This window comes from Mycoplana rhizolycopersici, assembly GCF_013378445.1.
Lineage (GTDB): Bacteria > Pseudomonadota > Alphaproteobacteria > Rhizobiales > Rhizobiaceae > Mycoplana > Mycoplana rhizolycopersici.
On record NZ_JABXYK010000005.1, the window covers coordinates 225043 to 340385 of the forward strand.

88 protein-coding genes, 1 tRNA gene and 1 pseudogene (1 of these 90 running past the window's edge) are annotated in these 115343 nt (G+C 64.6%); 54 read left to right on the plus strand and 36 right to left on the minus strand.

Translation table 11 applies throughout. The features are described from left to right. Positions 1-170 precede the first annotated feature (170 nt). Positions 171-689 (plus strand): protease adaptor protein RcdA, encoded by a 519-nt coding sequence (rcdA, locus tag HV823_RS10400; protein ID WP_176949648.1) that lies wholly within the window; start codon positions 171-173, stop codon positions 687-689. Between the two features lie 162 nt (positions 690-851). On the opposite strand, the gene rpmE is transcribed toward rcdA, so the two are convergent. Then, the gene (gene rpmE, locus HV823_RS10405; RefSeq protein WP_176949649.1) at positions 852-1073 is read right to left on the minus strand and encodes a 50S ribosomal protein L31; all 222 of its coding nucleotides are present in this window, start codon (positions 1071-1073) and stop codon (positions 852-854) included. A 204-nt stretch (positions 1074-1277) separates the two neighbouring features. Here rpmE and HV823_RS10410 point away from each other — a divergent pair, with 204 nt between their 5' ends. After that, positions 1278-3092, plus strand: a complete 1815-nt coding sequence (locus HV823_RS10410) for an ABC transporter transmembrane domain-containing protein (protein WP_176949757.1) — start codon at positions 1278-1280, stop codon at positions 3090-3092. A gap of 107 nt (positions 3093-3199) precedes the next feature. Here HV823_RS10410 and HV823_RS10415 read toward each other — a convergent pair whose 3' ends face one another. The 7 genes from HV823_RS10415 to HV823_RS10445 form a co-directional block, all read right to left on the minus strand. Next, positions 3200-4843 (minus strand): FAD-binding dehydrogenase, encoded by a 1644-nt coding sequence (locus HV823_RS10415; RefSeq protein WP_176949650.1) that lies wholly within the window; start codon positions 4841-4843, stop codon positions 3200-3202. A gap of 73 nt (positions 4844-4916) precedes the next feature. Next, positions 4917-5948: a peptidoglycan -binding protein gene (locus HV823_RS10420; RefSeq protein WP_176949651.1), complete on the minus strand. Its 1032-nt coding sequence runs from the start codon at positions 5946-5948 to the stop codon at positions 4917-4919. Positions 5949-5951: 3 nt separating this feature from the next. Continuing rightward, on the minus strand, positions 5952-7022 hold the full coding sequence (locus HV823_RS10425) for a MotA/TolQ/ExbB proton channel family protein (RefSeq protein ID WP_176949652.1): 1071 nt from the start codon (positions 7020-7022) through the stop codon (positions 5952-5954). A gap of 171 nt (positions 7023-7193) precedes the next feature. Then, positions 7194-7994: an inositol monophosphatase family protein gene (locus HV823_RS10430; RefSeq protein WP_176949653.1), complete on the minus strand. Its 801-nt coding sequence runs from the start codon at positions 7992-7994 to the stop codon at positions 7194-7196. Between the two features lie 70 nt (positions 7995-8064). Further along, entirely contained in the window at positions 8065-8628 is a 564-nt protein-coding gene (efp, locus tag HV823_RS10435; RefSeq protein ID WP_176949654.1) for an elongation factor P, read from the minus strand. Between the two features lie 155 nt (positions 8629-8783). Further along, positions 8784-10106: a tetratricopeptide repeat protein gene (locus tag HV823_RS10440; RefSeq protein WP_246301089.1), complete on the minus strand. Its 1323-nt coding sequence runs from the start codon at positions 10104-10106 to the stop codon at positions 8784-8786. 10 nt (positions 10107-10116) lie between these two features. Continuing rightward, on the minus strand, positions 10117-10770 hold the full coding sequence (locus HV823_RS10445; RefSeq protein ID WP_176949655.1) for a thiamine phosphate synthase: 654 nt from the start codon (positions 10768-10770) through the stop codon (positions 10117-10119). 103 nt (positions 10771-10873) lie between these two features. On the opposite strand from HV823_RS10445, the gene HV823_RS10450 reads away from it, so the two are divergent. Both HV823_RS10450 and HV823_RS10455 read left to right on the plus strand, forming a co-directional pair. Next, complete coding sequence (locus HV823_RS10450) at positions 10874-11644, plus strand: sulfite exporter TauE/SafE family protein (protein WP_176949656.1); 771 nt, start codon at positions 10874-10876, stop codon at positions 11642-11644. 129 nt (positions 11645-11773) lie between these two features. After that, entirely contained in the window at positions 11774-12034 is a 261-nt protein-coding gene (locus HV823_RS10455; protein ID WP_176949657.1) for an ArsR/SmtB family transcription factor, read from the plus strand. Positions 12035-12199: 165 nt separating this feature from the next. On the opposite strand, the gene HV823_RS10460 is transcribed toward HV823_RS10455, so the two are convergent. After that, a complete protein-coding gene (locus tag HV823_RS10460; protein WP_176949658.1) occupies positions 12200-12373 on the minus strand; it encodes a YdcH family protein in 174 nt (57 codons plus the stop codon). A 219-nt stretch (positions 12374-12592) separates the two neighbouring features. On the opposite strand from HV823_RS10460, the gene HV823_RS10465 reads away from it, so the two are divergent. From HV823_RS10465 to HV823_RS10485, 5 genes are all read left to right on the plus strand, one after another. Further along, a complete protein-coding gene (locus HV823_RS10465; RefSeq protein ID WP_097137258.1) occupies positions 12593-12796 on the plus strand; it encodes a YdcH family protein in 204 nt (67 codons plus the stop codon). Positions 12797-12846: 50 nt separating this feature from the next. Beyond that, positions 12847-13314 carry a 5-(carboxyamino)imidazole ribonucleotide mutase gene (gene purE / locus HV823_RS10470; RefSeq protein ID WP_176949759.1) on the plus strand — a complete coding sequence of 156 codons (468 nt, stop codon included), beginning with the start codon at positions 12847-12849 and terminating at the stop codon, positions 13312-13314. Next, positions 13311-14366, plus strand: coding sequence for a 5-(carboxyamino)imidazole ribonucleotide synthase (locus HV823_RS10475; RefSeq protein WP_176949659.1), 1056 nt, complete (start codon positions 13311-13313; stop codon positions 14364-14366). Before purE ends, HV823_RS10475 begins: the two co-directional genes overlap by 4 nt. A gap of 184 nt (positions 14367-14550) precedes the next feature. Next, entirely contained in the window at positions 14551-14676 is a 126-nt protein-coding gene (gene ykgO, locus HV823_RS10480; protein WP_065998194.1) for a type B 50S ribosomal protein L36, read from the plus strand. 67 nt (positions 14677-14743) lie between these two features. After that, on the plus strand, positions 14744-15355 hold the full coding sequence (locus HV823_RS10485; RefSeq protein ID WP_210270756.1) for a tetratricopeptide repeat protein: 612 nt from the start codon (positions 14744-14746) through the stop codon (positions 15353-15355). A gap of 144 nt (positions 15356-15499) precedes the next feature. On the opposite strand, the gene pyk is transcribed toward HV823_RS10485, so the two are convergent. Next, positions 15500-16939 carry a pyruvate kinase gene (pyk, locus tag HV823_RS10490; RefSeq protein ID WP_176949660.1) on the minus strand — a complete coding sequence of 480 codons (1440 nt, stop codon included), beginning with the start codon at positions 16937-16939 and terminating at the stop codon, positions 15500-15502. Then, positions 16939-17355 (minus strand): DUF1036 domain-containing protein, encoded by a 417-nt coding sequence (locus HV823_RS10495; protein WP_176949761.1) that lies wholly within the window; start codon positions 17353-17355, stop codon positions 16939-16941. The genes pyk and HV823_RS10495 overlap by 1 nt, the downstream gene beginning before the upstream one ends. A gap of 252 nt (positions 17356-17607) precedes the next feature. Here HV823_RS10495 and HV823_RS10500 point away from each other — a divergent pair, with 252 nt between their 5' ends. The 3 genes from HV823_RS10500 to HV823_RS10510 all read left to right on the plus strand — a co-directional run bounded on the left by HV823_RS10500 (position 17608) and on the right by HV823_RS10510 (position 19248). Beyond that, positions 17608-18408 carry an N-formylglutamate amidohydrolase gene (locus tag HV823_RS10500; RefSeq protein ID WP_176949661.1) on the plus strand — a complete coding sequence of 267 codons (801 nt, stop codon included), beginning with the start codon at positions 17608-17610 and terminating at the stop codon, positions 18406-18408. A gap of 71 nt (positions 18409-18479) precedes the next feature. After that, the gene (locus HV823_RS10505; RefSeq protein ID WP_176949662.1) at positions 18480-18785 is read left to right on the plus strand and encodes a DUF1244 domain-containing protein; all 306 of its coding nucleotides are present in this window, start codon (positions 18480-18482) and stop codon (positions 18783-18785) included. Positions 18786-18981: 196 nt separating this feature from the next. Further along, positions 18982-19248: a DUF2312 domain-containing protein gene (locus tag HV823_RS10510; protein WP_097137244.1), complete on the plus strand. Its 267-nt coding sequence runs from the start codon at positions 18982-18984 to the stop codon at positions 19246-19248. A 207-nt stretch (positions 19249-19455) separates the two neighbouring features. Here the strand turns inward: HV823_RS10510 and HV823_RS10515 are convergent, their stop codons facing one another. The 3 genes from HV823_RS10515 to HV823_RS10525 all read right to left on the minus strand — a co-directional run bounded on the left by HV823_RS10515 (position 19456) and on the right by HV823_RS10525 (position 23702). Further along, entirely contained in the window at positions 19456-19869 is a 414-nt protein-coding gene (locus tag HV823_RS10515) for an NUDIX hydrolase (RefSeq protein WP_176949663.1), read from the minus strand. A 225-nt stretch (positions 19870-20094) separates the two neighbouring features. After that, positions 20095-21960, minus strand: coding sequence for a peptidoglycan L,D-endopeptidase MepK (mepK, locus tag HV823_RS10520; protein WP_176949762.1), 1866 nt, complete (start codon positions 21958-21960; stop codon positions 20095-20097). 200 nt (positions 21961-22160) lie between these two features. Next, positions 22161-23702, minus strand: a complete 1542-nt coding sequence (locus HV823_RS10525; protein ID WP_176949664.1) for a sigma-54-dependent transcriptional regulator — start codon at positions 23700-23702, stop codon at positions 22161-22163. Positions 23703-23866: 164 nt separating this feature from the next. On the opposite strand from HV823_RS10525, the gene HV823_RS10530 reads away from it, so the two are divergent. The 11 genes from HV823_RS10530 (at position 23867) to HV823_RS10580 (ending at position 36354) form a co-directional block, all read left to right on the plus strand. Beyond that, positions 23867-25720 (plus strand): M3 family oligoendopeptidase, encoded by a 1854-nt coding sequence (locus HV823_RS10530; protein ID WP_176949665.1) that lies wholly within the window; start codon positions 23867-23869, stop codon positions 25718-25720. Between the two features lie 24 nt (positions 25721-25744). Then, a complete protein-coding gene (locus HV823_RS10535) occupies positions 25745-26902 on the plus strand; it encodes an aminodeoxychorismate synthase component I (protein ID WP_176949666.1) in 1158 nt (385 codons plus the stop codon). Further along, a complete protein-coding gene (locus HV823_RS10540) occupies positions 26887-27510 on the plus strand; it encodes an aminotransferase class IV family protein (protein ID WP_246301091.1) in 624 nt (207 codons plus the stop codon). The genes HV823_RS10535 and HV823_RS10540 overlap by 16 nt, the downstream gene beginning before the upstream one ends. Then, positions 27507-28403, plus strand: coding sequence for a heme-dependent oxidative N-demethylase family protein (locus HV823_RS10545; RefSeq protein WP_176949668.1), 897 nt, complete (start codon positions 27507-27509; stop codon positions 28401-28403). Before HV823_RS10540 ends, HV823_RS10545 begins: the two co-directional genes overlap by 4 nt. Before the next feature lie 133 nt (positions 28404-28536). Beyond that, positions 28537-29988, plus strand: coding sequence for a homospermidine synthase (locus tag HV823_RS10550; RefSeq protein ID WP_176949669.1), 1452 nt, complete (start codon positions 28537-28539; stop codon positions 29986-29988). A 323-nt stretch (positions 29989-30311) separates the two neighbouring features. Beyond that, on the plus strand, positions 30312-30683 hold the full coding sequence (gene omp10, locus HV823_RS10555; protein ID WP_176949670.1) for an outer membrane lipoprotein Omp10: 372 nt from the start codon (positions 30312-30314) through the stop codon (positions 30681-30683). 58 nt (positions 30684-30741) lie between these two features. Next, on the plus strand, positions 30742-31572 hold the full coding sequence (locus tag HV823_RS10560; protein WP_176949671.1) for a PhzF family phenazine biosynthesis protein: 831 nt from the start codon (positions 30742-30744) through the stop codon (positions 31570-31572). 173 nt (positions 31573-31745) lie between these two features. Further along, positions 31746-33605, plus strand: coding sequence for a bifunctional metallophosphatase/5'-nucleotidase (locus HV823_RS10565; protein WP_176949672.1), 1860 nt, complete (start codon positions 31746-31748; stop codon positions 33603-33605). 124 nt (positions 33606-33729) lie between these two features. Then, positions 33730-34761, plus strand: a complete 1032-nt coding sequence (gene hemH / locus HV823_RS10570; RefSeq protein WP_176949763.1) for a ferrochelatase — start codon at positions 33730-33732, stop codon at positions 34759-34761. A 123-nt stretch (positions 34762-34884) separates the two neighbouring features. Continuing rightward, positions 34885-35892 (plus strand): SPFH domain-containing protein, encoded by a 1008-nt coding sequence (locus HV823_RS10575; protein ID WP_176949764.1) that lies wholly within the window; start codon positions 34885-34887, stop codon positions 35890-35892. A gap of 3 nt (positions 35893-35895) precedes the next feature. Next, positions 35896-36354 (plus strand): NfeD family protein, encoded by a 459-nt coding sequence (locus HV823_RS10580; RefSeq protein ID WP_176949673.1) that lies wholly within the window; start codon positions 35896-35898, stop codon positions 36352-36354. Positions 36355-36423: 69 nt separating this feature from the next. Here the strand turns inward: HV823_RS10580 and HV823_RS10585 are convergent, their stop codons facing one another. Continuing rightward, positions 36424-37419 carry a KpsF/GutQ family sugar-phosphate isomerase gene (locus HV823_RS10585; protein WP_176949674.1) on the minus strand — a complete coding sequence of 332 codons (996 nt, stop codon included), beginning with the start codon at positions 37417-37419 and terminating at the stop codon, positions 36424-36426. A gap of 139 nt (positions 37420-37558) precedes the next feature. Here HV823_RS10585 and HV823_RS10590 point away from each other — a divergent pair, with 139 nt between their 5' ends. Next, positions 37559-39034 carry an outer membrane beta-barrel protein gene (locus HV823_RS10590; RefSeq protein ID WP_176949675.1) on the plus strand — a complete coding sequence of 492 codons (1476 nt, stop codon included), beginning with the start codon at positions 37559-37561 and terminating at the stop codon, positions 39032-39034. Positions 39035-39120: 86 nt separating this feature from the next. On the opposite strand, the gene galU is transcribed toward HV823_RS10590, so the two are convergent. After that, positions 39121-40008 (minus strand): UTP--glucose-1-phosphate uridylyltransferase GalU, encoded by an 888-nt coding sequence (gene galU, locus HV823_RS10595; protein ID WP_176949676.1) that lies wholly within the window; start codon positions 40006-40008, stop codon positions 39121-39123. Positions 40009-40210: 202 nt separating this feature from the next. On the opposite strand from galU, the gene HV823_RS10600 reads away from it, so the two are divergent. From HV823_RS10600 to HV823_RS10610, 3 genes are all read left to right on the plus strand, one after another. After that, positions 40211-41431, plus strand: coding sequence for a lytic murein transglycosylase (locus HV823_RS10600; RefSeq protein ID WP_176949677.1), 1221 nt, complete (start codon positions 40211-40213; stop codon positions 41429-41431). Between the two features lie 149 nt (positions 41432-41580). Then, positions 41581-42795 carry an SGNH/GDSL hydrolase family protein gene (locus tag HV823_RS10605; protein ID WP_176949678.1) on the plus strand — a complete coding sequence of 405 codons (1215 nt, stop codon included), beginning with the start codon at positions 41581-41583 and terminating at the stop codon, positions 42793-42795. A gap of 3 nt (positions 42796-42798) precedes the next feature. After that, entirely contained in the window at positions 42799-43200 is a 402-nt protein-coding gene (locus HV823_RS10610; RefSeq protein WP_176949679.1) for a VOC family protein, read from the plus strand. 317 nt (positions 43201-43517) lie between these two features. Here HV823_RS10610 and HV823_RS10615 read toward each other — a convergent pair whose 3' ends face one another. After that, a complete protein-coding gene (locus HV823_RS10615) occupies positions 43518-44975 on the minus strand; it encodes a glutamate synthase small subunit (RefSeq protein ID WP_176949680.1) in 1458 nt (485 codons plus the stop codon). Between the two features lie 183 nt (positions 44976-45158). Next, the gene (gene gltB, locus HV823_RS10620; RefSeq protein WP_176949681.1) at positions 45159-49880 is read right to left on the minus strand and encodes a glutamate synthase large subunit; all 4722 of its coding nucleotides are present in this window, start codon (positions 49878-49880) and stop codon (positions 45159-45161) included. 536 nt (positions 49881-50416) lie between these two features. On the opposite strand from gltB, the gene HV823_RS10625 reads away from it, so the two are divergent. Beyond that, positions 50417-51472, plus strand: coding sequence for a threonine aldolase family protein (locus tag HV823_RS10625; RefSeq protein WP_176949682.1), 1056 nt, complete (start codon positions 50417-50419; stop codon positions 51470-51472). Between the two features lie 3 nt (positions 51473-51475). Here HV823_RS10625 and HV823_RS10630 read toward each other — a convergent pair whose 3' ends face one another. Then, on the minus strand, positions 51476-52333 hold the full coding sequence (locus HV823_RS10630) for a LysR family transcriptional regulator (protein ID WP_176949683.1): 858 nt from the start codon (positions 52331-52333) through the stop codon (positions 51476-51478). A gap of 90 nt (positions 52334-52423) precedes the next feature. On the opposite strand from HV823_RS10630, the gene HV823_RS10635 reads away from it, so the two are divergent. After that, positions 52424-53419, plus strand: coding sequence for a bile acid:sodium symporter family protein (locus HV823_RS10635; protein WP_176949684.1), 996 nt, complete (start codon positions 52424-52426; stop codon positions 53417-53419). A gap of 88 nt (positions 53420-53507) precedes the next feature. On the opposite strand, the gene HV823_RS10640 is transcribed toward HV823_RS10635, so the two are convergent. After that, positions 53508-53969 (minus strand): Hsp20 family protein, encoded by a 462-nt coding sequence (locus HV823_RS10640; protein WP_176949685.1) that lies wholly within the window; start codon positions 53967-53969, stop codon positions 53508-53510. 424 nt (positions 53970-54393) lie between these two features. Between HV823_RS10640 and HV823_RS10645 the strand changes: the two genes are divergently transcribed. Next, positions 54394-55356, plus strand: coding sequence for an alpha/beta fold hydrolase (locus HV823_RS10645; RefSeq protein ID WP_176949686.1), 963 nt, complete (start codon positions 54394-54396; stop codon positions 55354-55356). 86 nt (positions 55357-55442) lie between these two features. On the opposite strand, the gene hisN is transcribed toward HV823_RS10645, so the two are convergent. Together hisN and HV823_RS10655 are read right to left on the minus strand one after the other, a co-directional pair. Beyond that, complete coding sequence (gene hisN / locus HV823_RS10650) at positions 55443-56216, minus strand: histidinol-phosphatase (RefSeq protein WP_176949687.1); 774 nt, start codon at positions 56214-56216, stop codon at positions 55443-55445. Positions 56217-56542: 326 nt separating this feature from the next. Beyond that, positions 56543-57424: an N-formylglutamate amidohydrolase gene (locus HV823_RS10655; RefSeq protein ID WP_176949688.1), complete on the minus strand. Its 882-nt coding sequence runs from the start codon at positions 57422-57424 to the stop codon at positions 56543-56545. Between the two features lie 186 nt (positions 57425-57610). Between HV823_RS10655 and cpdR1 the strand changes: the two genes are divergently transcribed. Next, positions 57611-57973, plus strand: a complete 363-nt coding sequence (gene cpdR1 / locus HV823_RS10660; protein ID WP_097137193.1) for a response regulator CpdR1 — start codon at positions 57611-57613, stop codon at positions 57971-57973. A gap of 53 nt (positions 57974-58026) precedes the next feature. Here the strand turns inward: cpdR1 and HV823_RS27205 are convergent, their stop codons facing one another. Beyond that, on the minus strand, positions 58027-58716 hold the full coding sequence (locus HV823_RS27205) for a Pycsar system effector family protein (protein ID WP_343051849.1): 690 nt from the start codon (positions 58714-58716) through the stop codon (positions 58027-58029). Here HV823_RS27205 and HV823_RS10670 point away from each other — a divergent pair. From HV823_RS10670 to pbpC, 4 genes are all read left to right on the plus strand, one after another. After that, complete coding sequence (locus HV823_RS10670) at positions 58654-62307, plus strand: FecR domain-containing protein (RefSeq protein ID WP_176949690.1); 3654 nt, start codon at positions 58654-58656, stop codon at positions 62305-62307. The genes HV823_RS27205 and HV823_RS10670 overlap by 63 nt on opposite strands. Continuing rightward, positions 62307-64286 (plus strand): CHASE2 domain-containing protein, encoded by a 1980-nt coding sequence (locus tag HV823_RS10675; protein ID WP_176949691.1) that lies wholly within the window; start codon positions 62307-62309, stop codon positions 64284-64286. The genes HV823_RS10670 and HV823_RS10675 overlap by 1 nt, the downstream gene beginning before the upstream one ends. A gap of 201 nt (positions 64287-64487) precedes the next feature. Continuing rightward, positions 64488-69944, plus strand: a complete 5457-nt coding sequence (locus HV823_RS10680) for an alpha-2-macroglobulin family protein (protein ID WP_176949692.1) — start codon at positions 64488-64490, stop codon at positions 69942-69944. A gap of 18 nt (positions 69945-69962) precedes the next feature. Continuing rightward, positions 69963-72038, plus strand: coding sequence for a penicillin-binding protein 1C (pbpC, locus tag HV823_RS10685; RefSeq protein ID WP_210270760.1), 2076 nt, complete (start codon positions 69963-69965; stop codon positions 72036-72038). A gap of 613 nt (positions 72039-72651) precedes the next feature. Here pbpC and HV823_RS10690 read toward each other — a convergent pair. The 4 genes from HV823_RS10690 to HV823_RS10705 all read right to left on the minus strand — a co-directional run bounded on the left by HV823_RS10690 (position 72652) and on the right by HV823_RS10705 (position 77897). Then, complete coding sequence (locus tag HV823_RS10690; RefSeq protein ID WP_176949694.1) at positions 72652-74640, minus strand: acetyl/propionyl/methylcrotonyl-CoA carboxylase subunit alpha; 1989 nt, start codon at positions 74638-74640, stop codon at positions 72652-72654. 95 nt (positions 74641-74735) lie between these two features. Continuing rightward, entirely contained in the window at positions 74736-75119 is a 384-nt protein-coding gene (locus HV823_RS10695) for a RidA family protein (protein WP_176949695.1), read from the minus strand. 22 nt (positions 75120-75141) lie between these two features. Further along, the gene (locus tag HV823_RS10700; RefSeq protein ID WP_176949696.1) at positions 75142-76749 is read right to left on the minus strand and encodes a carboxyl transferase domain-containing protein; all 1608 of its coding nucleotides are present in this window, start codon (positions 76747-76749) and stop codon (positions 75142-75144) included. Continuing rightward, a complete protein-coding gene (locus HV823_RS10705; protein ID WP_176949765.1) occupies positions 76749-77897 on the minus strand; it encodes an isovaleryl-CoA dehydrogenase in 1149 nt (382 codons plus the stop codon). The genes HV823_RS10700 and HV823_RS10705 overlap by 1 nt, the downstream gene beginning before the upstream one ends. Before the next feature lie 339 nt (positions 77898-78236). Here HV823_RS10705 and HV823_RS10710 point away from each other — a divergent pair. The 3 genes from HV823_RS10710 (at position 78237) to HV823_RS10720 (ending at position 80203) form a co-directional block, all read left to right on the plus strand. After that, positions 78237-78311 (plus strand) — tRNA-Val (locus HV823_RS10710). 163 nt (positions 78312-78474) lie between these two features. After that, positions 78475-79680, plus strand: a complete 1206-nt coding sequence (gene gltS / locus HV823_RS10715; RefSeq protein ID WP_176949697.1) for a sodium/glutamate symporter — start codon at positions 78475-78477, stop codon at positions 79678-79680. Between the two features lie 142 nt (positions 79681-79822). Continuing rightward, positions 79823-80203 (plus strand): hypothetical protein, encoded by a 381-nt coding sequence (locus HV823_RS10720; protein ID WP_176949698.1) that lies wholly within the window; start codon positions 79823-79825, stop codon positions 80201-80203. A 137-nt stretch (positions 80204-80340) separates the two neighbouring features. On the opposite strand, the gene HV823_RS10725 is transcribed toward HV823_RS10720, so the two are convergent. The 3 genes from HV823_RS10725 to HV823_RS10735 all read right to left on the minus strand — a co-directional run bounded on the left by HV823_RS10725 (position 80341) and on the right by HV823_RS10735 (position 83279). Then, positions 80341-80568, minus strand: coding sequence for a hypothetical protein (locus tag HV823_RS10725; RefSeq protein WP_176949699.1), 228 nt, complete (start codon positions 80566-80568; stop codon positions 80341-80343). A 404-nt stretch (positions 80569-80972) separates the two neighbouring features. Then, positions 80973-82217 carry an alpha/beta hydrolase gene (locus HV823_RS10730; protein ID WP_176949700.1) on the minus strand — a complete coding sequence of 415 codons (1245 nt, stop codon included), beginning with the start codon at positions 82215-82217 and terminating at the stop codon, positions 80973-80975. A 261-nt stretch (positions 82218-82478) separates the two neighbouring features. Beyond that, positions 82479-83279 carry an FCD domain-containing protein gene (locus HV823_RS10735; RefSeq protein WP_176949701.1) on the minus strand — a complete coding sequence of 267 codons (801 nt, stop codon included), beginning with the start codon at positions 83277-83279 and terminating at the stop codon, positions 82479-82481. A gap of 238 nt (positions 83280-83517) precedes the next feature. On the opposite strand from HV823_RS10735, the gene HV823_RS10740 reads away from it, so the two are divergent. Both HV823_RS10740 and HV823_RS10745 read left to right on the plus strand, forming a co-directional pair. Next, positions 83518-85047, plus strand: coding sequence for a UxaA family hydrolase (locus tag HV823_RS10740; RefSeq protein WP_246301093.1), 1530 nt, complete (start codon positions 83518-83520; stop codon positions 85045-85047). Between the two features lie 279 nt (positions 85048-85326). Continuing rightward, complete coding sequence (locus tag HV823_RS10745; RefSeq protein ID WP_176949702.1) at positions 85327-85593, plus strand: hypothetical protein; 267 nt, start codon at positions 85327-85329, stop codon at positions 85591-85593. Between the two features lie 200 nt (positions 85594-85793). Here the strand turns inward: HV823_RS10745 and HV823_RS10750 are convergent, their stop codons facing one another. Next, positions 85794-86444, minus strand: a complete 651-nt coding sequence (locus HV823_RS10750) for a glutathione S-transferase family protein (RefSeq protein WP_176949703.1) — start codon at positions 86442-86444, stop codon at positions 85794-85796. Positions 86445-86589: 145 nt separating this feature from the next. Continuing rightward, positions 86590-87600: a GntR family transcriptional regulator gene (locus HV823_RS10755; RefSeq protein WP_176949704.1), complete on the minus strand. Its 1011-nt coding sequence runs from the start codon at positions 87598-87600 to the stop codon at positions 86590-86592. A gap of 227 nt (positions 87601-87827) precedes the next feature. Between HV823_RS10755 and ilvD the strand changes: the two genes are divergently transcribed. Continuing rightward, a complete protein-coding gene (ilvD, locus tag HV823_RS10760) occupies positions 87828-89663 on the plus strand; it encodes a dihydroxy-acid dehydratase (protein ID WP_176949705.1) in 1836 nt (611 codons plus the stop codon). Here the strand turns inward: ilvD and HV823_RS10765 are convergent. Further along, positions 89606-89923, minus strand: a complete 318-nt coding sequence (locus HV823_RS10765; RefSeq protein ID WP_176949706.1) for a hypothetical protein — start codon at positions 89921-89923, stop codon at positions 89606-89608. The two genes, ilvD and HV823_RS10765, sit on opposite strands and share 58 nt — an antisense overlap. A 59-nt stretch (positions 89924-89982) precedes the next feature. Further along, positions 89983-90336 (minus strand): lysozyme inhibitor LprI family protein, encoded by a 354-nt coding sequence (locus HV823_RS10770; RefSeq protein WP_176949707.1) that lies wholly within the window; start codon positions 90334-90336, stop codon positions 89983-89985. A gap of 189 nt (positions 90337-90525) precedes the next feature. Between HV823_RS10770 and HV823_RS10775 the strand changes: the two genes are divergently transcribed. The 13 genes and pseudogenes from HV823_RS10775 (at position 90526) to HV823_RS10835 (ending at position 112253) form a co-directional block, all read left to right on the plus strand. Continuing rightward, positions 90526-91260, plus strand: a complete 735-nt coding sequence (locus HV823_RS10775; RefSeq protein WP_176949708.1) for a DUF899 domain-containing protein — start codon at positions 90526-90528, stop codon at positions 91258-91260. 72 nt (positions 91261-91332) lie between these two features. Next, the gene (locus HV823_RS10780) at positions 91333-92100 is read left to right on the plus strand and encodes a VOC family protein (RefSeq protein ID WP_176949709.1); all 768 of its coding nucleotides are present in this window, start codon (positions 91333-91335) and stop codon (positions 92098-92100) included. Positions 92101-92196: 96 nt separating this feature from the next. Beyond that, positions 92197-95511 carry a transglutaminase family protein gene (locus HV823_RS10785; RefSeq protein ID WP_176949710.1) on the plus strand — a complete coding sequence of 1105 codons (3315 nt, stop codon included), beginning with the start codon at positions 92197-92199 and terminating at the stop codon, positions 95509-95511. 69 nt (positions 95512-95580) lie between these two features. Next, a pseudogene (locus HV823_RS10790) lies at positions 95581-97926 on the plus strand (circularly permuted type 2 ATP-grasp protein); the annotation flags it as partial. A gap of 12 nt (positions 97927-97938) precedes the next feature. Beyond that, entirely contained in the window at positions 97939-98826 is an 888-nt protein-coding gene (locus HV823_RS10795; protein WP_176949711.1) for a transglutaminase family protein, read from the plus strand. A gap of 214 nt (positions 98827-99040) precedes the next feature. After that, positions 99041-100291: a vWA domain-containing protein gene (locus HV823_RS10800; protein WP_176949712.1), complete on the plus strand. Its 1251-nt coding sequence runs from the start codon at positions 99041-99043 to the stop codon at positions 100289-100291. Positions 100292-100497: 206 nt separating this feature from the next. Continuing rightward, positions 100498-102960: a glycogen/starch/alpha-glucan phosphorylase gene (locus HV823_RS10805; protein WP_176949713.1), complete on the plus strand. Its 2463-nt coding sequence runs from the start codon at positions 100498-100500 to the stop codon at positions 102958-102960. After that, the gene (gene glgB / locus HV823_RS10810) at positions 102960-105164 is read left to right on the plus strand and encodes a 1,4-alpha-glucan branching protein GlgB (protein WP_176949714.1); all 2205 of its coding nucleotides are present in this window, start codon (positions 102960-102962) and stop codon (positions 105162-105164) included. The genes HV823_RS10805 and glgB overlap by 1 nt, the downstream gene beginning before the upstream one ends. Before the next feature lie 22 nt (positions 105165-105186). Further along, on the plus strand, positions 105187-106449 hold the full coding sequence (gene glgC, locus HV823_RS10815; RefSeq protein ID WP_176949715.1) for a glucose-1-phosphate adenylyltransferase: 1263 nt from the start codon (positions 105187-105189) through the stop codon (positions 106447-106449). 25 nt (positions 106450-106474) lie between these two features. Then, positions 106475-107914 carry a glycogen synthase GlgA gene (gene glgA / locus HV823_RS10820; RefSeq protein WP_176949716.1) on the plus strand — a complete coding sequence of 480 codons (1440 nt, stop codon included), beginning with the start codon at positions 106475-106477 and terminating at the stop codon, positions 107912-107914. Positions 107915-107917: 3 nt separating this feature from the next. Then, entirely contained in the window at positions 107918-109546 is a 1629-nt protein-coding gene (locus HV823_RS10825) for an alpha-D-glucose phosphate-specific phosphoglucomutase (RefSeq protein WP_176949717.1), read from the plus strand. 145 nt (positions 109547-109691) lie between these two features. Beyond that, positions 109692-111659: a glycogen debranching protein GlgX gene (glgX, locus tag HV823_RS10830; RefSeq protein WP_176949718.1), complete on the plus strand. Its 1968-nt coding sequence runs from the start codon at positions 109692-109694 to the stop codon at positions 111657-111659. Between the two features lie 105 nt (positions 111660-111764). Beyond that, entirely contained in the window at positions 111765-112253 is a 489-nt protein-coding gene (locus HV823_RS10835; RefSeq protein ID WP_176949719.1) for a MaoC family dehydratase, read from the plus strand. Between the two features lie 99 nt (positions 112254-112352). On the opposite strand, the gene HV823_RS10840 is transcribed toward HV823_RS10835, so the two are convergent. Both HV823_RS10840 and HV823_RS10845 read right to left on the minus strand, forming a co-directional pair. Next, a complete protein-coding gene (locus tag HV823_RS10840) occupies positions 112353-112901 on the minus strand; it encodes a sarcosine oxidase subunit gamma (RefSeq protein ID WP_176949720.1) in 549 nt (182 codons plus the stop codon). Beyond that, positions 112894-115343, minus strand: partial view of a sarcosine oxidase subunit alpha gene (locus tag HV823_RS10845; protein ID WP_176949721.1) — the 3' portion only. 544 nt of this gene lie beyond the right edge of the window; 2450 of the gene's 2994 nt are visible here — the last part of the coding sequence; the start codon falls outside the window, past its right edge; the stop codon is at positions 112894-112896. Before HV823_RS10845 ends, HV823_RS10840 begins: the two co-directional genes overlap by 8 nt.

Genomic DNA, 115343 nt, shown 5'->3' on the forward strand with positions numbered 1-115343 from the left:
CCACATATTGTCCAAATTTGTAAAGAATTGTGGAGATTAACCCTTTGTTAAGATCACGCTTGCGCCAAATCAGCTAAGGCATCATTCTGCTCGCATGAAAACGACCGGCGGAACACGCGTGCCGGTTCGCGAGTTACCTGAATTGTGATGCGTAAAACAGGATTGGGGCCATGTCTGAAAGAGGATTGAATACCGTCAGCTTCGCCGGCCACGCCGCCACCTCGTCGCAGTTCAAGAATCTCTACGCCGAAGGCATGGGCCTCGTCGAGGAGACGGCAACCTATCTCGATGGTCCGGGCCGGCAGGCCGCAAAGGTGCTGCCGCGCATGGCGTCGGTGCTCTACGCAGCGGAATCGATGCGGCTGACCACGCGCCTGATGCAGATGGCGTCGTGGCTGTTGCTGCAGCGGGCGGTCAACAACGGCGAAATGACGCGCGACCAGGTCATCTCCGAGAAGAGCAAGGTTCGCCTCGATGGCTTCAACGTCGACCGGGCCGCTCCGGGCTGGACCGAACTGCCGGAAGCCTTTCGCGACCTGATCGAGCGCTCGCTGCGGCTACAGAACCGCGTTGCCCTGCTCGACCGGGAAGTCTATCGCCCGCAGGAGACGCAGAACTTCGTCAACGACAACCAGAACAGCGTCCAGGCCCAGCTCAGCCTGCTCCACACTGCCTTCGGCAACACCTGACCTGTACGCAGCGATCGCTATCGACATCCGACCCGGCCCCAGGCCGGGTTTTTTGTTGTTCCCCTCCTCCGGCGTCCCTTGTCGATGGCGACACCTGAATAAAACCGGGCAACAAAAAAGCCCGGGTAAACCCGGGCTTCAAAATCGCGTCTAGCAGGAGGCTTAGAGGCCGAGGCCTTCGAAGCGCTTCTTGAACTTGGAAACGCGGCCGCCGCGGTCCAGCATCTGCTGATTGCCGCCCGTCCAGGCCGGGTGGGACTTCGGGTCGATTTCGAGGTTCATCACTGCACCTTCGGTACCCCAGGTCGAACGGGTTTCGTACTCGGTGCCGTCGGTCATGACGACCTTGATGGTGTGGTAGTCGGGATGGATATCAGCCTTCATGACAATCTTCCTGCGTTCCGGGGACCTTTTGTCGCAAGCAGTTGCGGCAGCCGGGTCAAAGACGTAAATGAAGCCGCGACCGACCAGGCCAGCGGCTTCCCAATTCGATGGCGAGCCTATACATGAAGGCCGGCCGGATAACAAGAGCCCAAAAAGCAATCGCGCTGCAGCGGCCCGCTCGAAGAGGTGAACGTGAGCAAGGAAATGCAAGCAGGCGTCGAACGCAAGAGCGAACGCAAGTCTCTCCGCCCGCTCGCCGCATTGCTGCCCTATCTCGGCCGCTATCGCGGCCTCGTCGCCGGCGCCCTCGCAGCCCTGGTGACCGCGGCGGTGACCACGCTCGCTTTGCCCATGGCCGTGCGCCGCATGATCGACCACGGCTTCTCCGAATCCGACGCGGGCTTCATCGACACGTATTTCATGATGCTGTTCGCGCTGGCGATCCTGCTCGCGCTCGCCAGCGCCTTTCGCTACTTCTTCGTCATTACGCTCGGTGAGCGCGTCGTGTCCGACCTGCGCCGCGCGGTGTTCGCACGCGTCACGGAACTGGCGCCCGATTTCTTCGATCGCAACCAGTCCGGCGAGATCGTCTCGCGACTGACGGCCGACACGACCCAGATCAAATCGGCAGTGGGTGCCACCGCTTCGGTTGCCCTGCGCAATCTGATCCTCTGTCTCGGCGCGATCGCGATGATGATCTATACGAGCCCGAAGCTTTCCAGCCTTGTGCTTGCCGCCATTCCCCTCATCGTCTTCCCGCTCGTCGCCTTCGGCAGGTCCGTCCGCCGTCGCTCCCGCCAGGCGCAGGATACGCTTGCGAATGCTTCCGCCTATGCAGGCGAGGTGATTTCGGCGGCCCGTACGGTGCAGGCGTTCAACGCAGAACCGGCGGCGCGCGAACGCTTCGGCGCAGCGGTCGAGGCGGCCTTCGGCGCAGCCCGCTCGGCCATCCTCGCCCGCTCGCTGTTGACCGCGTTTGCGATCGCCATGGTGTTCGGCAGCGTCGTCGGCGTCCTCTGGTTCGGGGCGCAGGACGTGCTCTCGGGCAATCTCTCGGCCGGCACGCTCGGCCAGTTCCTGCTCTACTCGGTCTTCGCCGCCGGCAGCCTGGGCTCGCTGTCCGAGGTCTGGGGCGAGTTGTCGCAGGCCTCTGGTGCAGCCGAGAGGCTGACGGAGCTATTGGACGAAAAGCCCTCGATCACCGCGCCGCCGTCTCCCGTCGCTCTGCCCGTTCCCGCCCGCGGCGCGGTGGAATTTTCCGACGTCCACTTCGCCTATCCCTCCCGCCCCGGCTACCGCAGCCTCAACGGGCTGTCCTTCGCGATCCGGCCGGGCGAGACGATCGCCGTCGTCGGCCCCTCCGGCGCCGGCAAGAGCACCATCCTGTCGCTGCTTTTGCGCTTCTACGATCCGGTCAGCGGCAGCGTGAAGCTGGACGGCATCGACATGCGCACCGCCGATCCGCACGAGGTCCGCGCCCGCATCGCCGTCGTCCCGCAGGACGTGACGATCTTCGCCGCGACGATTGCCGACAACATCGCTTTCGGCATGCCCGGCGTCTCGCGCGAACAGATCGTGGCAGCCGCCCGCGCCGCCCAGGCCGAGGAATTCATCAGCCGCCTCGACAATGGTTTCGACACCACGGTCGGCGAGCGCGGCGTGACCCTTTCCGGCGGCCAGCGCCAGCGGCTTGCCATCGCCCGCGCCATCCTCAAGGACGCGCCACTGCTTCTGCTCGACGAGGCGACCTCGGCGCTGGATGCGCAAAGCGAGAAGCTCGTGCAGAAGGCGCTGGACGGGCTGATGGGGCAACGCACTACGATCGTCATCGCCCACCGGCTGGCCACCGTCCTCAAGGCGGACCGTATCCTCGTCATCGAGCACGGCCGCATCGTCGAGGAAGGCACGCATCAGTCGCTGGTCCGCAGCGGTGGCCTCTACGCCAAGCTGGCCCGCCTGCAGTTCAACGATGGTCAGGTCGAAGCCGGTGCCGAGGAGCAGGCGACCGCGGCGCAATAACCGAAGGTGCCGCGGCTTTCGTAATTACCGGCCGCGGCCTACCCGCCGCAACTGAGGCAACGCAATAAGCCCCATCGACCGCAGGCCGCTCGGCACGACCGCACCCTTCACGCGCAGACGTTCCGGCCGGCAATCCGCCCGGAAAAAAGACAGCCGCCGAGGAACGTTCCTTCCAGCGCATTGTAGCCGTGCACCCCTCCTCCGCCGAAGCCGGCAACCTCGCCGGCGGCGTAGAGCCCAGGCACCGGCTTGCCCGAATATTCGAGCACGCGGCCGTTCAGGTCTGTCTGCAGCCCGCCCAGCGTCTTGCGCGTGAGAAGGTTCAGCCGCACCGCAATCAGCGGCCCCGCCTTGGGATCCAGCATTCTGTGCGGCCGCGCCGTGCGCATCAGGCGGTCGCCGAGATAGCTGCGCGCGCCCCGGATCGCGACCGTCTGCGCATCCTTGGAAAACGCGTTGTCGATCTCCCGGTCGCGCGCCTCGACCTGTGCGCTGACATGCGCCGCATCGAGCCTGGCCTCGCCCGTCAGCGCGTTCATCGCGGCGACGAGGTCCTCCAGCCGGTCGCGGACGACAAAATCCTCGCCCTTGTCCATGAAGGCCTGCACCGGCCCCGGCGGATTCCTGCCGAGCCGCTTCAGGAGCAGGCGGATATCCTTGCCGGTCAGGTCCGGATTCTGCTCCGACCCGGAAAGGGCAAACTCCTTCTTGATGATCGCTTTGGTGAGGATGAACCAGCTGTAGTCATGCCCCGACGCGGTGATCGCCTTCAGCGTTCCGAGCGTATCGAAGCCGGGCATGGCAGGGGCAGCGAAACGGTTTCCGTCGGCATCGAGCCAGAGCGACGACGGCCCCGGCAGGATGCGGATGCCGTGGTTGGGCCAGATCGGATCCCAGTTTCGCAAGCCCTCCGTATAGTGCCACATCCGGTCGCCGTTGATGACGCTGCCGCCGGCTTCCTGGGTGATCGCCAGCATCCGTCCGTCGACGTGGTGCGGCACGCCGCTGACCATGCGGGCCGGCGCCGGCCCGAGCCGATCGACCGGCCAGTTGCGCCGCACCAGCTCATGATTGCCGCCGATGCCGCCCGAGGCGACGACGACCGCATCCGCCGACAGCGAAAACGCCGCGACGACGTCGCGCGAACTCCGCACGCCCCGCGCCACTGGATCCGCGGCCAGGACCGCCCCTTCGGCGCCGACGACGGCGCCGTTGTCGACGAGCAGGCGATCGACGCGATGGCGGAAGCGGAAGGACAGCCGCCCCTTCGCCTCCGCCTCCCGCACGCGGCGAAGGAACGGCGCCAGCACGCCAGGCCCGGTTCCCCAGGTGACGTGAAAGCGCGGCACGGAATTGCCGTGTCCGGTGGCAAGTCCGCCGCCGCGCTCGGCCCAGCCGACGATCGGAAACCAGCGCATGCCCTGCGCGTGCAGCCAGGCGCGCTTCTCGCCTCCGGCGAAATCGAGGTAGGCCTCCGCCCACAGGCGGGGCCAGTGGTCCTCCGGCCGGTCGAACTGCGCCGAACCGAACCAGTCCTGCCGGGCGAGCGCGCGGCTGTCGCGTATGCGCATGCGCCTCTGTTCGGGACTGTCGACGAAAAAGAGGCCGCCCAGCGACCAGAAGGCCTGGCCGCCCAGGTTCTGCTCCCCCTCCTGGTCCAGCACGGTCACCCGCAAGCCACGATCCACCGCCTCGCTCGCCGCCACGAGGCCCGCCAGCCCCGCGCCGATCACCAGCACATCGCAATCCATCCACGCCCTCCCAAGCACATCCCCGCGCGGAAGTTACGCGCACGTCAGGGTAAGGGCAATGCGGAAACGGTGCCTACTTCTCGGTGAGCTTGAGCTCGATGCGCCGGTTCGTCGCCCGCGCCTGGTCGCTTTCGCCGGGAGCCAGCGGCTGGAATTCGCCAAAGCCGGCCGCCACCAGACGGTCTGCCGGAACGCCGTTGGCGATCAGGAACTTCACCACCGACGTCGCACGCGCCGAGGAGAGTTCCCAGTTGTCGGCATAGCGCCCCGTGCCGGACAGCGGTACGTTGTCGGTGTGCCCATCGACGCGCAGCACCCAGTTGATTTCCGGCGGGATTTCCTTGGCGAGATCGAGGAGTGCCGCGGCGAGCTTGCGCATCTCGGCCTGCCCCTCGGGATTCAGTTCGCTGCCGCCGGAAGGAAACAGCACCTCCGACTGGAAGACGAAGCGGTCGCCGACAATGCGGATGTTCTCGCGATCGGAGAGGATCTCACGCAGGCGGCCGAAGAAGTCCGAGCGGTAGCGGTTCAGTTCCTGTACCCGCTGGGCCAGCGCCACGTTGAGACGGCGGCCGAGATCGGCGATCTTCGCCTGCGCGGTCACGTCCTTTGCCTCCGACGCCTGAAGCGCGCCCTCGACGGCGGAGATCTGGCTGCGCAGGGCGGCGATCTGCTGGTTCAGCAGTTCGATCTGGCTCATCGCACGCGCGCTGACCTGCTTTTCGGCATCGAGCGTTTCGTTGAGCGTGGAAATGCGGGCATCGGCGGCGTCCGAGGCGCCGGCGCCCTGGTTCAGCATCTGCTGCAGCCGGGAGCGCTCGCCTTCCGATTCGGCAAGCGAGGCCTGCAGGTTGGCCAGCGAATCCTCCAGATCCTGCTTGCCGCTCTTTTCCAGCGCCAAAAGCTGCGTCAGCTCGTTCACCTGGCTGGTCAACCGGTCGAGCACCTCGTCCTTGCCGGTGATTTCGCGGCTGAGGAAGAACTGCGCGAGCACGAAGACACAGAGCAGGAACATGATCGCCAGCAGCAGCGTCGACAGCGCATCGACGAAGCCGGGCCAGTAATCGACGGTTCTGCTTGAGCGGCGGTTGCGGGCAAGCGCCATGGCTTACTCGTTCCCCGCCGGATCCCGCAGGCGCTCGGCGGCGCGTTCGCCGTTGAGCTCGCTGGCGCGCGCCGCCAGCCGGTCGAGCGTGCGGCGCAGCGCCTTCGCCTCGTCCTGCTGCGCCTCGATCCAGTCGCGCAGCATCTGCTGCTCGTTGCGCATGTTCTTCACCAGCCCCTGAATGCCTTCGGCAAGGCTTGCCATCGCCGCGGTGGAGCGGCTGTGGCCGCCTTCGTGCGACAGTTTCAGGATCTGCTCGGCAAGCGCCTTGATGTCCGCCTGATCGCCGCCCGCAGAAATCGCGGCAGGAGACAGTTCGGAGGAAACGTCGGTCACCGACGACAGCCAGTTCTCAAGCTCCATATAGAAGCGGTTCTGCGCGCGGCCCGCCTGCAGGTCGAGGAAGCCGAGGATCAGCGAGCCGGAAAGACCGAAGAGCGAGGTGGAAAACGCAGTCCCCATGCCCGAGAGCGGCGCGGACAGCCCTTCCTTCAAGGCGCTCAGCACGTCGTTCGCCGTGCCTGCGCCTGCGTCCAGCGACTGGATGACCGTGTTGATGGAGCCGATGGTCCCGAGCAGCCCCCAGAAGGTGCCGAGCAGGCCGAGAAAGACGAGGAGGCCGATCAGGTAGCGCGAGGTGTCGCGCGATTCGTCCAGTCGCGTCGCGATCGAATCGAGGATGGAACGCAGGGCGCTGGCCGACAGCGCGATCGAATGATGCCGTCCGATCAGGGCGCGCATCGGCGCGAGCAGAACGGGATCACGCCCGACCTTCTCCGCACTGCCCGCCGCACGAAAGGAATTGAACCAGCGCACCTCCGGCCGCAGCGACAGCACATGGCTGAACACCAAAAGGATGCCGATGAGCAGGACGCCGAGAATCAGCCCGTTGAGGCCCGGATTACTGACGAAGGCCGCATGCGCCTGGCGAAACAGGATCGCGCCGACGAAGCCGACGATGATCAGGAAGATGACCATCGTCCAGAAAAACGGCATGGGGCTAGACAGCTTGTGGGGATAGTCTTCCCCGGTCTCGGCCGGCCCCTCCCAACCCGACAGCGCCAGCTTTGCCATGGGACTCGCTTCTCCTGCTCTCACTTTGCGTGGAGCCTAGAGGAAGATTGCGCCGAATTGAAGGGCCGAATTTCGGTGCGCGTCCATTGACTTGCGCCAGAAGGACGACGCATCGCGCCGTAGAAATGCGGGTAGATCCCGCAGCGGACGGCTGCGGGAGAGATCCGTCCCCTAGCGGGTCGGCACAGGCCGATGAACGACTTCGGCCAGCGCCTTGTGGATATATTCGTTGCCCGCGACCAGCGTACCGGTCTCCAGCATCGCGTTGCCGCCTTCGAGATCGCTGACGAAGCCGCCGGCCTCGCGGATGAGCAGGATGCCCGCCGCGATGTCCCATTCGGCAAGGCCGCGCTCCCACATGCCGTCGAAGCGACCTGCTGCGACATAGGCGAGATCGAGCGAGGCCGCACCCATCCGGCGGATGCCTGCGACTTCGCCCATCACGTGGCGAAGCTCGATCAGAAACTTGCCGTGGTTGCCGCGGCCGAGATGCGGGACACCGCAGCTGATAACGCTGTCGGACAGTTCCTTGCGGGCGGCGACGCGCAGGCGGCGATCGTTGAGGAAGGCCCCACCGCCCTTCTCAGCCGTGTAGAGTTCGTCCGTCGCCGGATTGAGAACCACGGCCGCGACGATCTCGCCGTTGCGCTCCAGCGCGATGGAGGAGGCGAAGCACGGAATGCCGTGCAGGAAATTGGTCGTGCCGTCCAGCGGATCGACAATCCAGCGATGGGCGCCGTCGGTGCCCTTGATCTCCTCGCCCTCCTCGCCGAGAAAGCCATAGGTCGGCCGCGCCTTCATCAATTCCTCGCGGATCAGCTTCTCCGCCTTGCGGTCGGCCTGCGAGACGTAATCGCCCGGCCCCTTGAGGGAAACCTGCAGGTTTTGCACTTCGCCGAAATCGCGCGAGAGCGATTTGCCGGCCTTGAAGGCGGCCTGGACCATCACGTTGAGTAGAGCTGAGCGAGCCATCGGGGCTTGTCCTTGTCAGTTTGTCGGCGGGCAAACGCGGTCGGTGCCACGGCCGGCGGAATTTTTCGTGTCAGTCGGCGCGGCGAAGATAGGTGATTTCGTTGGTATCGACGAGAATGCGCTCACCCGCCTCGATGAAGGGCGGCACAAGCACGCGCACCCCGTTCTCCAGGATCGCCGGCTTGTAGGAAGAGGCCGCCGTCTGCCCCTTGATCACCGGGTCGGCTTCCGCGACCGAAAGCACCACCTGATCGGGCAGCGAAACGCCGATCGGCTTTTCGTCATAGAGCTGGACCGTCACCATCATGCCATCCTGCAGGAATGCGGCGCGATCGCCAACGAATTCCTTCTGCAGTTCGAGCTGGTCGTAGGAGTCGACATCCATGAACACCAGTCCATCGCCCTGCTCGAACAGGAACTGGAAGTCCTTCTTCTCCAGTTCGACGCGCTCGACCGTCTCCGAAGAGCGGAAACGCTCATTGAGCTTGGTGCCGTCCATCAGGTTCTTCAATTCGACCTGGTTGAACGCCCCGCCCTTGCCTGGCTTGACCGTGTTGCACTTCACCGCCGCCCACAGGCCGCCATTGTGCTCGATAAGATTGCCCGGCTTGATTTCACTGCCGCTGATTTTCATGAGAATTCCGTAGAGGTTTTAGCGGTTCCGCGCGGCCTGACCGGCCGGGAACCAAGTTTGCGGCCTCAAGACCACAATTCCCTTCAAAGTTCAAGTCTCCGCCGCAGGAACGCAGCCATTCACCTGACGCAGGGCTACACCGCAAGGCGCCGCCGTCAGCGCACGCGGAACTTGTTGGCAGCCGAGATCGCGGCCTTCTGCTGCTCGTCGGTCAGGCCGAGATAGAAATCCTCCAGCCCGGCATCGTTGAGGCCGGCGCGGCGCGAGAGCACGAACCACTTGGCCGCCTCGACCGGATCGGGCCGGGTTCCCAGCGCATTGATGTAGAGGTAGGCGAGGCGGTTCTGGGCGACGACGTTGCCGCCCTCGGCCGCACGTTTCAGCCACCGGAAGCCCGCGTCGTAGTCCCTGTCCCCGGCAACGCCGTTGACGAGCCAGATGCCGAGGTCGAGCTGAGCAGTGTCGTAGCCGGCGCGGGCGGCCCGCAGCAGCCACTCGCGCGCCCGGCCCGTCTTCTCCGGCGGCAGGCCCTGGAGGTTGCTGTAGAGCTGCGAAAGCGCGTATTGCGCATCCGCGATCCCCTGTTCGGCCGACTTCTCATAATAGGCCATGGCCGCGCGCAGCCCCTTTTCGCCGGGCGTGTCGGCGACGAGCATCTGGCCGTAGTTGAACTGGGCAGAAGGGTTTCCGGCATCCGCCGCCTTCTTCATGTACTCGTCGGCCTTCTTGCGGTCGCGTTCGACCTGGCGGCCATCCATCAAAAGCAGGGCGTATTTGAACATGCCGGCGGGATCCCCGCCCTCGGCCGACTGCTTGTACCAGAAGGCGGCCTGCTTGCGGTCGCGTTTCACGCCGAGCCCCTGCTCGAAGAGTTCGGCGACGAGCGTCTGCGCGGCCGCATCCCCGCTTTGCGCGCGTGGAAGCGCCAGCTCCATTGCCGTCAGGTAGAAGCCGCGCTGGAACGCGCCATAGGCATCGTCCACCTTTCCGGTGAAGGCCTTTTCAGCCGGCAGATCGGGAAGCGGCGCACCCATGCGGTCGAGCACGCCGAGACCCGACGACGGCGTCAGCAGTTCCTTCTGCTGGCCGCCTGCAGCAGCCGCGCCTGAAGGCGCGATCTTGCCGAGCGCATCTCCGGCTTCGGCAGGATCGAGCAGTCGCGAGGTGCGCCCGGGCTCAGCCGGCCCGTCTAGTCCGGCATTGTGGTCTTCGGCTTCGACCGGCTTCTGCGCCTGGCTGCCTTCTCCGGAGGAGGGATTGGGCTGTCCGGCGACGCCGGGCAATGCGGGTGCTCCGCCCGTCGCCCCCTGGCCGGTGCCCTTTGTTTCGGGGACGGTCGCGTCAGGGACGGTGGCATTCGGCTGGGCGGCGGTGGGCTTCTGCGTGTCCTGGGCGCGCGCAAGCGGCATCGCTGCACCAAGCGCGCAAAGCAATGCTGTAGTCAGTCGCAGCGACCTGTGATCGAAAGCCCTTGTCATGCGAACGCCTTTAATCTTCGAACCGTGGCGCTTTTTCGTCAAGCAACGCGTTGACGGATGCGACCACCTGCGCGGCATTGGCCGGTTCGTCGAAGACTGCCCGGCACAGCGCTGCGAATTCCGCGCCGGTTTCGGCAACGGCAAGTGCGGACTGCGGATCCGTACCGCCCATGACGATGCAGGGCACCTCGATCATCGAGGCCCACCATTCGGCGAGCGCAAGGTTCTTCGGATGCGCTTCCGGCTTGATGTCGCCGTCGAACTTGCCGAAGAAGATGTAATCGGGGGCGAGATCGCCGATTTCGAGTGCCGCATGCCGCTCCTTGGCGCCGCCTGCGCCGACGATCAGCTTCGGCGAGAATTTCTCGATCGCTTCGCCGATCGCCTCAAGCCCGCCGGCGATATGGATGCCGTCGGCCTTGGCACGGCCCGCGACGCGCGTATCGCCCGCGATCAAAGCTGCAGCACCCGCCTGCTGGATGACAGGCACAATTGCCTCGGCATGCTTCTGGAACAGGCCGTCCTCCAGGCCGTACTGCGGCAGGATCACGGACGCGACGTCGCCGCCGCGCAGCGCATCCTCCACCATGGCCTTGCGAGCTTCGATGTCCTCGCCCTCGGGGACGATCAGCACGAGGCGGCAGCGGTTGTCGGTTCCAGTCATCGCAGTTCCATTTCTTCCCGTTCCGTCGCGATCGGCGGACTGCCCCTCGCAATATTCAAACAAAGCCGATAGACGGGTTGCATCACAGGATCAATCACCCTCCATGCCCATCGACCCCAGCATCTACCTCGCCGCGATCCCTGCCGTCATGCTGGTCGGACTGACTAAGGGTGGAATGGGCGAGGCGCTGGCGCTGATGGGCGTACCCATCCTTGCCATGGTGGTCCCGCCCGTGCAAGCGGCGGCCATCCTGCTGCCGATCCTCGTCGTCAGCGACATCGTATCGCTGTGGATCTGGCGCCATCACAACGACCGCAAAACGCTGCTCTATCTTCTGCCGGGAGGCCTCTTCGGCGTGGCGCTGGGCTGGGCCACCTCGGCCTATGTCCCGCGCGATGCGCTCCGCCTGATCATCGGCGCCATCACCGTTTTCTTTGCGCTTCGCTTCTTCTACAACCAGTGGCGCATCCGTCGCGGCCTCGTCATTCCGGCAAAGCCGCAGCGGGTCGGGCCCGCCGCCTTCTTCGGCACGCTCTCCGGCTATGGCAGCTTCGTCGCGCACGCCGGTGGGGCGCCCTACCAGGTATATGCGCTGCCGTTGAAGCTGTCGCCGCGCGACTATACCGGCGCCGCCGTGCGCTACTTCGCCACGCTGAATGCGGTAAAGCTCGTGCCCTATTTCGCCCTCGGCCAACTCGATACGAGGAACCTGACGGTTTCGGCCACGCTCATGCCGCTCGCCATGGCGATGACAGCGCTCGGCGGCTTCATCGTCAAGCGCATGAAGCCCGACGTCTTCTATCCGTTCATGTACGGAATGGCGTTCGTGGCCGGGCTCAAGCTCGTCCACGACGGCATCGCCGCGTTTCTCTAGCAGCACAAAATCCGTCGGATCGTCATGCGTTTTCCCGCCGCGCGCAAGCCGGAGGACATGGCTCGACAGAGGCCTGCGGCAGCGCACAAAACACTTGCCGATTTTGTTGCGATGCCATAGCTTTTTCGCATGGTGACGCCGGATCCCTTTGCCGCAATTGCCGACCCGAACCGCCGGTTTCTGCTGGAGGAACTCCGACGCGCGCCGAAGACGGTCAACGAACTGTCCCAGGGACTTCCGATCAGCCGGCCGGCCGTATCGCAGCACCTCAAGGCCCTGCTGGAATGCAATCTGGTGAGCGTCACGGCCAAGGGTACGCACCGCATCTATGCCATCAATTCTGCGGGCTTCAACAGGCTGAACTTCTGGCTCGACCAGTTCTGGAACTGATCCGGCGCAAATTTCCCGGCAGACCGGCCGAAGCCAAAAAAAAGCCCCGGCCAATCGAATAGCCGGGACATAAGTCTGTTATTTCAAATATTTCGACTCGCATCGCCACTTGAGTGGCGGGGAGCAAACTCCCAAAGTCAAATCCTCGTGGAAATACCTGTCCGATCAATTCACGGACGATCGAATCCTCTCGATCTCATCCTTGATGCGCAGCTTCCGCCGCTTGATGTCCGCAATGGTCTCGTCCTCGTAAGACGGCCGGGTCATTGCTTCGTGAAGCTCTTCCTCGAGGGCGAAGTGCTTCTTTTCAAGCGTGGCAAGATGAGCCTCAATCGACATGCGACAGTTCCTTCCCTTTTGTTGACCCCCGAACGCTGCCGCGTGCGGCGGCCAAGGTTGCAACATTCAAAGTCTGCCACGCTATTTTTCATTTGTCGAAGGCGAAATCGTGGCCAAGGATAACTTCCCGAGCGCTGGCCTTTTATGATAGGAGCAGCCTTGCTGAACACGAATGGACGGCATGGACCGCCATCGGTAGGGGACGGGGAATTGAAGAGAATGGCAGACCAGGAACAGGCGGAATTGCGATTGGCGATCGCCAGGCTTCGGCAGGAACACGAAGACTATGATGCCGCCATCAATGCCATGATCCAGGTCGGCTGCGATGCCTTGCGGGTGCAGCGGATGAAAAAGAAGAAGCTCGTGATCAAGGACAAGATCTCCAAGATCGAGGACCAGATCATTCCCGATATCATCGCCTGAAACGGAAAGCGAAGTTGAAGACACCTCAGACGCCACCCGTCGCCATCGTCATGGGCAGTCAGTCCGACTGGGAGACGATGAAGAACGCTGCCGACACTCTCGACGCGCTTGAGGTCGACTATGAGGCACGCATCGTTTCGGCCCATCGTACGCCCGACCGGCTTTACGAATTCGCCAAGACAGCCCGCGCCGAAGGCTTCGAGATCATCATCGCCGGAGCCGGTGGCGCAGCACACCTGCCGGGCATGATCGCAGCACTGACCTCGCTTCCGGTCTTCGGCGTGCCGGTCCAGTCGAAGGCGCTTTCAGGACAGGACAGCCTGCTTTCAATCGTCCAGATGCCCGCCGGCATTCCCGTCGGCACGCTGGCGATCGGCAAGGCCGGCGCAGTGAACGCGGCACTGCTCGCCGCCGCCGTGCTTGCATTGTCCGATCCGGAACTGGCATTGCGGCTTGACGAATGGCGCGAGAACCAGAGCGCATCGGTCGCCGACTATCCGGTGGATGGCCCGCTATGAGCGTTTCCACGATCGGCATCGTCGGCGGCGGCCAGCTCGGCCGAATGCTCGCAATGGCAGCCGCACGCCTCGGCATCCGCACCGTCATTCTCGAACCGCAGGCCGACTGCCCGGCCGCCCAGGTCGCCAACAGCCAGATCGTCGCGGCTTACGACGATCCCGCAGCTCTCGCCGCACTCGCTGAGCGCTGTGACGTCGTCACCTACGAATTCGAGAACGTGCCCGTCGCCGCAGCGGCACAGCTTGCGCAATCGGTTGCCGTGTTCCCGCCGCCCAAGGCGCTGGAGGTCTCTCAGGACCGCCTTGTCGAAAAGCGCTTCATCAACGAGTGCGGCATCGCCACAGCTCCTTTCGAAGCCATCGACAGCCAGGAAGATCTCGATGCCGCCCTCGAGGCGTTCGGCGGGATCGGCGTGCTGAAGACGCGACGCCTGGGCTATGACGGCAAGGGCCAGCGGGTGTTCCGCTCCCCCGCCGAAAGTCGCGCCGGCGCCTTCGAGGCACTGGGCTCGGTTCCGCAGATCCTGGAAGGACTGATCGCGTTCGAGCGCGAGATCTCCATCATCGCAGCCCGGGCGGCCGACGGCACGATCGTCTGCTACGACCCCGCCGAAAACGTCCACCGCAACGGCATTCTCCACACCTCGACCGTTCCGGCGGCGATCAACGAGGCGACGGCCGACCAGGCGCGGCGTGCGGCGCGCGCCATCCTCGACAAGCTGGGCTATGTCGGCGTCATCGGCGTCGAGTTCTTCGCCCTCGCCGATGGCCAGCTGCTTGCCAACGAGATGGCGCCGCGCGTTCACAATTCCGGTCACTGGACGGAAGCGGCCTGCGTGATATCGCAGTTCGAGCAGCACATCCGCGCCGTCGCAGGCCTGTCGCTGGGTGATCCGCGCCGCCATTCCGATTGCCGGATGCAGAACCTGATCGGCGACGATATCGCCGACGTGCCCGCATGGCTCAACACGCCCGACGTGCTCGTCCACCTCTATGGCAAGACCGAAGCACGGCCGGGCCGCAAGATGGGCCACGTGACGGAATTGCTCTGACCGGCGCGTGCGCAAAAGGTGGAAATCACGCTTCGCGCACCGCAAAACACCGCCGAACGGTTGACAGCAACCGGATGAACGGATACACGAACGCCAACCTGAAAGCGCGCCCGAAACGGCGCGTTTTTAATTGACAAGATTTTAGGGCGGATTCATTTCCTCCCCAGCATCGCGGATCAGAAACATGAAGATCAAGAATTCGCTCAAGTCTCTCAAGACCCGCCACCGCGAAAACCGTCTGGTTCGCCGCAAGGGCCGCGTCTACATCATCAACAAGCAGAACCCGCGCTTCAAGGCCCGCCAGGGCTGAGCGCATCACTTTCGCACGGCGAAAGTTATCGGTTTGCATTCGAGCGCATGCGGAGTAGCATATCCGCATGCGCTCGAATTTTGTTTATGCCGCCCTCATTGCCATGGCCGCCCTGCCCGGCCCCGCCTTTGCGCAAGGCGCCAATTCAGCGGCCGTAACGGAGAATGCAGCCGGCAACCAGTCCCAGGATGCCAGCCCATCGCAGCGCCTGAACACGCTTTTCAGTCAACTGAAGCACGAAGGCAATGCCGAGAAGGCAAAGGCGATCTCGGAGACGATTCGCCTGCAATGGCGCGATTCGGGCAGCCCCACCGTCAATCTCCTCATGTTGCAGGCCGACAAGGCCGTGGCCGACAACAAGGACATGGTCGCCTTCGACTATCTCGACGAGGTCATCCAGCTCGATCCGCATTATGTCGAGGGGTGGAACCAGCGAGCGACGCTGAACTTCAAGCTCGGCAATTTCAAGAAGTCGATGTCGGATATCAATCGCGTGCTGGCGCTTGAGCCGCGGCACTTCGGCGCCATCGCCGGCATGGCGACGATTCTCACCAACTACGGGCGTGACGAACTCGCCATGGAAGCGTGGCAGCGCTTCCTCGACATCTATCCGGCAGAGCGGCGTGCCCAGAAGGCGCTCGGCGACATCGCCGACAAGCTGGCCGGCAGCCGCACCTGATCCTTCTGCACGGCCGCATCTCGGCGCCATCGCCGTTCATCGCAGGCATTTCGCAGCGGGGCCCCGACGACCCCTCCCAAAACGCAACAAGGCGAACCGAAGCCCGCCTTGCCGAAATGTTGCAACCGTCGCTTATGCGCCGGCTCAGATGCCGCTGGCGCCATCAGAACCGATATAGGCGATGCGCAGCATGTTGGTCGCACCGGGCGTCCCAAGCGGCACGCCGGCCGAAATAATGACCCGGTCGCCCGGCTTGCCGAAGCCTTCGCTGACGGTGATGCGGCAGGCGCGGTTGACCATGTCGTCGAGATCTTCCGCATCACCGGTGACGACGCAGTGCAGGCCCCAGACGACCGACAGGCGGCGAGCCGTTTCGATGATCGGCGACAGCGCCAGGACGGGCACGGACGGCCGCTCGCGCGCAGCGCGCAGGCCTGTGGTGCCGGAGGAGGTGTAGCAGACGATCGCCGACAGGTTCAGCGTTTCGGCGATCTGCCGCGCCGCCAGCGAGATCGCATCGGCGCCGGTCGCTTCCGGCGGCGTGCGCTGCGCATTGATGATGCCCGGATAGTTTGGGTCGCGCTCGACCTGGCTTGCGACCTTCCCCATGGTGGCAACGGCCTCGACCGGATAGTCGCCGGACGCCGATTCGGCCGAGAGCATGATCGCATCGGCGCCTTCGAAGACGGCGGTCGCGACGTCGGACACTTCGGCGCGCGTCGGAACCGGTGCGGTGATCATCGATTCCAGCATCTGCGTCGCAACGACCACCGGCTTGCCGGCGCGACGGCAGGCACGGATTAACTGCTTCTGCAGGCCGGGCACCGTCTCGAGCGGCATCTCGACGCCCAGATCGCCGCGGGCGACCATCAGCGCGTCGGAAAGCTCGATGATCTCGTCGATGCGCTCGATCGCCTGCGGCTTCTCGATCTTCGACATCAGGCCGACGCGGCCGCGGGCGACCTTGCGGACTTCGGCCAGATCCTCGGGACGCTGGATGAAGGATAGCGCGACCCAGTCGACGCTGCCGGTAGCCAGCACGGCGTCGAGGTCGGCACGGTCCTTCCCGGTCAGCGCGCCGACGCCCAGAAGCGTATCGGGCAAGCTGACGCCCTTGCGGTCGGAAATCTTCGTACCGGCGACGACCTTGCAGACGATCTTCTTGCCGTCGGACTTTTCAGCGAGCAGATGCAGCTTGCCGTCGTCGATCAGCAGGCGGTGACCCGGCTTGACGGCTTCGAGGATTTCGGGATGCGGCAGGAACACGCGCGTGGCGTCGCCCGGCTCGTCATTGCTGTCGAGGGTGAAAGTCTGGCCCGGGGAAAGGTCGGCCTTGCCGTCCTTGAATTTTCCGACGCGGAGCTTCGGTCCCTGCAGGTCGGCAAGAATGCCGATCGGCCGGCCACAGCGCGCCTCTACCGAACGGATCCTGCTAATCAGCGTGCGCATCACGTCATGGCTGGCATGGCTCATGTTGATACGGAAGAGGTCGGCCCCCGCTTCGTGCAACTTCTGGATCATCTCTTCCTCGGCGGAAGCCGGGCCGAGGGTTGCAAGGATCTTTACTCTTCTGTTCCGCTTCATCAGTTCTGGCTTTCCTGCGTACCGGGAGTGTCGGACAGCTGGACCATCCAGCTGCCCTGACGGCCGGTGTCATATTCCTTGAAACCCATGCGCTGGAACCCGCGGGCGAAGCAGTCCTGCACACCTTCGATCTTGAACTCGTTTTCGGCCACGCACATGTTGACGTCGCCGGTCCACCGACCGCCGCGTGCGGCGTCTTCCGCGTACAGGTAGTAGTAGCGCGACTGCAGCTCGCCTTCGATCAGCGTGGCGCAGGTGGTTGCCGGGATCTGCCACCAGCCTTCCGTCATCCACCCCTCGGTGGCGCGGTAGCCGATGGCAACGCCGACCAGGTTCTGTGTGCCGTTGCAGACACGGAAGTCGGCGCGCGCAGAGCCTGGGGACGTCAGGGTGAAAAAGGCCGCGGCAGCGCACAATCCAAGGAAGGAAAGGCCGGACGCCGGACGGAACGGGCGGGAGCGTGAAGGAATTGACACGGTTTCCAATGGAACTCCGTTGATTTGGTCACGCGCTTTCTTGCGACGGCGGGCGTCGAATGTCAACGCAACTCTAATCGATTACAGGACGAACTGCGGCGCGGATACACCGAGAAAGCGAAGACATGATGGCGGCTTGCGGTCGGCGTCGTGCCGTGCGATCTAGCGGCAGATCGAGCAGCAAGAGTTGGCATGGAAACGGACGTCACCGACGACAGCCCCTTCGAGATCATCGACGGCGATGCGAGCATCGGGCTCGTGCTGCTGGCCGATCACGCCACCAACCGCGTCCCCGCCCGATACCATCGCCTCGGCCTGCCCGAGAGCGCCTTCGAACGACATATCGCCTACGACATCGGCATCGAGGGATTGACGCGGGCGCTGGCGGCACGTCTCGGCGTACCCGCCGTCATGAGCCGCTTCTCCCGCCTGCTGATCGACCCCAACCGGGGCGAGGACGACCCGACGCTGGTCATGCGCATTTCCGACGGAGCGATCGTGCCCGGCAATCACCCGATCACCCCCGAGGAATGGCAGCATCGGCTGCTCACCTATCATCGGCCCTATCACCACGCGGTCTCCGAAACGATCGGCAGGATCGCCGAGACAGGCGGCCGCGCACCGCTGGTCATTTCGCTTCATTCCTTCACGCCATACTGGAAGGGCGTGCCGCGGCCCTGGCACATCACCGTGCTCTGGGACAGCGACCACCGCGCCGTCCATCCGCTGCTTTCGGCCCTGGGCGCCCTGCCCGGCGTCACTACCGCCAGCAACGAGCCCTATGACGGGGCGCTGCGCGGCGACACGATGTTCCGCCACTGCATGACGGCGGGTATCCCGCACGCACTCATCGAGGTGCGGCAGGACGAGATCGGCAACGCCAGCGGCATCGAGCACTGGACGAACAGGCTTGCCCCGATCCTTGAAGACTTGAACGCCATCGATAGCCTTCACACCTATCAGACATTCGCCTCGCGCACCGGGCCTTACTGAGCGACGGCACGGACAATCGGGCAGTCGGGATACCCCCCGGCCTCGCCCCCGCCCTCGACGGAGAAACGAAGATGGACCACCTGACCGACGAACAGCGCACCGCGTTTGAGGCCGCAGCCTTCCGGCGGCTGGTCTCGCACCTGCGCGAACGCAGCGACGTGCAGAACATCGACCTGATGAACCTTGCCGGCTTTTGCCGAAACTGCCTGTCGAACTGGTATCGGGAAGCTGCCAACGAAGCGGGCGTCGCTCTCGACAAGGAGCAGTCGCGCGAGATCGTCTACGGCATGCCATATGAGACATGGCGCGATCTGCACCAGAAGGAGGCGTCGGCCGAGCAGAAGGCCGCCTTCGAGACCAACCGCCCGCACGAGTGACGCGCCCCGATACGGCGTCTCGGCCGCCCTGCGGGATCGTCGCGAATGGTCAACCGGCCATTCGCCGGCAGCGGGCGCAATGGGCACAGGAAGGCGAAAAACACAGCCTCACGCCGGATAGGTCTTGATCTCGTCCAAACTTCACGGCAGACCACGGCATCACATTTCCTACATTTCCCCAAACGAGGAGAAGACCATGTCCGATGCTCACGGCGTCGCCCGCGACCAGCTTCGTGCTTTCATTGAGCGGATCGAGCGCCTGGAAGAAGAAAAGAAGACCATCGCCGACGACATCAAGGACGTCTATGGCGAGGCCAAGGGCGTCGGCTTCGACACCAAGATCCTGCGCAAGGTCATCCAGATCCGAAAGCAGGACAAGGACGAACGCATGGAGCAGGAAGCGATCCTCGACACCTATCTCCAGGCGCTCGGCATGATCGAACTGCCGCCGGATGCCGAATAAGCACCGCCCACCTGAAAGGCTCCCGTTTCTCCTTGCCACCAGTGCGGTAGCTTGGAGATCGGCATCCTGAAGCATGTCGAAAAAATGCGCTGCTGTTTTCCGACAACAACATGCGCAAAACAAAGATCTAAGCGCATCCGAACGGCCTGAAATAGCAGTTCGGACGCGCCTTTCGGCCAGGCCGGCCGGCATCCCGCGCACCCGGCCTCAGGATCCCCCGGACAACGCCCGATAGAATGGCAGAATATGGTCTGCGGTCAGCGAGGCCATTGCCACCGGCCCGGGGTCGAACGGCGAGATCCATCTCACCTCCTCGATTTCACCCGATGGCCGGAAGTCCGTGCGCTGCGTCCTGACAAGGAAGACATGTGCAAGAACGAGGCGGCCGGGCTCGTTCAACGCTTCGGCGGTGAACTCCCCGAGCGCCTCGCAGCTTCCATGTTCGGGATCAAAGCCGATCTCTTCCTGCAATTCGCGCATCAAGGCAGCCTGTGGCGTTTCGCCAGGTTCGATCTTCCCGCCCGGCTGCATGAAAGCCTGAACGCCCCGCTTGCGTACCAGAAGCGTCCGCCCGTCCGGCCGAACCAGAAGCGCGGCGGCTATGCGAATAGTTCCGAACATTTCCAAACCAATCTCATGACAAAGCATCAACCAAAGGCGCAACGATAGAGGCAAGCGCCCCGTGGGCCAAATCGTATCGACCGTCTCTCAGCGAGGAGCGGATATGCGCCCACGCCTCGTGCTGGCTCCACACGAACGATAAGGACCCGCGACAGATGGATCATGCAGAACGACAAAGCCCGCGGAACGCGTCCCGCGGGCTTTGTCGGATCGGTGTGTCGAATGTCAGTTGGTGTCGGAGAACTTCCGCACTTCCATGAAATTCACGGCAGTGCCGCTGAACCGGCCGGGATCGACACCGGCCGTCTCCGGCTGGAACCCGACCTTGTAGACCGTGGTCGGCGCCTCGCGCATCGAACGGCTGACGAAGCGGGGAGCCTTGACCGGCTTGTTCAGCGTTTCGACCCGAGCCTGCGTCAGGGCCCACTGCGAAATGATCTTCTGGTTCAGCTTCGGCTCGGTGCGGATCGCGCCGCGTGCGGCCGCATCCGCATCCTGCTTCTTCGGCCGGCTGCCCTTCAGCGGGATCTCGCTCGGAGCGACGTCGAAGGCGGTCAAAGCCTCACGCGAAGCGCTGGTCGGGCGCGGCACGAGCGCTGCCAGTTGCACCGGCTCGTCGCTCCCAAAGTCGTCGCTCGGCGCGGCAAGCGCCACGCGGGTCGCAGCTTCGGCCGACAGTCCGTCTTCACGCTCGGCTTCGGCGACCGCGGCGACCTTCGCCTTGCCGTTCTGGTCGGGGATGCCGACATCGGCTTCGGCAACGGCCAGAAGGGCGGCGTCATCGCCCGGACGCGAGCCGGGAATCGGAACGAGTCCGAGGTTCTCGTCGACGGAGGCCGTCATCAGGCCCTCCTGCGCCTCGCCGGGTAGCGGACGCTTGCCGAGCAGTTCGGGCACAGGAACCTTGTAGCCGGCGAGATCGGCGAAGTCACCCTGCGGCACTGCCGGAACCGGTGCCGCCTGCGAGGCCGCATCCGGCAAGGCCGCATTGAGAGCGGCTGCGGCATTGTTCGTCGAAGGCGACACGAGTGCCAGTTCGGAGGCCGCCGGCGCGTTGTTCGTCTCGCGGAAGGCCGGGCGCACCAGCGGCACCGGCGCATTCAGCTCGGCCACTTCGGTCTCCGTCACGACCGGCTTCGCATCAGGTGTGGCGGTTTGTGTCTGCGGAGCACCGACACCCGGAAGCGCCTCACGCTCGGCGGGAACTGCGGACGCGGCTGCCGGCCTCGTCTGTTCCAACGGCTCGGCGCTGGCGATTGCAGTGGGTTCTTCGTCTTCATCCCCGCCGGCGCCGAAGAGGGCTGCGAAGAAGTTCTTGCGCTTTTCGCCGCCAGCCTTCTGATCTGCCGAACCGCCGCCGGCGACCTGTACGGCATTGGCACCCACGCGACGCTTGTAGTCGGCCACGGCCTGCTCGAAGCCGGGCAGCGGCTTGCCGTCGGACGGCAGGTGCATGGTCTTTCCGTTGGGGAAGAGCGAGACCAGTTCCTGGCGGCTCATGCGCGGCCAGGCACGAACGCTGCCGACGTCCATATGCACGAACGGAGAGCCGGAACTCGGATAATAGCCGACGCCGCCCACTTCGAATTTCATCCCGATCTCGCGAAGCTTCTTCAGCTTCACGTCCGGTATATAGAAGTCCATCGCCTTGCCGAGCATGTGCTGGCTCTTCTTGGCGACGCCCTTCGAGCGCGACCGCAGCATCGAGTTGGTGGCCGGCGAACGATAGGCGGAAACGACGTGGATATAGCCGCGCGAACCGCTCTTCTGGTAGACTTCCCAGACGAGGTCGAACAGACGCGGGTCCATTTTCGTCGGTTCGTTGCGGCGCCAGTCGCGCAGGAAACGGTTGAGCTGCTGGAGGCCCTTCTGATCGTAGCGGCCGTTGCGCTTGAAGACGATCTCGGCCTTCTCATTGGTATGGACGTAATACAGCTTGAGCGAGCGGGTGCCGGAAGCGGCGTCGGTCGCCGATGGAACCAGGGCCGGAACGACGAGCGAAACGGCCATGGCTGCGATGGTCAGAACCTTGGGTGCTTTTTCGAGCGCTGCTTTGCACAAAGCAAGCGCGCTGGCTCCCCGGAGCGTCATCGATCCAATAATATTTGCCAACTCTATCCCCGTCCTACGGACAAAAGGTGTCCCTGATCAGTTCAGATGACGACCAATTGCGGTAACAGCATGGCAAATCCGCCACAGTCGCCAATACAATCCCCTTATAGTGAACGATCCACTAACAAGCGGTGAACGGCAACCGCAAAATCACGGGGAGCCTGAAAAATCAACTGAAATCAGGCGACTTCCTTCTGCGGATTGTCTGGATCGATGCCATAATCCTTCAGTTTTCTATAGAGCGTCGAGCGTCCGATGCCCAATTTTCGGGCAACCTGGCTCATCTGGCCATGATAGAATTTCAGGGCAAAACGGATCAATTCCTCTTCCACGTCCGCAAGACGACGCACCTGGCCACCCCGGTCGAGGCTGGAAATGGCGTTGTCGGGCTGGCCGGCATCTGCTGATTCGGCTGCCTCATGCCTGCGGAAATTGGGATAGACGGCAGGCAGACCTGTCTCGGACGACGGCGAGGAGACCGCCGGTGCGCTGTCCACGTCCCAGGAAACCCGCCCCTCCGGCGAGATGGCGTGCCCCGGCACCTGCGTCGCGATCTGCGGGAAGTCGGATGTATGCAGTTCCGACCCCTGCGCGAGTACGACCGCACGGAAGATAGCATTTTCGAGCTGGCGAATGTTGCCCGGCCAGTCGAACGCGGTCAGAAGCGCCATCGCTGCCGACGACACCGACAGCGGCGTTGCAAGCTTCTGCTCGCCGGCGAAACGCTCGACGAACGAGCGCACCAGGACGGGAATGTCTTCCTTGCGCCTGCGCAGCGCCGGGATCGTGATCGGGAAGACGTTGAGGCGATAGTAGAGGTCCTCGCGGAACCGGCCTTCCTTGACCTCGGTGATCAGATCCTTGTTGGTCGCCGAGATCAGCCGGACATTGACCTTCTGCGGCGAGCGCGCGCCGACCGTCTCGATTTCGCCCTGCTGGACGGCGCGCAGGAGCTTCACCTGCACCTCCAGCGGCAGGTCGCCGATCTCGTCGAGGAAGATCGTACCGCCGTCCGCCTCGGCGAACTTGCCGATATGGCGTTCGGTCGCGCCGGTGAACGCGCCCTTTTCATGGCCGAACAGGATGCTTTCGACGAGGTTGTGCGGGATCGCGCCGCAGTTGACGGTCACGAACGGCTTATTCGCCCGGTCGCTGGCCGACTGGATGGCGCGCGCGATCATCTCCTTGCCGACGCCAGACTCGCCTTCGATGACGACGGGGATGTTGGATTGCGCCGCCCGACGCCCGAGTTCGATAACCCGCAGCATCTCGGGGCTCGCCGAAACGATGTCGTCGAACTGGACGGATTCGCCGCGGCCGCGACGCGTGCTGCGACCGCGATGGTCGCGCTGCTCGAGCTTCAGCGCATTGTCGATCGCGACACCGAGGCGCTCCGGCGAGACCGGCTTGACGACGAAATCGAACGCGCCGGCGCGCATGGCGTTGACGACCGTTTCCAGCCCGCCCTGCCCGGTCTGGACGACGACGGGGATGGTGATCTCGCGCTCCGACAGCGCATCGAGAAAGGCGGTGCCGTTCATTTCCGGCATCATCAGGTCGAGCAGGATGACGCTGATGAGACCACCCTTGCGGTCGAGAACCTCAAGGCCTTGACGGCCGTTTTCGGCCATGTGCGAGACATGGCCGTTGCGTTCGATCATGTTCTTCAGAAGCCTGCGCTGGACAGGATCGTCATCGATGACAAGAATGTGGGCCGTCATTGGTACATCTCCTTGCCCTCCACGCATCATGCGCGGAGTTGGCACAACAATACCGTTCGACCTTGGCACGAAGGGTTGAACATGCCGTTTTGAGAAAGGCTTGCATTTTAACCAATGACGTCGCAAGCAAAGCCGCCCCACAGCATCACGTACGAGGTTAGCCGATGTCGCCTTTCAGAACTTCGCCCGCCATCCACCATGCGACGGCTGCAGCCGGCGCGATCACCGGCGATCTCGGCGACCTGCCGGAATGGAACCTCGCCCATCTCTACCCATCCCCGTCCGCGCCGGAGTTCGCAGCCGACCTCAAGCGCGGCACCGACGATGCGCTGGCGTTCGAGGCGAAGTGGAAGGGCAAGCTCGATGACGCCGCCGGCAAGACCGGCGCCGAAGGGATCGGCGCAGCCGTGAGGGAATTCGAGGCGCTGGACGATCTCCTCGGCCGCATCTCCTCCTTCGCCGGCCTGACCTACTTCTCCAACACGACCGACCCGGCCAACGGCAAGCTCTACGGCGACGTCCAGGCGAAGATCACCGACATCTCCTCGCATCTTCTGTTTTTCCCCTTGGAACTGAACAGGATAGATGACGCGCGCCTGGCCGGGTGCCTGGAGAATGATGCGCTCGCTGCCCACTACCGCCCGTGGATCGAGGACCTGCGCAAGGAGAAGCCGCACCAGCTCGACGACCGCACCGAACAGCTGTTCCTCGAAAAGTCGATGACCGGTGCCGCCGCCTGGAACCGGCTTTTCGACGAGACGATGGCCTCGCTGCGCTACACGATCGACGGCGAGGAAGTGCCGCTGGAAGTCGCGCTCAACCTGCTGCAGGACGCCGACGGCGAAACCCGCCACAAGGCGGCAATGGCGCTGGCCAAGACCTTCGGCGACAACATCCGAACCTTCACTCTCATCACAAACACGCTGGCCAAGGACAAGGAAATCTCCGACCGCTGGCGCGGCTTCGATGACATCGCCGACAGCCGGCACCTGGCGAACCGGGTCGAGCGGGAGGTGGTCGACGCGCTCGCTGCCGCCGTGCGCGAGGCCTATCCGCGCCTGTCACACCGCTACTACGCGATGAAGGCCAGATGGCTCGGAATGGAACAGCTGGAATTCTGGGACCGCAACGCGCCGTTGCCGGAGACCCAGAACACGCTGATCCCCTGGAGCGACGCGAAGGAGACGGTGCTTTCGGCCTACGGCGCGTTTGCCCCGGAAATGGCCGCGATCGCGGGCCGCTTCTTCGACGAGCAATGGATCGATGCGCCCGTCCGCCCGGGCAAGGCACCCGGCGCCTTCGCCCATCCGACCGTGCCCTCGGCCCATCCCTATGTGCTTGTCAACTACATGGGCAAGCCGCGCGACGTGATGACGCTCGCCCATGAGCTGGGCCACGGCGTGCATCAGGTGCTCGCCGGCGGCCAGGGCGCGCTGATGGCCTCGACGCCACTGACGCTCGCCGAGACCGCGTCCGTCTTCGGTGAGATGCTGACCTTCCGCTCGCTCCTCGACCAGACCAAGGACAAGCGTGAGCGCAAGGCGATGCTCGCCCAGAAGGTCGAGGACATGATCAACACGGTCGTGCGGCAGATCGCCTTCTACGAATTCGAGCGCAAGGTGCACACCGCCCGCAAGGAGGGCGAGCTGACCGCCGAGCAGATCGGCGAGCTGTGGCTTTCCGTCCAGGCCGACAGCCTCGGCCCGGCGATCCGGATTTCCGAAGGTTACGAGACCTTCTGGGCCTATATCCCCCACTTCATCCATTCGCCGTTCTACGTCTATGCCTATGCCTTCGGCGACTGCCTGGTGAACTCCCTCTATGCCGTCTACCAGCAGGCCGAAGGCGGCTTCCAGGAGAAGTATTTCGAGATGCTCAAAGCCGGCGGAACGAAGCACCACTCCGAGTTGCTGCGCCCGTTCGGGCTCGACGCCGCCGATCCGTCGTTCTGGAGCAAGGGCCTGTCGATGATCGAAGGGCTCATCGACGAACTGGAGGCGCTTGATAAGGGCGCCTGAAACACTGCTTCGAAAGCCACAGACATGACCGATCCACAGCGCTACGTGCTTCTGCGGGACGACCGCGAGGACCGGACCACGGTCTTCGCCGATCCGCAGCACATGGTGACTGTGCGCAAGCGGGCGGACTTCGAACAGGCCTTCTGGACGCTGCAGGCCGCCCACGATGACGGCAAATGGATCGCCGGCTTCATGAGCTACGAGGCCGGGCACCTTTTCGAAGCCAAGCTCGCCCCCTTCGCAGAGGACGATCGCCCGACGCCGCTGATGAGCTTCGGCATCTTCGACGCGCCGGCATCGGATCACCCGCTTGCAACCCCGCGGCAGCGCGTTGAGAACGAGCCCTTCCTCACCGAAGCTGCGGCCGGATGGGACCTCGAGGCCTACCGTAGCCGTTTCGACCGGCTGCACCGCCACCTGCGGGAAGGCGACTGTTACCAGGCGAACCTGACGATGCCGATCCGGGCCCGCTGGAACGGCGATCCCGTTGCCGCCTTCTGGTCGCTGATCGAGCGCCAGCCGGTGAAATACGGCGCGTTGGTATCGCTCGACGGGCCGATCCTCCTGTCCCGTTCGCCGGAGCTCTTCTTCCGTGTCGACGCCGACGGTTGGATCGAGACGCATCCGATGAAGGGCACGGCCCCGCGTGGCGCGAACGCGGCCGAGGACGCCGAAATCGTCGCCGCCATGCTGGCCGATCCGAAGTCGCAGGCAGAAAACCGCATGATCGTCGACCTGCTGCGCAACGACATCTCGCGCGTGACCGAGGTGGGCACGCTGGAGGTGCCGAAGCTCTTTGCGATCGAGACCTACCCGACCGTCCACCAGATGGTGAGCCATGTCCGGGCGAAGCTCGTCCCTGGCACGCCGCTTCGCGACATCTTCGCTGCCCTCTTCCCGTGCGGCTCCATTACGGGCGCCCCGAAAATGCGGGCCATGGAGATCCTGCACGATCTCGAAGCCGGTCCGCGCGATGCCTATTGCGGCGCGATCGGCGTCATCGCCCCGGATGGAACGATGCAGTTCAACGTGGCGATCCGCACGGTGTCGCTGTTTGCCGATGGCAAGGCCGTCTTCAATGTCGGCGGCGGCATCGTCTTCGATTCGACCGCAGAGGCAGAATACGAGGAATGCCTGCTGAAGGCGCGCTTTGCGGTGGGGGACCAATGGATATCTCGCTGATCGAGACGCTACGCTTTGAACCCGAATCCGGCTTCGTCCGGCTGGAGCGGCATCTGGCAAGGCTTGCAGCCTCGGCGGAAGCACTGGGCCTCGCAAACGCCGACCGCGCCGCGCAAGCACTCGCGGATGCCGTCTCCCCTAAGCCGAAAACGCCGTTGCGCGTCCGGCTCGAACTGTTTGCCGACGGACGCATCGAGGTGAAGACCGCCCCGTTCGCACCGCTTCCGAGGGACGCGGTCTGGACGGTAAAGATCGGCCGCACCAGGCTCGCATCCGCCGATCCGCTGCTTCGCCACAAGACGTCCCGCCGCGCCGCCTACGAGGCGGCGCGGGCCGAATTTGCGGCAGGCGAAGCCGACGAGGTCATTCTTCTGAACGAGCATGGCGAGATCTGCGAGGGCACCATCACCTCGATCTTCCTGGACGACGGTTCCGGCATCCTCCGAACGCCTCCCTTGTCCTGCGGCCTGCTGGCCGGCGTGCTGCGCGCGGAACTGCTCGAGAGCGGTCACGCTCACGAAGCGCGCCTGCGTCCCGAAGACCTGCACGGCCACACCTTCTTCATGGGCAATTCGCTCCGCGGGCTGATACCGGCGATCTTGGCATGACCCGTCCCGCCTATACGCCCTATGACGGCTCCGCCCGGCTCTTCACCATCGGGCTCGGCCAGCTGGATCCGGATCGCTGGATAGAGCCGGACGACGAACTCGATCGCTATCTCGCCGAGAAGGATCGCGTGCTTGCCGCCCATCGTGACCACGTCTTCGTCGAGGAGGAGGATACGAGGCCGGCGCAGGCGGAGGTGCTGCAGCTCGTCAGCGAGTTCGTCACCCGCAGGCACCCGGAGCGTTACCGCAGGCAGGGCGATGACATCGAGGTGTCGACGCGGCGGATTGCGCTCGGCGATGCCGGCACGGCACCGCTCCTGAGGGCCGGAGCGCTGGTGCAGGACGATCTCGTCATCATGCGCCGACGCGAAAGTGGCTGGCACCTCGTTGCCGGCTATGTCTCTTTCCCTTCATCCTGGTCGCTGCCGGAGAAGTTCGGCCGGCGGATGGAGGACATCCACGCCCCGGTTCCGGGCTTCGGCGAGGGAAGCCGCAATGCCGCGCTGATCAACCGCATGTTCGACAATCTGCAGCCCGATCGCCCCGTCCTGCGCTTCAACTGGTCGATCAATCCCGACGCCGATCTTTACTATCCCGCGTCCAAGGCCCATGGGGCGCTGCCCGACGGTCATGAACTGTCCCTCGATACCACCTTCGCCCGCGTGGAGCGGCAGACCGTGCGGCGACTGCCCGTGTCGGGCGACATTCTCTTCACGATCCGCATCTACAACGATCCGCTCGCCGCCGTTCGCACACTGCATAACGCCGCCGAAGTTGCCGCGACCTTCGCCGACCAGTTGGAAGAACTCACGGACACGCAGGCCGCCTACAAGGGCCTGGTTGACAAGCGCGCCAAACTTGCTCGCAAGTTGCGGGCGATTGCAGCCCGTTGACAATTTCGGCGTGGTGATTTTGCCCACTTTATTGTGACGGCATTCTATGCTCTAGGCTTTTGCCGACTAATAAAGGGCCGGTTGGCCCTCTTTTTGCGAAACCGGGACGCTTTCCCGTAAGGAGTACGAGAGAATGGCAGAGACGAACTACCCGGTTTACGGCGAAATCACAGGCCCGGTCATCATGATCGGCTTCGGTTCGATCGGCCGCGGCACCCTGCCGCTCATCGAGCGTCACTTCAAGTATGACAAGAACCGCCTGATCGTCATCGAGCCGCGCAAGGACGGCGCCGACGACGAGATCTTCGCCCGCCACGGCGCTCGCCATGTCACCGAGTTCGTCACCAAGGAAAACTACAAGGAAGTCCTCAAGCCGCTGCTGAAGGAAGGCGGCGGACAGCCCTTCGTCGTCAACCTTTCGGTAGACACGTCCTCGCTCGACCTCATCAAGTTCTGCCGCAAGCACGAAGCGCTCTACATCGACACGGTCGTCGAGCCGTGGCTCGGATTCTACTTCGACAAGGGCATGAAGAACGAGGAGCGCACGAACTACGCGCTGCGCGAGACCATGCGCAAGGAGAAGGCCAAGAACCCGGGCGGCACCACCGCGGTTTCCACCTGCGGCGCCAATCCCGGCATGGTCTCCTGGTTCGTCAAGGAAGCCCTGGTCAACCTCGCAAACGACCTCGGCATCAAGCATGACGTGCCCGACCAGCATGATCGCGAAGGCTGGGCGAAACTGATGAAGAAAGTGGGCGTGAAGGGCGTACACATCGCCGAGCGCGATACGCAGCGCACCAAGAACCCGAAGCCCTTCGACACCTTCTGGAACACCTGGTCCGTCGAAGGCTTCATCTCCGAAGGTCTGCAGCCGGCCGAACTCGGCTGGGGCACCCACGAGAACTGGATGCCGAAGAACGCCAAGAAGCACAAGAAGGGCTGCAAGGCGGCGATCTACCTCGAGCAGCCCGGCGCCAACACGCGCGTACGCACCTGGTGCCCGACGCCCGGCCCGCAATACGGCTTCCTCGTCACCCATAACGAATCGATCTCGATCGCCGACTTCTTCACCGTCCGCGACAAGGATGGTGAAGTCACCTACCGCCCGACCTGCCACTACGCCTACCATCCGGCTAACGATGCGGTGCTGTCACTGCACGAGATGTTCGGTAACGGCGGCAATGCCCAGCCGGTCCACCACGTTCTCGACGAGAACGAGCTCGTCGACGGCGTCGACGAACTCGGCGTGCTGCTCTACGGCCACGACAAGAACGCCTACTGGTACGGCTCGCGCCTCTCGCTCGACGAAACCCGCCGCCTCGCCCCCTATCAGAACGCGACCGGCCTGCAGGTGACCTCCGCCGTCCTCGCCGGCATGGTCTGGGCGCTCGAAAACCCCAATGCCGGCATCGTCGAGGCCGACGAGATGGACTACCGCCGCTGCCTCGAAGTGCAGCGCCCGTATCTCGGTCCGGTCGAAGGCCACTATACAGACTGGACCCCGCTGGAAGGTCGTCCGGGCCTCTTCCCGGAAGACCTCGACACGAAGGACCCGTGGCAGTTCCGGAACATCCTGGTCCGCTGAGCCGGACCTCGATCCGCCGATATAGACGAGCGCCCGCCCCTTGGCGGGCGTTTCGCTTTGCGACGGATAATACCAAGTCTCGATGATAGGGGACTATAGGATGGCTTCTCGGGCTTTCTGGCGTCGTCGAGGTCCTTGACCGATGCAACAGCATCGCTCCGCGGACCTCTCCTGGCCAGAAAACCCGATCGAGCCGGTCCCATCGGTTCCTATCATCGAGACTTGGTATAAGCGTGGGCAAGCCTTGCTTTCGCCGAGCGTTCGCGGCATGGTCGAACCGAAATTTTAAGCCCGTATCGTTCGGCAAGGTTACGGAGAACCATATGAAACCCTTGATGTTTGCTACCCTGCTGGCCGCCACGGCGACGCTTGCCGCCTGCCAGACGTCTGAACGCGCGAACACCTATGCACCGGTCGCGCAGCAGGCCCCGCAGGGTGTCGAAGGGTCATGGATCGACGCAAACGGTCTCGTCTCGACGTTCTCTGCCGGCAGTTTCGCGACGCGGACCACCGACACGAACACGACGATGGCGACCGGCACCTACCTGACCCAGCCGGGCGGCCTGATCGAGATCAGCCTGTTCTCCAACATCTCCAAGTCGGCCTCCAAGGCGAACTGCTCGCTCGTGACGACGCGCCAGCTGAACTGCACCTCCAGCTCCGGTGCCCAGTTCACGCTCAACCGCCAGGGCTGAGGCAGGCGGGCGCACCCCCGTCGTCACCCGGCGCCGGCCGACGCAAGGAAAGCCACCGATGAACATCCTGCGCATTGCAGCCTTCTCCGAAGGCGACAGCGGCGGCAATCCGGCTGGCGTCTCGATCACGGATGCGCTGCCGGCACCCGACGAGATGCAGCGGCTCGCCGCCGAGATAGGCTTTTCCGAGACCGCCTTTGCCGCTCCCCTCGGCGCGGGCTGGCGGGTGCGCTACTTTGCGCCCAGCATCGAAGTGCCGTTCTGCGGACACGCCACGATCGCACTCGGCGCGGCACTTGCGATGAAATTCGGCGACGGCGTCTTTCCGCTGACGCTCAACGACACCGACATCACGGTCGAGGCTGCGCTTTCGAATGGCATCGCGACGGCCGCGCTGCAGTCGCCGCCGACCCGCAGCAGGCCGGCCCCGCAGCAGCTCGTCGCGGAGGTCATGGCGCATTTCGGGTATTCCGACGAAGATCTCGATCCGACGATCCCGCCCGCCCTCATTCATGGCGGTGCGGACCATCTCGTGCTGGCGCTTAAGTCGCGCAAGCGCCTCGCCGACATGAAGTATGACTTCGATGCGACGCGGGCGGTCATGCTGCGGGAAGGCTGGGCGACGATCCTGCTCGTCCATGCGCGGACGCCACAATTGTTCGATACCCGCAATCCCTTCGCCTCGGGTGGTGTCTACGAGGACCCGGCGACGGGCGCCGCGACGGCGGCGTTTGCCGGCTACCTTCGCGATCTCGGCTGGCCGCATGGCGGCGCGATCGACATCGTCCAGGGCGAAGACATGGGCATGCGCTCGCGCCTGCACGCCGACATCCGGGACGAGCCCGGAAGCTCCATCCGCGTCAGCGGCACCGCACGGCTGATGGCCTGACACCGCACGCGAAAGCTGCGCATTTTAACCCTCTTGAGCGACGCCCCGAAGACCGGGCCGGTTTTCCTCTTGATGTTGGCTGCGGGGAATGGAAGCATCGCGCCTGCCTTGGAACGGGCCGCCGGCGGCAGTTGCCCGAGCGGCCGTATCACATGGAACAGGAGAGCTTGCCCATGACGTCCATCCGTATCGGCCTTCTGGCCGCCTCCTTTCTCGCTTTGACCGGCGGCTCCGCGTTTGCGGATTACGAGCTGGATATTCTCCACATCAACGACCTGCATTCGCGCATCGAGCCGATCAACAAGTACGACTCCACCTGCTCTGCCGAAGAGGAAGGCAAGAATGAATGCTTCGGCGGCGTGGCGCGGCTTAAGACGGCGATCGACCAGCAGCGCCAGGCGCTGTCCGGCAAGAACGTGCTGCTGCTCAATGCCGGCGACAACTTCCAGGGATCGCTCTTCTACACCACCTACAAAGGCGCGGCGGAAGCCGAATTCCTGAACCTGATGAAATTCGACGCCATGACCGTCGGCAATCACGAGTTCGACGACAGCGAGGACGGGCTCGCCACCTTCCTCGACAAGGTCCAGTTCCCCGTCGTCACCGCAAACGTCGCTGCCGGGGCCAGCTCCAAGCTCGGCGACCGTATCAAGCCCTATATCGTCCTCGACGTCGGCGGCCAGAAGGTCGGCATCGTCGGCGCGGTCGCCAACGATACCGATGAGATCTCCTCGCCGGGACCGAACGTTCTGATCGGCGACGATGTGGCCGACATCACCCATGCGGTCGCGGAGGTGAAGAAGCAGGGCGTGGACAAGATCATTGCGCTGACCCATGTCGGCTACCCGCGCGACCTTGCGGCGATCGCCAAGATCCCCGACGTGGATGTGGTCGTCGGCGGCCACTCGCACAGCCTTCTGTCGAATACGGACGAAAAGGCTGAAGGCCCCTATCCGACCATGGTCGACAACCCCGGCGGCTACAAGGTGCCCGTGGTCCAGGCCGGCGCCTACACCAAATATCTCGGCAACCTGAAAGTGGTCTTCGACGACAATGGCATTGTCAAGGACGCCAAGGGCGACCCGATCCTGCTCGATCCCAGTTTCAAGCCGGACGAAGCCGTCGTTACCCGCATCAAGGAGCTGGCCGGGCCGATCGAGGAACTGAAAGCGAAGATCGTCGCCGAAACCGCAGGCCCGATCGACGGATCGCGCGAGACATGCCGCGCCGGCGAATGCCAGATGGGCAACCTCGTCGCCGACGCCCTGCTGGACCGCACCAAAGGTCAGGGGGTAACGGCCGCGATCACCAATGGCGGCGGTCTTCGCGCCTCGATCGACGGCGGCCCCGTCTCGATGGGCGAAGTCGTCACCGTGCTGCCGTTCCAGAATACCGTCTCCACCTTCCAGCTGAAGGGCGCCGATCTCCTGGCCGCGCTGGAAAACGGCCTCGGCCAGATCGAGGAAGTTGCCGGACGCTTCCCGCAGATCTCGGGAATGAAGTTCTCCTTCGACAAGTCGAAACCTGCTGGTAGCCGCGTCGTCTCCGTCGAGATGAAGGAAGGTGACGCCTATGCGCCGCTGGACCCGGCGAAAGTCTATACGCTGGCGTCGAACAACTACATGCGCGCCGGCGGCGACGGCTACAAGATCTTCGCGACGGCGGCGACCAACGCCTACGACTACGGCCCGACCCTCGATCAGGTCGTGGCCGACTATCTGTCCGCAAACCGCCCCTACAAGCCCTTTACCGACGGACGGATTACCGCGGTGGCGGCAACGGGGACGGCTGCGGCACCGGCGGCGGCCGGCACCACGGACGGGTCGACCGCTCCTGCCGAAACCGCCGCTGTCCCGGCCGCAGGGCCGGCGGCCACCACAAGGCACGTCATCGTGCGCGGCGACACGCTCTGGGACATCGCCAGGGCGGCCTATGGCGAGGGACATCTGTGGCGCAGGATCTCCGAGGCGAACGGCAACCCGGAGCCCCGTGCACTGGTCATCGGATCGGAACTCGACGTTCCCGCCAAGTGAATCGAGACAATTTGTCTCCGGATTCGCGCCGGTCCGGGCTTCCCCGGACCGGCGTTTCTTTTTAGAACGCTTATAGGGTTGCACGGCCGCCAAGGCCGATGCGAGGAAACAGACAGGGATGCCCATGCAAGCCGCCGCTGCGAAGCCGAAAGATCATCCGCCCGTCAAGCACGGCAAGGTCGGAGTGTTGCTCGTAAACCTCGGCACGCCCGATGGCACCGACTACACCTCGATGCGGCGCTACCTGAAGGAGTTCCTGACCGACAAGCGCGTCATCGAGTGGCCGAAGATCGCCTGGTATCCGATCCTTTTCGGCATCGTGCTGAACACGCGCCCCGGCAAGGTGGGCAAGGCTTACGAACTGATCTGGAACAAGGAGAAGAACGAGAGCTACCTTCGCACCTATACGCGCAACCAGGCGGAACTGATGGCGAACTCCTTCGCCGACAGGCCCGAGGTCATCGTCGACTGGGCGATGCGCTACGGCCAGCCTTCGATCGGCTCGCGCATGGAATACCTGCAGAAAGAGGGCTGTGAACGTATCCTCGTCTTCCCGCTCTACCCGCAATATGCCGCCGCCACGACCGCGACCGTGAACGACAAGGCCTTCGAAGCGCTTTTGAAAATGCGCTGGCAGCCGGCGCTGCGCACCGTTCCGCCCTATCACGACGACCCCGCCTATATCGATGCGCTGGCCAATTCGATCACCAGCCATCTCGCCGGCCTCGACTGGGAACCGGAAGTCGTGCTCGCATCCTTCCACGGGATACCGAAATCCTATTTCGACAAGGGCGACCCCTACTACTGCCAGTGCCAGAAGACGGCGCGCCTGCTGCGCGAAAGGCTCGGCTGGACGGCACAGAAGCTGCAGGTGACCTTCCAGTCCCGCTTCGGCCCCGAAGAATGGCTCCAGCCCTACACGGACAAGACGGTGGAGAAACTGGCGCAGGAAGGCGTCAAGCGCATCGCAGTCCTCAATCCCGGCTTCGTCTCCGATTGCCTGGAGACGCTGGAGGAGATCGCGGGCCAGGCAGCGGAAAGCTTCCACCACAATGGCGGCGAGAAGTTCGCCCACATCCCCTGTTTGAACGACAGCCCGCAAGGCATGGCGGTTCTGGAGAAGGTCGTCCGCCGCGAACTCGAAGGCTGGATCTAGCCTCCACGAACGTCCGCTCATCGCCGGACGAATGCTGCCACAGCCTGCCTGAAAAAGAGGCTGGCCTTGCCGTGCGTATCGCGTAGAGTGACGCGAAAGCAAGCGGAAGGGCATGACATGTCGTTGGATGGATTGGATATTTTTGTCGTCGCACTGGTCGTTCTGGTCCTGTGGCTTCTGTTTGCCGGGATCAAGACGGTGCCGCAGGGCTATCAATATACGGTAGAGCGTTTCGGCCGCTACACGCGCACGCTTCAGCCGGGTCTCAATCTCATCATCCCCTTCTTCGACCGTATCGGCGCGCGGATGAACGTGATGGAACAGGTGCTCGACGTCCCTACGCAGGAAGTGATCACCCGAGACAATGCCAGCGTCTCAGCCGACGCCGTCGCCTTCTACCAGGTGCTGAACGCCGCCCAGGCTGCCTATCAGGTCGCCAACCTCGAAAACGCCATCCTCAACATGACCATGACGAACATCCGATCGGTCATGGGCTCGATGGATCTGGACGAACTGCTTTCCAACCGCGATGCGATCAATGACCGCCTGCTGCACGTGGTCGACGAGGCCGCCAAGCCCTGGGGCGTGAAGATCACCCGCGTCGAGATCAAGGACATCGCGCCACCGAAGGACCTGGTCGACGCCATGGCCCGCCAGATGAAGGCAGAGCGCGAGAAGCGTGCGCAGGTGCTGGAAGCCGAAGGCTCACGCAACGCCCAGATCCTGCGTGCCGAGGGCGCCAAGCAGTCGGCGATCCTGCAGGCCGAGGGCCAGCGTGAAGCCGCCTTCCGCGATGCCGAGGCCCGCGAGCGGCTGGCCGAGGCCGAAGCCAAGGCAACGAAGATGGTCTCCGAGGCGATCGCCGCCGGCGACGTGCAGGCGATCAACTACTTCGTGGCGCAGAAATATACCGAGGCGATCGCAAGCCTCGGCACGTCGCCCAATTCCAAGGTGGTGCTGATACCGATGGAAGCCTCGTCGCTGATCGGTTCGCTCAGTGGCATCGGCGCCATCGCCCGGGAAGTGTTCGGCGACGGCTCCCCACCCTCTGCCCCGCGTCCACGCGCATCCACGCCGGTCACCGGGGCCACGCCACGCAATCCGTTCGACACGACGCAAAGGGAAAGCTGAACCATGGTCGCCCGTATCGCAGCCGAACTCGGCCCCTGGGCATGGTGGGTGCTGGGTATCGTTCTGCTCATCCTCGAAGTGCTGATGCCCGGTGTCTTCCTCGTCTGGATCGGCATCGCCGCCATCGTCACCGGTGCGCTGTCGCTGCTTCTGTGGGAAAGCGCATGGTGGGCGTGGCAGTTGCAATGGCTGGTCTTCGCAGCCCTGTCTATCGTTGCCGTTCTCCTCGGCCGCCGGCTCGTTGCGAAAAACGCGCAGAAGACCGACGAGCCGTTCCTGAACCTGCGCGGGCAGAGCCTCATCGGCCGCACCGCGACGCTGCAGGAACCGATCACCGAGGGGCGCGGTCGCATTCGCCTGGACGACACGTTCTGGACGGTCCAGGGGCCGGACCTTCCGGTCGGCACCCGCGTGCGCGTCGTATCCAGCACCGGCCGCGACCTGCTGGTCGAGCAGGTCTGAACGCAGAAACGAAAATCCCACCGCAGCTTTCGCAGACGGCGGGATCGATCATGTCCAAGGGTAGACGGGTCAGGCGACCCCGATCCGCAGCAGATCGTGGAAATGAACGATGCCGACGGGCGTGGACGTCTCGTCGGTCACGATCAGGGCCGAAATGTTGTGCTGGTTCAAGAGACCGAGCGCGGCCGTCGCAAGCGTTGTCGGACGAACCGTCTTTGGCGCGCGCGTCATGATGTCATCGACATTCAGCTCGGCGAGATTGCGCGACAGGTTGCGGGCGATGTCACCATCGGTGACGATGCCGACCAGCTTGCCGCTGTCGTTGACGACGCCGACGCAACCATAGTGCTTCTGCGAAAGGAGCAGCACGGCCGCCGGCATGGTGGTGCCGAGTGGCACGAGCGGCATGTTCTCGCCGCTATGCATGATGTCGCCGACATGGGTCAGGCTCGCGCCCAGCTTGCCGCCCGGATGGAACGTCTTGAAGTCGGTGGCGGTGAAGCCGCGCGCCTCGAGCAGGGTTACGGCCAGCGCATCGCCGAGCGCAAGCTGCATCAGGGTCGAGGTAGTCGGCGCCAGCCCGTGCGGGCAGGCCTCCTGCTCTTTCGGCAACAGCAGGACGATGTCCGATTCGCGGCCGAGCGCCGAACGCTCGCCGGAGGTGATTGCAATCAGCGGGATGGAGAACCGACGGGAATAGGAAACGATGCCCTGCAGTTCCGAGCTTTCGCCGCTCCAGGACATGGCGAGGATCACGTCGTCCGAGGCGATCATGCCGAGGTCGCCGTGGTTAGCCTCCACCGGATGGACGAAGAAGGCCGGCGTGCCCGTCGAGGCGAAGGTCGCCGCGATCTTGGAGCCGATATGCCCGGACTTGCCGATGCCGGTGACGATCACCCGTCCCCGGGCCTCGGCAATGGTCCGCACCGCCTCGCAAAACGCATTATAGAGCGAGCCGGAGAGTGCACGCGAAAGCGCGTCGAGGCCGGCGCGCTCGGTTTCAACGGTTCGGATGGCAGAAGCGATCGCGCCGCTGCTTTCCACGAGAGCTTGTCTTTTGATCATGGCTGCCTGTTAGCGCTTTTGCCTTTCCGTGTCCATTCACGGACAATCGACAGCAGTCACACAGTGTGTGCACCCGGAAACCGAACGTTAACCAGATCGGTTTACCTTCGATTAGGAATTCAAAATCATTGCGATCGCCATGGCATACCAGCACGACAAGAAAATCCGGGTGCGACCAGACGCGCCACCGCGACGAGCGGTCGGCGCGTTTCTGGCTGCGGCCCTTCTTGTCGCCCCGCAGGCGCTGGCGCAGGACGCTGCCCCCGGCAATCCGGGCGTGGAAACGGTGCCGAGCGACGCAAGCCTGCAGGCGCTGGATGCCGCCGCCGGCGCTACGCCACAAGGCGCTTCCGACAGCTTGCCCGCGCCGTCCGCCCCCGTGGCGCCGGAGGCAGGCATGGCTTCGAGCGAGGCAATCACCGAGGCCGCCCGCCAGAACATGCCGAATTCATCGGTAGATGGTTTCCGCAACGGATCCCTGCCCTATTCGGAAGAGCCCTCAGGCATCATGCTCGGCACCTTCCTGCTGCGGCCCGCCCTCGAACAGGGCGTCGGGTACGAGCGCACCAAGAGCGGTGACGAGACGGACACGCGCAGCTTTTCGACCACGACGCTGCGGGGATCCTTGACGTCGGACTGGTCTCGCCACCAACTGACGATCGACGGCGCGGGCACCTATGAACGCAACTTCTCCAGCAACGACAACACCGAGCCGGAAGTCAACATCGGCGCCGACCTGCGGCTGGACCTCTCCGGCGAGACGACCGCCAACCTGACCGCCGGCTACAGCCTCGAACGCGAGGACATGGCCGATCCGAACGCGGTCTCCGGTGCGCAGGTGCAATCGGCCGTGCAGAACTACACTGGCGGCGCGCGGATCCAGCGTAATTTCGGCCTCATCCGCGGCACGCTCGGCGCAACGGTGGACCGGGAGACCTATGGCGACGTCAAGCTCTCCGACGGATCGGAGCTGTCACAGAGCGACCGCAACACCTGGACCGGCATCCTGACGGCCAGGATCGGCTACGAGATCTCGCCGGCCCTCATTCCCTTCGTGGAGGCTTCCGGGGGACGTGTGCGCTACGACGACGAACGCGATTCGTCCGGCTACGCGCGCTCCGGCGATCTCTATGGCGGACGCGCCGGGCTCGAATTCGATCTCGGCGAGAAGCTGCGCGGCGAAATCGGACTCGGCTTCGACCGTCAGACTTTCGACGACGAACGGCTGAAGGCGATCGACGCCTTTGCCGCCGATGGCGCGGTCGACTGGTCGCCGCGGCGGGGCACCAATGTCAATCTCGGCCTGCGCACCGCCATCGAGCCGTCCACCACGCCCGGCGAAAGCGGCTATATTTCCTATCTCGCCAGCACGGAAATCACCCAGGAAGTGCGCAGCAATCTCGTGGCCCGCCTGACGGGTTCCTACGAGTGGCGCGATTTCCCGACGTCCTCGTCGTCGAACCAGAACGTCTACATCGTCGGAACGGGGCTGGCCTGGAACTTCAATCGCTATCTGGCGCTCAGCGGCGATGTTTCCTACGAGCTGACGACGCAGAAGAATACGGCGGACACGGGCGTGACCCGCGCCGGCCTGGGACTGGTGCTGCGCCGCTGACGGCGCACCGGCCGGAAGAGGAAAACGATAGCCGGGCAAGGTTCCGCGCCCAAAACGCGAATTGGGGCGCGGAACCGGATTTCACCTCAGCCGAGGTTCTTCAACATCGCCTGCATCGGGCCATCCACCAGCGGGCGGATATCGGCGCGCGCCAGCGCAAAAGCCACGTTGGCGAGGATGAAGCCGTCCTTGGCGCCACAGTCGTAGGTCTCGCCGCGGAACTGATAGGCGGCGAACGGCTGTTCCTTCAGAAGCTTGACCATCGCGTCGGTCAGCTGGATCTCGTTGCCGGCGCCGCGCTCCTGCGTGGCGAGGATCGAGAAGATTTCGGGCTGCAGGATGTAGCGTCCGTTGATGAAGAAGTTGGACGGCGCAGTGCCGGGCGCGGGCTTTTCGACCATCTGCGTGATCCGGTGCCCCTCGCCGACCTTTTCGCCGACGCCAACGATACCGTACTTGTGGGCCTGATCCGGCGCGCACTCCTCAACGGCGATGACGTTTCCGCCATCATGCTCGTAGAGTTCGACCATGCCCGAGAGGCAGCCCTTCGGCGCCTTCATGATCATGTCCGGGAGAAGCAGGGCGAAGGGCTCGTTGCCGACGAGCTCGCGCGCGCACCAGACGGCATGGCCAAGCCCGAGAGGCTCCTGCTGGCGGGTGAAGCTGGTGGAGCCGGCGACCGGAAGAATGCTTTCCAGAAGCGTCAGCTCGGCAGCCTTGTTGCGCTGGCGCAGCGTCTGCTCCAGCTCAACCTGGATGTCGAAATAGTCCTCGATGACAGCCTTGCTGCGGCCGGTCACGAAGATCAGGTGCTCGATGCCGGCCTCGAGTGCCTCATCGACGACATATTGGATCACTGGTCGGTCGACGACGGTCAGCATTTCCTTCGGCACCGCCTTGGTGGCGGGAAGGAAACGGGTCCCAAGTCCCGCAACCGGGAACACTGCTTTTCTAACCTTGCGTTTTTCGGCCATCATAAACCTCGTTGTGAGCCCACATTCATCGCGGGCATGTCATGTCGTGCATTAGTTTCAATTTGCTATCAATTTGCAAAGAGAGACGCGCAGAGAATTCCATGGTAAAGAATTTGTTGACTTCATGTCTGTAAGCTTGGCTTTCCACCGGAAGCTTTCCGCTCCGCCCTGTCGAAATTTCGAAAGACGGAACCAACGACCGATGTTTCAGCTTAGTAAGTCCAGGCTCCTCCGCTCTGCTCTCGCCCTCTTTGTCTCCGCCACGTTGCTCGCTCCGACCGCCGCGCGTGCTGACGCCAGCTTCCAGCAATGGATCGCCAACTTTTATGCGACGGCAGCAAAGAGCGGCATTTCGAAATCGACGTACCAACAGGCCTTCAGGGGCGTCAAGACTCCTGACCGCGAGGTTCTGGAAAAGGCGGCCTACCAGCCGGAATTCAAGCACAAGATCTGGGATTATCTTGATTCCCGCGTAAACCCCTACACCGTCCGCATCGGTCAGGACATGGCCCAGAAATACGGGCGCACGCTTGCCGCCGTCGAGAAGCGCTACGGCGTCGATCGCAACGTGCTGCTCGCCATCTGGTCGATGGAATCGAACTATGGCGCCGTCCTGGCCAAGGAAGACAGGCTGCACTATGTGCCGCGCGCGCTTGCGACGCTTGCCTACGGCGACCCGAAACGGGCCAAGTTTGCCCGCACCCAGTTGATCGCCGCACTGAAAATCATTCAGAACGGCGATATCTCGGCCGCCGAGATGACCGGTTCCTGGGCGGGCGCCATGGGCCATACCCAGTTCATACCCTCCAGCTACCTACTCTATGCGGTCGATGCCGACGGCAACGGTCACCGCGACATCTGGAACTCGGTGCCGGACGCGCTTGCGACCGCGGCAAACCTCCTGAGAAAGAACGGCTGGCAGCCCGGAAAGACCTGGGGCTACGAGGTCGTGGTCCCGTCCGGCGGCAGCGCCTATGAGGGACAGACCAAGACGCTGGCCCAGTGGCAGAAGCTCGGCTTCAAGCGCCCGAGCGGCAGCGGCTTCAAGGCGGGCGGCGATCGTGCCGAACTGCTGATGCCGGCCGGCGCCAGCGGCCCGGCCTTCCTGATGACCCGCAACTTCTTCGTCATCAAGCGCTACAACGCCTCCAATTCCTACGCCATGGGCGTCGGCATGCTGGCCGATCAGCTCGCCGGCTATGGCGGGGTCAAGCAGCGCTGGCCGCGCCCGGAGGGTACGCTCGACATCACGGAGAAATTCGAGCTGCAGTCGCGCCTCAAGGAGCTCGGCTATTATGACGGCGAGGTCGACGGCAACCTGGGCTCCGGCTCCAAGGCCGCCATCCAGGCCGTTCAAAGCCGCCTTGGCCTGGCAGCGGACGGCCAGCCCAGCACCCAGCTGCTGCAGGCATTGCGGAAGTAATCCGCCAAAAACAGACAATGCGGACCGCGGGCGCCAAACGGCGCCCGTCGTTTTGAGCGACGGCGCTTTCCTGATCAGGCACAATTTGCCATGATCGCGCCATGACAACGTCGGATCGTGCCCCGACCGCCAGAGGAGCCCCGTCGCTGATGGGACGTGTTCGCCACCTGCTGCTGCTTCTGACCTGCCTGGCCATGGCCGTGCCGCCGGCGGCCGTCTATTCGGATGCGGTGGCGCAGGAACGCGTTCAGCGGCGCTCCGTCCTCGACTTCCTTTTCGGCGGCTTTCGCCGCAGGCCGCTGGCAAAGCAGCAGCCGCAATTGCAGCAGCGTCCGCAGCCCAGGCGTTCCCAGGCCAGAAACGAAAAGCCGAAACCAAAGGCGAAGGCGCCCCAGGTGGCAGCATCCGTAGCCCCTCTTGCCGTGGAAAAGCTCGCCGACGCCCGCAAGGTTCTCGTCGTCGGCGATTTCGTCGCCAGCGGCATCGGTGACGGCCTGACCGAGGCTTTCGCACAGATGCCGGGCGTGACGATCGACGCACGCGCCAACGGTTCGTCCGGCCTCGTCCGGCAGGACTACTTCAACTGGGAGCAGGAACTGCCGGCGATGATCGACGAGGTCAAGCCGGCCGTTGTCGTCTTCAGCGTCGGGGCGAACGACCGCCAGATGATGACCATCGGCGGCGTGAAGGAAAAATTCCGCAGCGACGCCTGGACAACGGAATACGACAAGCGCGTCTCGAAGCTTGCAGCCGACGTGCGCGCGAAGAACGTGCCGCTTCTGTGGGTCGGCATGCCAGCCTTCCAGACGGCCTCGATGACGGCCGACATGTCCGCCTTCAACACGGTCTATCGCGCCTCCGTGGAAAAGGTCGGCGGCACGTTTGTCGATATCTGGGACGGCTTCGTCGACGAGGACGGCAAATACGTCGTGACCGGCTCCGACATCAACGGCCAGCAGGTTCGCCTGCGCGGTTCCGACGGCGTCTCGATGACCAAGGCCGGCAAGCGCAAGCTCGCCTTCTATGTCGAAAAGGACATCCGCCGGATCCTCGGCGACGCAATGACGATCGACGGACAGCCGCAGGGCGGCGAAGCGGTCTCCGACCAGCTGGTGAGCGCCCCTGCAGACCCGGCCGACATCCTGAAGACCCAGCCGATCAGCCTTACCGACCCCACGCTCGACGGCGGCCTCGTCCTGCTCGGCGGTGCGGCTCCCGACAAGGCAAGCGGCCGCAGCCCCCGCGACCGCATGGTGGAAAAGGGCGAATTCGCCGAGGCACCGGCCGGCCGGGTGGACGATTTCAGGATGAACAAGCTGCGCCCGGCGATCGCGCCGCCGCTGGCTTCCGCCAAACAGGACTGACACATGGCAGATGACAATGCGGCCTCCGGCCGCTCGACATTCCTCGCCGTCGAACCGCAACTCTATGTCAGCGACATCGAGGCGGCCTGCGACTACTATAGCGAAAGGCTCGGCTTCACCGTCGCCTTCGTCTATGGCGACCCGCCCTACTATGCCCAGGTCTACCGCGACGGGGTGCAGCTGAACCTGCGCCATGTGGATCGAATGCCGTTTGATTCCGAATTCCGCGCCCGCGAGGAAGATGCGCTGAGCGCCACGATCGTCGTGGAGGACGCACAGCTGCTGGCCGCGGAGTTCGAAGCCTCCGGCGCCCTGTTCCACCAGCCATTGCGCACCGAGGAATGGGGCACGAAGACGATCATCATCGCCGATCCGGATGGCAATCTGGTTGCGTTTGCCAGCTGAAAGCAGCCCGCTCTCTCTCTCTCTCTCTCTCTCTCTCTCCGTCATGCCGGACTTGATCCGGCATCCAGTCGCACAAGTCCTTGTGCGATAAAACATTTTTCCGTGCCGCAGACGCGGCGCCGCTGGATCCCGGATCAAGTCCGGGATGACGGAATGGAGAGGGCGACCCGGGAGAGGCAGTGCCGTGGAGGCCAAGTGGTCAGATCCAGCGACAAGCCCGAGGATGAGGGGTGACAAGTTGACCGCCACAAAAACATGACCCCGCAGGCCGGGGCACTGCGGGGTCTAATCTTTCGAGGGCTGGCCTGTCCGCTCGCTCAGCGCGGCAACGTGGTCGAGCCCATCAGCTCTTCGTCGATCGCACGCGCTGCCTGGCGGCCTTCGCGGATCGCCCAGACGACCAGCGACTGGCCGCGGCGGATGTCGCCTGCCGTCCACAGCTTGTCGACCGAGGTCTTGTAGTCACGCTCGCTGGCGACGACATTGGAGGAGCCGCGCTTGTCGGTATGGATCGTCAGCCGGTCGCCAAGGTCCTTCAAGACGCTGTCGGTGAAGGGGCCGCGGAAGCCGATGGCGATGAAGGCGAGGTCAGCCTTGATGATGAACTCCGTGCCGGCGATCGGCTTGCGGCGATCGTCCACCTGGCAGCACTTCACGCCCGTCAGAACCCCGTCCTCGTCGCTGACGAATTCGAGCGTGCCGACCTGGAATTCGCGCACGGCGCCTTCGGCCTGCGAGGACGAAGTCCGCATCTTCGTCGCCCAGAACGGCCAGACGGCGAGCTTGTCTTCCTTTTCCGGCGGCTGCGGGCGAATGTCGAGCTGGGTGACCTTCACGGCCCCCTGGCGGAAGGCGGTGCCGACGCAGTCCGACGCCGTGTCGCCGCCACCGACGACGACGACATGCTTGCCACCGGCAAGGATCGGGTCTGACGGCCAGCCGACGCTATCGACGTTCTCGCGGCCGACGCGGCGGTTCTGCTGGACGAGGTAGGGCATCGCATCGTGCACGCCGGCGAATTCCACGCCCGGAATCCCCGCGTCGCGCGGCGTCTCCGAACCGCCGCAATAAAGTACGGCGTCGAACTCGCTCAGAAGTTCGTCCATCTTCTTGTCCACGCCGACATTGACGCCGCAATGGAAGGTGACGCCTTCGCCGCGCATCTGCTCGACGCGGCGGTCGATGAAGTTCTTCTCCATCTTGAAGTCGGGAATGCCATAGCGCAGCAGGCCGCCGGGCTTGGATTCACGTTCGAACACGTGCACCTCGTGGCCGGCACGCGCCAGCTGCTGTGCGGCCGCCATGCCGGCAGGCCCCGAGCCGATGACGGCAACCTTCTTGCCGGTCTTCACCGTCGCCGGCTGCGGCACGATGTAGCCCATCTCGTAGGCCTTGTCGGCGATCGCCTGCTCGACGGTCTTGATGGCGACCGGCATGTCCTCCAGGTTCAGCGTGCAGGCCTCCTCGCAAGGCGCAGGGCAGACGCGGCCGGTAAACTCCGGGAAGTTGTTGGTCGAATGCAGGTTGCGGATCGCCAGTTCCCAGTTGCCGTTGTAGACGAGGTCGTTCCAGTCCGGGATCTGGTTGTGCACCGGACATCCCGTCGGGCCATGGCAGTAGGGAATGCCGCAATCCATGCAGCGCGCCGCCTGCTTCTGGACTTCCTGGTCCGACATGGGGATCGTGAATTCGCGGAAGTGGCGAATGCGATCCGACGCCGGCTGGTACTTTGCGACCTGCCGATCGATTTCCATAAACCCTGTAACCTTACCCACGAGCTTAATCCTCACTTCATAGCGGGGGGACCGAGGGTCCCCAGTACCAGTAGGCAAATCCGATTGCCGTGCCCAGTACGATGAATTCCAAACCGATTTCGCCGTTCACCCAGAGGACGGCCGCCGGGACGGCGGCCGCGATGCCGACTGAAACCACCCGATGAATGATGGCCGCCCGGCCATTCATTCCGCCGCTTCGGCCAAGTTCATGCGCTCCATCTCTTCGAGCGCGCGCCGATATTCGACCGGCATGACCTTGCGGAACTTCGGACGGTAATCCGCCCAGTTGTCCAGGATGTCCTTGGCGCGTTTCGAGCCGGTGTAGTGCAGGTGGTTCGAAATGAGCTGGTACAGCCGCTCCTCGTCGTGCCGCGTCATGTCGCCGGAGACGTCGACGCGCCCCTTGTGCATCAGATCCCCGCCGTGATGGTGCAGCTTCTCCAGCATGTCATCCTCTTCGGGGACAGGCTGCAGCTCGACCATCGCCATGTTGCAGCGGCGGGCGAAATCGCCTTCCTCGTCCAGCACATAAGCGACGCCGCCCGACATGCCGGCCGCAAAGTTGCGGCCCGTCTGGCCGATGACGACGACGACACCGCCGGTCATGTATTCGCAGCCGTGGTCGCCCACGCCCTCGACGACCGCCACGGCACCGGAGTTGCGCACGGCGAAGCGCTCGCCGGCCACACCGTTGAAGTAGCATTCACCCGAGATCGCGCCGTAGAGCACGGTGTTGCCGACGATGATGGACTCTGCCGCAACCGTCTTGGAGGTTTCCGGCGGACGGACGACGATCCGGCCGCCCGACAGGCCCTTGGCGACATAGTCGTTGCCAGCGCCCACGAGGTCGAAGGTGATGCCGCGCGCCAGGAAGGCTGCGAACGACTGTCCGGCCGTGCCGTTGAGGCGAACCGTGATCGTGTCGTCCTTCAGGCCCTTGTGGCCGTAGCGCTTGGCGACCTCGCCGGACAGCATCGCGCCAACCGAACGGTCGACGTTCTTGATGTCCACCTCGAAGGCGGTCGGCGTCTTGCTTTCGAGCGCCGGCATAGCCTTTTCGATCAGCGTGCGGTCGAGAATGTCGTGGATCGGATGGTTCTGACGTTCCGTCCAGTAGGTCGCTTCCTTCGGCGCATCGACCTTGTGGAAGATGCGGCTGAAGTCGAGACCCTGCGACTTCCAGTGGGTGATCAGCCGTTCCTTCTCCAGAAGTTCGGACTGGCCGATGATCTCGTCGAGCTTGCGCACTCCGAGCGAGGCGAGGATCTCGCGCACTTCCTCGGCGACGAAGAAGAAGTAGTTGACCACGTGCTCCGGCGTGCCCTTGAAGCGCTTGCGCAGCACCGGATCCTGCGTGGCGACGCCGACGGGACAGGTATTCAGGTGGCACTTGCGCATCATGATGCAGCCGGCCGCGATCAGCGGTGCAGTCGCAAAGCCGAATTCGTCGGCCCCGAGCAGCGCGCCGATAATCACGTCGCGGCCGGTCTTCAGGCCGCCGTCGACCTGCAGGGCAACGCGCGAACGCAGGCCGTTCAGCACCAGCGTCTGATGGGTCTCGGCAAGGCCGATCTCCCAGGGCGACCCCGCATGCTTCAGCGAGGTCAGCGGCGAGGCGCCGGTGCCGCCGTCGAAGCCGGATACGGTGATGTGGTCGGCGCGCGCCTTGGCGACGCCTGCGGCGACCGTGCCGACGCCCACTTCCGAAACGAGCTTGACCGAGACGTCGGCTTGCGGGTTGACGTTCTTCAGATCGTAGATCAGCTGCGCCAGGTCTTCGATCGAATAGATGTCATGGTGTGGCGGCGGCGAAATCAGGCCGACGCCGGGCGTCGAGTGGCGGGTCTTGGCGATCGTCGCATCGACCTTGTGGCCGGGCAACTGGCCGCCCTCGCCGGGCTTGGCACCCTGCGCCACCTTGATCTGCAGCATGTCGGCATTGACCAGGTATTCGGTGGTGACGCCGAAGCGGCCGGAAGCGACCTGCTTGATCGCCGAGCGCTCCGGGTTCATCGAACCGTCGGCAAGCGGGGTGTAACGGTCGGCTTCCTCGCCGCCCTCGCCGGTGTTCGACTTGCCGCCGATCCGGTTCATGGCAATCGCAAGCGTGGTGTGCGCCTCTCTCGAGATCGAGCCGAAGGACATGGCACCCGTCGAGAAGCGCTTGACGATATCGGCTGCGGATTCGACTTCCTCGACCGGGATCGGCTTGCGGCCCCAGGCGGCCGCATCCTTGAGCGAGAACAGGCCGCGGATGGTGTTCATGCGCAGGGCCGAGGCGTTCACCATTTCGGCGAATTCCCTGTAGCGATCCTGTGCGTTGCCGCGCACGGCGTGCTGCAGCGAGGCGACGACGTCGGGCGTCCAGGCGTGATCCTCGCCGCGCATGCGGAAGGCATATTCGCCGCCGATCTCGAGCGTGTTGGCAAGGATCGGATCGCGACCGAAGGCGGCCTTGTGGCGGGCGACCGTTTCCTTGGCGATCTCTTCAAGGCCGATGCCTTCGATGGTCGTGGCTGTCCCGAAGAAGTACTTGTCGACCAGCTCCGACGACAGGCCGATCGCGTCGAAGATCTGCGCGCCGCAATAGGACTGGTAGGTCGAGATGCCCATCTTGGACATGACCTTCAGGATGCCCTTTCCGACCGCCTTGATATAACGGTAGACGACTTCGCTCTCGTCGACCTCCTTCGGGAACTCGCCCTTCTTGTGCATGTCGGTGAGCGTGTCGAAGGCAAGGTAAGGGTTGATCGCTTCCGCGCCATAGCCGGCTAGCAGGCAGAAATGGTGCACTTCGCGCGGCTCGCCCGTTTCCACCACGAGGCCGACGGAGGTGCGAAGCCCCTTGCGGATCAGGTGATGGTGGACGGCAGCCGTTGCCAGCAGCGCCGGGATCGCGACGCGGTCCGGCCCGATCTGGCGGTCGGAGAGCACGATGATGTTGTAGCCGCCCTTGACCGCAGCCTCCGCCCGTTCGCACAGCCGGTCGAGCATCTCCGGCATGGCTTCGGCGCCGCGCGAAATGTCATAGGTGAAGTCAAGCGTCTTGGTGTCGAAACGGTCCTCGGTGTGTCCGATGGAGCGGATCTTTTCCAGGTCGCCGTTGGTCAGGATCGGCTGGCGCACTTCCATGCGCTTGGCATGCGCAGCACCCTCGTGGTCGAGAATGTTCGGCCGCGGTCCGATGAAGGAGACGAGGCTCATCACCAGCTCTTCGCGGATCGGGTCGATCGGCGGGTTGGTGACCTGCGCGAAGTTCTGCTTGAAATAGGTGTAGAGCAGCTTCGTCTTGTCCGACATCGCCGAGATCGGCGTATCGGTGCCCATCGAGCCGATCGCCTCCTGCCCGGTCGTCGCCATCGGCGACATCAGGAGCTTGGTATCCTCAAGCGTGTAGCCGAAGGCCTGCTGGCGGTCGAGCAGCGACACGTCGCGGCGCAGCGCCCGCGGTTCGACCGGCCGCAGGTCCTCGAGAATGAGCTGGGTGTTGTCCAGCCATTCGCGGTAGGGATGCTTGGCGGCCAGCTCGTGCTTCACTTCCTCATCGGAAATGATGCGGCCCTTCTCCATGTCGATCAGAAGCATCTTGCCCGGCTGCAGGCGCCACTTGCGGACGATGTTCTCTTCCTTGACCGGCAGCGTGCCGGCTTCGGAGGCAAGAATGACGCGGTCATCGTCGGTAACGATGTAGCGGGCCGGACGCAGGCCGTTGCGGTCGAGCGTCGCGCCGATCTGCTTGCCATCGGTAAACGCCACGGCGGCAGGGCCGTCCCACGGCTCCATCAGCGCGGCATGGTACTCGTAGAAAGCCTTGCGCTCGGAAGACATCAGCTGGTTGCCAGCCCAGGCTTCCGGGATCAGCATCATCACCGCATGCGCCATGGAATAGCCGCCGCGGATCAGGAACTCGAGCGCGTTATCGAAACAGGCCGTGTCCGATTGCCCCTCGTAGGAGATCGGCCAGAGCTTGGTGATGTCGTCGCCGAACAGGGGCGAGGAAACCGAAGCCTGGCGGGCAGCCATCCAGTTTACGTTACCGCGCAGGGTGTTGATCTCGCCGTTGTGGGCGACCATGCGGTAGGGATGGGCCAGCTTCCACGACGGGAAGGTGTTGGTCGAGAAGCGCTGGTGCACCAGTGCGACGGCGCTTTCGAAGCGCGGGTCGGCGAGGTCCTTGTAGTAGGCGCCGACCTGATAAGCCAGGAACATGCCCTTGTAGACGATCGTCGAAGACGACAGCGATACCGGATAGAAGCCGCTCTCCTCGCCTTCGTACTCGTCATAGATGCGGTTGGAGATCACCTTGCGCAGCGTGAAGAGGCGGCGCTCGAATTCGGCCGTCGTCGCAGCCTCGCGCCCGGCACCGACGAAGATCTGCACATGGCGCGGCTCGGTCGCGGCAATGTCGGGCGCCTTGGACAAGGATGAGTTGTCGACCGGCACGTCGCGGTAGCCGAGCAGGACCTGGCCTTCTTCAGCGACGACATCGGCGATCACCTTCTTGAAATGGGCGATCAGCGTCTCGTCCTGCGGCATGAAGATGTGCCCGACCGCGTATTCGCCGGCCTTCGGCAGGGTGATCCCCTGCTTGGCCATTTCCTCACGGAAGAAGCGATCCGGAATCTGGACGAGAATGCCGGCCCCGTCGCCCATCAACGGATCGGCGCCGACCGCACCGCGGTGGGTGAGGTTTTCGAGCATGAAGAGGCCGTCGCGGACGATCTGGTGCGACTTCTGTCCCTTGAGGTGGGCGACGAAGCCCACGCCACAGGCGTCATGCTCGTTGCGCGGATCATAGAGACCCTGCCTTTTGGGAAGACCGGCTCGTCGCGCCGTCGCTTTGGCGTCCGTCGCAGCCTTTTGCGCGCGGTCAGGACCAAAACTCTTCGATGCGAAATCCGACATCGTCTTCCCTCCTGTGGCCCGGATACTGCGGGCAGGCTTTTGCCCGCGTGCCGACCGGCTGCTTCCTTGCAATCCGGCCCCGCGGGCATGTTCGTTGCATGAACCCTATCAGCGGCAAATGACGCCCGGCCGACAAGGCTTCGACATCAGTGACCGCCCCGTCCGACCTGCCGATCGAAATTCGATCCGCTCCGCAGGCACATCCGCCGGCATCGCACTTAGGCGAAATACCGGCTTTCGTCGGCCCCCTGACCGAAATAGGACAGCAAGACTGTCCTATTTCATTGGCTCTATGCCAGAAAGACAGAACTGTCGCAAGGGCGCCAGGACAAATAAATAACATCGCGGGACGAAAGATTGCCAGCCCTTCAAGGCTTTTGTAATTTTCTTACAAAAATGATGATACATGCGTCATTTAATTACAAAATCTTCAACAGCACCACCGACCCCGCCAAACGGGTTGCACGAGGGGAGCGCTGGGATATGGTCGCCCGACATCCACAAGAAGCGGAGCCGGCGCAACCGGGATCTTTCACATGCATTTTGCCTCTGACAACTGGGCCGGAGCCCATCCGAACATCGTGCGCGGCCTTGCCGAAGCTGCCGAGGGACACGCCCCGGCCTATGGCGCAAGCGAACTCGACAAGAAGGTGGAGCACAGCTTCGGCGAAATCTTCGAACGCGATGTCGCAGTCTTCTTCGTCGGCACCGGCACCGCGGCCAACTCGCTGGCCCTTGCAAGCTACAGCCGCCCCGGCGGCCAGATCTTCTGTCATCCCGAAGCGCATGTGAACATGGACGAGTGCAATGCCCCCGAATTCTTCTCCGGCGGGGCGAAGCTCGTGCCGGTGGCGGGTTCGCAGGGCAGGATGGCACCCGACGCCCTGGCGGCAGCCATCGCCCGTTTCCCGCCAGACGTCGTCCATGGCGGCCAGCCCGTCGCGGTCACGATCACCCAGGCGACGGAAGCCGGCACCGTCTATTCGCTGGACCAGATCGGCGCCATCGGCGAGGTCGCACACAAGGCGGGCCTGCCGCTGCATATGGATGGCGCCCGATTTGCCAATGCGCTCGCAACGCTCGGTGCGACGCCGGCCGAAATGACCTGGAAGCGCGGCGTCGACATCCTGTCGTTCGGCGGCACCAAGAACGGCTGCTGGTGCGCCGAGGCGCTGGTGCTGTTCGATCCTGGCCGCGCCCGCGAGATGCACTACCTGCGCAAGCGTTCCGCGCAACTGTTCTCGAAATCGCGCTTCATCGCCGCCCAGTTCGATGCCTATCTGCGCGACGGGCTGTGGCTGGAGCTTGCCCGGCACGCCAACGCCATGGCGTCGAAGCTGGCCGCAGGGCTTGCCTCTACGCGGGGCGCGCGGCTCGCCTGGCCGACGGGCTCCAACGAAGTCTTCGCGATCCTCAATAACGCAAAGCTTCGGGCGCTGCGGGATCAGGGGGCCATCTTCTACGACTGGCCCGCAACCGCCGCGATCAGGGACGAACTCGCAGCCGACGAGACGATGATCCGGCTTGTGACGAGTTATGCGACGACCGCTCGAGAGGTGGATGGCTTCCTCTCGATCTGCACGGCGGAATGACGCTCACTGATGGGCGGACGGCGTGATGCGCGCAACGATCAGGCGAGAAAGCGCTGCCGTCAGCGCAGCATCCGCGTTGCGGCTCGGCACCAGCACGAACTCCACGTCGTCCAGCCGGGGCAACCGCCCCGCGGTGAACTCCTTCAAGCCCTGCGGCGCCATGCTGCGCGGCTGGACGAGGACACCCATGCCGGCGCGCGCGGCAGCCGTAAGCCCGCTCAGGCTGCCGCAGGTGCACACGATCCGCCAGGCGACCTGTCCGCGGTCCAAAGCCTCCTGCGCAGCCCTGCGCGTGATGCTGGGGGCGGGAAACGTCAAAAGTGGCACCGCGCCGCCCCGTGACAGGATCAGTTCCGGATCGCGCGCCAGCCAGACCAGAGGCTCGCGATAGAGCAACTGGCCGCGGGTTTCGCCGAGATGCCGCTTGGCCAGCACCAGATCGAGTTCGCCTACGTCCTGCATCTGGTAGAGCACGGCGCTGAGCGCCACCGTCAGCTCCAGATCCACCAGCGGATGCAGGCGGGCGAAATCCTCCAGAATGGCCGTCAGGCGGTTGGCTACCAGATCTTCGGAAACCCCGAGCCGCAGCCGCCCGCGAAGCCGCCCTTCACCGAAAAGTGCCGTGACCTTGCCGTCCAGCTCCAGCATCCCCTGCGCATAGCCAAGAAGTGCCTCCCCTTCGCCGGTCAGCCGCACCTGGTGCGTGTCACGCAGGACGAGCTGGCAACCCAGAGACTTCTCCAGCCGCTGGATGTGCTGCGTCACCGTCGACTGGCCCACACCGAGGCGGGCGGCCGCTGCCGTGAAGCTTCCGGTCTGGCGCAGCATGACGAAGCTGTTCAGGTGGGTCAGGTTCAGCATGGTTATCCAAATTCGTGATAACTGTTAGTGTTTGCATTCTGTTTCATGATGGGCGAGGAGTAAACCCGCGATTTTCCAAGGGTCCCGACCATGAAGCGATTTCTGCCCGACCAGTTCACGATCATGCTGGTCTGCACCGTCATCCTGGCAACGTTGCTGCCGGTACACGGCGTCGCCGCCGACTATTTCGGCATCGCCACCAACGCAGCGATCGCCCTGCTGTTCTTCCTGCATGGTGCGCGCCTGTCGCGCGGCGTGGTGGTGGCCGGCATCCTGCACTGGCGCCTCCATCTGGTGATCCTGCTGACCACATTCGCGGTCTTCCCGCTGCTCGGGCTTGCGATCGGCTACATCCCCGACAGCTACCTGCCCCAGCCGCTCTACCTCGGCATCCTGTTTCTGTGTGTGCTGCCCTCGACCGTGCAGTCCTCCATCGCCTTCACGTCCATGGCAGGCGGCAACGTGCCGGCGGCGATCTGCTCGGCGTCCGCGTCCAACATCTTCGGCATGTTCCTGACGCCGCTGCTGGTCGGCCTGCTCCTGTCGGTCGGCGGCCATGGCGGCTTCTCCTGGGCAGCACTGCAACAGATCCTTTTGCAACTGCTGGCGCCTTTCCTGCTCGGCCAGCTTCTGGAGCCCTGGATCGGCAACTGGATACGCGCGAAGAAGAAGCTGCTTTCGCCGGTCGATCGCGGCTCGATCCTGATGGTCGTCTACCTGGCCTTCTCCGAGGCCGTCGTCGAGGGGATCTGGCAGGCCTTTTCGGCGACAGACATCGCAACGGTCGTCGTCGTCGACATCGCCCTTCTCGTCACCGTGCTGCTGATCACGTACTTCGGCAGCCGGTTGCTCGGCTTCTCCAAGGAGGATGAGATCGCCATCGTCTTCTGCGGCTCGAAAAAGTCGCTCGCCAGCGGCGTGCCCATGGCCAACGCCATCTTTGCGGGCCAGTCAATCGGCGCGATCGTGCTACCACTGATGCTGTTCCACCAGATCCAGCTCATGGCCTGCGCCGTCATCGCCCAGAAGTACGCTGAACGTCGGCGGCAGAAGGAAGCTCTGGCAGCCGCTGCTGCCGCGGCCTGAAAAGCGAGACAGAAAGACAAACAGAAACGGCGCCCTCTCGGGCGCCGTCGCATTTTCAGTCATCCGCGACCGAAGGTCAGGCGGCAGGTCAGGCGGTCTGGGCCTCGATCTGCTTGGTCTCGCGGGCGACCGGGGAAATCTCGATCTTGCGCGGCTTGGCGGCTTCCGGGATCTCGCGGACGAAATCGATGTGGAGCAGGCCGTTCTTCAACTGCGCGCCGCGGATCTCCACGTGATCGGCAAGCTGGAAACGACGCTCGAACGCACGCTTCGCAATGCCGCGGTAGAGATACTGGGCTTGGTCTGCGGCCTCGTCGGCCTTTTCGCCCTTGACCGTGAGCACGTGCTCGCGCGCCTCGATGGAAAGCTCGCTTTCGTCGAAGCCGGCGACGGCCATGGTGATGCGGTAGGCGTTATCGCCGGTCCGCTCGATGTTGTAGGGCGGATAGCTCTGGCCCTGGTCCGGCTGGCCGAGGCTGTCGAGCATCGTAAATAGGCGGTCGAAGCCGACCGTGGAACGATAAAGGGGGGAGAAATCGAAATGACGCATGGTGTCCTCCTGTGAGCGACGAGTTGCTGTCGAATGAGCCGCAACCGATTTCAAAAGGCGGCGGCCCGGCTGCTGGAAGCAGCACCCCGTTTGGCTGTGCTTGCCTCGTGCGGACCCTTCCGGCGCCCGCATCATCCAGATGGTGACGCCTTTTTGCAGCTTCAAGGCCCCGCGGAATCATTTGCCTTTCGGCTGAATGCGCCATGAACGCGCCCTTCCGTTTGCGTTCAGGCAGCCCCGTCTAGAACAGGATCATCGAAAGCGAACCTTTCGTGGCCGGGGTGAAACGTCCCTTCCACCCCGGCCAAATTCGCCGGCGTGCGCAGACGTTCCCCGCGTCCCGCGCAGCCGGCTTTTTTCTTTTGACGGCGCAAACCCGAGTCCCTACCCTTTGCAGACGATCGTTTGCCAAACCAGGCCGGACATGGACGAACTGCTCTACGCCACTCCCGACAATCCCGTTCCCGACAACCACTTCGCAGGCTTTTTCGAAGGCAAGGGCGGCGTGAAGATCCGCTATGCGGTGTTCCGCTCGGCCGAGCGCGAGGCCAAGGGCACGGTCGTCCTGTTGCAGGGCCGCAGCGAAACCATCGAGAAATATTTCGAGACGATCCGGGATTTCACCGCCCGCGGCCTATGGGTTGCAACCTTCGACTGGCGCGGCCAGGGCGGCTCCGGACGCATGCTCAACGACCAAAGGAGCGGACACGTGGCCCGGTTCTCGGACTACGAGGCCGACCTCAAGCAGTTTCTCGAGCAGGTCGTGCTTCCCGATACCCGCCTGCCCTTCTATATCGTCGCCCATTCGATGGGCGCGCTCGTCGCCCTGTCGCAGGCGCCGGAGCTGGAAAACCGCATCGACCGGATGGCGCTTGCGGCACCGTTCGTGGCGCTGGCCGGGCAGATCATGAGCCAGCGCTCGATCACCATGATCGCCAATACCGCAAGCTTCTTCCTCCTCGGCGGGCGTACCTTCCGCAAGCACCCGTCAGCCCAGCCCTTCGAGGGCAACGTCCTGACCGCCGACCGCCGCCGCTACGAGCGCAACCAGGCGATCTGCGACACCTTTCCCGATCTCTACCTCGGCCAGCCGACGGCGCGCTGGCTGAAGGAAACGCTGGGCGCCATCGCGCGCGTTTCCCGCCAGGAGCACCTGACGCGGATCCGCATCCCGACGCTGCTTCTGTGCCCTACCGCAGATCCGATCGTGCCGCGCGCCGCGATCAATGATCTGGCCCGGAAATTTCGCGCCGGCCGCCTGATCGAGATCGACGGCGCCCGCCATGAGCTCTTCAGCGAGGCCGACCGATATCGCGCGCAGGCCATGGCTGCGATCGAGGCCTTCATCCCCGGAAGCCTGGCCGAACACGGAGCGCTCGAAGCCTGAGGCGGCATCAGCCCAGTGACGGGGGCAAGTGGCGCAGGCGAGACCGAAGTTGAAGAACGGGCGGGCATCGAGCCTCGGCAGCGGCATCAGCCGCGCAGCAGCGCCATCGCCTCGTCATACACTGCGCGGCTGCCCGCGGCGATGACGCGCCCCCCCATTTCGGCACGGCCACCGTCCCAGTCGGTGATGATGCCGCCCGCCTGTTCGATGACCGGGATCAGCCCGCCGACATCGTAAGCCTTCAGCGCGGATTCGACCACCAGGTCGACATGACCGGCCGCCAAAAGCGCATAGGCGTAGCAATCCACGCCATAACGGAACAGGCGGACCTTGTCTTGCACCGCATCATAGCGCGGGCGATCGGCCGCGTCGAAGATATGCGGCGAGGTCGTGAACATGATGGCGTCCGAGAGGCGTTCGCAGGCCCGGGTCGAAAGCACCCGCCTGCCCTCCGGTCCGCTGTAGAGAGACTGCGTGCCGTCGGCGAAATAACGCTCGCCCGTGAACGGCTGGTCGATCAGCCCCATCACCGCCCGGCCGTTGCGGTAGAGCCCGATCAGCGTGCCCCACACGGGAACGCCGGAGATGAAGGCACGCGTGCCGTCGATGGGATCGATGACCCAGACATATTCGCGGTCGAGCCCGACAGACCCGTGCTCTTCCCCGAGGATACCGTGCTCGGGAAAATGCTTTTCAATCAGCGCGCGGATCGCTGCCTCGGCCGCGCGGTCGCCCTCGGTGACCGGGTCGAAGCCCTTCGCCTCCTTGTTGACCACGTCGGCGCCGACGCGAAACCGCGGCAGCGTCTCGGCCTTGGCGGCATCGGCAAGTAGATCGAAGAAGGCGCGATCGGGAAGCATGGCACTCTCATTGTTGGCTTGGAGGTCGGCACGTCCATAGAGCATGACGCGACAAAACGGAACCGCAGGCGCACTTCACCCGGAATACGGATCGCGGCCCGCTCCAATTTCAGGACCTATCCGGCGAATTGCCTATTTTATGGCGCCTGATCGGAAGTGCTTGACATTTGTGCAGCGCAATATTAACGTTCAGCTACAGTCACTCGTGACTGTAATACCCTCCTTGGGTGTTTCCTCCCTAGACTTAACCGCGCGTCGAGCGCGGTTTTTTTTGACCGTAGGGGAACGGTCGCAGCCTCCTTTTTCAGACCCGGCTTTGAGGAAAATCACTCCGCAGCGAGCGCGCTGTCGGAGGCGTATTTCTCGACGTAGCCCGCAAACTGCAAAAGCGCCCAGCTGATGCCTGCCTGCACCGCTTCGAACTCCGGCTTCTTCTGAAGCGTCGTCTCGTCCACGTAGAGCGCGCGGTTGACCTCGATCTGCACGGCATGCAGCCCCTTGGCGGGCCGGCCGTAATGCTCGGTGATGAAACCGCCGGCATAGGGCTTGTTGCGCGCCACGACGAAGCCCATGTCCTCGAACAGGCGCACCACCGCGCGCGACAGGTCGCCGGCAGCACTCGTGCCGTAGCGGTCCCCGATGATGAAATCCGGCCGCTGTCCGCCTGCAATGCGGATATTGCCGGGCATCGAATGGCAATCGACGAGCACGGCGAAACCGAACTGGAGATGCGTGCGCACGATCAGGCTGCGCAGGCAGGCATGATACGGCTTGTAGATGGTCTCGATCCGGTCGAGCGCCTCGCTGACCGGCATGCGGCGCTGGTAGATCTCCATGTTTTCCGCAACCACCCTCGGCACCGTGCCGAGACCGCCGGCCACCCGCATCGAGCTGACATTGGCATAGGGCGGCAGCATACCTTCGAACATGCGCGGATCGAGTTCGTAGGGTTCGCGGTTGACGTCCAGGAATGCGCGCGGGAAGTGCGCCAGCAGCATCGGCGCACCCAGCGCAGGCGCCGCCTGGAACAATTCATCGACGAAATGATCCTCCGAGCGGCGGATGGAAAGCGCGTCCAGCCGCGAGTCGCGGACAAATCCCTGTGGATAGGCACGCCCGCTATGGGGGGAGTTGAACACCAGCGGAAGGGTCTGCGAAGCCGGCTCCAGAACCTCGAAGAGGCCTTTCTCGCTGAATTCCGGGGCCATTGCGGTCCTTTACCATGTGACAAAATCGCGACGTGCTGTATGTTGCCAGCGGCGCGCGCCCGTGTCCATAGTCGCGACGACGCAGCGATTCAGGTGTCATCCCGTTCACCGGATTTTTACCCGAATCGTTTTTCGTGACAGAACCGCCGAAAAGGCACGACAACCAGCAGTAACGGCCCCCACCACATGAGTTCCAAGATCCTCCTCGCCGAAGACGACAACGACATGCGCCGCTTCCTCGTGAAGGCGCTCGAGCGCGCCGGCTACAAGGTCACTTCCTACGACAATGGTGCGAGCGCCTATGACCGGCTGCGCGAGGAGCCGTTCTCCCTGCTTCTGACGGACATCGTCATGCCGGAGATGGACGGCATCGAGCTGGCGCGCCGGGCGACCGAGCTCGACCCGGACCTGAAGGTGATGTTCATCACCGGTTTCGCGGCCGTGGCGCTCAACCCGGATTCGAAGGCCCCCAAGGACGCAAAGGTCCTTTCCAAGCCCTTCCACCTGCGCGACCTCGTCGACGAGGTCAACAAGATGCTGGCCGCCTGAGGCGGCCCGCCCGCCTTCCGAACTGACGTCCCTGCTTGAACCAGGCCGCGCGGCTATTGGCGCAAAAGCAGCAGCACGACATAGCTCAGGACGGTCGTCAGAAGCCCGCGAAAGGCGAAGCGGACCATCCGGTACTTGTCCAGCGCGATCTGGGCCAGCACGTCGGCATTGTCCAGATACTCCTTGAAAAGATAGTCCATGTCGGCCGCGTCGCTGGCCTCCACCAGGCGCTTGCGCTGATCCTTCCACGCGCCCCAGAACAGCGACGTGCCGCGCTCGGCCCTGCGGGGCAGAACGACGAGAATCGCGCTGACGATCGTGAACACGATCGACGCGGCGAGCGCGGCAGACACGATCCCCCAGAGAAGGTTGCTCTCCGTATAGCGGGCCCAGCGAAAGACACCCTGCCCCTCGGCCGACCACATCAGGAATGCAAGCATGAATGTAAAGATGTAGGCGGCCTTCTGGTCTGCGGACTTGACCTGGTCATAGAAGACGTCGTTGATTTTCTTTACATGATTGAAGTGCTCGATCGAGCGCGAGTTCTCCGGATTACTCATGGCCAAATACTGACTGCCCCCGCCAACATGTGTTTCCGTGTTAATACAGCCGCGGACAAAAGCAAGCAGCCCCCGCCGCGGCAGCTTGACAATTTCTCCGCGCCTGTCAGTTCTTGGCGCATGAAGAAGGGGACTGGCTGGAGGACAATAGCGGCGTTGCCGTTTCTTGTCGCCCTGGGGCATACGGCTGCCCTCGGCGATCCGGTTCCGCGCGCCACCCCCACTGCCGGCTCCGTCATCGCGCGAAAGACGGGCGAGGAGGTTCGCTTCTTCGACGTCAGCAACTGGCGCCACGTCGACCTCAACCAGGACCTTCTGATCGGCGACGAACTGCGCACCAACGCGGTCGGCCAGCTCGCCGTCCTCTTTGCCGACAGCACCCAGATCCGGCTCGGCCGCAATTCCTCGCTGCTCGTCCGTCAGATGGGGGCTGCGGGCGATACCGTGCTCGACCTGCAGAGCGGCACCATCTGGGCGCGCGCGCAGCGCGGCGGCCAGGGGCTGAAGATCGACACGCCCGCTGCGGCCGCCGCGATCCGCGGCACCGACTGGTCGCTCACCGTCGACGGCGACAAGACCTCGCTGGTAGTGATGGAAGGCACGGTGGAACTGGTGAACGACCAGGGCAGCGTGCAGGTCCGCCAGGGCGAGGCCGCCGTGGCCCGGATCGGGCAGGCGCCGCAGAAGGTCATCGTCGTCAACTCCGACGACCGCGAGCAGATGCTGTTCTATCTGCCGCTGCGCGACGCGTTCGTCTACATGCAGCCCTCCCCGCTGACGGCGCAGGAAATGCGCCGGACGATCGACGGCCTCGAACAAAAGCCGGAAGAAATCCGCAGCGCCGAGGACTGGCTGACGCTTGCCGAGGCACAGTTTACGCTGGAAGGCCGCCAGATGGCGATGGCCTCGCTGGACCGGGCGCGCGCCATGAAGCTTTCCGCCACCCAGCGCGCCCGCCTCGACCTGATCGACGCCATGGTCGCCGGCGCCGAACGCCGCTTCGACGATGCCGCGCGCCTGTTCGCCCGCGCCCGACCCGGCCTCGATCCGAAACGAGGCAGCGTGGCCGACTTCGGCGGCTACTTCGCCCGTGCCCTTGCAAACCCCGACCGCCTCGAAAAGCAGCCGCGTCGGGTGACCGGCCCGAACGGCGCCTTCGCCGAGGCCTATGCGGCGGGCTTCCTGGAAAACATCCGCGCGAGCCTCGATATTCTGAAGGAGGCCGAACAGCGGTATCCGGACGACCCGTCGCTGCCGGCCTACCGCTCCGCCTTCGCCTTCATCATCAACGATCGCGAACAGGTGAAGGAAGCGATTGGTCGCGCGCTGGCGCTCGATCCGAACCAGCCGATCGCGCTGTGGAGCCTTTCACGCTATCAGAGCGGCATCGAAGGCGACCCCAAGGCCGCCATCGCAACCCTCGAGACGGCACTGAAGGTGGCGCCCGGCTGGGGCACGCTGTGGAATGATCTGGGCCTCGCCCAGGATGCACGCGGCGACTGGCAGTCGGCGCAAAAAGCGCTCAAGCGCGCGATCGAGCTGGACCCCGTAGATCCTTTGCCGCGCGTCAATCTGGCGATCACTTATCTCGATCAGGACCGGGTGCTACTGGCGAAGGACCAAATCGACCGTGCGATGGCGGCCGATCCGGGTTTCGATCTCGCCCTGATCGCGCGCGGCCGCTACCATCTCCAAACGGGCGAACTGGAGCAGGCGACCGAGGACCTGCTGGCGGGCACGGTGGCAAATCCCGCGGTAGCGCAGGGGCAGCTTGCGTTGGCCATTGCGCAGCAGGAGCAGGGCAATGGCGTCGCCGCGCAGCAGGCGCTCGACAACGCCGATCGGCTCGACCCGAATGATCCCGTCGTTCCGTCTCTGCGGGCAAGCATCGCGATGGACGAGTACGATTCCGACGGCGCCATTGCCGCAGCCCTGGAATACATGCGCCGGCTGCGCGCGATCGGATCGGACCACGCCGCGATCAGCTTCAACCACGACGCAGGCTCGACCCTCAACAATGCCTTCCGCCTGCAGGGCCTGAACGCCTGGGGCCAGTATTACGGCGACATCACCTTCGACCCCTTTTCCGGCATGTCGTATGTCGACCAGACGCTGCGCGGCAGCGTCAACCCGTTCCTGAACAACTACCTTTACGGCAGCGACGGCATCGAGCCGACCCAGAATAAGTACACTTTCTCATCCTTCATGCAGGGCCTGCTGTACGACCCGCACATGCTGGCAGGGCCTTCCGCTCGACCGTACTACATCCGTTACCCCTTCGCGGAAGTCGAACTTGGCTACGGCATCTCGACCTATAACGGCGACACCCGGCCGATCTACGAGGGCAGCTGGAGCAGCTTTGCCAACTGGCCGTTCCCGGTGAGCAGCTACGTCAATCTTGCATGGATAAAGACGCCGCTCACGGGTGATATAGCTTATCCGCAGTCGCACTACGACGGCACGGCCGAAGTGATAAACGGCGTCGGCTACCTTACGGCGACTCCGACCCCGGACACCAGGGTCGTCGCCTATGCGCAACGCACAGACAACAGCCTTGAGCTGCCCTATTACTTCGGAAGTCCACCGGATACGTTTGAAAGAGACAACAATTACAAGACAACCGAACTCGGTGTCGGACTCAGTCATACGATCAGCTTTGAAAACGTCATCAACACTGCATTCTTCTACAGCGATACAGATCAGAAGAACGATTTCACGTTTGCTCAAGCCGGCATTGATGCCTTCAGCCAGAAAACATCGCAGACGAGCTATATTGGAGCGCTCAACCACACCATCGCTACAGGCAACCTGACGTGGCGCTATGGCATCGAAGGCGGCGTGATCGATTTGGACTATGCCGAGGATCTGAATGGCGAACCGACGGTGGATTCCGTGTCGACACGAGTCGACTATGGTCGTGCATACGTCGATGTACTGCACGACATAAACAGTCAGGTGAAGGCCGAGTACGGCTTGTTCGGAACGTATGCCAACGGCGATTTTGCCGATACCAAAACATTTGAGCCGCGCTTCGGGGTGGCTTATTCTCCGACAGACGGGCAATGGCTGCGCGCGGCTGTCCTTCGCCAGAGCTACGATTATGACATCAATACCTTGGCTCCAGTCAGCATTCTCGGCATACAACCCAATCAATTCGGTCTGGCCACCGATGGTTACGCCGATACGCTCGCCTTGAAATGGGACGCAGAATGGACCGACTGGTTCTTTACGGCGGTCGACTACCAACATCAGGATATGAACGGCCTTGCCCTCGGCTATCCTGCGCTCTGGCCGTCCCCGCTCTTTGTCGATTCCTTCGCTCTCTCGGAGGGTCGCGTTGACCGCACGAGCCTGACCTCCAACATTCACATCGGTAGCGGCTTTGGCGTCTCCGGAACCGTCGCTTACACGAATTCGAAGAACGACGATCCCACGAGCCTAGACTACGGCAAAACCCTGCCTTTCATACCGACATGGGCTGGACAGGTTGCCTTGACGTGGGTCAACGAAGCAAACATCAAGGCGACGGTCGCCGGCAACTACATAGGAACCCGTGCGGGCAGTCTTTCATCGCTGGATGGAGAATTGCCTATTGGCCGGACTGAACTCGACGCCTTCTGGACGCTCGACGCCAGCGTGACGTGGGAACCGTTCGACAAGCGTTTCGAACTGAGCCTTGCCGCCTTCAACCTGCTGGACGAGGATTTCGACGTCGCAACGGGCATCCCCGGCTGGGGGCGGAGCTTCAAGGGCACCGTCAAAGTTCGTTTCTGATGAGCGGCAGCGCCCCAAAGCACGACATCACTGGCGTGAACGGAACGCGGCGGATCGGCCGCACGCTTCGGCTCGTCCTCTTGACCGTCATGACGATCGCCGTAGTCTCGACGCTGACCCGCTTCCCGTTCTGGTCGTTGCAGGAGCTCAGAAGCTTCGACTATCTTTCCACCTTCGACGATCCCTCCCCGCCCGCAGACAGCCCGGTCGTCGTTGCAATCGACGAGCCGTCGCTGGCCGAGATCAACGTGCAGTGGCCCTGGCCGCGCGACATCCACGCGCGCCTGGTCGAGGCGCTGCGCGCAGCCGGCGCAAGGGCGATCGGGCTCGACATCATCTTCGCCGAACCGTCCGTGCCCGAACGCGACGCGGCCCTGGCCGCAGCGCTCGGTCCAGACGTGGTTCTCGCCGGCGACGAGAGCCTGATCGTCACCCCGCAGGCCGAGCAGTTGGTGCGCACCACCCCGCTTCCCGCCTTTTCGGATGCGGGTGCGGTCACCGGCCTCGCCTCGATCTCGCTCGGTGGCGACGGCACCTTCCGCGACCTGCCGCGCTACGAGGACGGCTTCGCCCGCGAACTCGCCCGTATCGCCGGCCGGCCTCACGAGCTGCCGCACGGCGACTGGCTGGTCCAGTCGTTCGGCCCCGCCCGCAGCTATCCCACGGTCTCCTATTACCAGGCGCTCGACCCGGACAATTTCCTGCCCAAGGATTTCTTCCGCGACCGCGTCGTCATCGTCGGCCTCAGCCTGCAGAACGCCCCCGAGATCAACCACGGCGGCGCGGACGCCTTTGCGACGTCCTATACGGTGCACACCGGGCGGCTGGTCGCGGGCGTGGAGATCCAGGCGACGATCTTCGACAACATCGTGGGTGCCCGCGCCATCTTGAAGGCGGGCACGCCGATCGCCCTTGCCGGCATCGCGCTTGCCGCCGTCCTTTCCGCGCTCACCGTCTGGCGCTCGACGCGCTGGCAGACGGCGGCCGTGACCCTGGGCGCCGTGGTTGCGCTTGCCGCGGCAAGCTTCCTGCTGATCCGCTACGCCCAGCTCTTCGTCTCGCCGCTCGGCCCCGCGCTCGCCTTCGTCAGCGTCGCGATCGGCCAGGCCGCCTTCGACTATGCCGACGAGCGCCGCAACCGCAAGCAGATCACCCGTGCCTTCTCGCAGTACCTCTCGCCAGCCCTCGTCGAACGGCTCGCCCGCGACCCCTCGCAGCTGCGGCTTGGCGGCGAACGGCGCACGCTCTCCATCCTCTTCTGCGACGTGCGTGGCTTCACCACCATCGCGGAGACGATGAAGGACGATCCCGAACAGCTGACGACGCTGATCAACCGCCTGCTGACGCCTTTGTCCGACATCGTGCTCGGCCATGGCGGGACGATCGACAAATATATCGGCGACTGCCTGATGGCGTTCTGGAACGCGCCGCTGGACGACGACGACCACGCCAACCACGCAGTGGCAGCGGCCATCGACATGCTGGCGCGGATGGACAGCCTCAACGAAGAGCTGAAACGCGAGGCGACCGAGCGCGGCGCCGTCCACCATCAGCTCCGGATCGGCATCGGCATCAACACCGGCGAATGCGTCGTCGGCAATATGGGATCCTCGCAGCGGTTCGACTATTCGGTGCTGGGCGACGCGGTAAACCTCGCCTCCCGCCTCGAGGGCGCCTCGAAGAACTACGGCGTGCCGCTTCTGATCGGCGAGGGCACCGCCCTTCTCGCCGACCGTTTCTGTGCGCTGGAACTCGACCGCATCACCGTGAAGGGACGGACGACGGCCTCTCCCGTCTTCACAGCGCTTGCCGATGTGGCCGACGATGTCGCGGAGAAGCATCGCCGCCTCGTCACCGCCCGCTACGCCGGCACGCTCACGCCCGACGATCCGCTCTTCGACGAGATGCTCGCAGCCCTGCCGGCCCTCTCCCCCTACTACCGGATCGTGCGCAATGAACGCGCCGAAAACGCCGGATAGAGCCGCGCCGGAATCCTTGCCGCATCCGCGATGAAACCTGCGGGCTGGACCGTTCTATTCAGGGGACACAGTTCTGCCCGGGACAGCCGCTTCAACCTTTCGACCCAGCCGGGAAACTTTGCGACCTTCGGTTGACATCCGCCGCTCAGCTATCAAGAGTGGCCGGCGCTGGGACCGATGGCATTTGGAGGACATGGGGTTATGCGTTCTTTCTTCGGCGTCTCCGCCTTTCTCGTCACGCTTGTGACAGCCGTCCTCTCCGGCGCTCTCCCGGGCCACGCCGCCGAATCCAAACGCTCGATCGTCACCACCGAGAACGCCGACTATTTCGGGTTCGACCTGCGCACGGTGCAGAATGTCACGCTGGACCAGTGCAAGAGCCAGTGCATCGGCGACCCTTCCTGCCGCGCCTTCACCTACAATCCGAAGGTGAAATGGTGCTTCCTCAAGTCCGACTTCAATCAGCTCAACGGCTTCAACGGCACGATCGCCGGCAAGATCACGCTGACCGACGGCGAGGCGGACATCGGCGCGGCACCCGCACTCGGCTTCCTCTCCGAGGGCATGCTGCAGGAGGCGCGCGCGCTCAGGTCCAGCCTCACGCTGCTCAGCACCCAGGAAGGACAGGGCGTGGAAAGCCTCGCGGCACTTGGCCGGATCGAGGCCGAGACCGGCCGCATCTCCGAGGCGCTGGACGCCTTCAAGGGTGCGCTGTCGCTGGCGCCCGACGACCGCTTCCTCTGGATCGAAATGGCCCAGACCGCCGCCCGCTCGACCGACAATTCCTATCTTGCCGGCCAGGGCCCGCTTGCCGCCCTGAACGCCTATTGGCTGACGCGGTCGATCACCGCCCGCGCCGACGCACTCGCTGTTCTCGCCGACACGCTCGACAAGTCCGGCAACTACCGCGCCGGCATCAACGCCTACAAGGAAAGCCTTGCGCTGGTCGCAGACCCCACAGTCCGCGCCGCCTATCTCGATCTCAAGGCACGCCAGGGCTTCCGCGTCGTCCAGCACACCCTCGACAACGACAGCGCGAGCCCGCGGGCCTGCGTGCAGTTCTCCGAACCGCTGGTAAAATTCGGCACCGACTACGCAAGCTTCGTCACGCTCGACGGCGCAGCCCCCAAGGGCGTCGAGGCGAAGGACAGCCAGGTCTGCGTCGAGGGCCTGAACCACGGCCAGCGCTACAAGCTTGCATTCCGTCCCGGCCTGCCTTCCTCGGTCGACGAAAGCCTGGAGCAGGCCGTCGAGCTGGACATCTACGTCCAGGACCGCAGCGCCAGCGTACGCTTCACCGGCGACAGCTTCGTGCTGCCGAGCACCGCGCGGCGCGGCATCCCGCTCGTCTCCGTCAACACCGACAGCGCTGATCTCAAGCTCTACCGCGTCGGCGACCGCAGCATCGCCGCCCTTCTGACCGGCTCGCAGTTCCTCACCCAGCTGGACGGCTACGGCGCCGGCCGTATCGAGAGCGAACTCGGCAAACTCGTCTGGCAGGGCCAGATCGAGATGCAGCGCGATCTCAACAAGGACGTCGTCACCTCCTTCCCCGTCGACGAGGCCCTGCCGAAGCGCGAACCCGGCATCTACGTTCTGACCGCCGAGGCCTCGAACGGGCCGAAGCGCGAATGGGACGCCAAGGCCACGCAGTGGTTCCTCGTCTCCGACATCGGCCTTTCGACATTCGCCGGCACCGACGGGCTGCACGTCTTCGCCCGCTCGCTCGGCAGCGCGAAGCCCCTGGCCGGCGTCGAACTGCAGTTGCTGGCGAAAAACAACGAGATCCTCGGCACCGCCACGACCGACGCCGATGGCCGCGCCACCTTCACCGCCGGGCTGATCCGCGGCACCGCGGCGATGATGCCGGCCGTGCTGACGGCGCGCAACGGCGAGGCCGACTACGTCTTCCTCGACATGACCCGCGCCGGCTTCGACCTCTCCGACCGCGGCGTCACCGGCCGCCCGGCGCCGGGCGCCATCGACATCTTCGCCTGGACCGAGCGCGGCATCTACCGTGCCGGCGAGACGGTGCATGCCGCAGCCCTTGCCCGCGACGTTGAGGCGAACGCGGTGGAAGGCCTGCCGCTGACCTTCGTCTTCACCCGCCCCGATGGCGTCGAGGACCGGCGTCTCGTCAGCAACGACAGCCGCCTCGGCGGCCACACGATCGACTTCCCCGTCCAGTCGAATGCCATGCGCGGCACCTGGACGATGCAGATCTTCGCCGATCCCAAGGCGCCGTCGATCGGCGAGAAGACCTTCCTTGTCGACGACTTCGTGCCCGATCGCACCGAATTCGACCTGACGAGCGAGGCAAAGGACATCGTCAGCGGCACACCGGTCGCGATCGACGTCGACGGCCGCTACCTGTACGGAGCGCCTGCCGCCGGCCTGGAGATCGAGGGCGACGTGTCCCTGAAGCCGACGCGCGCCAGCGAGGCCTTCAAGGGCTATGTCTTCGGTCTTGCCGACGAGGAGGGCATGGAGGAGAACCGCCTGCCGATCGAGGGCCTGGCGCCGCTCGACGACGAGGGCAAGGCGCGCTTCGAGGTCGATGTCGCCGAACGCCCGGCGACAACCCAGCTTCTGAACGCCGAGATCACCGTACGCATGAGCGAGACAGGCGGTCGTGCCGTCGAGCGCTCGCTGATCCTGCCGGTGCGCGCCGACGGACCGATGATCGGCATCCGCCCGGCAGCCAGCGGCGACGTTCCGGAAAATTCGACGGCCCGTTTCCACGTGATCGTAGCCGGTCCCGAGGGCGGCAGGCAGGCGATGAAGGGCCTGCCATGGAAGCTTCTGAGCGTCGAGCGCGATTATCAATGGTATCGCGACGGTTCTTCCTGGCGCTACGAACCGATCCTGTCGACAAAGCAGGTCGAGGCCGGCGTGATCGACGTCACCGAGGACGGTGCGGAGATCGCCGTTCCGGTCGGCTGGGGCCGCTACCGTCTCGAAGTCGAGACGGCGTCCGCCGCCGGTCCGGCGACCAGCATCGAATTCGACGCCGGCTGGTATGTCGAGGCCACTTCGACGGAAACGCCGGACGCGCTCGAGATCGCGCTTGACAAGGAAAGCTACAAGGTCGGCGAGACCGCGAAGCTCAAGGTCACCTCGCGCTATGCCGGCCAGCTTCTCGTCACCAACGGCACGGAGAACCTGATCTCGGTCGCGACAGCCGCGGCCGGCGAAAGCGGCGGCGAGGTCGAAATCCCGGTCACTGCCGACTGGGGTGCTGGTGCCTATATCACCGCTACGCTCTATCGTCCCGGCGATGCGCAGGAAAGCCGCATGCCGATGCGCGCCATCGGCGTCAAATGGCTGAAGGTGGATCCGGCCGAACGCAAGCTGGCGATCACGCTTGATGCGCCGGAAAAGACGCTGCCACGCCAGCCGCTGGACATTTCGCTCACCGTTGCCGGAGCCGGCGCGAACGAGGACGCCTATGTCACCGTCGCCGCCGTCGATGTCGGCATCCTCAACCTGACCCGCTACGAAGCTCCCGATCCGGACGGTTGGTACTTCGGCCAGCGCCGGCTGGGGCTGGAGATCCGCGACCTCTATGGCCGCCTGATCGACGGCTCGCTCGGCGCCACCGGCCGGCTGCGTACCGGCGGCGACGGCGGCCAGGTGGCACTCGAGGGAAACCCGCCCACGCAGAAGCTCGTCGCCTTCTTCTCCGGCCCGGTCAAGCTTGATGCCGAAGGCAAGGCGAAGGTCTCCTTCGACATTCCGCAGTTCAACGGCACCGCCCGCGTCATGGCCGTCGCCTGGTCGAAGGCCGGCATCGGCCACGCCAGCCGCGACGTCATCATCCGCGACCCGGTCGTCGTCACCGCCAGCCTGCCGAAATTCCTGGCGCCAGACGACCGCGCCAGCCTGCGCCTCGACATCGCCAACACCGACGCGCCGGCCGGCGATTACCAGCTGTCGATCACCCACAATCCCTCCGTAATGGTCGAGCAGACCGGAGCGTCGCAGACCGTGCGGCTGGAGGCGGGCGGCAAGACGGACCTGACCCTGCCGCTGATCGGCGGCGAGGTCGGCAGCGGCGTCATCACCGTGGCCCTGTCGGACGGCGCCGGCCAGACCTTTGAACAGTCGCTCGACATTCCCGTCCGCCCTGCCACCCTGCCGATCACCACGCGGCGGGTGCTGGAGCTTGCCGCCGGCGGCAGCGTCACGATCGACGACCAGTTGCTCGCCGACAGCCTGCTCGGCAGCGCCTCGGTTGCGCTCAACGTTTCCCGCTCCTCGGCCTTCGACATTCCAGCCCTGCTGATGACGCTCGACCGTTATCCCTATGGCTGCGCCGAGCAGACCACCAGCCGCGCCCTGCCGCTGCTCTATCTGAGCGAGCTTTCGAAAGGGACCGGCCTGCCCGAGGACACCGAAACGGCCAAGCGGGTGCAGGACGCGATCTATCGCGTGCTCTCCTACCAGTCGTCTTCCGGCAGTTTCGGCCTCTGGGGTCCGGGTTACGGCGACCTCTGGCTCGATTCCTACGTCACCGATTTCCTGACCCGCGCCCGCGAACAGAAGTTCGAGGTACCGGAACAGGCGATGGTGCAGGCGCTCGACAACCTCCAGAACGCGCTGTCCTACGACAACAACGTGCAGGACCGCGGCAACGAGATCGCCTATGCGCTCTACGTGCTGGCCCGCAACCGTAAGGCCTCGATCAGCGACCTGCGCTACTACGCCGACACGCGGCTTGCCGAATTCCCGACGCCGCTCGCCAAGGCGCACGTCGCCGCAGCGCTTGGCCTTTACGGCGATGCGCAGCGCGCCGAGCGGATCTTCCGGGACTCGCTTCGCATGACGACGGACGTCACCAATGTCAGCCTTGACCGCTCCGACTACGGCTCCGCACTTCGCGACGGCGCCGCCGTGCTGGCGCTGGCAGCCGAGGCCCGCCCGGTGCCGGCGATCATTCCAGACCTTTCGCGCATCGTCGCGAATGAATGGCAGCACAAGGCTTATACCAGCACCCAGGAACAGACCTGGATGCTGCTCGCCGCCCGCGCCATCCAGGGCGAAGACGACACGCTACGGCTGGAGGTGAACGGGGCCGACCACAGCGGCCGCTATGCCGCCCGCATGAGCGGCGAGGATCTTCTGAAAAGACCCGTCACCGTCGTCAACCGCGGCAATGACAACGTCTCTGCCGTGCTCACTACGGTCGCAGCCCCCGTGCAGCCGCTGCCGGCCGGCGGCAACGGCTTTGCCATCGAGCGCAGCTACTACACCCTCGACGGCGAACCGGCGACCATTTCCGAGGCCCGCCAGAACGAACGCTACGTGGTCGTGCTGAAGGTCACGCAGGACAACGCCTGGCCCTCGCGCGTGCTCGTCACGGATCTTCTGCCGGCGGGCCTGGAAATCGACAATCCGAGCCTCGTCAACAGCGCCAGCCTCACCAATTTCGAATGGATCGGTGACGTCGAGGCCGCCCACACCGAGTTCCGCAGCGATCGCTTCGTCGCCGCCTTCGACCGTTCCGGCACGAGCGGCAGCGAGATCACGCTCGCCTATGTGGTGCGCGCGGTGACACCGGGAACCTATGATCATCCGGCGGCGAGCGTCGAGGACATGTACCGTCCGCAGTTCTCGGCCCGCACGGCGACCGGCCGCATGCAGGTGCTGGCGGAATAGGAGGCGACCGTGCGGGTCTTGCGCGTCGGCCTGCTGGCCCTGCTTTGCAATGCGGTGGTCTTCACCGCATTGCTGCACGGGCTGCTGCGCGCCGACGCGGCCTTTCCCCCGCCGATCGAGAAGGCGCGGGAAGTCTCGCGCGAAGTGGTTGATGCCGACGGGCGACTGCTCAGGGCCTTCGCGACCTCCGAAGGCCTCTGGCGGCTGCGGACGACGTCCAAGGACGTCGATCCGCAGTTCGTCCGGATGCTGCTCGCCTATGAGGACCAGCGTTTCTACGAGCACAGGGGCATCGATCCGCTGGCGCTCCTGCGCGCCGCCGGTCAGCTCGTTAGCCACGCCCGCATCGTCTCCGGCGCCTCGACGCTGTCGATGCAGGTCGCCCGGCTGATCGAACCGCGCGAGGGCCGCTCCTTGTTGGCGAAGGCCAGGCAGATCGCACGCGCCATCCAGATCGAGCGGCGGCTGGGCAAGGCCGAAATCCTCGATCTTTACCTGACCCACGCCCCCTATGGCGGCAATCTGGAGGGCGTGCGCGCCGCAAGCCTCTCCTATTTCGGCAAGGAGCCGAAGCGGCTCTCGGTCGCCGAAGCTGCCCTCCTCGTCGCCCTGCCGCAACTGCCCGAGCGCCGCCGGCCGGACCGCTTCCCGAAGATGGCCGAAGCTGCGCGCGAGCGCGTGCTCACCCGCATGGCGGTCTCGACGGTGATCGGCGAAGGCGAGGCCGAACGGGCGGGCGGTGAAACCGTCCCCAACCGCCGCCTGCAGCTGCCGGCTCTTGCTCCCCATCTTTCCGAACTCGCGCTGCGCAAGGACCCGACCCGCCAGCGCCACGAGACGACAATCCGCCGCGGCGTGCAGCAGGTACTGGAGACGGTCGCCCGCAACGCCGCCGAACGGCTCGGCCCGAAGCTTTCGGTGGCGATGGTCATGGCCGACGCCCGGACCGGCGAAATCATCGGCGAGGTCGGTTCGGCCAATTATTTCGATGCCGCCCGTTCCGGATGGATCGACATGACGCGCCAGATCCGTTCGCCCGGCTCGACGCTGAAGCCTTTCATCTACGGCCTCGCCTTCGAGGAGGGGCTGGTGGCGCAGGAGACGATCGTCGAGGACCGGCCGGCCGACTTCTTTGGCTATCGGCCGCGCAACTTCGACATGAGCTACCAGGGCGATGTCAGCATCCGCCAGGCGCTGCAGCTTTCGCTCAACGTCCCCGCGGTGCGCCTGCTCGATGCCGTCGGCCCGACACGGCTGACGGTGCGGTTGCGCCGCGCCGATGTCCGGCTCACGTTGCCCGCCGGCGAGGCGCCGGGCCTTGCGATCGGCCTCGGCGGTGCCGGGATCACGCTGCGCGACCTCGTCCAGCTCTATGCGGCGCTCGCCAACCAGGGAGCCGTCGTCCGCCTCGGCGACGGCGTCGAGCAGTCACCGGAAGTCGTGGTGGGCGATCCGCTGATCGAGCCGGCCGCCGCCTGGAACGTCACCGACGCGCTTGCCGCCGTGCTGCCGCCGCACGGCAGCCGCAGGCTCGGCCTCGCCTACAAGACCGGCACGAGCTACGGCTACCGCGACGCCTGGTCGGTCGGCTATGACGGCCGCCATGTGCTCGGCGTCTGGGTCGGCCGCGCCGACAATGCCGCCATACCGGGCCTCACCGGCTACGAATCGGCCGCCCCCATCCTGTTCGAGGCCTTCTCGAAATCGGGCATCGCGATCACCCCGATGCCGAAAGCCCCGCCGGGTGCCGTCCGCACCGCGCAATCCGAACTCCCCGTCGGCCTGCGTCGCTTCGCCCGCACCGCCTCCGGCCTCGTCGCCGCCACCGCCCGCGAACCGGCACCGCAGATCGTCTTCCCGCCGGAAGGCGCCCACGTCGAACTCGGCGCCCGCGCCGGCAGCGACATTGCGCCACTGGCGCTGAAGCTGCAGGGCGGCCGCGCCCCCTTCCGCTGGCTCGCCAACGGCCGGATGCTCCCCGACACGTCCCGCCGCCGGACCACCCAGTGGACCCCCGACGGCGCCGGCTATTCGACCCTGACGGTGATCGATGCAATGGGGCGCGCAGCCAGCGTGCGCGTGTTCGTGGAATAGCACGCGACAGGAACGACCTCCGCCCTCAAGACGGAAGTGCGTTCTCGTGCCTTTCAACTTTCGCGCCCGCCGAGAATGAACCGGTCCGGCGCGCGCTCATCTCCTCATCTCCGTTTTTGAAACGCCCCGAACCTCCGACATCTGCGCCCCTCACCCCAACCCTCCCCCGCAAGCGGAGAGAGGGAGCAAGAAACCCGCGGCGACCGACCTTCTCCCGGCGCGCGGGGAGAAGGTGCCGGCAGGCGAATGAGGGGGAACCCCCGCGCCACGGGGTGAAGAAGCGCCCGGGCGTGGCGGAGCGAATGTCGTTCGGAGCGCGGGGGCACGGCAGCAGGGCCACAAACCTGATACTTTGCCCGCAACCGGTGCTGACCGGCGACGAGTACGGAACACGCTGCGTCTGCCGCGGGCTCACTTCTCCCGATTGGGGAGAAAGGCCGAACGAATGTAAGGCGATATGGAGGTCAGCGCAGATGCCGTGCGTGTGCTCCGCCGTCATCCGGCGCTGCGCGCCACCTTCTTCCGCTGAAAAAGGAAAGCCTCGACCGCCATCGATGAAAGCAGGCTCCGGCGCAGCCAGAGTCGGTTCTGATAAACTCCGGCATTGGCTCCCCTAACCCGCCTCCTCCGCCGCCAGCCGCAGCAACACGACCCCCTCGGCGACCTGGTCGCCGGCGGCAACCGCCACCATTTCCACCGTGCCGTCGCGCGGTGCCGGCAGCACCAGCTCCATCTTCATCGCCTCCATGGTCACGAGCGCGTCGCCTTTGACGACCGCCGTCCCCGCCTCTGCCTGCACAAGCCGCACCACACCCGGCATCGGCGCTGCCAGCACGTCGCCGCCGGCTTCCTCCTCGCCGTGCAGACCTGCCATTTCCTCGACATGGAACACGTGGCTTTCGCCCTCGGCGAACAAGACGATTTCCGGTCCCTGCCGGGCGATCCACACCTCCAGGCTGCGATCACCGAAATCGGCCAGAACAGCGCCCTTTGCGCCCCCCGCGCGCAGCACGACCGACAGCCGCATCTCGCCGATCGCGACCTCGAAGCGCCGGCCTTCGCCTGCGGCGACCCGGACCTTCAGCGGCTTTCCGTCCTGCTCGACGAAGACCGATTGCCACGACGGCCCCCACAGCCGGAAGCCGCGCAGCCGCTCCCAGGGATCGCCGCCCTCGGCCGGGTCGATCAGCCCCAGTGCTGCGATCCCCGCCAGCGCCTGCACCCTCGGCCCTGCCGGCGGATTCGGCAGCAATGTCTCCGCCTGCCGTCCGATCAACCCGGTGTCGACGTCGCCCGCGGCAAAATGCGGTTCGCGGCAGAGCCGCCCCAGGAAGCCGGCATTGGTCGTCACCCCGGCGATCCTGCATTGCGCCAGCGCGCCGGCGAGCCTGCCGAGCGCCTCGGTGCGGTCGGCACCGTGGGCGATCACCTTGGCGATCATCGGATCGTAGAAGGCGGTGATCTCGTCGCCGGCGCGCACGCCGGAATCGACCCGCACACCGTCCGGCAGGTCGAAAAGCGCCAGCCGCCCCGTCGAGGGCAGGAAATCGCGCGCCGGGTTCTCCGCATAGAGCCGCGCCTCGAAGGCCCAGCCGTCGATCGAAAGCTCCGCCTGCCGCTTCGGCAGCGGCTCGCCTGCAGCCACGCGCAACTGCCATTCGACGAGATCGAGCCCGGTGATCGCCTCGGTCACCGGATGCTCGACCTGCAGGCGGGTATTCATCTCCATGAAGAAGAAGCGATCGGCGCGCAGCCCGTCGGAAACATCGGCGATGAACTCGACCGTGCCGGCCCCGCTGTAGCCGATCGCCTGCGCAGCCCGCACCGCCGCCGTCCCCATCGCCTCGCGCATCTCCGCGGTCATGCCGGGCGCCGGCGCCTCCTCGATAACCTTCTGGTGGCGACGCTGCGCCGAGCAGTCTCGCTCGAACAGATGGACGACATTGCCGTGCTTGTCGCCGAACACCTGGACCTCGATATGCCGCGGCTTGGCCATGTATTTTTCCACCAGCACCCGTCCGTCGCCGAAGGAAGCCTCGGCCTCGCGCCGGGCGCTGGCGAGGGCTGCCGCGAACGCGGCCGGCTGGTCCACCCGGCGCATGCCCTTGCCGCCGCCGCCGGCCCGCGCCTTGATCAGCACCGGATAGCCGGTCAGATCCGCTTGCGCGGCGAGGAAATCCGGCTCCTGGCTGTCGCCATGATAGCCTGGCACGACGGGCACGTCCGCCTGCGCCATCAGCGCCTTGGCGGCATCCTTCAGCCCCATCGACCGGATCGCACGCGCGGACGGGCCGATGAAGACGAGGCCGGCCGCCTCGACCGCCTCGACGAAGTCCGGGTTCTCGGAGAGGAAGCCGTATCCCGGATGTACGGCCTCCGCCCCGCTCTTCTGGCAGGCGTCGATGATCGCAGTGCCGTCGAGATAGCTGCGCACGGCTTCCGGCGGACCGATCCGGATCGCCTCGTCCGCCATCGCCACGTGCAGCGCCGTCCGATCGGCGTCCGAGTAGACGGCAACGGTCGCGATGCCGAGCTTGCGGGCCGTGCGGATGATCCGGCAGGCGATCTCGCCGCGATTGGCAATCAGGATCTTCTTGAACATCGTTTCTCCCGGTGATGACCGGTTGCTGGTGCGGGGTGGAAGCCAGGGCCTTGGCGAGGCGGGCCGGAAGCCGGCCCTTTCGATCGCCACCGGCCCTACTGTGCCGCCACCGCCTCGACTTCAAGCAGCCAGCGCTCGTCGAAAATGCCGCAGATCACCACTGTCATCGCGGGCGCCACGGCGCCGAGATACTCGCTGCGCAGCTCCCGGTTGGCCGTCGCATACTGCCGGTCGGCGAGATAGGTCGTCACCTTGACGAGATTGGACTTGTCCATGCCCGCCGCCTTGAGTTGTGCGTCGACGTTGCGCCAGACCTGGCGCGCCTGCGCCTCGAAGCCGTCCGGCACCTTGTCGTCCCTGTCCGCCGGGATCTGGCCGCTGACAAGCAGCAGCCTTTCGTACGCCTCCAGCTTCACCGCCTGCGAGTATCCCCCGTGCGGGTCCGGTGCGTTCTTCGCATTGATGTTCTCCCGTTTCATGATTGGCCTCCTGACGTTGGATCTACATGCGGAACAGGCCGAAGCGCGTCGTTTCGATTGGGCCGTTGAGTGCGGCAGACAAGGACAGACCGAGGACGTCGCGCGCCCCGCGAGGGTCGACGATGCCGTCGTCCCAGAGCCGAGCCGAGGCGTAGAGCGGGTGGCTCTGGCGCTCGAACATCTCGATCGTCGGCCGCTTGAACTCGGCCTCCTCTTCTGCTGACCATGCGGCACCCGAGCGCTCGATCCCCTCCCGCCGCACCGTTGCGAGCACGCCTGCCGCCTGCTCGCCGCCCATCACCGCGATGCGGCTGTTCGGCCAGGTCCAGAGAAAGCGCGGCGAATAGGCCCTGCCGCACATGCCGTAATTGCCGGCCCCGTAGGAGCCGCCGATCAGCATGGTGATCTTCGGCACGCCGACGGTGGCAACCGCCGTGACCAGCTTGGCGCCGTGCTTGGCGATGCCGTCGGCCTCGTATTTCCGCCCTACCATGAAGCCGGTGATGTTCTGCAGGAACACCAGCGGAATGGAGCGCTGGCCACAGAGTTCGATGAAATGCGCCCCCTTCAGCGCCGCTTCCGAAAAGAGCACGCCGTTGCTTGCGACGACCCCGACCGGTATTCCGTGGACGGCGGCAAAGCCGCAGACCAGCGTGGTGCCGAAACGCGCCTTGAACTCGTCGAAGCGCGAACCGTCGACGATGCGGGCGATGACCTCGCGCACGTCGTAGGGCACCTTGCTGTCGGCGGGCACGATGCCGAGGATCTCGTCGGGATCGTAGAGCGGCGGATCGCCTCCGCCCTTTTGCGGCAGTGGCGGCTTGCGGCCGTTGAGATTGGCGGCGATCCGACGCGCCAGCGCCAATGCGTGCCGGTCGTCGCGCGCCAAGTGATCGGCGACGCCCGAGAGCCGCGTGTGCACATCGCCGCCGCCGAGGTCTTCGGCCGAGACGACCTCGCCGGTCGCAGCCTTCACCAGCGGCGGGCCGGCGAGAAAGATCGTGCCCTGGTTCTGCACGATCACGGTCTCGTCGCTCATCGCCGGCACATAGGCCCCGCCAGCAGTACAACTGCCCATCACGACCGCGATCTGCGCGATACCCTTCGACGACATCTGCGCCTGATTGTAGAAGATGCGGCCGAAGTGGTCGCGGTCGGGGAACACCTCGTCCTGGTTCGGCAGATTGGCGCCTCCGGAATCGACGAGATAGAAACAGGGCAACCGGTTCTGCTCGGCGATCTCCTGGGCGCGCAGGTGCTTCTTCACCGTGATCGGATAGTAGGTGCCCCCCTTCACAGTTGCATCGTTGCACACGATCATGCAGTCCAACCCGGATATGCGGCCGACACCGGCAATCAGCCCGCCGCCGGGCGAGGCCCCGTCATAGAGCCCGTGCCCCGCCGTCAGCCCGATCTCCAGAAAGGGCGAGCCCGGGTCGATCAGTTGCGCCACGCGCTCGCGCGGCAGCAGCTTGCCCCGGCCGAGATGGCGTTCGCGCGCCTTGGCGCCACCGCCCTCGAAGGCGAGTTCGGCAGCAGCCTCCGCCGTCCCGATCGCTGAAAGCATCGCCTGCCGGTTGGCGGCAAACGCTTCGCTGCGCGGAGAGATGCCTGATTTCAGCACCGCCATCACGCGGTCTCCTGGAAGATTTCGCGGCCGATCAGCATGCGGCGGATCTCCGACGTCCCTGCCCCGATTTCGTAGAGCTTGGCGTCGCGCAGCAGCCGGCCGGTCGGGTAATCGTTGATGTAGCCGTTGCCGCCGAGCGCCTGGATCGCCTGCAGCGCCTGCTGCGTCGCCTGTTCGGCGGCGTAGAGGATGCAGCCAGCGGCGTCCTTGCGCGCCGTCTCGCCGCGGTCGCAGGCCGCCGCCACCGCATAGACATAGGCGCGGGCGGAATTCAGCGCGACGTACATGTCGGCCACCTTGCCTTGGATGAACTGGAATTCGCCGATCGGCCGTTCGAACTGACGGCGCTCGTGCACATAGGGCACCACCACGTCGAGGCAGGCGGCCATGATGCCGAGCGGCCCGCCGGAGAGTACCACCCGCTCGTAGTCGAGCCCCGACATCAGCACGTTCACGCCGCGCCCCTCGCCGCCCAAAACGTTCTCCGCCGGCACCTCGCAGTCGGAAAACACCAGTTCGCAGGTGTTGGAGCCGCGCATGCCGAGCTTGTCGAGCTTCTGGGCGGTGGAAAAGCCCGCAAACCCCTTCTCGACGATAAAGGCGGTGATGCCGCGCGCCCCGGCACCGGGATCGGTCTTGGCATAGACGACGAGCACGTCGGCATCGGGACCGTTGGTGATCCACATCTTGTTGCCGTTCAGGACGTAGCGGTCGCCGCGCTTCTCTGCCCGCAGCTTCATCGAGACGACGTCCGACCCGGCCCCCGGCTCCGACATGGCGAGTGCGCCCACATGTTCGCCCGAGATCAGCTTCGGCAGGTACTTTTCGCGCTGCGCTTCCGTGCCGTTGCGCATGATCTGGTTGACGCAGAGGTTGGAATGGGCGCCGTAGGACAGGGCGACCGAGGCGGACGCGCGGCTGATTTCCTCCATCGCCACGCAATGGGCGACATAGCCCATGCCGGCACCGCCATAGTCTTCCGAGGCCGTGATGCCGAGAAGGCCGAGTTCGCCGAGCGCCTGCCAGAGCGGCGCGGGGAAGGCATTGTCGCGATCGATATCAGCAGCGATCGGCGCGATCCGCTCGCGCGCGAAACGCCGCACGCTCTCACGCAGCGCATCGACCTCGTCGCCAAGCCCGAAATGCATTCCGGCGGTGTACATGGTCATTGTCCTCCCACGGCGATGGCTCCAGCAGAGGCAAGGCATGCGGACGGTGTCAGACCGTGCCGCCGGAAAGCATCGCCAGCCGCGCGGCCGAAGCGATACATCCCGCAAACCTGCAGCCCTCCTCCCAAAGCGCCGACAGGAAGATAGGGTGCCATTTTCTCGTTTGGAGTGCGATCCCCTTTTTATCCACGGGCCTGATTTCGCCCGAAATCCCGGAAAATCAGGGGCCTCCACAGCGGCAAAAATAAGCGTGAAAAAAGCTTCACAAAGCCTATTGACGCCGCGCCGGCTTTTATGGTCTATGCGCCCACATCGGATGGGCGTGTAGCTCAGCGGGAGAGCACTACGTTGACATCGTAGGGGTCACAGGTTCAATCCCTGTCACGCCCACCATTCGAATTTCAAGGGCTTAGCGAGAAATCGCTGAGCCCTTTTCGTATTTTTCCGCGACTTCGCCGGCGTCTTCTGGACCGCCCGGCCGCGCCGTAGTAACACAACCCTGAACGCGACTTGCCACCACAGCGCGCAGCGCTTCGCTTGAGGGAGCAACCGACGCATGACGACGATCGAGACACCAGGCTTCCTGACCTTTACGATTGCCATCGTGGTGTTCTTCGTCGGATCTGGGCTCAACCGGATCGTCGGGCCTTTGAAACGGTGGAACATCCCCGAAGCCGTGACCGGCGGTCTCGTCGCTGCACTCGTCACCCTGATTGCCTACCGCGTCTTCGACACGGCCATCGTGTTCGACCTCGATGCCCGCGACATGCTGCTGCTCTATTTCTTCACCGGCATCGGGCTCAACGCCCGGCTGGACGATCTCAGGGCCGGCGGCAAGCCGCTCGTCATTCTCCTGGTCCTGACGCTGTCCTTCCTGATCTTGCAAAATGTCGTCGCGGCCGGAAGTGCCGCCCTTCTCGGCCTGCCGGACGGGATCGCAGCACTTCTCGGATCGGTATCGCTGATCGGCGGGCACGGCACCACGATCGCCTGGGCGCCGCTGATCGCCAATCGCTTCAACCTGCCGAACGCACTGGAAATCGGGATCGCTTCGGCAACGCTCGGGCTGGTGACCGCAAGCCTTGTCGGCGGCCCGGTCGCGCGCATTCTCATCGGCCGTTACAAGCTGAGCGGCGAGGCAACCGAGCCGCCCAGCATCGGCCTGCCCGACGCATCGGCGACGGTGCGGGAAAGCAGCATCAACCACGTCAACCTGCTGCGCACCGTCCTCATCCTCAACATTGCGATCCTGATCGGCTTCGCACTGGACCAGGTGGTGGCCGAAACCGGCATCAAGCTGCCGCTCTTCGTCGTCTGCCTGCTCGTCGCAATCGTGATGACCAACACCATTCCCCGTCTCTTGCCGAACATGTTCTGGCCGTCCCGGTCGCGCTCGCTGGCCCTCATCTCCGACCTTTCGCTGAACATCTTTCTCGCCATGTCGCTGATGTCGATGCAGCTCTGGACCCTCGGCGGCCTGGGGCCGGCGCTGATCATCGTGCTCGGCCTGCAGACCGTCGCCGCAGTACTCTACATGATCTTCGTCGTCTTCCCGGCGATGGGCCGCGACTACCAGGCCGCCGTCATCTCGGCCGGCTTCAGCGGGATCAGCCTGGGTGCGACCCCGACCGCGATCGCCAACATGACGGCCGTCACCAAGGCCCATGGGCCGGCGCCGACGGCCTTCATCATCCTGCCGCTGGTGTCCGCCTTCTTCATCGACCTCGCCAACGCGATCGCGATCGGCTTCATGGTGCGGTAGGCGCGCACGGCGCTACTTCCAGCCGGCACAGAGATCGGTATTTGTAGCTTTACCAGGCAGACATTCCGGGCTAACTGCGCAAAGCCTCGTTACGATGGCAGGCGCAAGGCAACGGCGCAGGCTGAAACCGAAGGAAAGCATCGTGAAAATTGGCCCCGCCGGTAACCACGCCCGTGAGCGTTTCCACAAGCAGATGCTGGCGCTCTACGACGTCTGTTCCGCGCTCGGGTTCCGGCCGGTCCTCTTCCGGCGCTACGTCATCCTGAACGGCGGCGTCTCGGCGGCAAAGGAACTGGTCTTCAAGCCGGGCACGACCGGCCTCGAACGGCTGATCGACCTCGGCAAGACCGGACACTCGATGGAAGCGACGATGCTTCTGCCGGAATTCCAGCCGCTCTTCTCCGCCGAGGAGCTGAAAGAAGCGCGCGAACGGCTTGCAAACGCCAACCGCTCGCGGTCGCGCGGACGCCTGACCCCGAGCGTCACCGAAAGACCGGGTGGACCACCCAAGTCTTCCATCTGACCGCGGACAATTACCGGACGGATCTGCGACCAATGCACGGCACGGCCGGCATTCATCGCACATCTGCTTCCTGCAGTGCGCCTGCCGGACGGAAAGAATCCATGTCATTCGGTGGAAGCGTCAGATCGCAACGCAGGTCAGGCGTGAAGGCGGCTTCGCCCCGCCATCTTGCCCTGCTGCAGGCCGAGCAGGGCGTCGTCATAGCCCTGCGAGCGAGCCTCGGCAGCGATGACGGCGATCGTCTCGGTGATGATACGGCAGCAGTCCGGCGACATCGCCGGAAGCATGAATCGTGGATCGCTGGCCTGCATCTTCGCCAGGGTACTGCCAAGCAGCGCCCCCCATTCCTCCGGCGTTCGAGCCATGGAATTCCCCTTCGAAGCGTAACGATTTCGGCTGATCTTTTCTTATGTCGGCATATAAGCACAACATCACACACAATTCCACAAAAATGTGGGAAGTTGCTGGGAATAAATCACAGGCCTCGAACGTAAGTCCAATCAGACGCGACATGCGCCGCGGCACTCGCGGCCGCAGTGTTGGCCATTTGTCAAAATTTCTGTCTTCCGGTCCACGTCCGTGAAAGTGCCCACAGCAGAAATATGACGGTAATTCAGCATATTAGGGGCGAACGATCCGCTCGTCGGCTACCGCGGACCCGCAAAGAGCCGGCCTGCGCCGTCACACGATGCCGGACGAGAGACTACGTGTATTTTGCCGCATCCATGACCAATTGTGTGTGTTTTTGAAGCAGGACTGCACAATCCTGCTACTTCGCTTGCGTCACCGGCTGCTTTTCGGACTCGTCGAACATCAGCCCCTTGTCCACGCTGCCACCCAGCCGCTCCTGCGCGGGCGTCATCGTCAGCAGGTCCACCGGCGTTGCGACCGTCGTCGCGGCGATACGGCCGATCCCCCCTGCCGTGCCCGCGACGATTGCGGTGATGCCCTCGCCGAGCGAAACATCGGAGTCCGTCAGCGTCTGACCGTTGACCAGGCGCTCGCCGATCAGCTGCACGATCTGCGGGCTCTCGGCAAACTTTCCATGGTTCAGCCGATCGCCGGTCTGCACCTTGGTCAGGTCTACGACCGTGATGCCGGCCTTTTCGAACTGGGCGCGATAGGGCTCGTCCGACGGATTGATCTGCCCCAGGCGCTGAACGTCGCCGGAAATGAAGCGCGAAAGCGCCAGCGCCTTGTCGTCCTGCGAGACGAAGATCGTGAAATTCGGCTTTCTTTCGCCCATGTCCGACCACTGCCGCGCAAAGACGTCGATATCGATGTCGGGCGAGGCCAGCACCACGTTCTGGATCTTCGGCCCGAGCTTGCCGCCGTCGCGGATCGCCATCTGGCGCAGCGACTCCATGGCGAGCCAGGTGCCCATCGAGTGGGCGAGGATGGTGATGTCGGTCACGCCCTTTTCAGCCTCGATCGCGCGCAGAAGCCGCTCCAGACCCGTCCGGGAATAGTTGGTGCTTTCCTTGTCGTAGTTATAGTCGAACACGCGCGCGCGCGACGGCCAGGTGAACAGGATCGGCGTCACCTGCGCATCCGAATCGTGAACGATCTGTGCGAACCGGAAGACCGCGTCCTCGTAGCGGTTGTTGAAGCCGTGCACGAAGACCATCACGTGGCCATTTTTGTTGTGCGCACGGAACCAGGCCTCGCCGCTTTCCACCGACGGCAGTTGCTTGACACGCGTCACCGCAAAGTCGGTTTCAGGATTGGGCGGCAGCTTCTTCGGCCACTGCACGCTGCCGGCCTTGCGGTTCTTGTCCGGCGGAATGGACACGGCGATATCGGTCAGGAAAGGCCGCGCGCTGCGTTCGCCGGAGAAGAGCGTGTTCGGATCGCCGGAGGGCACGCGGGTGGTGGCGACGAGCATGTCCACCGTTGATGTTCCGGGCACCGGCGCGGTCTCGGCGATGGGAGCCATGAAGCCCTTCTTTCCACCGCACGCGGCAACGGCCACCGAAAGCGACAAAACAAGCGCAATGCGCCACCCATTCCGCATTCGGATACACCCTTTTACCGCGCCGCCGACAAAGCAGCCTCCCCGGTGGCCGCCGCCCATATGAGGCCGACCGCATGTCTTAAGAGATGTTTAAAGGGCAATGCTCGGTCAGGCAATCGGTTATCACCCGCACCGGTGTTTGTGACATCGACGTTGCGGGCACCTGCGGCGCTGCGGCCACAGCCGTCACGTGGCACGACCGAAGCACTCCGCGACCTGCTGCATCTCAAATCCCGCAGCGTGGACGCTCCCTTCCCGATGTCATGACCCTCTGAAGGAAGGTGAAAACCGCTCCGCTCCGACGCTGGAGGCGGCTAGGCCCCGCGAGGCTCCGTTCAGGGCGAGGTCGCGAACGGCAAGGTCCAGCGTCCGGTGGGATGCCGCGCGTGCGGCCTCCGCGTCACGCAGGCGCAGCGCCTCGACCAGTTCCCGATGAACCAGGAGCGCCTCCTCGCGGTCTTCCACCGCCTCGTTGGAGCGATAAAGCGCATAGATGAGCGCAGCATGAATGATGGACGAGAGCTGGCGGAAGACCTGGTTGTGGCTCGCCTTCAGCAGGATCTCGTGAAACTGCACGTCGGCGCGCGTGAAGGCTTCGATATCCGTGCCGGCGTCGCGCATGCGCCGCCAGGCACCGTCGAGGTCTGCGATTTCCTGGACGGTCGCGCGCTCGGCAGCAAACGCCGCTGCGACAGGCTCGACCGTGCGGCGCGTCTCGAGAATGCAGCCGAAAAGATCGAGATCGTGAATGCGCGGCCCCATCCATTCCAGGATCTGCGGATCGAGCAGGTTCCAATCGGTCTTCTCGCACACGACCGTGCCGACGCGCGGCCGGCTATGAACCAGCCCCTTGGTCGAAAGGATCTTCAGGGATTCCCGTACCACCGTCCGGCTGACGCCGTACATCTCACAGAGATCGCTTTCCCGCGGAAGAACGCTCCCCACGGCATAGCGGTCGGAGCAGATGTCGAGCCCGATCGCAGCGGTCACGTTTTTCTGCACCCGCGGCCTGCGGACCTGCAAATCCGTCTTGCCGCCCCGCGGCTCCTTCGTCACGTCCACCTGTACCCCCCGGCGCACCCGCGCTTCGCATCAGCATCCGCCCCGCCCGGCGGCCATGTCAATACCGATTTGTCAGACTATTTCATTCAAAAGTATGACTATTTGACCCGACGCGCATGCCGGGAGGGAAGGCGAATCGGTGGCACAGAGTCAACCTTGGCAGAGTGCGAAACTGCCACAATTGACTTTTGCCGACATTGTGCATAATTCGCCCGTCCCCTGTCGCAGGAGTTCTGCCATGCTTGCCGAAATGCCCGCTGTCCTCGTTCTCAATCCGAAAGACAATGTCGGCGTCGTGCCGGCCAATCTCGATGCGGGGCGCGCGCTCGTGAACGGGGTCATTGCCGCCGAACGCATTCCGCGCGGGCACAAGGTCGCGATCGCCGCGATCGCCGAGGGCGCGCCGGTCCTGAAATACGGCCAGATCATCGGCTATGCGACGCGGGCGATCATGCCGGGCGAGCACGTGCACCTGCAGAACCTCGCCATCCTCGACGTTGCGCTGAAGCACGAATTCTGCGTCGACAACGCACCGCCCGCGATGGTGCCGGAGGCCGACCGCCGCACCTTCGACGGCTTCGACCGCGGAGGCGGCCGCATCGGCACCCGCAACTACATCGGCATCCTCTCGACCGTGAACTGTTCCGCCACGGTCTCGCGCTACGTCGCCGAGCACTACGCTCGGAAGTTTCGCGAGGCCGGCCACGACAACATCGACGGCGTCGTGGCGCTGACCTATGGCGGCGGCTGCGCGCTGAACCTGAAATCCGAGGGCGGGCGCATCCTCACCCGTACCTTCAAGGGCTATGCGCGCAACCCAAATTTCGGCGGCATCCTGATGATCGGGCTCGGCTGCGAGACCTTCCAGTACGGCCCCATGGTGGAAGAGGCTGGCCTCGAGGAAGGCAAGACCTTCCGCACCATGATGATCCAGAACCAGGGCGGCACGCGCAAGACGATCGAAGCCGCCTGCGAGATGATCGACGACATGCTGCCGGACGTTGGCCGCATCCGCCGCACGCCGCAGCCGCTGTCGGGAATCAAACTGGCGCTCGAATGCGGCGGCTCGGACGGCTATTCCGGCATTTCCGCCAATCCCGCGCTCGGCATCGCCTCGGACATGCTGGTGAAGGAAGGCGCCACGACCGTGCTGTCGGAGACGCCCGAGATCTATGGTGCCGAGCATCTGCTCACCCGCCGCGCCGCCCGCCCGGAGGTGGCCGAAAAGCTGCTCGCGCGCATCGACTGGTGGCGCGAATATACGGCGAAGAACGATGCCGAGCTGAACAACAACCCTTCGCACGGCAACAAGGCCGGCGGGCTGACGACGATCCTCGAAAAGTCGCTCGGCGCCGTCGCGAAGGGCGGCTCGATGCCGCTCAACGCCGTCTACGAATATGCCGAGGAAGTGACGGAGACCGGTTTCGTCTTCATGGACACGCCCGGCTATGACCCGGCCGCCGTCACCGGCCAGATCGCCGGCGGCTGCAACCTCGTGGCCTTTACCACCGGCCGCGGCTCCGTCTCCGGCTACAAGCCGGCGCCCTGCATCAAGATCGCCACCAACACACCCATGTACGAGCACATCAAGGACGACATGGACATCAACTGCGGCACCATCGTCGATGGCACCGAGACGATCGAGGACGCCGGCCGCCGCATCTTCGAATTCGTCATCGAAACGGCCTCGGGAAGGAAGACGGCAAGCGAGGCCTTCGACTACGGCGACAACGAGTTTGTGCCGTGGCAGGTGGGGGCGGTGACGTGAGGGGCGGAAGGGAACACGTCACGTATCGCTCGTCCGAATGCCAGCTTCTGAGTTTCTAGGCGAGGCATGCCCGTGACTGCACAGATGGTCGCTATCGCCAGCGGGCGAGGACGGCTGCGATTGTGCCTCACGGTGTCAACCGTCAGGCACCGTCAAATCGAAAGACCCGCTAAGAATTGCTTGACAGGCCTGAGGAGTGGGCGTTCCGTGCTCCGACGTGGAGGACCCCGGCACGCCTCGCCTGATGTCGGAGCTCCACGGCACAAGAGGGAGGATGCAATGCCGACCATTGTTGCCCACCATAACATCACAAAGGGCGCGGACCATTGGCTCAACTCACCGAAGCGCAAGGAGTTGTTCGGTCCGCTCGGCGTGACCGACATTCGAACATTCGTTGATCCACAGGACCCGACTCGTGTGGCCGTTCTTATGGACGTTCCGGATATGGACGCCATGAGGAAGGCCATGCAAAGCAAGGCAGCAGCCGATGCGATGGCCTTTGACGGGGTGGTGCCGGAGTCTTTGGTAATCCTGGTTGAAACCTGAGGTTAGGCGCAGCGTTTTTGCCGCCGCCATTCCTGAGTGTCCCCGACATCGCCCGCATGTCCCGGCACCTCCGGCCGATGCGTCTCCCGGAATTCGCCCACTCGACTGGCGGTAGAAGCCGATCGATATTATGTGCTGCTGGCGCGTCGCCTGTTCCATTGAAATAGTCAGTAAGCGTATACGCCGTACGTGCAGCCCCCTCAGCCTGAATTCGCGGCGGCGAACACCGCCAGCTGTGCGGCGAAGGCGCGCTTGTAGGCGGGCCGGGTCTGGCCTCGGGCGACATAGGCAGAGAGCGTAGGATAGTCGTCCAGGATACCCGATCCTTCCAGCCTGCGCAGCACCGTCACCATCAGGAGGTCACCGGCGCTGAATGCGCCGTCGAGCCACTCTGCATCGCCAAGGCGCGCTGCGAGTTCGCCGAGCCGCTTGCGGATGCGTTCATCGATGAGAGGCAGGCGCTCCTCGTACCATACCCTGTCGCCCTCCAGGTAACGGGCGACTTCGCGATCAACCGTCGGCGGTTCGACCGTGTTGAGGGCGGCAAACATCCATGTGATCGCCCGCGCCCGGGCATGCGCGTCGTCCGGCAGCAGGCCCGCATGGCGCTCGGCGATATGAAGCAGGATGGCGCCGGTCTCGAACAGGACGAGGCCATCCTCCTCATAGGTCGGGATCTGGCCGAAAGGTTGGAGCGCGAGATGCGCGGGCTCCTTCATCGCCTTGAAGGAAACGAGGCGAACCTCATACGGCTGGCCGACTTCCTCGAGCGCCCAGCGAACACGCATGTCACGCGCCATCCCCCTGCCGCAGTCCGGCGACCGTTCGAAAGCGGTAATGGTAATCGTCATCGCGATTCTCCCTGGCTTGTCCGTCTTGAAGACGATCGGCCAAAGCAGTTTCCGACACCCTGCGATCAAATCCCCTGCTTGGGTGGAGCCCCACGCCGAGCCTGGCCTTCAGACAAGCGACGTTCTGGCGGCCCTCGCCCGTCCCCTACCCCGCCGCGATCGCATAGCCCGGCGGTTCGGGCCGGTGCGTCGCCCGGAATTCCGCCACCCTCCCGATCACCTTCGGCAGCGATATGGCGATGTGGTGCCTGAGCGCCTCCGCCGCACCTTCGACATCCCCCGCCTCCAGTGCTGCAAACACCTTGAGGTGCTCGGCGATGAAGGGTTCGTCCTTCGGCATTACGTGCGAGACGCCCATGATGTGCTTGCTGACATTGAGCATGAAGCGGGCGCGACGCAGCGCGATCAGGATCTCGCGATTGGGGCAGTGGCCGAGAAGGGTGATGTGCAGGTCGGTCTCCATGCCGTCCATCTCCGCAAGCGAGAGATCGGGATAGCCGGCCAGCGCGCGCTTGAGCCGCGCCGTCATCGCCGCGCGCTCCTCCCGGGGCATCACGGGAAAGGCCTGCCTCAGCGCCACCGGCTCCAGCGCCACGCGGATGTCGTGCAGGTCGCGCATGCGCCCCTCGTCGAGCGGCACGACGGTCCAGCGCATCCGCTCGTCCTTCTCCACGATGCCGAGGCTTTCCAGCCGGGTGAGCGCGTCGCGGGCGACCTGGCGGCCGACGCCTTTCGCGCGCGCCAGTTCCACCTCGTTGATGCGGTGGCGGCCGAAGACGGAGAGATGCACCATCTCCCGCTCCAGCGCCTCGTAGATCGTTTCCCAGGCGGGCGCCTTGCGCAGCGGCTGTGCATCCTCGCCACCGCCGAACATGTCCGACGTCAGGGCGATGCGCTGCGGCGCGCCCCTGCCGCGGCCGACGACGAAGCCGCGGCCGTCGAACCGGCGGATCGCACTCTCTGCCTCCAGCAGGGCGAAGGCCTGCCGCACCGGCGTGCGCGTGGAGGAAAAGATGTTGGCCACGTGGCCCTCCAAAAGCAGCGCGTCCTTCGGCAGCCGCCCTGCCGCGATCGCTTCGGCCAGTTGGTCGCGGATGCGCAGGTAAAGCGGGCGCGCCTCCCCGGTCTCGACCACGTCCGCCCGTTCCTTCGCCATCGTCCTGTCATCCGCCATCGCGCCGCGACACTCTCACAAACGGCCTCTGTCGGCAATGGTCGTCCTTGCGCCGGACCGCGACAGGAAATTCCACGCGGGCCCGCAAAAAATTGCATTCCTTTCGTGACGCGGCGGGGCTTTTGCGCTAGGGAACCCCTGACAAGGGCTGGCGGAACGGCTTTTTCGCCCCCACATGCCATGCCTGAACGGATTTGAGGAACACGTCGATGCCAGCCTATCGCTCCCGAACCACCACCCACGGCCGCAACATGGCCGGTGCCCGCGGCCTCTGGCGCGCGACCGGCATGAAGGATGCGGACTTCGGAAAGCCGATCATCGCAGTGGTCAACTCGTTCACCCAGTTCGTGCCCGGCCACGTTCACCTGAAGGACCTTGGCCAACTGGTCGCCCGCGAGATCGAGGCAGCCGGCGGCGTCGCCAAGGAATTCAACACGATCGCCGTCGACGACGGCATCGCCATGGGCCATGACGGCATGCTCTATTCGCTGCCGAGCCGCGAGATCATCGCGGATTCGGTCGAGTACATGGTCAACGCCCACTGCGCCGACGCCATGGTCTGCATCTCCAACTGCGACAAGATCACGCCCGGCATGCTGAACGCCGCGATGCGGTTGAACATCCCCTCAGTCTTCGTCTCCGGCGGTCCGATGGAGGCCGGCAAGGTCGTCCTGCACGGCAAGACGCACGCGCTCGACCTGGTCGACGCCATGGTCGCCGCCGCCGACGACAAGATCTCCGACGAGGACGTCAAGGTCATCGAGCGCTCCGCCTGCCCGACCTGCGGTTCGTGCTCGGGCATGTTCACGGCCAACTCGATGAACTGTCTGACCGAAGCCCTCGGCCTGTCGCTGCCCGGCAACGGCTCGACGCTCGCCACCCATGCCGACCGCAAGCGCCTGTTCGTCGAAGCCGGCCACCTGATCGTCGACCTCGCCCGCCGCTACTACGAGCAGGAGGACGAGAGCATCCTGCCGCGCAACGTCGCCAACAAGAGGGCCTTCGAGAACGCCATGTCGCTCGACATCGCCATGGGCGGCTCGACCAACACCGTGCTGCACATCCTCGCAGCCGCCTATGAGGGCGGCATCGACTTCACGCTGGACGATATCGACGCGCTCTCCCGCAAGGTGCCGTGCCTTTCCAAGGTCGCCCCCGCCAAGAACGACGTCCACATGGAGGACGTCCATCGCGCCGGCGGCATCATGCGCATCCTCGGCGAACTCGAACGCGGTGGCCTGATCCACCGCGACACCCCCACCGTGCATGCCGAAACGCTCGGCGAGGCCATCGACCGTTGGGACATCACCCGCACCAGCAGCGAGACCGTGCGCACCTTCTTCCGCGCCGCGCCCGGCGGCATCCCGACCCAGGTCGCCTTCTCTCAGGAGGCCCGCTGGGACGAACTGGATACCGACGGCGAAAAGGGCGTCATCCGTTCCGTCGAGAACCCGTTCTCCAAGGACGGCGGGCTTGCGGTCCTGAAGGGCAACATCGCGCTCGACGGCTGCATCGTGAAGACCGCCGGCGTCGATGAATCGATCCTGAAGTTCACCGGCCCCGCCGTCGTCTTCGAAAGCCAGGACGCGGCCGTCAAGGGCATTCTCGGCAACGAGGTCAAGGCCGGCGACGTCGTCGTCATTCGCTACGAAGGCCCGAAGGGCGGCCCCGGCATGCAGGAAATGCTCTATCCGACGAGCTACCTGAAATCGAAGGGGCTGGGCAAGGCCTGCGCGCTGATCACCGACGGACGCTTCTCCGGCGGCACTTCGGGTCTTTCGATCGGCCACGCCTCGCCGGAAGCGGCGAACGGCGGCGCGATCGGCCTCGTACGCCCGGGCGACACGATCGAAATCGACATCCCCAACCGCACGATCAACCTGGTGATCTCGGACGCAGAGCTCGCCGCCCGCCGCGCCGAGCAGGACAAGCTCGGCTGGAAGCCGGCGCAGCCGCGCAAGCGCAACGTCACGACCGCGCTGAAGGCCTATGCCGCCTTTGCAAGCTCCGCCGACCTGGGTGCGGTGCGCATCCTGCCGGAATAGCCTTCCCCTAAGCATTGCCAGAGACGGAAGGCCGGCCCCGCGCCGGCCTTTTGCATTCCAGCCGCATGTCGGACCCTGAAGAGTTCCAGCCCGGCATGCGCTCGGAGCAGGATATGCTCCACCGGCCTGCGTATCGTCGGCAGATCCTCGTCGCCGAACATGCCGCGCAGGTCGATTTCGATCGCGGTTGCGATGGCGGTGATCGGCAGGTCGTTGGGCCGCGTGCCGAACGGCTCCTCCAGCAGCCTGCCGGTCCGCAAGCCCCGCCTTCGCCGCATCCCAGGACCACTACGGCATCGCCACAAACCGTCAGAGCCCTTCAGAGCGGCCGGCTGATGTTCTTGTAGGCCTCGTCCAACTGCTGCATGCGCTTGTCGTAGGCCGCCTTGATGCAAGCGACATCGGGGCCGCAGGCCTGGCGCTCCTTCAGCCATTGCGACTGGCGATCCTGCATCTCGCCGCGCGCGCCCATCGCCACCAGACCGGTCAGGATGTCGAAGGTCGTGACCATCCGGACGTCGGCGTCGTTCAGCGCCCTGTTGTCGCAGATCGCTTTCTCGTCTGCCGCAAGGTCGGCACGGTCGCAGTCAAAGCTTGCGGCCGCAGCCGGCAGGGCCGCCGAAAGGATGACAAGGCAAAGCGCGGGCAGGCTGAAGGCGGGTTTGTTTTTCATGGCGTCCAACTCCTCGTGAGCGGCGTTAGATATGGCCGGCGCTTTTTTTGACAAGGGAATGTCGGAATGCCGGACTATCCTGCGTCCTTGAGGCACACGCAGCCGCAAGGACGGCAACTTTGACATGCACGGCAAACGTTGATATCAACGTAAATAGTCGAAATGTTCCGTGAAAGAGGAGTTACGAGCATGAGACAGGAGCACGAAGTCGTTTCGCGCGAGGATTGGGTCAAGGCGCGCCAGGCGCTGTTGGCCATGGAGAAGGAGGAGACGCGTCTGCGCGACAAGGTGCGCGCCGAGCGGCTGGCCCTGCCCTGGGTGCGGGTGGACAAGGCCTATGCCTTCGATACGCCGGCCGGCAGGAAAACGCTTGCCGACCTTTTCGAGGGGCGGAGCCAGCTGATGGTGTATCACTTCATGTTCGGACCGGACTGGGAAGCCGGCTGCCCGGGCTGCTCGTTCATGGCCGATCACATCGACGGCATGCTGCCGCATCTCAACCACCACGACGTGACTTTCGTCTGCATCTCCCGCGCGCCGCTGGAAAAGATCGAGGCCTACAAGAAACGCATGGGCTGGAAGTTCCCGTGGTACTCTTCGTTCGGCAGCGACTTCAACTTCGACTATCACGTCTCCTTCACCAAGGAAGAGCTCGGGCGCGGCAAGGTCTACTACAACTACCGCGAGACGCCGTCCGAGGACGCCCATGACGAACTGCCCGGCATGAGCGCCTTCTTCCGGGATGAGGACGGGACCGTGTACCATACCTATTCGGAATACTCCCGCGGCGGCGAGGAACTGCTGAGCACACTGATGACGCTCGACCGCGCACCGAAGGGCCGCAACGAGACCGGCACGCTCAGCTTCGTCAAGCGCAAGGACGAATACGGCGACGGGCCGAAGGCGCAATCCTGCTGCAGCTGAGCAGCACAGGGCTCCGGGGCTGCGCCCCATCGCCTTCAGAAACGAAGACTTCGAACAATCCAGGAGAAGATCATGTCCGATACCCAAGGCAAGTTCGTCTGGTACGAATTGATGACGAGCGACATCGGCGCGGCCGAGAAGTTCTACAAGGACGTCGTCGGCTGGAGTGCCAAGGACGCCGGCATGCCGGATATGAACTACACGGTGTTCTCGGCAAACAATCAGATGATCGCCGGCCTGATGACCACCCCGAAGGAGGCCGAAGGCATGCCGCCAGCCTGGATCGGCTACATCGGCGTCGACAACGTCGATGCCACCGCCAAGGAGATCGCGGCCAAGGGCGGCAAGGTCTATCGAGAACCGGAGGACATTCCCGGTATCGGCCGCTTTGCCGTGGTCGGCGATCCGCACGGCGCCGCCTTTTGCCTGTTCAGCTCCACTGACGAGCCCCCGCCGGCCGGGGAGCAGATGGCTCCCGGCCACGTCGGCTGGCACGAGCTGATGGCGGGCGATCTCAATGGCGCCTGGCCGTTCTACGCCTCCCTGTTCGGCTGGGAGAAGGACGAGGCGCTGGATATGGGCGAGATGGGCACCTACCAGCTATTCAAGTCGCACGGCCAGACGATCGGCGGCATGATGACCAAGCCGAAGGACCTGCCGGCGCCGCCACACTGGGACTTCTACTTCGTCGTCGATGCGATCGACGCGGCCATCGAGCGTGTCAACGCCGCCGGCGGACAGGTCGTGATGGGCCCGATGGAGGTGCCTGGCGGCGCATGGATCATCCAGGGAATCGATCCGCAGGGCGCGCATTTCGCGCTGGTCGGCTCCAGGCGCTGAGCCCCCCGGGCGCCACGGCCCTTGCAATCTCGCTTTGCATTGCACAAACTTCCCCTCGATGGCGGCAAAGACCGTCACGAGGGGAAAAGCGAGCTGATGTCGATCAAGGCCAGTATCTACCACCTGACCCACTATAAATATGACAATCCGGTCCGCCTGGGACCCCAGATCATCCGGCTGAAGCCGGCCGCGCACTCGAAAACGAAAGTGATCGGCCATTCGCTGAAGGTCTCGCCGACGAATCACTTCGTCAACCTGCAGCAGGATCCCTACGGCAACTACCTTGCCCGCTACGTCTTCCCCGAGCCCGTGACCGAGCTGAAGGTCGAGGTCGATCTTGTCGCGGACATGACGGTCTACAATCCGTTCGACTTCTTCATTGAGGAAGAATCGGAACACTGGCCCTTCGACTATCCGGAGGACCTGCGCGAGGACCTGCGCATCTACCGCGAGCCGGAGCCGCTCACGCCAGCGCTCGCAGCCTTTCTCGACACGGTGGACCGTTCACGCCAGCGCACCATCGACATGGTCGTCGGCCTCAACGCGAAGCTGCAGCAAAAGGTCGGCTACGTCATCCGCATGGAGCCCGGCGTGCAGACGCCGGAGGAGACGCTGACGCTTGCGCTCGGCTCGTGTCGCGATTCCAGCTGGCTGCTGGTACAGATCCTGCGCAATCTGGGTTTCGCCGCGCGCTTCGTCTCCGGCTACCTGATCCAGCTGGCGCCGGATCTCAAGGCACTGGACGGACCTTCGGGCACCGACCACGACTTCACCGACCTGCACGCCTGGTGCGAGGTCTATCTGCCCGGCGCCGGATGGGTCGGCCTCGACCCGACCTCCGGGCTTCTGACCGGCGAAAGCCATATCCCGCTGGCCGCGACCCCACACTACCGCAACGCCGCCCCGATCACCGGCGGCTATTTCGGCGAGGCGAACACCAGCTTCGACTTCGACATGAAGATCGCCCGCGTCGCCGAGCATCCGCGCATCACCAAGCCCTTCTCTGACGAATCCTGGGAGGCGCTGAACGCGCTCGGCAAGGACGTCGACCGGGTGCTCTCGCAGAACGACGTGCGGCTGACCATGGGCGGCGAGCCCACCTTCGTCTCGATCGACGACTTCGAATCCGAGGAATGGAACACCGACGCGGTCGGGCCGACGAAGCGGGAAAAGGCCGACGCGCTGATCCGCCGCCTGCGCGAGCGCTTCGCCCCCGGCGGCTTCCTGCATTACGGCCAGGGGAAGTGGTATCCCGGTGAAAGCCTGCCCCGCTGGACCTTCTCACTCTACTGGCGCCGCGACGGCAAGCCGATCTGGTCCGATCCTGAACTTATCGCCGAGGAACATGCCGACCATCCGGTGTCAAACGGCGACGCAGAGCGTCTCCTGACCACGATCGCCGGCGTGCTTGGCATCGAGGCCGAGATGGTGCTTCCGGCGTATGAAGACCCCGGCGAGTGGCTCCTGAAGGAAGCGAACCTTCCCGACAACGTCGACCCGTCGAACTCCAAGCTGGAGGATCCGGAAGCACGAAGCCGCATCGCCCGCGTCTTCGAGCGCGGACTGACCAAACCGAGCGGCTACGTGCTGCCCGTGCAAGCCTGGAATGCCCGCGCCGCCGGCCAGCGATGGATCAGCGAGAAATGGCAGACCCGGCGCGGCCGCCTCTTTCTCGTCCCCGGCGACAGCCCGGTCGGCTACCGCCTGCCGCTGGGCTCGCTGCCCTGGATCCCGCCCTCCGCCTATCCCTACATCAACCCCGTCGATCCCACGGTCGAACGCGGCGACCTGCCGGATTTTGCTGACCCTCACCGCCAGATCGCGATGGATTTCCACGCAACCGAAGGCCAGCAGGAACAGGTCGAACAGGTCGTATCAGATATCGTCGGCAAGGTCCGCACCGCCATCAGCGTAGAGCCTCGCGACGGCAGGCTCTGCGTGTTCATGCCGCCAACGGAAGGCGTCGAGGAATATCTCGAGCTCATCGCCGCGGCCGAACGCGCCGCAAGCGCACTCGGCCTGCCGGTGCATATCGAGGGTTACGCGCCCCCGCACGACGAGCGGCTGAACGTTATCCGCGTCGCGCCCGATCCCGGCGTCATCGAGGTGAACATCCACCCGGCCTACAACTGGCAGGACTGCGTCGACATCACCACCGCCGTCTACGAGGAGGCCCGCCAGAGCCGGCTCGGCGCCGACAAGTTCATGATCGACGGCCGCCATACCGGCACCGGCGGCGGCAACCACGTCGTCGTCGGCGGCAAGAACCCGAACGACAGCCCCTTCCTGCGCCGGCCCGACCTATTGAAGAGCCTCGTGCTGCACTGGCAGCGCCACCCGTCGCTCTCCTATCTCTTTTCCGGCCTGTTCATCGGCCCGACCAGCCAGGCGCCGCGCATCGACGAGGCACGCCACGACGGCCTGTACGAGCTGGAGATCGCGCTGTCGCAGGTACCCGCGCCCGGCGAGAGCACCCCACGGCTTCCCTGGTTGGTCGACCGCCTCTTCCGCAACCTGCTCGTCGACGTCACCGGCAACACCCATCGCTCCGAGATCTGCATCGACAAGCTGTTCTCGCCCGACGGCCCGACCGGCCGGTTGGGCCTGGTGGAGTTCCGCGGTTTCGAGATGCCGCCGAATGCCCGCATGAGCCTGGCGCAACAGCTTTTGATCCGGGCGCTGATCGCCCGCTTCTGGCTGAAGCCGGCCACCGGTTCCTTCGTGCGCTGGGGCACGACCTTACACGACCGGTTCATGCTGCCGCATCACGTCTGGCAGGACTTCCTGGAAGTGCTTGCCGATCTCGGGGAGAACGGCTTCGAAATCCGCCCGGAATGGTTCGCAGCCCAGCTGGAATTCCGTTTCCCCTTCTGCGGCGAGGTCGAGTACGAGGGCGCGAAGCTGGAGCTGCGCCAGGCGCTGGAGCCCTGGCACGTGATGGGCGAGCAGGGCGCCATCGGCGGTACCGTGCGCTTTGTCGATTCGTCCGTCGAGCGGCTGCAGGTGAAGCTGCAGACGGCTAACCCGGAACGCTACCTGGTCACCTGCAACCGCAGGCGGGTGCCGCTCGCACCCACGGCGGAAAGCGGCGTCTCCGTTGCCGGCGTCCGCTACAAGGCCTGGCAGCCGGCCTCCGGCCTGCATCCGGTGCTGCCCGTCAATACGCCGCTCACCTTCGACATTTATGATACATGGTCGCGCAGAGCGGTGGGCGGCTGCATTTACCACGTTGCCCATCCGGGCGGACGAAACTATGACACCTTCCCTGTGAACGGAAACGAGGCGGAAGCCAGACGACTGGCCCGCTTCGAGCCCTGGGGACACACCCCGGGCGGCTACGGGGTCTACGAAGAAGCCATTTCGCGGGAGTTCCCGCTGACACTCGATCTTCGCCGTCCCCCAGGAGTGTAGGACTTGACATCAACGGCTGCCGAGGCGGAGCGTATCGACGGGAACCCGGTATTGGAGGGGCTCATGAAATATGCGCCCTTGCCGGGCATCGCCGACGAGATGGTCGCCCCCGACGGCACCGTCCGACCGGTTTGGCAGCCGCTCCTTTCCGCCCTCCGCCGGATGGACGAGACGGAACTGGCAAGCCGTTTCGCCCGCGCCGACCGCTATCTGCGCGATGCCGGCGTCTTCTATCGCGCCTATGGCAAGGATGCCGGCGGCGAACGCGCGTGGCCGTTGTCCCACATACCGGTGCTGATCGACCAATCCGAATGGGAGACGCTGTCACGCGGGCTGGTCCAGCGGGCCGAACTCCTGGAGATGATCGCGGCCGACATCTACGGCCCTGCCCGGCTGGTGTCGGAGGGCCTCTTGCCCGCATCGCTCATCGGCACCAATTCCGAATATCTGCGCCCGCTGGTGGGGCTGACGCCTGCCGGCGGTCACTATCTGCACTTCTGTTCCTTCGAGGTCGGGCGCGGCCCCGACGGCAACTGGTGGGTGCTGTCCGACAGGACCGACGCTCCCTCCGGCGCTGGTTTCGCGCTGGAGAACCGCGTCGCCACCGCGCGCGCCTTCTCCGACGTCTACGCCGAGGCGCATGTGCACAGGCTTGCGGGCTTTTTCGGCGCCTTTCGCGACGCGCTGCTGGCCGGCCGCCAGTTCGAGGACGACCGCATCGCCGTGCTCTCGCCGGGTCCGGCCAATGAGACCTACTTCGAACACGCCTACATCGCCCGCTACCTCGGCTTCACCCTGCTGGAAGGCGAGGACCTGACGGTCGTTCGCGGCCGGGTGATGGTACGCACGGTGGCGGGCCTGAAGCCTGTCAGCGTGCTGTGGCGACGTCTGGATGCCAGCTTCGCCGACCCGCTGGAGTTGAACCAGCAGTCGCAGCTCGGCACACCCGGCATCGTCGAGGCGCTGCGCGCGGGTTCGGTGCGCATCGTAAACGCGCTTGGCACCGGCATCCTGGAGACCCGCGCGCTGCTCGCCTTCATGCCGACGATCAGCCGGCACCTGACCGGCGAGGACCTGCAGCTGCCGAGCATCGCCACCTGGTGGTGCGGCCAGCAGGCGGAGCGCGAGCAGGTCGCCGCCAACATCGAAAAGATGGTGATCGGCCCGGCCTTTTCCACGCGCCCCTTCTTCGACGACAACGGCCGCTCCGTGCTGGGGTCCACCTTCCTCGAAAACGCCAAGCTTTCGATCACGGACTGGCTTGCCAACGACGGCTCCGGTCTCGTCGGTCAGGAGGCCGTCACGCTTTCCACGACGCCGGCCTATGTCGACGGCAAGCTGGTGCCGCGACCGATGAGCCTGCGCGTCTTCGCCGCCCGCACACGCGACGGCTGGCAGATCATGCCCGGCGGCTTCGCCCGCATCAGCTCCGGCAACGACGTTTCGGCGATCACCATGCAGGACGGCGGGTCGGCCGCCGACGTCTGGATCGTCAGCGACAAGCCGGTGGACCGGACCACACTGCTGCCCGCCGACGAAAATTTCACCCGCAACATGCCCGGCAGCCTGCCGAGCCGGGCCGCCGACAATCTCTTCTGGCTCGGCCGCTACATCGAGCGCTCCGAAGGCGCGCTGCGGATCCTGCGCGCCTGGCACGGTCGCTTCGCCGAATATGCCGATCCGGGTCAGCCGCTGCTGAAGGACGTCACCGATTACCTCAAGGAACTGGACATCGACACGGCCGAACCCGTGCCGTTGAGCCTGCTGATCAACATCGACAGCGCCGTATTCAGCGCCAGCAACATTCGCGACCGCTTCTCCCCCGATGGCTGGCTGGCCCTTGACGACCTCGCCAAGACCGCACGCCGCTTCCGCTCATCCGTCCAGCCCGGCGACGACGCGACGCGTGCGATGACCGTCCTGCTGCGCAAGCTCGCGGGCTTCGCCGGCCTCGTGCACGAGAACATGTACCGTTTCACCGGCTGGCGCTTCCTTTCGATCGGCCGCTATCTCGAGCGCGGGCTGCACATGACGCGCCTCCTGCGACACCTCGCCGGCGAGGATGCCCCCGACGGCGCGCTCGACATGCTTCTGGAGATAGGCGACAGCGTGATGACCCACCGCCGCCGCTACAACGTGGCGACGGCGCGGCTGACCGTCACCGATCTTCTGGCGCTCGATCCGCTGAACCCGCGCTCCGTGCTCTACCAGTTGAACGAGATCAAGACGGAGATCGAACAACTGCCCTTCGCCTACTCGAACGGGCAGATGTCTCCCTTCTACCGCGAGGCGATGCGCCTGCATGCCGGTCTCGCCGTCATGACGCCGGAAGGGATGACGCCCGAGGCCTACCGCCGCTTCGAAAGCGAGCTTGAAAAGCTGTCCGATATCCTCGGCCAGACCTACCTGAGCTGAGACCGCCGCGCCATGCTGTACGACATCAACCTGCGCATCGAATACGACTACGAGGTTGCGGTCTCCGGCGGCCGGCACATGGTCCGCATCCTGCCACGCTCGATTCCCGGCCGCCAGCGGCTGATCGCCGGCGCGATCGACATCGTCCCCCAGCCGGTGGAGCGCAACGGCCTTGTCGATTTCTTCGAGAACTCAGCGACGTCGATCCTCTTCCGCAATGCCCACGACCGGCTGGAGGTCGACATGCAGGCCCGCGTCCAGGTGGATATCCGCCAGGATCTTCCGGATTTCTCGCCGCGGCCGGCCGAGCTTTCCAGGGAGATCACGGCCTATTGGTCCCTCGACCCTGAATCGCCGCACCACTTCACCGGTGACAGTCCCCGCCTCCCCCATTGCCGGGTGATTGCCGACTATGCGCGCTCGATCGCCCGCGACGGCATGACCGTGCAGGAGATCGGCACCGCGATCTGCGAGCGCATCCACCGCGACTTCACCTATGACGGCGAGGCGACCACGGTGGAGACCACCCCCACCGAGGCGTTCCACCTCAAACGCGGCGTCTGCCAGGATTTCACCCATGTGATGATCGTGGCGCTGCGCAGCCTCGGCATTCCCGCAGGCTATGTCAGCGGCTTCCTGCGGACCATCCCGCCTGCGGGCAAGGAGAGGCTCGAAGGCGCCGACGCCATGCACGCCTGGGTGCGCCTCTGGTGCGGGCGCGTGACCGGCTGGATCGAACTGGACCCGACCAACAACATCCCCGCCGGCAGCGACCATATCGTCGTCGGCTATGGTCGCGACTACGCCGACGTGGCGCCCGTCATCGGCATCGTCAAGAGCTACGGCCAGCAGACGACGACACAGGCGGTCGACGTCATTCCCGTCAACCCGCAAGGTTAAGCAAAGGCAAACCGTACAGTCCGTCCGATTTTGGCACATGCAGATGGCAGAGTGCCCGCGAGTCCCGATTGGAGACACCCGGCGGCGCCCGCAACCCCCTGCTTTCCGGGCTCTTTTTCGGATATTCCTCGAATTTTAGCTATTGCCGAAACCGGCGGATAATTTTTCCGCGCTATCGTCGCTTCAACATTATGACGATGGGGTGGCTTCCAAAATGAAACTGGCAACGGAAAAACGGGGTGTCCTTTCCCGCCTGATAAAGGACCGTCGCGGTAACTTCGGCATGATGACGGCATTGCTGCTTCCGGTGCTGCTGGGCGCCGGCGGCATCTCTATCGACCTGACGCAGATCATGATGACGAAGTCGCGGCTGCAGGATGCGGCCGACTCGGCGGCCCTTGCCGCCGCCTCGGCGCTGGCAAACGACAAGTACGCGATCTCGGACGCCAAGCTTCTGGCCATGCAGTTCCTCAAGACGCAGATGCAGGACGGCAGCGATCTGGACGACGAGGCCGCCAAGGCGAAATTGGAACTGCTGTCCAACTCCGAAATCGACATCCAGCAGATTGCGACGGTCGGCACAGGAAAACAGTTCGTGGTGCAGATCAATGCCCAGTATGGCGTGGACCTCAACCCGCTCACCCGCCTGCTGGTCAAGGACGTCTCCACCGTGAACGCATCGACCTCGGCCAAGAGCGCCACGGAATCCAAGAACGCACTTTCGATGTTCCTCGTGCTCGACCGCTCCGGCTCGATGTCGTTCATCACCAACGATATCGCCAGCAGCACGCAGAAGTGCAAGAACTGGACGGAGAAGAACTGGGGCTCGAACATCTCCGAGACGAAGCCTTGCTATACCCGCAAGATCGCCGCGCTGAAGCTGGCGGTCGCCAATCTCGTGACGCAGCTGAATACCGCAGACCCGAACAAGGAGCTCGTTCGCACGGCCGCGGTGTCCTACAACGACAAAATGCAGACTGAAACGACGTTTGCCTGGGGCACGGACGCCGCCCTCGCCTACGTCAATGCGCTGCCGACCCAGCCGGAGGGCGGTACCGATTCACATGCCGCCTTCGGCAAGGCTTACGAGAAGCTGACGATCTCCGACACGTCGAATGAGAAGACCGAGGAAGAATACCACAAGGAGAAGAACGGCCAGGTTCCGACCAAGTACATCGTCTTCATGACCGACGGCGAAAACACCGCCTACAACGGCAGCTCGAACGACTCCAATTCGAAGAAGTCCGACAAGGAGACGAAGGAATATTGCGATCTTGCCCGCACGGCCAAGATCGAGGTCTACACCGTGGCCTTCATGGCCCCGAAGCGCGGACAGGAGCTTCTGCAGTACTGCTCGACCACGACCTCGCACTACTACGAGGCCAAGGACATGGCCCAGCTCGTCGCCGCCTTCAAGACGATCGGCGAGCGGGCGGCTGGCGCCTATGCCCGCCTGACGCACTAAACCTTGGAAAGCCTGCCCTTTCGCAAGGCCCGCTGTTCCGACCGGACAGTGGGCCTTGTCTGTTTGTTGGCCATCCGCCGTGCATCCACCGCATGGCTCCTTTCTTCCGGCGCTGTATTGCAAGCGCTTCGGATAGATGCAAAATTGCGTCAAATCGCCACGTTTCTGTGTCTGCCGATCAGTAGAGAAGGGCTTCGTTACCACCCATGATGAACAGGGTCTCCGCCAACGAAATCCCCGCTCCCGCGCCACGATCCACCGAGCCGTCGCAGCTTGCGACCGAGCTGGTGGAACGCCTGAAATACCGCATCGGCAAGGATCCGAAGGTCGCCAAGCCGCATGACTGGCTGACGGCGGCGATCCTGGTCGTGCGCGACCGCATCACCGACAAGTGGATGGATTCGACGCGCCGCACCTACGCCACCGGCGCCAAGCGCGTCTACTATCTCTCGCTCGAGTTCCTGATCGGGCGGCTGATGCGCGACGCGATGACGAATATCGGCCTGATGGACGAGATGCGCGAGGCGCTCGCCTCCCTCGGCGTCGATATCGACATCATCGCCGAGCTTGAGCCGGACGCGGCACTCGGCAATGGCGGCCTTGGCCGGCTTGCCGCCTGTTTTATCGAATCCATGGCGACGACCGACGTGCCGGCCTATGGCTACGGCATCCGCTACGTTCACGGTCTCTTCCGCCAGCAGATTGCCGACGGCTGGCAGGTGGAACTGCCGGAGACCTGGCTGGCGCACGGCAACCCCTGGGAATTCGAGCGACGCGAAAGCTCCTACGAAATCGGTTTCGGCGGTGCGGTGGAGACGCTTGATCTCGGCGAAGGCAAGCAGCGCTTTGTCTGGAAGCCCGCCGAGCGCGTCATAGCCACGGCTTACGACACGCCGGCCGTCGGCTGGCGCGCCAAGCGCGTCAATACCCTCCGCCTCTGGGCGTCAAACCCGATCGACCCGATCCTGCTCGACGCCTTCAATGCCGGTGACCACATCGGCGCGCTGCGCGAGAGCAACAAGGCGGAAAGCCTGACGCGCGTCCTCTACCCTGCCGACGCCACCCCTGCCGGTCAGGAACTGCGCCTGCGCCAGGAGTTCTTCTTCTCGTCCGCCTCGCTGCAGGACATCCTGCGCCGCCACCTGCAACAGTATCCGGATTTCAGCTCGCTGCCGGATGCCGTCGCGATCCAGCTGAACGACACGCATCCGGCGGTATCGGTGGCCGAGCTCGTCCGCCTGCTGACCGACATGCACGGCCTAAATTTCGACACCGCCTGGGACATCACCCGCCGCACCTTTAGCTACACCAACCACACGCTTCTGCCCGAAGCGCTGGAAAGCTGGCCGGTTCCTCTTTTCGAGCGGCTGCTGCCGCGGCATATGCAGATCGTCTACGCGATCAATGCGAAGATCCTGATCGAGGCCCGCAAGGAACAAGGCGCCGACGATCAGAGCGTCCGCAACATCTCGCTGATCGAGGAAGGCGGCGAGCGCCGCGTGCGGATGGGCAACCTCGCCTTCGTCGGCTCGCATTCCGTCAACGGCGTCTCCGCGCTGCACACGGAACTGATGAAGGAGACGGTGTTCGCCGACCTTCACCGCCTCTACCCCGACCGCATCAACAACAAGACCAACGGCATCACGCCGCGACGCTGGCTGATGCAGTGCAACCCCGGCCTGTTCAACCTCATCCGCGAATCGATCGGCGACGCCTTCGAGGACGACGCCGAACAGCTGAAGGCGCTCGACCGCTTCGCCGGCGATGCCGCCTTCCAGGAGCGTTTCGCCGCGATCAAGCGCGAGAACAAGGTACGGCTCGCCAATCTGGTGCAGGCGAGGCTCGGCGTCCGCCTCGATCCGGGCGCCATGTTCGACATCCAGATCAAGCGCATCCACGAATACAAGCGCCAGTTGCTCAACATCGTCGAGGCCGTGGCGCTTTATGACCAGATCCGCTCGCGGCCGGAACTCGACTGGGTCCCCCGCGTCAAGCTTTTCGCCGGCAAGGCGGCGCCGAGCTACCACAATGCCAAGCTGATCATCAAACTGGCGAACGACGTGGCCCGCGTCATCAACAACGATCCGGCCGTGCGCGGGCTGCTGAAAGTCGTGTTCGTGCCGAACTATAACGTCTCGCTTGCCGAGGTCATGGTTCCGGCCGCCGACCTTTCCGAGCAGATCTCGACGGCAGGCATGGAAGCGTCGGGAACCGGCAACATGAAGTTCGCGCTGAACGGCGCGCTGACGATCGGGACGCTCGACGGCGCCAATGTCGAGATGCGCGACCACGTGGGTGCGGAAAACATCGTCATCTTCGGCATGACCGCAGACGAAGTCGCCCGGGTTCGCGCCGAGGGCCATAACCCCCGCGCCATCATCGAGGGTTCGCCGGAACTGTCGCAAGCGCTGTCGGCCATCTCCTCGGGCGTGTTTTCTCCCGACGACCGTGGCCGCTTTGCCGGCCTGATCGACGGCCTCTACAATCACGACTGGTTCATGGTCGCGGCCGACTTCGATGCCTACGCCAAGGCCCAGCGCGACGTCGATGCGCTCTGGACGGACGGGGCCGCCTGGAATTCCAAGGCGATCCTGAACACGGCGCGGATGGGCTGGTTCTCCTCAGACAGGACCATCCGTCAGTACGCCACCGAGATCTGGGGCGCTTGATGGCGAAAAAGGACCCGGTGGCAAAGCAATCGACGGGTCTGGCGAAGGCCGAAATCGAGGCAGTTCTGAACGGCCGTCATTCGGATCCCTTTGCCGTGCTCGGCATCCAGCAGGTCGACGACAAGTTCGTCGCGCGCTGCTTCATCCCGAACGCGGAGACCGTGTCTGCCGAAACGCTGGCCGGCAAGACGATTGGCCAGCTCGAACGCCTCGATGCGGCGGGATTCTTCGCCGGTCCCGTCTCCATCCGCAAGCTGCAGCCCATCCGCTACCGCGCGCGCAATGAAGGCGGGGAATGGATCGTCGTCGATCCCTATTCCTTCGGCCCCGTGCTCGGCCCGATGGACGATTACTATATGCGGGAGGGATCGCACCTGCGGTTGTTCGACCGGATGGGTGCCCATCCGCTCACGCTCGAGGGGGTCGACGGCTTTCATTTCGCCGTCTGGGCGCCGAACGCGCAACGCGTCTCCGTCGTCGGCGATTTCAATGAATGGGACGGCCGCCGCCATGTCATGCGCCGGCGCGGCGACACCGGCATATGGGAAGTCTTCCTGCCCGGCGTGACCGTCGGCAGCGCCTACAAATACGAGATCGTCGGCAAGAACGGCGAACTTTTGCCGCTGAAGGCTGATCCCTTCGCACGGCGCTCCGAACTGCGCCCGCGCACCGCGTCGATGACCACGGGCGAGATCGAACAGCAGTGGGAGGACGAGGCCCATCGCGCCTTCTGGGCCAGCGCCGACGCGCGCCGACAGCCCATCTCCATCTACGAAGTGCACGCGGCCTCCTGGCAACGGCGCGACAATGGCGAAATGCTCTCGTGGGACGAGCTGGCGGACCGGCTGATCCCCTATTGTGTCGACATGGGCTTCACCCACATCGAATTCCTGCCGATCTCCGAATATCCCTACGATCCGTCCTGGGGCTACCAGACCACCGGGCTCTATGCGCCGACGGCGCGCTTCGGCGACCCGGAAGGCTTCGCCCGCTTCGTCAACGGTGCCCACAAGGTGGGCCTCGGCGTCATCCTCGACTGGGTGCCGGCCCATTTCCCGACCGACGAGCACGGTCTGCGCTGGTTCGACGGCACTGCGCTCTACGAACATGAAGACCCCCGCCAGGGTTTTCATCCCGACTGGAACACGGCGATCTACAATTTCGGCCGTCAGGAGGTTCTGGCCTTCCTGATCAACAACGCCCTCTACTGGGCCGAGAAGTTCCATATCGACGGCTTGCGTGTCGATGCGGTCGCCTCCATGCTCTACCTCGACTACTCGCGCAAACACGGCGAGTGGGTGCCGAACGAGTATGGCGGCAACGAGAACCTGGAGGCCGTGCGCTTCCTGCAGACGATGAATTCCCGCGTCTACGGCGCACAGCCGGGCGTGATGACCATCGCCGAGGAATCGACCTCCTGGCCGAAGGTGTCCCATCCCGTCCACGAAGGCGGTCTCGGCTTCGGCTTCAAGTGGAACATGGGCTTTATGCACGACACGCTGCAATTCATGTCGCGCGAGCCGGTGCACCGCAAGTTCCACCACCACGACATGACCTTCGGCCTGCTCTATGCCTTCACGGAGAACTTCGTGCTGCCGCTCAGCCATGACGAAGTGGTCCATGGCAAAGGCTCGCTGATCGCCAAGATGACGGGCGACGACTGGCAGAAGTTCGCCAATCTGCGCGCCTACTACGCCTTCATGTGGGGATACCCCGGCAAGAAGCTGCTTTTCATGGGGCAGGAATTCGCCCAGTGGCGGGAGTGGAGCGAGGATCGCGCGCTCGACTGGAACCTGCTCGAATACCGCATGCACGAAGGCATGCGCCGGCTGGTGCGCGACCTCAACGGCACCTACAGGCGCCGGGTCGCCCTACACGCGCGCGATTGCGAGGGCGAAGGGTTCGAGTGGCTGCTTGCCGACGATCGCGACAATTCGGTCTTCGCCTGGCTGCGCAAGGCGCCGGGCGAAAAGACGATCGCGGTGGTCACCAACTTCACGCCCGTCTACCGCGAAGCCTACCGCATACCCTTGCCGGGCGAGGGCCGCTGGAAGGAGATTCTCAACACCGATGCCGACATTTATGGCGGCTCGGGCAAGGGGAATGGCGGTGCAGTGCAGGCGACAAGAGACAAGAACGGGAACGTTTCAGCGATGATAACATTGCCGCCGCTGGCGACTTTGATGCTGGAACAGGATGCATGACGGACTGCTCGGGAGGACAACAATGGAGCAAAAGCGCAACCAGCCACTGGCGCGCGACGCCATGGCCTATGTACTGGCAGGCGGTCGCGGCAGCCGCCTGAAGGAATTGACCGACCGCCGGGCCAAGCCCGCCGTCTACTTCGGCGGCAAGGCGCGCATCATCGACTTCGCCCTGTCAAACGCCTTGAACTCCGGCATCCGCCGCATCGGCGTCGCGACGCAGTACAAGGCCCATTCGCTGATCCGTCACTTGCAGCGCGGCTGGAACTTCTTCCGCCCCGAGCGTAACGAGAGCTTCGACATCCTGCCGGCCAGCCAGCGCGTCTCCGAGACCCAGTGGTACGAAGGCACCGCCGACGCGGTCTACCAGAACATCGACATCATCGAGGACTACGGCGTCGAATACATGGTCATCCTCGCCGGCGACCATATCTACAAGATGGACTACGAGCTGATGCTGCAGCAGCACGTCGATTCCGGCGCGCAGGTGACGATCGGCTGCCTCGAGGTGCCGCGCATGGAGGCGACGGGCTTCGGCGTCATGCACGTCAACGAGAAGGACGAGATCATCGACTTCGTCGAGAAGCCGGCCGATCCGCCGGGCATCCCCGGCAATCCGGAAATGGCGCTCGCCTCGATGGGCATCTACGTGTTCCACACGCGCTTCCTGATGGATCTGCTGCGCCGCGACGCCGAGGACCCGAATTCCTCGCGCGACTTCGGCAAGGATATCATTCCCTACATCGTCGAGAACGGCAAAGCCGTCGCTCACCGCTTCACCGCCTCCTGCGTCCGCTCCGACTTCGAGCGTGAAGCCTACTGGCGCGACGTCGGCACGGTGGATGCCTACTGGCAGGCCAATATCGACCTGACCGACATCACCCCGGAACTCGACATCTACGACAGCACCTGGCCGATCTGGACCTTCGCCGAGATCAAGCCGCCGGCGAAGTTCGTCCATGACGACGAGGACCGGCGCGGCTCGGCAATCTCCTCGCTCGTCTCCGGAGACTGCATCATCTCGGGATCCTCGCTCCATCGCAGTCTGCTCTTCACCGGCGTACGGGCAAACTCCTACTCGCGGCTCGAGGGCGCGGTGGTGCTGCCGGACGTAAAGATCGGCCGGCACGCACAGCTTCGTAATGTCGTCATCGATCGCGGCGTAATCATTCCGGAAGGCCTGGTGGTCGGTGAGGATCCCGAGCTCGATGGACGGCGCTTCCGTCGCTCCGAGAACGGCATCTGCCTCATCACCCAGGCGATGATCGACAAGCTGGACCTGTAGGTCAAAACTCTAGGATCAGTCGCCCATGAATGTGCTTTCGGTGGCATCCGAAGTCTTCCCGCTGATCAAGACAGGCGGGCTCGCCGACGTGGCGGGCGCCCTGCCGCTGGCGCTTGCGGGAAACGGCATACGGATGCGCACGCTCCTGCCCGGCTATCCCGCGGTGATGCAGCAACTGGCCAGGCCGCGCAAGGTCGCCACTCTGGCCAGCGTGTTCGGCGACGAAATGCGCATCCTGTCTGCAACCCACGCCGGCCTGGAACTGCTGATCCTGGACGCCCCGGCCTATTTCGACCGCACCGGCGGCCCCTATGTGGACGTGACCGGCAGGGACTATACCGACAACTGGAAGCGCTTCGCCGCGCTATGCCACGCAGGTGCGGAAATCGCACGCGGCCTGCTGCCGGACTGGACGCCGCAGGTCGTGCACGCCCACGACTGGCAGGCCGCGATGACGCCGGTCTACATGCGCTATACCGGCCTGGAGCGCGTCCCCAACGTCATCACGGTGCACAATCTTGCCTTCCAGGGCCAGTTCGGGTCGGAAATCTTCCCTGAGCTCGGCCTGCCGCAGGACGCATTCAGCGTCGAAGGGCTGGAATATTACGGCGACGTCGGCTTCCTCAAGGGTGGTCTGCGCACCGCCTGGGAGGTGACGACCGTCAGTCCCACCTATGCGCAGGAAATCACCACGCCGCAATACGGCATGGGCCTGGAGGGCCTGATCAATGCCCGCGCAAACGAGCTCATGGGCATCGTCAACGGCATCGACACGTCCGTGTGGGACACGGCAACCGATCCGCATATCCCCGCCAACTACGGCCCCTCGTCGCTGCGGATGCGTGCGAAAAACCGCAGTGCGCTGGCGGATCGGTTCGGCCTGATCGACGACAACGGCCCGCTGTTTTGCGTGGTGTCGCGCCTGACCTGGCAGAAGGGCATCGACCTGATTGCGGAGCTTGCCGACTGGATCGTGGCCGAGGGTGGCAAGCTTGCAGTGCTCGGCTCAGGCGACCAGGGACTGGAAGGCGCCCTGCTGGCCGCCGCCTCCCGCCACCGCGGCCGCGTCGGAATCGTCATCGGCTATGACGAGCCGCTGTCGCACCTGATGCAGGCCGGCGCCGACGCAATCCTCATCCCCTCGCGTTTCGAGCCCTGTGGGCTGACGCAGCTCTACGGGTTGCGCTACGGCTGCGTGCCGATCGTCGGCCGCACCGGCGGTCTTGCCGATACCGTCATCGATGCCAACGAGGCAGCGCTTGCCGCGCGCGTCGCGACAGGCTTCCAGTTTGCACCCGTTGACGTTGAAGGGCTTCGACAGGCGCTTCGCCGTGCTTTCACCGCATTTAGAGAACCTAAGGTCTGGGCCCGGTTGCAAAAACAGGGCATGAAGTGCGACGTTTCCTGGGAACGCAGCGCCGAACGCTACGCCAAACTTTATTCCAGCCTCCTTGCGAGAGTCTAAGTTATGATCAAGACCGTATCCACCACACCTTACAGCGACCAGAAGCCCGGCACCTCGGGCCTTCGCAAGAAGGTGCCTGTCTTCCAGCAGGAAAACTACGCGGAGAACTTCATCCAGTCGATCTTCGATTCACTGGAGGGTTTTGCCGGCCAGACGCTGGTGATCGGCGGCGACGGCCGTTACTACAACCGCGAGGTCATCCAGATCGCCATCAAGATGGCGGCTGCGAACGGCTTCGGCCAGGTGCTCGTCGGCCGCGGCGGCATCCTGTCCACCCCCGCCGCTTCCAACGCCATCCGCAAGCACAAGGCCTTCGGCGGCATCATCCTGTCGGCAAGCCACAACCCCGGCGGCCCGACGGAAGACTTTGGCATCAAGTACAACATCGGCAATGGTGGCCCCGCGCCGGAAAAAATCACCGATGCAGTCTTCGCCCGCTCCAAGGTGATCGATACCTACAAGATCGCCGACGCCGCCGACATCAACATCGATATCGAGGGCACGCACACCGTCGAGGGGACCACCGTGACCGTCATCGATCCGGTCACAGACTATGCCGAGTTGATGGAGCAGCTCTTCGACTTCGCAGCGATCCGCGCGATGTTCGCCGGCGGTTTCCGCGTCGTCTTCGACGCCATGAGCGCCGTGACCGGCCCCTACGCCAAGGAAATCCTCGAAAACCGGCTCGGCGCACCGAAGGGATCGGTGCTGAATTTCATGCCGCTGCCCGATTTCGGCGGCCACCATCCCGATCCGAACCTCGTCCATGCCCGAGCGCTCTATGAGGCGATGATGGCCGACGACGCGCCCGATTTCGGCGCTGCCTCCGACGGCGACGGCGACCGCAACCTCATCATCGGCCGCGGCATCTTCGTCACCCCATCCGACAGCCTCGCGATTTTGGCCGCCAACGCGCATCTCGCCCCCGGCTACAGCAAGGGCCTGTCCGGCATCGCCCGCTCCATGCCGACGAGCGGCGCTGCCGATCGCGTGGCGGAAAAGCTCGGCATCGGCATGTACGAGACGCCGACCGGCTGGAAGTTCTTCGGCAACCTGCTCGACGCCGACAAGGTGACGATTTGCGGCGAGGAAAGTGCCGGCACCGGCTCCAACCACGTGCGCGAGAAGGATGGCCTGTGGGCCGTGCTCCTCTGGCTCAACGTGCTTGCCGTGCGCAAAGAAAGCGCGCTCGACATCGTCCGCCAGCATTGGGCAACCTTTGGCCGCAACTACTACTCCCGCCACGACTACGAGGAAGTGGATTCGGCCGCAGCGAACGGTCTGATCGCGGACCTGCGCGCCAGGCTTGCCGACCTGCCGGGCAAGACCTTCGGCGGCCTCACCGTCGAGAAGGCCGACGACTTCGCCTATCACGACCCGATCGACCAGTCGGTCAGCGAGCACCAGGGCATCCGCATTCTCTTTGCGGGCGGGTCGCGTATCGTCTTCCGCCTGTCCGGTACCGGCACGTCGGGGGCGACACTGCGTGTCTATATCGAACGCTTCGAGCCGGACACCGCCCGTCATGACATCGAGACGCAGACGGCACTCGCCGATCTCATCGCGATTGCCGACGAAATCGCCGATATCAGGGCCCGGACGGGCCGCGACGCACCGAGCGTGATCACGTGAGGTTACGGCACCCGCCCGTTTCCAACGAGCGGGTGCCGGACCATGCAGGGCGAAGCGGAACGGCGGGCGTTCCGTCGCTCGACTGCTCTCCATCAGGGACGATTTCCCTTTTCCGAATGCCTTCCAGCGGAGACGTTTCGACAGGATGCCAGAAGCGATCGAGACGACATTGGGAGCATCGATTAGCGCGGACGGGACGGCCTTCACCGTGCGCTCGCGCGACGCCAGCCGCGTCGATCTCTGCCTTTTCGACAAGGATGGGCGCCGGGAAATCCGGCGCGTGCCGATGCAGCGCGAGGGCGACCTGCACCATGTTTTCGTCGCGGGGCTGGGCGCCGGCGCCCGATACGGCCTGCGCGCCGAGGGCGTCTATGCGCCCGACCATGGCCTCTGGTTCGACCCGGCCAAACTCCTCGTCGATCCCTACGCCCGGGAGCTCGATCGCCGTTTCGTCCACGACGCCCGCCTGACCCGGTTCGGCGAGGATACCGCCGACCTCGTGCCGAAGGCTGTTCTGACGGTGGACCGGCCCGTCGAAGTCAAGCCGCCGCTCTTCGCTCCGGGCGCTGTGATCTACGAAGTCGCTGTGCGCGCTTTCAGCATGCTGCATCCGGAAGTGCCGCCGGAGATCCGGGGCACGATCGCCGCTCTGGCTCATCCCGGCGTCATCGCTCATCTGAAGCGCATCGGTGTCGATGCGGTCGAGCTCATGCCGATCGTCGCCTGGATCGACGAGCGTCATCTCCCCCCGCTCGGCCTTCACAACAGCTGGGGCTACAACCCCGTAGCGCTGATGGCATTGGATCCGCGCCTGGCGCCAGGCGGCGTGAAAGAGCTCGCCTCGACTGTGGCAGCCCTCCATGCCGAAGGGATCGGCGTCGTCCTGGACCTGGTGTTCAACCACTCCGGCGAGAGCGACCGGCAGGGCGCTACCCTTTCCATGCGCGGCCTCGACAACCTGACCTATTATCGCCACGTCGCCGACCGCCCGGGCGAACTCGTCAACGATACCGGCTGTGGCAACACCATCGCCTGCGACCATCCCGTCGTCCGCCGCCTGATCCTCGACAGCATGCGCCACTTCGTCGTCAATGCCGGCGTCGATGGCTTCCGCTTCGATCTCGCCTCGATCCTCGGCCGCGGCGCGCACGGCTTCGACCCTAAGGCCGCCCTGTTCGAGGACATCCACGCCGACCCCGTCCTGTCCGACCGGGTGCTGATCGCCGAACCCTGGGACATCGGCCCCGGCGGCTATCAGCTCGGCAATTTTCCTGAAGATTTCCTCGAATGGAACGACCGCTACCGCGACGATGTCAGGCTGTTCTGGCGGGGTGATCCCGGGCGTCTCGGCTCCTTCGCCACCGCCCTCTGCGGCTCGTCGAACATCTTCCAGCGCGGCGGGGCGGCGCGCACCCGTAGCGTCAATTTCGTCGCCGCCCATGACGGCTTCACCCTCATGGACCTCGTCTCCCATGGCCGCAAACACAACGAGGCCAATGGCGAGGAAAACCGCGACGGCCACAACGACAATCATTCATGGAACAACGGCACAGAAGGCGAGACGAGCGACCCCATCATCCGCGCCGCCCGTCAGCGCGACGCAATGGCGCTCCTTTCAACCCTCTTCGTCTCGAAGGGCACGGTGCTGCTGACGGCGGGCGACGAAGGCGGTCGCAGCCAGCACGGCAACAACAACGCCTACTGCCAGGACAATGTCATTACCTGGCTCGACTGGTCGGCACTCGATGCGGAACTGGTGGCACACACCGCAGCGCTCGCCGCGATCCGCCGCCGTTTCGACATCTTCTCCGACACCGCGTTCCTCACCGGCCGGGGTGACGTCGAGTGGTTGCGCCCGGACGGCCTGCCGATGCAGACGGCCGACTGGGACAATCCGCTCGCCCCCTCCTTCGTGATGCTGCTCTCATCGCATGACGCGGCTAGCGACAGCACGGTTCGCCTCGCTGTCTGCGTCAACAGGGGGCGGGACGGCATGGCGCTGGCACTGCCCTGCCCGGGCTCCGGCAGCTGGCAGAGTTTGCTTGTCCACGGCGATGGTACCGCAAGCGAAATCGCTCCACGCAGCATCGACATCCTCATCGAGCGCCCTTGACCGGCAGGTCGAAATCGCTTGCACGAACAGAATGCTTTCCTTTCCCCATCCGTCGCTCTAAACATCGCCATAGCTTTGCACCCTGGGCTTGTGAAAGGACTGTCGATGCCTCGCGAAATCCATCTCACCGACGTCAGGGGCCTTGTCGGCGAGGAGATCGGCGTGTCGAAGTGGTTCACGGTGGACCAGACCATGATCGACCGCTTCGCCCAGGCGACGGAAGATCATCAGTTCATCCACACCGACCCTATCCGCGCCGCGGCGGAAACGCCGTTCGGCGGCACGATCGCGCACGGCTTCCTGTCGCTGTCGCTGCTGTCGGCGATGAATTTCGACTGCGTGCCGCGCGTGCTCGAACAGACGATGGGCATCAACTACGGCTTCGAGAAGGTGCGCTTCATGACGCCTGTGAAATGCGGCGCGCGCGTGCGCGGCCGCTTCAGGATGGCGGACGCTCGCTTTCGCGGCGCAGGCATGCTGATGGTCACCTACGACGTGACGGTGGAAATCGAGAACGAACGGAAGCCTGCACTGACCGCCAACTGGATGACCATCATCCAGTTCGACCCCAAGGACCGGCCGGAAGATGCGTGAGCTGCAAGCAAGCTTGCAGAACGCCGCAACACTTCTCAAATAAAAAAGGCTGCAACCTGTGCGGTCGCAGCCCTTTATGATCGCTTGTACTGAGGGCTGTCAAAGCCCCGCGTCTTCCGCCCCTTCCGCCAGCAGGCCGAAGGCATAGGGCGCGAACGAACGCCAGCATTCGACGCGATAGTCCTGCTCGCCCGTGCGGAAGATCACCACCTCGATCTTGCCGAGCACGGTGCGTGCGCAGGCGCCGACCGGGAAGACGGACGGCGACAGGTCGTGCGGGCTGGCGCTGGCGATCGCGGCCGCAGCCTTCGTCCCGGCGACCAGCACCGCAGTGTTGCGATGGGAGACGTCGACTGCCGAATGAAGCACGTCGGCCTTGGCCGCCAGGGCGGCCAGGTCCGCACCGTTCTCGTCGATCAGCAGCCACTCGTCCGGTCCGAGCCACAGCGCATGCCTGGCGTCCGACGAAGCCGATGTCTTGGGCTTCGTCGGCAGGTCGAGACCGAGCGCCTTCGACAGGGCCGTGACCGCATCCGTGCCAGCGCGCAACGACAGGCGCGAGGCCGGGCCGGCGGCGGTGACGTGAGCTGCGGCGGAGCCGCCGTGGAAGCCGCCGAGCGGCGCCTTGCGGAGTGCTTGTTCAGCCATTGAGGCGAGCTCCTTCCTTGTCGATAAACACCATGTCCGTCACTTCGACCGCGACCGTGCGGTCGGGCATTGGCACGTAGAGCGTCTGCCCCGTCCGGGAATGACCGCCCTCCACCAGCGCAAATGCGATCGAATGCCCGCAATTCTCCGACCAATAGGCCGAAGTGACGTGGCCGAGCATCTTCATCGGCATCGGCTGGTTCGGATCGGCGACGATCTGCGCCCCCTCCTCGAGCACCAGCTTCGGATCCTTGGTCCTGAGGCCGACGAGCTGCTTGCGGCCCTCCTTGACGAGATCCGGACGCTTCAGGCCGCGAATGCCGACAAAGTCGGTCTTCTTCTTTGAAACCGCCCAGGCAAGACCGGCGTCGAAAGGCGTCACCGTGCCGTCCGTGTCCTGGCCGACGATGATGTAACCCTTCTCGGCGCGCAGCACGTGCATGGTCTCCGTGCCGTAGGCGCAGGCGCCAAGCGTCTCCGCCCGAGCCCAGATCGCTTCCCATACCGCCTGGCCGTAGTCGGCCGGCACGTTGACTTCATAGCCCGCCTCGCCGGTGAACGACATGCGGAACAGCCGCGTCGGCACGCCGCAGATCTTGCCCTCACGCACGCTCATGTGCGGGAACGCTTCGTTGGAGATGTCGATGCCTTCGACGAGCGGCGCGATGATCTCGCGCGCCTTCGGCCCCTGCACGGCGATGACCGCCCACTGTTCGGTGGTAGAGGTCAGCCACACCTTCAGATGCGGGAATTCGGTCTGGAGATAATCCTCCATGTGGTTCATCACCCGCGGAGCGCCGCCGGTGGTGGTCGTGACGTGGAAGCGATCCTCGGCGATGCGCCCGACGACGCCGTCGTCATAGACGAAGCCGTCCTCGCGCAGCATGATGCCGTAGCGGCAGCGGCCGGGCTTCAGCGTGTCCCATGCGTTGGTGTACATGAGATTGAGAAATTCCGCCGCATCCGGCCCGACGACTTCGATCTTGCCGAGCGTGGACGCATCGAAGACGCCCGCGACCGCGCGCACTGTCCGGCACTCGCGGTCGACCGCCTCCTGCATGGTCTCGCCGGCGCGCGGATAGTACCAGGCGCGCTTCCAGTTGCCGACGTCCTCGAAGAGGGCTCCGTGCGCCTCCTCCCAGGCATGCATCGGCGTCTTGCGGGCCGGATCGAACAGGTCGCCGCGCGAATGATTGATGATCGTTCCGAACGTAACCGGCGTATAGGGCGCGCGGAAGGTGGTGAGACCGACCTTCGGAATCTCCCGGCCCAGCGTCTCGGCGGCGATCGCAAGCCCGTGCAGGTTGGAAAGCTTGCCCTGGTCGGTCGCCATGCCGTTGGTGGTGAAGCGCTTGATGTGCTCGATCGAGTGCATGCCCTCGCGCACGGCAAGGCGGATGTCCTTGGCGCAGACGTCGTTCTGGAAGTCGATGAACGCCTTGACGTTTGTGTCCGCTCCCGCACCTTCGGCCGCGCCGGCCATGCCGCCGGTCCATTCGAAAGCGTTCTCGCCGCGCAATTCGACCTTCTCGCCGCCGTCGTTGCCGGTGGCACGCGCCATCAGCTCGCCGGCCGCAAGCGCCTCCTCGATCGTGGCCTGCAGACCATTCGTGCCGTTGCAGGCGCCGACCGACAGGCAGTCCTGCGCATAGGTGCCCGGCAGGAACTGCCCGGTCTCGGCATTGTAGGCGACCTTGCCGCGCGACTGCGAGAACAGGTGTACCGACGGCGTCCATCCGGCCGAGGTCAGGAGCGCATCGACCGCAATCGAGCGCTTGCCGCCGCCGCCGTTGCGCACGACGGTGATGGATGAGACGCGGCGATGGCCCTTGGTGTCAACCACGGAATGCCCCGGCAAGACCTCGATGCCATGGCTACGGGCCTCGTTGAGGACGGCATCGCCCGGCTTGCTGCGGCTGTCGATGATGGCGGCGATCTGCACGCCGGCGCGCTTCAGGTCGAAGGCGGCCTCGTAGGCCGAATCGTTGGCCGTATAGATCGCCACCTTCTTGCCGACGGCGACGCCGAAATGGTTGAGATAGGTGCGCGCGGCCGACGCCAGCATGATGCCGGGCCGGTCGTTGTTGCCGAACACCATGTGCCGTTCGATCGCGCCGGTGGCGAGTATGACGCGCTTGGCGCGCACCTGCCACAACCGCTCGCGCGGCGCCTTGCGATCGGGGCGGGCGACATGGTCGGTCACGCGTTCGACGAGACCGACGAAATTGTGGTTGTAGTAGCCGAACGCCGTGGTGCGGGAGAGCACGGTGACGTTCTCCATCGCCGCGAGCTTTGCGGCCGCCTCCTGCGCCCAGACGAACCCTTCCTTGCCGTCGACGGTGACGGAACGGTCGTAGTGCAGCGCACCGCCGACCTCGGGCTGCTCGTCGCAGAGAATGACGCGGGCGCCGGTCGCAGCTGCCGCCAGCGCCGCCGACAGAC

Bases quoted from the DNA above. Each gene is read 5' to 3' on its own strand.
- rcdA (WP_176949648.1), top strand. From the start codon at position 171: ATGTCTGAAAGAGGATTGAATACCGTCAGCTTCGCCGGCCACGCCGCC.
- rpmE (WP_176949649.1), bottom strand. From the start codon at position 1,073: ATGAAGGCTGATATCCATCCCGACTACCACACCATCAAGGTCGTCATG.
- HV823_RS10410 (WP_176949757.1), top strand. From the start codon at position 1,278: ATGCAAGCAGGCGTCGAACGCAAGAGCGAACGCAAGTCTCTCCGCCCG.
- HV823_RS10415 (WP_176949650.1), bottom strand. From the start codon at position 4,843: ATGGATTGCGATGTGCTGGTGATCGGCGCGGGGCTGGCGGGCCTCGTG.
- HV823_RS10420 (WP_176949651.1), bottom strand. From the start codon at position 5,948: ATGGCGCTTGCCCGCAACCGCCGCTCAAGCAGAACCGTCGATTACTGG.
- HV823_RS10425 (WP_176949652.1), bottom strand. From the start codon at position 7,022: ATGGCAAAGCTGGCGCTGTCGGGTTGGGAGGGGCCGGCCGAGACCGGG.
- HV823_RS10430 (WP_176949653.1), bottom strand. From the start codon at position 7,994: ATGGCTCGCTCAGCTCTACTCAACGTGATGGTCCAGGCCGCCTTCAAG.
- efp (WP_176949654.1), bottom strand. From the start codon at position 8,628: ATGAAAATCAGCGGCAGTGAAATCAAGCCGGGCAATCTTATCGAGCAC.
- HV823_RS10440 (WP_246301089.1), bottom strand. From the start codon at position 10,106: ATGACAAGGGCTTTCGATCACAGGTCGCTGCGACTGACTACAGCATTG.
- HV823_RS10445 (WP_176949655.1), bottom strand. From the start codon at position 10,770: ATGACTGGAACCGACAACCGCTGCCGCCTCGTGCTGATCGTCCCCGAG.
- HV823_RS10450 (WP_176949656.1), top strand. From the start codon at position 10,874: ATGCCCATCGACCCCAGCATCTACCTCGCCGCGATCCCTGCCGTCATG.
- HV823_RS10455 (WP_176949657.1), top strand. From the start codon at position 11,774: ATGGTGACGCCGGATCCCTTTGCCGCAATTGCCGACCCGAACCGCCGG.
- HV823_RS10460 (WP_176949658.1), bottom strand. From the start codon at position 12,373: ATGTCGATTGAGGCTCATCTTGCCACGCTTGAAAAGAAGCACTTCGCC.
- HV823_RS10465 (WP_097137258.1), top strand. From the start codon at position 12,593: ATGGCAGACCAGGAACAGGCGGAATTGCGATTGGCGATCGCCAGGCTT.
- purE (WP_176949759.1), top strand. From the start codon at position 12,847: ATGGGCAGTCAGTCCGACTGGGAGACGATGAAGAACGCTGCCGACACT.
- HV823_RS10475 (WP_176949659.1), top strand. From the start codon at position 13,311: ATGAGCGTTTCCACGATCGGCATCGTCGGCGGCGGCCAGCTCGGCCGA.
- ykgO (WP_065998194.1), top strand. From the start codon at position 14,551: ATGAAGATCAAGAATTCGCTCAAGTCTCTCAAGACCCGCCACCGCGAA.
- HV823_RS10485 (WP_210270756.1), top strand. From the start codon at position 14,744: ATGCGCTCGAATTTTGTTTATGCCGCCCTCATTGCCATGGCCGCCCTG.
- pyk (WP_176949660.1), bottom strand. From the start codon at position 16,939: ATGAAGCGGAACAGAAGAGTAAAGATCCTTGCAACCCTCGGCCCGGCT.
- HV823_RS10500 (WP_176949661.1), top strand. From the start codon at position 17,608: ATGGAAACGGACGTCACCGACGACAGCCCCTTCGAGATCATCGACGGC.
- HV823_RS10505 (WP_176949662.1), top strand. From the start codon at position 18,480: ATGGACCACCTGACCGACGAACAGCGCACCGCGTTTGAGGCCGCAGCC.
- HV823_RS10510 (WP_097137244.1), top strand. From the start codon at position 18,982: ATGTCCGATGCTCACGGCGTCGCCCGCGACCAGCTTCGTGCTTTCATT.
- HV823_RS10515 (WP_176949663.1), bottom strand. From the start codon at position 19,869: ATGTTCGGAACTATTCGCATAGCCGCCGCGCTTCTGGTTCGGCCGGAC.
- mepK (WP_176949762.1), bottom strand. From the start codon at position 21,960: ATGACGCTCCGGGGAGCCAGCGCGCTTGCTTTGTGCAAAGCAGCGCTC.
- HV823_RS10525 (WP_176949664.1), bottom strand. From the start codon at position 23,702: ATGACGGCCCACATTCTTGTCATCGATGACGATCCTGTCCAGCGCAGG.
- HV823_RS10530 (WP_176949665.1), top strand. From the start codon at position 23,867: ATGTCGCCTTTCAGAACTTCGCCCGCCATCCACCATGCGACGGCTGCA.
- HV823_RS10535 (WP_176949666.1), top strand. From the start codon at position 25,745: ATGACCGATCCACAGCGCTACGTGCTTCTGCGGGACGACCGCGAGGAC.
- HV823_RS10540 (WP_246301091.1), top strand. From the start codon at position 26,887: ATGGATATCTCGCTGATCGAGACGCTACGCTTTGAACCCGAATCCGGC.
- HV823_RS10545 (WP_176949668.1), top strand. From the start codon at position 27,507: ATGACCCGTCCCGCCTATACGCCCTATGACGGCTCCGCCCGGCTCTTC.
- HV823_RS10550 (WP_176949669.1), top strand. From the start codon at position 28,537: ATGGCAGAGACGAACTACCCGGTTTACGGCGAAATCACAGGCCCGGTC.
- omp10 (WP_176949670.1), top strand. From the start codon at position 30,312: ATGAAACCCTTGATGTTTGCTACCCTGCTGGCCGCCACGGCGACGCTT.
- HV823_RS10560 (WP_176949671.1), top strand. From the start codon at position 30,742: ATGAACATCCTGCGCATTGCAGCCTTCTCCGAAGGCGACAGCGGCGGC.
- HV823_RS10565 (WP_176949672.1), top strand. From the start codon at position 31,746: ATGACGTCCATCCGTATCGGCCTTCTGGCCGCCTCCTTTCTCGCTTTG.
- hemH (WP_176949763.1), top strand. From the start codon at position 33,730: ATGCAAGCCGCCGCTGCGAAGCCGAAAGATCATCCGCCCGTCAAGCAC.
- HV823_RS10580 (WP_176949673.1), top strand. From the start codon at position 35,896: ATGGTCGCCCGTATCGCAGCCGAACTCGGCCCCTGGGCATGGTGGGTG.
- HV823_RS10585 (WP_176949674.1), bottom strand. From the start codon at position 37,419: ATGATCAAAAGACAAGCTCTCGTGGAAAGCAGCGGCGCGATCGCTTCT.
- HV823_RS10590 (WP_176949675.1), top strand. From the start codon at position 37,559: ATGGCATACCAGCACGACAAGAAAATCCGGGTGCGACCAGACGCGCCA.
- galU (WP_176949676.1), bottom strand. From the start codon at position 40,008: ATGGCCGAAAAACGCAAGGTTAGAAAAGCAGTGTTCCCGGTTGCGGGA.
- HV823_RS10600 (WP_176949677.1), top strand. From the start codon at position 40,211: ATGTTTCAGCTTAGTAAGTCCAGGCTCCTCCGCTCTGCTCTCGCCCTC.
- HV823_RS10605 (WP_176949678.1), top strand. From the start codon at position 41,581: ATGGGACGTGTTCGCCACCTGCTGCTGCTTCTGACCTGCCTGGCCATG.
- HV823_RS10610 (WP_176949679.1), top strand. From the start codon at position 42,799: ATGGCAGATGACAATGCGGCCTCCGGCCGCTCGACATTCCTCGCCGTC.
- gltB (WP_176949681.1), bottom strand. From the start codon at position 49,880: ATGTCGGATTTCGCATCGAAGAGTTTTGGTCCTGACCGCGCGCAAAAG.
- HV823_RS10625 (WP_176949682.1), top strand. From the start codon at position 50,417: ATGCATTTTGCCTCTGACAACTGGGCCGGAGCCCATCCGAACATCGTG.
- HV823_RS10630 (WP_176949683.1), bottom strand. From the start codon at position 52,333: ATGCTGAACCTGACCCACCTGAACAGCTTCGTCATGCTGCGCCAGACC.
- HV823_RS10635 (WP_176949684.1), top strand. From the start codon at position 52,424: ATGAAGCGATTTCTGCCCGACCAGTTCACGATCATGCTGGTCTGCACC.
- HV823_RS10640 (WP_176949685.1), bottom strand. From the start codon at position 53,969: ATGCGTCATTTCGATTTCTCCCCCCTTTATCGTTCCACGGTCGGCTTC.
- HV823_RS10645 (WP_176949686.1), top strand. From the start codon at position 54,394: ATGGACGAACTGCTCTACGCCACTCCCGACAATCCCGTTCCCGACAAC.
- hisN (WP_176949687.1), bottom strand. From the start codon at position 56,216: ATGCTTCCCGATCGCGCCTTCTTCGATCTACTTGCCGATGCCGCCAAG.
- HV823_RS10655 (WP_176949688.1), bottom strand. From the start codon at position 57,424: ATGGCCCCGGAATTCAGCGAGAAAGGCCTCTTCGAGGTTCTGGAGCCG.
- cpdR1 (WP_097137193.1), top strand. From the start codon at position 57,611: ATGAGTTCCAAGATCCTCCTCGCCGAAGACGACAACGACATGCGCCGC.
- HV823_RS10670 (WP_176949690.1), top strand. From the start codon at position 58,654: ATGAAGAAGGGGACTGGCTGGAGGACAATAGCGGCGTTGCCGTTTCTT.
- HV823_RS27205 (WP_343051849.1), bottom strand. From the start codon at position 58,716: ATGCCCCAGGGCGACAAGAAACGGCAACGCCGCTATTGTCCTCCAGCC.
- HV823_RS10675 (WP_176949691.1), top strand. From the start codon at position 62,307: ATGAGCGGCAGCGCCCCAAAGCACGACATCACTGGCGTGAACGGAACG.
- HV823_RS10680 (WP_176949692.1), top strand. From the start codon at position 64,488: ATGCGTTCTTTCTTCGGCGTCTCCGCCTTTCTCGTCACGCTTGTGACA.
- HV823_RS10690 (WP_176949694.1), bottom strand. From the start codon at position 74,640: ATGTTCAAGAAGATCCTGATTGCCAATCGCGGCGAGATCGCCTGCCGG.
- HV823_RS10695 (WP_176949695.1), bottom strand. From the start codon at position 75,119: ATGAAACGGGAGAACATCAATGCGAAGAACGCACCGGACCCGCACGGG.
- HV823_RS10700 (WP_176949696.1), bottom strand. From the start codon at position 76,749: ATGGCGGTGCTGAAATCAGGCATCTCTCCGCGCAGCGAAGCGTTTGCC.
- HV823_RS10705 (WP_176949765.1), bottom strand. From the start codon at position 77,897: ATGCATTTCGGGCTTGGCGACGAGGTCGATGCGCTGCGTGAGAGCGTG.
- gltS (WP_176949697.1), top strand. From the start codon at position 78,475: ATGACGACGATCGAGACACCAGGCTTCCTGACCTTTACGATTGCCATC.
- HV823_RS10725 (WP_176949699.1), bottom strand. From the start codon at position 80,568: ATGGCTCGAACGCCGGAGGAATGGGGGGCGCTGCTTGGCAGTACCCTG.
- HV823_RS10730 (WP_176949700.1), bottom strand. From the start codon at position 82,217: ATGCGGAATGGGTGGCGCATTGCGCTTGTTTTGTCGCTTTCGGTGGCC.
- HV823_RS10740 (WP_246301093.1), top strand. From the start codon at position 83,518: ATGCTTGCCGAAATGCCCGCTGTCCTCGTTCTCAATCCGAAAGACAAT.
- HV823_RS10745 (WP_176949702.1), top strand. From the start codon at position 85,327: ATGCCGACCATTGTTGCCCACCATAACATCACAAAGGGCGCGGACCAT.
- HV823_RS10750 (WP_176949703.1), bottom strand. From the start codon at position 86,444: ATGACGATTACCATTACCGCTTTCGAACGGTCGCCGGACTGCGGCAGG.
- HV823_RS10755 (WP_176949704.1), bottom strand. From the start codon at position 87,600: ATGGCGAAGGAACGGGCGGACGTGGTCGAGACCGGGGAGGCGCGCCCG.
- ilvD (WP_176949705.1), top strand. From the start codon at position 87,828: ATGCCAGCCTATCGCTCCCGAACCACCACCCACGGCCGCAACATGGCC.
- HV823_RS10770 (WP_176949707.1), bottom strand. From the start codon at position 90,336: ATGAAAAACAAACCCGCCTTCAGCCTGCCCGCGCTTTGCCTTGTCATC.
- HV823_RS10775 (WP_176949708.1), top strand. From the start codon at position 90,526: ATGAGACAGGAGCACGAAGTCGTTTCGCGCGAGGATTGGGTCAAGGCG.
- HV823_RS10780 (WP_176949709.1), top strand. From the start codon at position 91,333: ATGTCCGATACCCAAGGCAAGTTCGTCTGGTACGAATTGATGACGAGC.
- HV823_RS10785 (WP_176949710.1), top strand. From the start codon at position 92,197: ATGTCGATCAAGGCCAGTATCTACCACCTGACCCACTATAAATATGAC.
- HV823_RS10795 (WP_176949711.1), top strand. From the start codon at position 97,939: ATGCTGTACGACATCAACCTGCGCATCGAATACGACTACGAGGTTGCG.
- HV823_RS10800 (WP_176949712.1), top strand. From the start codon at position 99,041: ATGAAACTGGCAACGGAAAAACGGGGTGTCCTTTCCCGCCTGATAAAG.
- HV823_RS10805 (WP_176949713.1), top strand. From the start codon at position 100,498: ATGATGAACAGGGTCTCCGCCAACGAAATCCCCGCTCCCGCGCCACGA.
- glgB (WP_176949714.1), top strand. From the start codon at position 102,960: ATGGCGAAAAAGGACCCGGTGGCAAAGCAATCGACGGGTCTGGCGAAG.
- glgC (WP_176949715.1), top strand. From the start codon at position 105,187: ATGGAGCAAAAGCGCAACCAGCCACTGGCGCGCGACGCCATGGCCTAT.
- glgA (WP_176949716.1), top strand. From the start codon at position 106,475: ATGAATGTGCTTTCGGTGGCATCCGAAGTCTTCCCGCTGATCAAGACA.
- HV823_RS10825 (WP_176949717.1), top strand. From the start codon at position 107,918: ATGATCAAGACCGTATCCACCACACCTTACAGCGACCAGAAGCCCGGC.
- glgX (WP_176949718.1), top strand. From the start codon at position 109,692: ATGCCAGAAGCGATCGAGACGACATTGGGAGCATCGATTAGCGCGGAC.
- HV823_RS10835 (WP_176949719.1), top strand. From the start codon at position 111,765: ATGCCTCGCGAAATCCATCTCACCGACGTCAGGGGCCTTGTCGGCGAG.
- HV823_RS10840 (WP_176949720.1), bottom strand. From the start codon at position 112,901: ATGGCTGAACAAGCACTCCGCAAGGCGCCGCTCGGCGGCTTCCACGGC.